Annotated in this window: 103 protein-coding genes (1 of these 103 only partly in view); 16 read left to right on the forward strand and 87 right to left on the reverse strand. The window is 38.2% G+C overall.

Going from position 1 to position 115,343, the window contains the following annotated elements; all coding sequences use genetic code 11:
• From KO529_RS16515 to KO529_RS16585, 15 genes are all read right to left on the reverse strand, one after another.
• On the reverse strand, positions 1 to 51 hold the 5' portion of the coding sequence (locus KO529_RS16515; RefSeq protein WP_072994315.1) for a type II toxin-antitoxin system RelE/ParE family toxin. The gene continues 249 nt to the left of window position 1, outside the view; only the first 51 of its 300 coding nucleotides appear in the window; the start codon lies at positions 49 to 51; the stop codon falls past the left edge of the window.
• Between the two features lie 271 nt (positions 52 to 322).
• Positions 323 to 865, reverse strand: coding sequence for a hypothetical protein (locus KO529_RS16520; RefSeq protein WP_215948969.1), 543 nt, complete (start codon positions 863 to 865; stop codon positions 323 to 325).
• A 232-nt stretch (positions 866 to 1,097) separates the two neighbouring features.
• Entirely contained in the window at positions 1,098 to 1,451 is a 354-nt protein-coding gene (locus KO529_RS16525) for a hypothetical protein (RefSeq protein ID WP_215948970.1), read from the reverse strand.
• Positions 1,448 to 2,275: an RNA polymerase sigma factor gene (locus KO529_RS16530; protein WP_215948971.1), complete on the reverse strand. Its 828-nt coding sequence runs from the start codon at positions 2,273 to 2,275 to the stop codon at positions 1,448 to 1,450. Before KO529_RS16530 ends, KO529_RS16525 begins: the two co-directional genes overlap by 4 nt.
• Positions 2,276 to 2,278: 3 nt before the next feature.
• Positions 2,279 to 2,854, reverse strand: a complete 576-nt coding sequence (locus KO529_RS16535; protein WP_215948972.1) for a flavodoxin family protein — start codon at positions 2,852 to 2,854, stop codon at positions 2,279 to 2,281.
• A gap of 247 nt (positions 2,855 to 3,101) precedes the next feature.
• Positions 3,102 to 4,040: a hypothetical protein gene (locus KO529_RS16540; RefSeq protein ID WP_215948973.1), complete on the reverse strand. Its 939-nt coding sequence runs from the start codon at positions 4,038 to 4,040 to the stop codon at positions 3,102 to 3,104.
• 157 nt (positions 4,041 to 4,197) lie between these two features.
• A complete protein-coding gene (locus KO529_RS16545; protein WP_215948974.1) occupies positions 4,198 to 4,749 on the reverse strand; it encodes a DinB family protein in 552 nt (183 codons plus the stop codon).
• A 173-nt stretch (positions 4,750 to 4,922) separates the two neighbouring features.
• Positions 4,923 to 5,951, reverse strand: coding sequence for a serine hydrolase domain-containing protein (locus tag KO529_RS16550; protein WP_215948975.1), 1,029 nt, complete (start codon positions 5,949 to 5,951; stop codon positions 4,923 to 4,925).
• Between the two features lie 254 nt (positions 5,952 to 6,205).
• Positions 6,206 to 6,841 carry a hypothetical protein gene (locus KO529_RS16555; protein ID WP_215948976.1) on the reverse strand — a complete coding sequence of 212 codons (636 nt, stop codon included), beginning with the start codon at positions 6,839 to 6,841 and terminating at the stop codon, positions 6,206 to 6,208.
• 216 nt (positions 6,842 to 7,057) lie between these two features.
• Complete coding sequence (gene drmB / locus KO529_RS16560) at positions 7,058 to 8,929, reverse strand: DUF1998 domain-containing protein (protein WP_215948977.1); 1,872 nt, start codon at positions 8,927 to 8,929, stop codon at positions 7,058 to 7,060.
• 3 nt (positions 8,930 to 8,932) lie between these two features.
• On the reverse strand, positions 8,933 to 12,535 hold the full coding sequence (locus KO529_RS16565; protein WP_215948978.1) for a helicase-related protein: 3,603 nt from the start codon (positions 12,533 to 12,535) through the stop codon (positions 8,933 to 8,935).
• Positions 12,532 to 13,944, reverse strand: a complete 1,413-nt coding sequence (locus KO529_RS16570) for a hypothetical protein (RefSeq protein ID WP_215948979.1) — start codon at positions 13,942 to 13,944, stop codon at positions 12,532 to 12,534. The genes KO529_RS16565 and KO529_RS16570 overlap by 4 nt, the downstream gene beginning before the upstream one ends.
• Before the next feature lie 56 nt (positions 13,945 to 14,000).
• Entirely contained in the window at positions 14,001 to 14,891 is an 891-nt protein-coding gene (locus KO529_RS16575) for a hypothetical protein (RefSeq protein ID WP_215948980.1), read from the reverse strand.
• Positions 14,892 to 15,364: 473 nt separating this feature from the next.
• Positions 15,365 to 16,234 (reverse strand): S1 family peptidase, encoded by an 870-nt coding sequence (locus KO529_RS16580; protein ID WP_215948981.1) that lies wholly within the window; start codon positions 16,232 to 16,234, stop codon positions 15,365 to 15,367.
• Between the two features lie 454 nt (positions 16,235 to 16,688).
• Positions 16,689 to 17,246, reverse strand: a complete 558-nt coding sequence (locus tag KO529_RS16585; protein WP_215948982.1) for a hypothetical protein — start codon at positions 17,244 to 17,246, stop codon at positions 16,689 to 16,691.
• Positions 17,247 to 17,414: 168 nt separating this feature from the next.
• Between KO529_RS16585 and KO529_RS16590 the strand changes: the two genes are divergently transcribed.
• Positions 17,415 to 18,482 carry a tyrosine-type recombinase/integrase gene (locus tag KO529_RS16590; RefSeq protein WP_215948983.1) on the forward strand — a complete coding sequence of 356 codons (1,068 nt, stop codon included), beginning with the start codon at positions 17,415 to 17,417 and terminating at the stop codon, positions 18,480 to 18,482.
• Between the two features lie 168 nt (positions 18,483 to 18,650).
• Here the strand turns inward: KO529_RS16590 and rlmF are convergent, their stop codons facing one another.
• The gene (gene rlmF, locus KO529_RS16595; RefSeq protein ID WP_215948984.1) at positions 18,651 to 19,499 is read right to left on the reverse strand and encodes a 23S rRNA (adenine(1618)-N(6))-methyltransferase RlmF; all 849 of its coding nucleotides are present in this window, start codon (positions 19,497 to 19,499) and stop codon (positions 18,651 to 18,653) included.
• Positions 19,500 to 19,744: 245 nt separating this feature from the next.
• On the opposite strand from rlmF, the gene KO529_RS16600 reads away from it, so the two are divergent.
• Entirely contained in the window at positions 19,745 to 20,128 is a 384-nt protein-coding gene (locus KO529_RS16600) for an SRPBCC domain-containing protein (RefSeq protein WP_215948985.1), read from the forward strand.
• A gap of 274 nt (positions 20,129 to 20,402) precedes the next feature.
• Here the strand turns inward: KO529_RS16600 and KO529_RS16605 are convergent, their stop codons facing one another.
• The 16 genes from KO529_RS16605 to KO529_RS16680 all read right to left on the reverse strand — a co-directional run bounded on the left by KO529_RS16605 (position 20,403) and on the right by KO529_RS16680 (position 41,970).
• Positions 20,403 to 21,806 (reverse strand): sialate O-acetylesterase, encoded by a 1,404-nt coding sequence (locus tag KO529_RS16605; protein WP_215948986.1) that lies wholly within the window; start codon positions 21,804 to 21,806, stop codon positions 20,403 to 20,405.
• 221 nt (positions 21,807 to 22,027) lie between these two features.
• Entirely contained in the window at positions 22,028 to 22,564 is a 537-nt protein-coding gene (locus KO529_RS16610) for a CIA30 family protein (protein ID WP_252734438.1), read from the reverse strand.
• Between the two features lie 202 nt (positions 22,565 to 22,766).
• The gene (locus KO529_RS16615) at positions 22,767 to 23,723 is read right to left on the reverse strand and encodes a c-type cytochrome (RefSeq protein ID WP_215948987.1); all 957 of its coding nucleotides are present in this window, start codon (positions 23,721 to 23,723) and stop codon (positions 22,767 to 22,769) included.
• Between the two features lie 694 nt (positions 23,724 to 24,417).
• The gene (locus tag KO529_RS16620) at positions 24,418 to 28,425 is read right to left on the reverse strand and encodes a hypothetical protein (protein ID WP_215948988.1); all 4,008 of its coding nucleotides are present in this window, start codon (positions 28,423 to 28,425) and stop codon (positions 24,418 to 24,420) included.
• A gap of 455 nt (positions 28,426 to 28,880) precedes the next feature.
• The gene (locus tag KO529_RS16625; protein ID WP_215948989.1) at positions 28,881 to 30,530 is read right to left on the reverse strand and encodes a SulP family inorganic anion transporter; all 1,650 of its coding nucleotides are present in this window, start codon (positions 30,528 to 30,530) and stop codon (positions 28,881 to 28,883) included.
• Between the two features lie 176 nt (positions 30,531 to 30,706).
• Positions 30,707 to 32,218 (reverse strand): hypothetical protein, encoded by a 1,512-nt coding sequence (locus tag KO529_RS16630; protein ID WP_215948990.1) that lies wholly within the window; start codon positions 32,216 to 32,218, stop codon positions 30,707 to 30,709.
• Positions 32,219 to 32,325: 107 nt separating this feature from the next.
• Positions 32,326 to 32,733 carry a DUF4174 domain-containing protein gene (locus tag KO529_RS16635; protein ID WP_215948991.1) on the reverse strand — a complete coding sequence of 136 codons (408 nt, stop codon included), beginning with the start codon at positions 32,731 to 32,733 and terminating at the stop codon, positions 32,326 to 32,328.
• A gap of 50 nt (positions 32,734 to 32,783) precedes the next feature.
• Positions 32,784 to 33,848, reverse strand: a complete 1,065-nt coding sequence (corA, locus tag KO529_RS16640) for a magnesium/cobalt transporter CorA (protein WP_215948992.1) — start codon at positions 33,846 to 33,848, stop codon at positions 32,784 to 32,786.
• A 58-nt stretch (positions 33,849 to 33,906) separates the two neighbouring features.
• Entirely contained in the window at positions 33,907 to 34,764 is an 858-nt protein-coding gene (locus KO529_RS16645) for a mechanosensitive ion channel family protein (protein WP_215948993.1), read from the reverse strand.
• A 250-nt stretch (positions 34,765 to 35,014) separates the two neighbouring features.
• Positions 35,015 to 37,636, reverse strand: coding sequence for a hypothetical protein (locus KO529_RS16650; RefSeq protein WP_215948994.1), 2,622 nt, complete (start codon positions 37,634 to 37,636; stop codon positions 35,015 to 35,017).
• A 30-nt stretch (positions 37,637 to 37,666) separates the two neighbouring features.
• On the reverse strand, positions 37,667 to 38,575 hold the full coding sequence (locus tag KO529_RS16655; protein ID WP_215948995.1) for an alpha/beta hydrolase: 909 nt from the start codon (positions 38,573 to 38,575) through the stop codon (positions 37,667 to 37,669).
• Positions 38,576 to 38,588: 13 nt separating this feature from the next.
• Entirely contained in the window at positions 38,589 to 39,377 is a 789-nt protein-coding gene (locus KO529_RS16660) for a polysaccharide deacetylase family protein (RefSeq protein WP_215948996.1), read from the reverse strand.
• A 184-nt stretch (positions 39,378 to 39,561) separates the two neighbouring features.
• Positions 39,562 to 40,644, reverse strand: coding sequence for an NADH:flavin oxidoreductase/NADH oxidase (locus tag KO529_RS16665; protein WP_215948997.1), 1,083 nt, complete (start codon positions 40,642 to 40,644; stop codon positions 39,562 to 39,564).
• Positions 40,628 to 40,879 carry a nicotinamide mononucleotide transporter gene (locus tag KO529_RS16670; RefSeq protein ID WP_215948998.1) on the reverse strand — a complete coding sequence of 84 codons (252 nt, stop codon included), beginning with the start codon at positions 40,877 to 40,879 and terminating at the stop codon, positions 40,628 to 40,630. Before KO529_RS16670 ends, KO529_RS16665 begins: the two co-directional genes overlap by 17 nt.
• Before the next feature lie 88 nt (positions 40,880 to 40,967).
• Positions 40,968 to 41,558, reverse strand: coding sequence for a Crp/Fnr family transcriptional regulator (locus KO529_RS16675; protein ID WP_215948999.1), 591 nt, complete (start codon positions 41,556 to 41,558; stop codon positions 40,968 to 40,970).
• Positions 41,559 to 41,619: 61 nt separating this feature from the next.
• Positions 41,620 to 41,970, reverse strand: a complete 351-nt coding sequence (locus KO529_RS16680) for a ribose-5-phosphate isomerase (protein WP_031443704.1) — start codon at positions 41,968 to 41,970, stop codon at positions 41,620 to 41,622.
• A 157-nt stretch (positions 41,971 to 42,127) separates the two neighbouring features.
• Here KO529_RS16680 and KO529_RS16685 point away from each other — a divergent pair, with 157 nt between their 5' ends.
• Positions 42,128 to 43,642 (forward strand): Gfo/Idh/MocA family protein, encoded by a 1,515-nt coding sequence (locus KO529_RS16685; RefSeq protein ID WP_215949000.1) that lies wholly within the window; start codon positions 42,128 to 42,130, stop codon positions 43,640 to 43,642.
• Between the two features lie 152 nt (positions 43,643 to 43,794).
• Here KO529_RS16685 and KO529_RS16690 read toward each other — a convergent pair whose 3' ends face one another.
• Complete coding sequence (locus KO529_RS16690) at positions 43,795 to 44,187, reverse strand: VOC family protein (protein ID WP_215949001.1); 393 nt, start codon at positions 44,185 to 44,187, stop codon at positions 43,795 to 43,797.
• Positions 44,188 to 45,100: 913 nt separating this feature from the next.
• Here KO529_RS16690 and KO529_RS16695 point away from each other — a divergent pair.
• Positions 45,101 to 45,913 carry a nickel-binding protein gene (locus KO529_RS16695; RefSeq protein WP_215949002.1) on the forward strand — a complete coding sequence of 271 codons (813 nt, stop codon included), beginning with the start codon at positions 45,101 to 45,103 and terminating at the stop codon, positions 45,911 to 45,913.
• 560 nt (positions 45,914 to 46,473) lie between these two features.
• On the forward strand, positions 46,474 to 47,433 hold the full coding sequence (locus tag KO529_RS16700; protein ID WP_215949003.1) for a lipid A deacylase LpxR family protein: 960 nt from the start codon (positions 46,474 to 46,476) through the stop codon (positions 47,431 to 47,433).
• A 355-nt stretch (positions 47,434 to 47,788) separates the two neighbouring features.
• Here the strand turns inward: KO529_RS16700 and KO529_RS16705 are convergent, their stop codons facing one another.
• From KO529_RS16705 to KO529_RS16800, 20 genes are all read right to left on the reverse strand, one after another.
• Positions 47,789 to 49,393 (reverse strand): sulfatase family protein, encoded by a 1,605-nt coding sequence (locus KO529_RS16705; RefSeq protein WP_215949004.1) that lies wholly within the window; start codon positions 49,391 to 49,393, stop codon positions 47,789 to 47,791.
• Positions 49,390 to 49,719, reverse strand: a complete 330-nt coding sequence (locus KO529_RS16710) for a hypothetical protein (protein WP_215949005.1) — start codon at positions 49,717 to 49,719, stop codon at positions 49,390 to 49,392. Before KO529_RS16710 ends, KO529_RS16705 begins: the two co-directional genes overlap by 4 nt.
• A 98-nt stretch (positions 49,720 to 49,817) precedes the next feature.
• On the reverse strand, positions 49,818 to 50,282 hold the full coding sequence (locus KO529_RS16715) for a DUF4019 domain-containing protein (RefSeq protein WP_215949006.1): 465 nt from the start codon (positions 50,280 to 50,282) through the stop codon (positions 49,818 to 49,820).
• A 137-nt stretch (positions 50,283 to 50,419) separates the two neighbouring features.
• Positions 50,420 to 50,992, reverse strand: a complete 573-nt coding sequence (locus KO529_RS16720) for a hypothetical protein (protein ID WP_215949007.1) — start codon at positions 50,990 to 50,992, stop codon at positions 50,420 to 50,422.
• A 618-nt stretch (positions 50,993 to 51,610) separates the two neighbouring features.
• The gene (locus KO529_RS16725; protein WP_215949008.1) at positions 51,611 to 51,976 is read right to left on the reverse strand and encodes a DUF2200 domain-containing protein; all 366 of its coding nucleotides are present in this window, start codon (positions 51,974 to 51,976) and stop codon (positions 51,611 to 51,613) included.
• Between the two features lie 36 nt (positions 51,977 to 52,012).
• Positions 52,013 to 52,471 (reverse strand): hypothetical protein, encoded by a 459-nt coding sequence (locus KO529_RS16730; RefSeq protein WP_215949009.1) that lies wholly within the window; start codon positions 52,469 to 52,471, stop codon positions 52,013 to 52,015.
• Between the two features lie 734 nt (positions 52,472 to 53,205).
• Positions 53,206 to 53,613, reverse strand: coding sequence for a DUF1398 domain-containing protein (locus KO529_RS16735; RefSeq protein ID WP_215949010.1), 408 nt, complete (start codon positions 53,611 to 53,613; stop codon positions 53,206 to 53,208).
• Between the two features lie 141 nt (positions 53,614 to 53,754).
• Positions 53,755 to 54,519: a helix-turn-helix domain-containing protein gene (locus KO529_RS16740; protein ID WP_215949011.1), complete on the reverse strand. Its 765-nt coding sequence runs from the start codon at positions 54,517 to 54,519 to the stop codon at positions 53,755 to 53,757.
• A gap of 105 nt (positions 54,520 to 54,624) precedes the next feature.
• Entirely contained in the window at positions 54,625 to 55,722 is a 1,098-nt protein-coding gene (locus KO529_RS16745; protein WP_215949012.1) for a hypothetical protein, read from the reverse strand.
• A gap of 122 nt (positions 55,723 to 55,844) precedes the next feature.
• On the reverse strand, positions 55,845 to 56,552 hold the full coding sequence (locus KO529_RS16750) for a class I SAM-dependent methyltransferase (protein ID WP_215949013.1): 708 nt from the start codon (positions 56,550 to 56,552) through the stop codon (positions 55,845 to 55,847).
• A gap of 31 nt (positions 56,553 to 56,583) precedes the next feature.
• The gene (gene yiaK / locus KO529_RS16755; RefSeq protein ID WP_215949014.1) at positions 56,584 to 57,591 is read right to left on the reverse strand and encodes a 3-dehydro-L-gulonate 2-dehydrogenase; all 1,008 of its coding nucleotides are present in this window, start codon (positions 57,589 to 57,591) and stop codon (positions 56,584 to 56,586) included.
• A gap of 80 nt (positions 57,592 to 57,671) precedes the next feature.
• Positions 57,672 to 59,084, reverse strand: coding sequence for an amidohydrolase family protein (locus KO529_RS16760; protein WP_252734440.1), 1,413 nt, complete (start codon positions 59,082 to 59,084; stop codon positions 57,672 to 57,674).
• 532 nt (positions 59,085 to 59,616) lie between these two features.
• Positions 59,617 to 60,045 (reverse strand): hypothetical protein, encoded by a 429-nt coding sequence (locus KO529_RS16765; RefSeq protein WP_215949016.1) that lies wholly within the window; start codon positions 60,043 to 60,045, stop codon positions 59,617 to 59,619.
• A 142-nt stretch (positions 60,046 to 60,187) separates the two neighbouring features.
• A complete protein-coding gene (locus tag KO529_RS16770; RefSeq protein WP_215949017.1) occupies positions 60,188 to 60,721 on the reverse strand; it encodes a GNAT family N-acetyltransferase in 534 nt (177 codons plus the stop codon).
• Between the two features lie 157 nt (positions 60,722 to 60,878).
• Positions 60,879 to 61,415: a GNAT family N-acetyltransferase gene (locus tag KO529_RS16775; RefSeq protein ID WP_215949018.1), complete on the reverse strand. Its 537-nt coding sequence runs from the start codon at positions 61,413 to 61,415 to the stop codon at positions 60,879 to 60,881.
• A 14-nt stretch (positions 61,416 to 61,429) separates the two neighbouring features.
• Positions 61,430 to 61,972, reverse strand: a complete 543-nt coding sequence (locus KO529_RS16780; RefSeq protein WP_215949019.1) for a hypothetical protein — start codon at positions 61,970 to 61,972, stop codon at positions 61,430 to 61,432.
• Positions 61,973 to 62,166: 194 nt separating this feature from the next.
• Positions 62,167 to 62,766 (reverse strand): hypothetical protein, encoded by a 600-nt coding sequence (locus KO529_RS16785; protein ID WP_215949020.1) that lies wholly within the window; start codon positions 62,764 to 62,766, stop codon positions 62,167 to 62,169.
• 194 nt (positions 62,767 to 62,960) lie between these two features.
• Positions 62,961 to 63,932, reverse strand: coding sequence for an acyl-CoA thioester hydrolase/BAAT C-terminal domain-containing protein (locus KO529_RS16790; protein ID WP_215949021.1), 972 nt, complete (start codon positions 63,930 to 63,932; stop codon positions 62,961 to 62,963).
• Between the two features lie 165 nt (positions 63,933 to 64,097).
• On the reverse strand, positions 64,098 to 66,149 hold the full coding sequence (locus KO529_RS16795; RefSeq protein ID WP_215949022.1) for an alginate lyase family protein: 2,052 nt from the start codon (positions 66,147 to 66,149) through the stop codon (positions 64,098 to 64,100).
• 4 nt (positions 66,150 to 66,153) lie between these two features.
• Complete coding sequence (locus KO529_RS16800) at positions 66,154 to 67,080, reverse strand: hypothetical protein (protein WP_215949023.1); 927 nt, start codon at positions 67,078 to 67,080, stop codon at positions 66,154 to 66,156.
• A 211-nt stretch (positions 67,081 to 67,291) separates the two neighbouring features.
• Between KO529_RS16800 and KO529_RS16805 the strand changes: the two genes are divergently transcribed.
• Genes KO529_RS16805 through KO529_RS16815 form a run of 3 tightly spaced genes read left to right on the forward strand, consistent with a single transcriptional unit; the run spans position 67,292 to position 71,450 of the window.
• The gene (locus KO529_RS16805) at positions 67,292 to 69,475 is read left to right on the forward strand and encodes an alpha/beta hydrolase family protein (protein WP_215949024.1); all 2,184 of its coding nucleotides are present in this window, start codon (positions 67,292 to 67,294) and stop codon (positions 69,473 to 69,475) included.
• Between the two features lie 30 nt (positions 69,476 to 69,505).
• A complete protein-coding gene (locus KO529_RS16810) occupies positions 69,506 to 71,116 on the forward strand; it encodes a hypothetical protein (RefSeq protein WP_215949025.1) in 1,611 nt (536 codons plus the stop codon).
• Between the two features lie 40 nt (positions 71,117 to 71,156).
• Complete coding sequence (locus tag KO529_RS16815) at positions 71,157 to 71,450, forward strand: Dabb family protein (RefSeq protein WP_215949026.1); 294 nt, start codon at positions 71,157 to 71,159, stop codon at positions 71,448 to 71,450.
• 73 nt (positions 71,451 to 71,523) lie between these two features.
• Here KO529_RS16815 and KO529_RS16820 read toward each other — a convergent pair whose 3' ends face one another.
• Together KO529_RS16820 and KO529_RS16825 are read right to left on the reverse strand one after the other, a co-directional pair.
• The gene (locus KO529_RS16820) at positions 71,524 to 72,528 is read right to left on the reverse strand and encodes a 2-hydroxyacid dehydrogenase (RefSeq protein ID WP_215949027.1); all 1,005 of its coding nucleotides are present in this window, start codon (positions 72,526 to 72,528) and stop codon (positions 71,524 to 71,526) included.
• Between the two features lie 84 nt (positions 72,529 to 72,612).
• Positions 72,613 to 73,074 carry an Lrp/AsnC family transcriptional regulator gene (locus KO529_RS16825; RefSeq protein ID WP_215949028.1) on the reverse strand — a complete coding sequence of 154 codons (462 nt, stop codon included), beginning with the start codon at positions 73,072 to 73,074 and terminating at the stop codon, positions 72,613 to 72,615.
• A gap of 181 nt (positions 73,075 to 73,255) precedes the next feature.
• On the opposite strand from KO529_RS16825, the gene KO529_RS16830 reads away from it, so the two are divergent.
• Positions 73,256 to 74,203 carry an NAD-dependent epimerase/dehydratase family protein gene (locus tag KO529_RS16830; RefSeq protein WP_215949029.1) on the forward strand — a complete coding sequence of 316 codons (948 nt, stop codon included), beginning with the start codon at positions 73,256 to 73,258 and terminating at the stop codon, positions 74,201 to 74,203.
• A 73-nt stretch (positions 74,204 to 74,276) separates the two neighbouring features.
• On the forward strand, positions 74,277 to 75,464 hold the full coding sequence (gene kbl / locus KO529_RS16835) for a glycine C-acetyltransferase (protein ID WP_215949030.1): 1,188 nt from the start codon (positions 74,277 to 74,279) through the stop codon (positions 75,462 to 75,464).
• A 55-nt stretch (positions 75,465 to 75,519) separates the two neighbouring features.
• Here the strand turns inward: kbl and KO529_RS16840 are convergent, their stop codons facing one another.
• Both KO529_RS16840 and KO529_RS16845 read right to left on the reverse strand, forming a co-directional pair.
• Positions 75,520 to 75,765: a YgjV family protein gene (locus KO529_RS16840; protein ID WP_072861693.1), complete on the reverse strand. Its 246-nt coding sequence runs from the start codon at positions 75,763 to 75,765 to the stop codon at positions 75,520 to 75,522.
• On the reverse strand, positions 75,746 to 76,240 hold the full coding sequence (locus KO529_RS16845) for a MarR family winged helix-turn-helix transcriptional regulator (RefSeq protein WP_215949031.1): 495 nt from the start codon (positions 76,238 to 76,240) through the stop codon (positions 75,746 to 75,748). Before KO529_RS16845 ends, KO529_RS16840 begins: the two co-directional genes overlap by 20 nt.
• 187 nt (positions 76,241 to 76,427) lie before the next feature.
• Between KO529_RS16845 and KO529_RS16850 the strand changes: the two genes are divergently transcribed.
• Positions 76,428 to 77,564, forward strand: a complete 1,137-nt coding sequence (locus tag KO529_RS16850) for a hypothetical protein (protein WP_215949032.1) — start codon at positions 76,428 to 76,430, stop codon at positions 77,562 to 77,564.
• A gap of 49 nt (positions 77,565 to 77,613) precedes the next feature.
• Here the strand turns inward: KO529_RS16850 and KO529_RS16855 are convergent, their stop codons facing one another.
• The 8 genes from KO529_RS16855 to KO529_RS16890 form a co-directional block, all read right to left on the reverse strand.
• Positions 77,614 to 78,618, reverse strand: coding sequence for a 3-keto-disaccharide hydrolase (locus KO529_RS16855; RefSeq protein WP_215949033.1), 1,005 nt, complete (start codon positions 78,616 to 78,618; stop codon positions 77,614 to 77,616).
• Between the two features lie 155 nt (positions 78,619 to 78,773).
• Positions 78,774 to 79,493, reverse strand: a complete 720-nt coding sequence (locus KO529_RS16860; RefSeq protein ID WP_215949034.1) for a class I SAM-dependent methyltransferase — start codon at positions 79,491 to 79,493, stop codon at positions 78,774 to 78,776.
• A 190-nt stretch (positions 79,494 to 79,683) separates the two neighbouring features.
• Positions 79,684 to 80,199: a DsrE family protein gene (locus tag KO529_RS16865; RefSeq protein ID WP_215949035.1), complete on the reverse strand. Its 516-nt coding sequence runs from the start codon at positions 80,197 to 80,199 to the stop codon at positions 79,684 to 79,686.
• 349 nt (positions 80,200 to 80,548) lie between these two features.
• Complete coding sequence (locus tag KO529_RS16870) at positions 80,549 to 81,856, reverse strand: FmdE family protein (protein WP_215949036.1); 1,308 nt, start codon at positions 81,854 to 81,856, stop codon at positions 80,549 to 80,551.
• A gap of 16 nt (positions 81,857 to 81,872) precedes the next feature.
• Positions 81,873 to 82,847, reverse strand: coding sequence for a permease (locus KO529_RS16875; protein ID WP_215949037.1), 975 nt, complete (start codon positions 82,845 to 82,847; stop codon positions 81,873 to 81,875).
• A complete protein-coding gene (locus tag KO529_RS16880) occupies positions 82,840 to 83,256 on the reverse strand; it encodes an OsmC family protein (protein WP_252734443.1) in 417 nt (138 codons plus the stop codon). The genes KO529_RS16875 and KO529_RS16880 overlap by 8 nt, the downstream gene beginning before the upstream one ends.
• Positions 83,257 to 83,261: 5 nt before the next feature.
• The gene (locus tag KO529_RS16885; RefSeq protein WP_215949038.1) at positions 83,262 to 83,498 is read right to left on the reverse strand and encodes a thioredoxin family protein; all 237 of its coding nucleotides are present in this window, start codon (positions 83,496 to 83,498) and stop codon (positions 83,262 to 83,264) included.
• Positions 83,499 to 83,548: 50 nt separating this feature from the next.
• Positions 83,549 to 83,854 (reverse strand): ArsR/SmtB family transcription factor, encoded by a 306-nt coding sequence (locus KO529_RS16890; RefSeq protein ID WP_111623055.1) that lies wholly within the window; start codon positions 83,852 to 83,854, stop codon positions 83,549 to 83,551.
• Between the two features lie 609 nt (positions 83,855 to 84,463).
• Between KO529_RS16890 and KO529_RS16895 the strand changes: the two genes are divergently transcribed.
• The 5 genes from KO529_RS16895 to KO529_RS16915 all read left to right on the forward strand — a co-directional run bounded on the left by KO529_RS16895 (position 84,464) and on the right by KO529_RS16915 (position 89,405).
• The gene (locus KO529_RS16895; protein WP_215949039.1) at positions 84,464 to 84,727 is read left to right on the forward strand and encodes a hypothetical protein; all 264 of its coding nucleotides are present in this window, start codon (positions 84,464 to 84,466) and stop codon (positions 84,725 to 84,727) included.
• A gap of 137 nt (positions 84,728 to 84,864) precedes the next feature.
• Entirely contained in the window at positions 84,865 to 86,424 is a 1,560-nt protein-coding gene (locus KO529_RS16900; protein ID WP_215949040.1) for a SulP family inorganic anion transporter, read from the forward strand.
• Positions 86,425 to 86,442: 18 nt separating this feature from the next.
• Complete coding sequence (can, locus tag KO529_RS16905) at positions 86,443 to 87,084, forward strand: carbonate dehydratase (protein WP_215949041.1); 642 nt, start codon at positions 86,443 to 86,445, stop codon at positions 87,082 to 87,084.
• A 281-nt stretch (positions 87,085 to 87,365) separates the two neighbouring features.
• On the forward strand, positions 87,366 to 88,550 hold the full coding sequence (locus KO529_RS16910) for a hypothetical protein (protein ID WP_215949042.1): 1,185 nt from the start codon (positions 87,366 to 87,368) through the stop codon (positions 88,548 to 88,550).
• 270 nt (positions 88,551 to 88,820) lie between these two features.
• Positions 88,821 to 89,405, forward strand: coding sequence for a DUF4494 domain-containing protein (locus KO529_RS16915; protein WP_215949043.1), 585 nt, complete (start codon positions 88,821 to 88,823; stop codon positions 89,403 to 89,405).
• A 182-nt stretch (positions 89,406 to 89,587) separates the two neighbouring features.
• On the opposite strand, the gene KO529_RS16920 is transcribed toward KO529_RS16915, so the two are convergent.
• The 22 genes from KO529_RS16920 to KO529_RS17025 form a co-directional block, all read right to left on the reverse strand.
• Positions 89,588 to 90,328: a peroxiredoxin gene (locus KO529_RS16920; protein WP_215949044.1), complete on the reverse strand. Its 741-nt coding sequence runs from the start codon at positions 90,326 to 90,328 to the stop codon at positions 89,588 to 89,590.
• Positions 90,329 to 90,490: 162 nt separating this feature from the next.
• Positions 90,491 to 91,252 (reverse strand): SDR family oxidoreductase, encoded by a 762-nt coding sequence (locus KO529_RS16925; protein WP_215949045.1) that lies wholly within the window; start codon positions 91,250 to 91,252, stop codon positions 90,491 to 90,493.
• A 163-nt stretch (positions 91,253 to 91,415) separates the two neighbouring features.
• Positions 91,416 to 91,817 carry a hypothetical protein gene (locus KO529_RS16930; RefSeq protein WP_215949046.1) on the reverse strand — a complete coding sequence of 134 codons (402 nt, stop codon included), beginning with the start codon at positions 91,815 to 91,817 and terminating at the stop codon, positions 91,416 to 91,418.
• A 168-nt stretch (positions 91,818 to 91,985) separates the two neighbouring features.
• Positions 91,986 to 93,275 carry a Gfo/Idh/MocA family protein gene (locus KO529_RS16935; protein WP_215949047.1) on the reverse strand — a complete coding sequence of 430 codons (1,290 nt, stop codon included), beginning with the start codon at positions 93,273 to 93,275 and terminating at the stop codon, positions 91,986 to 91,988.
• Between the two features lie 67 nt (positions 93,276 to 93,342).
• A complete protein-coding gene (locus tag KO529_RS16940; RefSeq protein WP_215949048.1) occupies positions 93,343 to 94,629 on the reverse strand; it encodes an acetylxylan esterase in 1,287 nt (428 codons plus the stop codon).
• 197 nt (positions 94,630 to 94,826) lie between these two features.
• Complete coding sequence (locus tag KO529_RS16945; protein ID WP_215949049.1) at positions 94,827 to 97,463, reverse strand: MGH1-like glycoside hydrolase domain-containing protein; 2,637 nt, start codon at positions 97,461 to 97,463, stop codon at positions 94,827 to 94,829.
• A 417-nt stretch (positions 97,464 to 97,880) separates the two neighbouring features.
• The gene (locus tag KO529_RS16950) at positions 97,881 to 99,578 is read right to left on the reverse strand and encodes a response regulator (protein ID WP_215949050.1); all 1,698 of its coding nucleotides are present in this window, start codon (positions 99,576 to 99,578) and stop codon (positions 97,881 to 97,883) included.
• A 205-nt stretch (positions 99,579 to 99,783) separates the two neighbouring features.
• Positions 99,784 to 100,119, reverse strand: coding sequence for a n-acetylglutamate synthase (locus KO529_RS16955; RefSeq protein WP_215949051.1), 336 nt, complete (start codon positions 100,117 to 100,119; stop codon positions 99,784 to 99,786).
• A 92-nt stretch (positions 100,120 to 100,211) separates the two neighbouring features.
• A complete protein-coding gene (locus KO529_RS16960; RefSeq protein ID WP_252734445.1) occupies positions 100,212 to 101,939 on the reverse strand; it encodes an amidohydrolase in 1,728 nt (575 codons plus the stop codon).
• A gap of 153 nt (positions 101,940 to 102,092) precedes the next feature.
• Entirely contained in the window at positions 102,093 to 102,593 is a 501-nt protein-coding gene (locus tag KO529_RS16965; protein WP_215949052.1) for a GNAT family N-acetyltransferase, read from the reverse strand.
• A 266-nt stretch (positions 102,594 to 102,859) separates the two neighbouring features.
• Positions 102,860 to 104,824: a glycoside hydrolase family 97 protein gene (locus KO529_RS16970; RefSeq protein WP_215949053.1), complete on the reverse strand. Its 1,965-nt coding sequence runs from the start codon at positions 104,822 to 104,824 to the stop codon at positions 102,860 to 102,862.
• Positions 104,825 to 104,979: 155 nt separating this feature from the next.
• Positions 104,980 to 106,221, reverse strand: coding sequence for an alpha/beta hydrolase family protein (locus KO529_RS16975; protein ID WP_215949054.1), 1,242 nt, complete (start codon positions 106,219 to 106,221; stop codon positions 104,980 to 104,982).
• Between the two features lie 249 nt (positions 106,222 to 106,470).
• On the reverse strand, positions 106,471 to 107,310 hold the full coding sequence (locus KO529_RS16980) for a hypothetical protein (RefSeq protein WP_215949055.1): 840 nt from the start codon (positions 107,308 to 107,310) through the stop codon (positions 106,471 to 106,473).
• A gap of 80 nt (positions 107,311 to 107,390) precedes the next feature.
• Positions 107,391 to 108,338 carry an L-histidine N(alpha)-methyltransferase gene (gene egtD, locus KO529_RS16985; RefSeq protein ID WP_215949056.1) on the reverse strand — a complete coding sequence of 316 codons (948 nt, stop codon included), beginning with the start codon at positions 108,336 to 108,338 and terminating at the stop codon, positions 107,391 to 107,393.
• Positions 108,335 to 109,486, reverse strand: coding sequence for an ergothioneine biosynthesis protein EgtB (gene egtB, locus KO529_RS16990; protein WP_215949057.1), 1,152 nt, complete (start codon positions 109,484 to 109,486; stop codon positions 108,335 to 108,337). The genes egtD and egtB overlap by 4 nt, the downstream gene beginning before the upstream one ends.
• On the reverse strand, positions 109,486 to 110,214 hold the full coding sequence (locus KO529_RS16995) for an FAD-binding oxidoreductase (RefSeq protein WP_215949058.1): 729 nt from the start codon (positions 110,212 to 110,214) through the stop codon (positions 109,486 to 109,488). The genes egtB and KO529_RS16995 overlap by 1 nt, the downstream gene beginning before the upstream one ends.
• Positions 110,215 to 110,224: 10 nt before the next feature.
• Positions 110,225 to 111,079, reverse strand: coding sequence for an NmrA family NAD(P)-binding protein (locus KO529_RS17000; RefSeq protein ID WP_215949059.1), 855 nt, complete (start codon positions 111,077 to 111,079; stop codon positions 110,225 to 110,227).
• 3 nt (positions 111,080 to 111,082) lie between these two features.
• Positions 111,083 to 111,706 (reverse strand): ferric reductase-like transmembrane domain-containing protein, encoded by a 624-nt coding sequence (locus tag KO529_RS17005; RefSeq protein ID WP_215949060.1) that lies wholly within the window; start codon positions 111,704 to 111,706, stop codon positions 111,083 to 111,085.
• A gap of 1 nt (position 111,707) precedes the next feature.
• Complete coding sequence (locus KO529_RS17010) at positions 111,708 to 111,905, reverse strand: hypothetical protein (RefSeq protein WP_215949061.1); 198 nt, start codon at positions 111,903 to 111,905, stop codon at positions 111,708 to 111,710.
• Between the two features lie 93 nt (positions 111,906 to 111,998).
• On the reverse strand, positions 111,999 to 113,438 hold the full coding sequence (locus KO529_RS17015) for an alkyl/aryl-sulfatase (protein WP_215949062.1): 1,440 nt from the start codon (positions 113,436 to 113,438) through the stop codon (positions 111,999 to 112,001).
• A gap of 254 nt (positions 113,439 to 113,692) precedes the next feature.
• Positions 113,693 to 114,556, reverse strand: a complete 864-nt coding sequence (locus tag KO529_RS17020; RefSeq protein WP_215949063.1) for an AraC family transcriptional regulator — start codon at positions 114,554 to 114,556, stop codon at positions 113,693 to 113,695.
• Positions 114,557 to 114,704: 148 nt separating this feature from the next.
• Positions 114,705 to 115,295, reverse strand: coding sequence for a CPBP family intramembrane glutamic endopeptidase (locus tag KO529_RS17025; RefSeq protein ID WP_215949064.1), 591 nt, complete (start codon positions 115,293 to 115,295; stop codon positions 114,705 to 114,707).
• Positions 115,296 to 115,343 lie beyond the last annotated feature (48 nt).

Raw genomic sequence — 115,343 nt, forward strand, 5'->3', positions numbered from 1 at the left:
TAACTTTCTCAGCCACTTATCAAATTCGATTGTTTTTTCAATAAAGAACATAAAAACTGTATCTACTTGGATACAAATTTAAGATATTTATTTTTAATCCGCAGTAAATTTTTGGAATTTTCGACTTGAGTGAGACAATGCACCACAACGCCTGAGCTAAGCGTAGTGCGGAAGTAAGGAAACTTTTCGTTTCCGTCTTAGCACGAAGCTAAAGCTTATTGTTTTGCTTTTTCTTTTTTTGTCCAAAGCTAAATCCATAAAATTTAGCGACTTTATAAATATGCATAGGCCCCTAGATTTTGACCTAAAGTCCGCATTACGTTTAGGTTTTGTTGTGCCCAGTTTTAATTCGCTCAATTAGATTTTCAAGTCCTTCATTTCGACACCAGGCTGTTCGGTCAAAATTTATTTCGTGAGCTGTTTTTTGATTTTTTAGTATGTGTAAAATTCTTTGCTTACCAAAAAGAGCATCGTCTGCTTTATAAAACTTAAAATCAAGAGTTTCATAATCATATTTGTATGCTTTTTCCGCTTTATTCATTGTGTTGATTGTCCAAACGTTTAGGATTTGTGTAGCGTCATCAAAATTTATCTTGAACACTTCTCCATATTTATATTTTTTTCTAATCCAATACACAAACCAAGCAATAATAGTTGCAGAAAATATTAAGCTAAAAGGAAGAGGATTTTCCGCTAAAAATTCCGCAACCGGATTAATTCTGCTTCCGCGTCCTTTTGCTATGAATAATGGAATCGCAATCCAACTTGTAAGAAATAGAACGATGAATAACACAACATACTTAATTCCAATTGTAAAATAGTTGGTTTCAGTAGCAGGTTTTTCTATTTCGTAAATGTTTGTCATAAATTGGGCACAACGTTTTGTGTATGAAACGTAGCGTGTTATAAGACCCTGACTTTTTGGATAAACAAAGAGCCGAATTTTTATATTTTGTTTTTAACTTATCAATTTTAAAGGCCAAATTTAGAAATTTGGCATTCTTGTTAAATAAGCAGAAACCTTTGGGAAACCCTATAATAGCTATGTTTTATATACATTGTTGCAGGGCGTTTTTTTTCCGCTGTAATCTTCAGATTTAAAATTGTTTTTTCATTTCAGCCTTTAATTCCGCAGGTGTCAAATCACTTAAAATCCTGTCCTCTTTGTTCAGTAATTGATTTCGGGTAAACATATTTCTACCTGATATTATTTGAATTTCCTTGTTGTTTTCAAAGCAAACAGCTTCAAAATCATCTACTTTTCTCGAACCTCTTGGATGAAAACGCCTTACACCATCTTCGTCAATTCTAAACCCATAAACATAGTGGAACAAAGTACCTTTTACACCTATTTTATTTTTAAATTCGCTCCCTTTTTCGGTAAACTCTGCATCAATTCCGCCCAATGAGAAAAGACCCGTTTTGATATTTCGCATTTTCCAATATTTCATATGGTCTCTAATTTTAAATCTTTTAATAATTCATACTTATTGTCTGGGTTGTAAAATGGTTGCTCTTGAAATATCTTTTTAGACGCATTTGGTATTTCATTATCAAGATGTTCACTTAATGGTCTAATGACTTCGCTTACCAATTGATTATATTCTTTGGTAAACGTTTTTTCTTTTGGGTCTATCCAGCCATTATCAATAAATCCTTTTGTTTTGTTTCTACATTTACAAGGGTTGTTGCTGTTTACGAGACTACATTTTTTATTCATAAAGTTCTGCAAGTCATTTCTTGTTCTTGAAAGTTTTTTTCTGTAGTTCTCTTTGGTTATATCAAAAATATAAGCACCTAAATTATGGTCAATTTCTAATATTTCTCCAAATATGTACAATAGTCTTTGTGGTCTTGATAGACACATTAACATTCCTCTTGTACAGCTTATTTTTATTTCTTCTAATATTAGTTTTGATTCTATCGGGTTTTCTGCTTCAAAGTAGGAATCTTTAATATTATCCAGTCCGTTTCCGTAACCACTAAAACTTGAGACTGATTTTTCAATAGGTCGTTTTTTACTGTTCAAAAAGTGGTTGACTGTTATACGATACAGCCAACCTTTAAAATTTTGATTTTCTTGAAATGAAGATAGGTTTGTAATAATCTTAACGATTATGTCTTGGGTCAAATCTAGAGCGTCTTGTTTGTAAAAAACCATTCTTATTGCTACATTATAAATGAAATCATAATGTCTTACAATAAGAGTTTCTAAATCTTTTTTGCTCCCATCTATTGCAGATTTTAATAGTTCAATATCTTCTTTTTCCATCATATTTTAGTTTTCCAACTCACATTGGAATAAATTTTGTCCATTTATAGTTTTTGCAACTCTAGCGATATTTTGAGCGTGTATTCTACAAACTTCTAGTTGATTTTCCATTAAAGTTTGCGGTTGCATATCTTCATTTGCAGAAACTCCGTAAGCTCCCCATTGAATTCCACCAAATTTATATCCTTGTGTGTTTTTTGGTAAAGGAACATAAATAATACCCATTTCCATTAAGACATTGGCTAGTGAAGTGAAAGTTATTTCTGCACCTGCACCACCTTTGCCAAATCCGCCACCAGAAGCAAAAGTTCCACCCACTTTTCCGACAAGTTTGTTCGCAACCCAAAGTGAACCCATTACGGTGTCAATCATTTTTTTCAGTTGCCAATCAATTGAACCCATTTTTACAGGACTGCCCAAAATAATGGCATCTGCGTTAATAAAATCCGTTTCGGTTACTGTTTCAGCCTTTTTTAATTGGCACTTAATTTCACTTGATTCGAGTAAGGTTTGCTCCATTGCTTTTGCCATTTTTTCCGTATTCCCAAATTGTGAAGCATATACGATTAATACATTTGTCATAAGATTGTTTTATATAATAACAATCCAAAACGGAAGGTGTGACAACTTATCGTGAGTTTTTTTCAAATGCCCTACAACGGCTTCGGCTATGGCAAGTAGGGCAGGCAAGGAAACTTTTCGTTTCCGTCTGGTCTGCTAGCCAGAGCTTTTTGTTTTGTAATTATTTTTTCTTTTTTAATTGCCAAATCCAAAAGATTTGGTGGACTTAGCAAATACGCCCAAGCCATTAAATTTAGCACTTTATGCCCTATTTGTTATAGCCATTGTTAGCTGCTGCCTTTTTTATTCGTTCCGTCGTGAATTCCAGGTCCTGAATTTTAACATTATATTCTTTGCATTCGTCAATTGCATCTTTATCAAAAATCCGGATTGCTATTTTTTTGTCTACTTCGGAATGACCACAGAAAACAATTTCTCTAAAAGCCATGATATTATAAATCAAATTACCACAAAAAAGGGTCATTTTAAAATCCCTTTCTGTATCAAAAACTTTTGTTCTAATTGATGACTTTTCATTTTTTTCCTCGTATGTCTGGAACGATAAAGAATTAGATAAATCCCATTCCATTCCCACTTTGTTAGTTTCTGCATCTAGTAGATATAAGGCTTTAAAAGATGGAAAGATTCGTAAAGCATGTTTGTAGGCATTATATTCGTCTCGGTCAGAAAAATCCTTTGCTATTTCAATTAGACCAAATTTGACATCATTTATACTCTTTTCAATTGACTTGAATAATTTGTCTGGGAATTTACCATTTGGAAAAATCCCTAAGTAAAACATGTAGTGGCCAACAGAAACCTTATGCCCTTCAAAGTCAATGATTTCGTCTAGAAAATTTAGTTTCAATTTTCCTGTTGCTATACTTTGAATTTTTTTGTAGTTTTTTCTCCAATTAGATTTCACTAATTTTCTTAAAATTGCTTTATTATCTGGAATTTTTCTGTTGATTGGTAGAAAAGCAAAGAAAAACTCAAAAAAGGTTTCTATTGCATGAAAGTAGTTCTGTCTCAAGTCGGCTTGCAGAATAAATTTTGTGTTTTCGGTTAGAGAATTATGTATTTCATATTTTTTAACTTGTTCTTCAAGCTCAATATGATTTTCTATAGTTCGCTTTAGATTTATTGCCTTGACTAAATGAAACTCTTTTAAATAACTTTTATAGAATAATTGGTAATCGGTTTCCATTTTTTTAAGGTTGCAGCTAACGGGTTTGGCTATGATTTCGGCGTGGATAAATACGCAGGATTTGTCCGCAGAGAAATCAGGTTTGTTAAGTTTATATATTTTTCAAAATAGTTCATAAACCACCCTGAATTATAGCCGGTGTTGCCATTTCGTTGTTTTATTGATACAAAACATATCTTGGTGGTTTTAGTCCGTTCAGTCGCATATAAACAAGCATTTGTCCTCTGTGATGTGTTATATGGTCGGCAAGTAATAATAAAATCTGCCTTTTTGTTCTGTCTGCTCCAAAATAATCCAATCTTTCTTCAAGTCTCTTCGGGTCAAAATTTGAGATAAATTCTATTGTTTTGTCAAAAGTCTCGCTGATTTTGGCAATCATTTCTTTTTTCGATTTGTTGTCAACTTTAAGTTCCGTGTCAGTATCCCATATTCTCGCCTCGCGTCCGCCCATTAATGATTGACTGTGCCAATCCATTGCCCAACCAATATGCATTAAATTTTCCGCAAAACTCATTGATTCAGGTGTTGCTTTGAATTCATATTTATCTTCTGGCATTGTTTCCGCTACAAGAATTAAGTATTCGTTCGATTTTTCTAATCGTTCCAAATATTCTTTGATGAAGTCATTTTCTTGTGCAAAAATCGGCTGTGAAAATGAAGACAAAATCATTACCGAAGTCAGAATTAATATATATTTTATGTTTTTCATTTGGTTCAATTTATTATTTCCGTTGAGTTTGTTCACAATGAATGGCAACGGTCTAGTATAAGAATAGTAGCGGATTTTATGCACTTACTTTTTGGTTTGTTACTGTCTTTGATTTTTAAAATTCATTTTCGTTTAAGCGATTAAACCGCTATTATTTTTATACAATGTTGTGGCTAGTTTTTCTTTTTAATGATTTTTACGATTCGGTTAATTATAATTTCTGACAAGTTCCATTCATACCCTTCAAAATCTGTTGTATTTATAAATTGAACTACCACAGCATCTAAATCTTTATGATATTCTGCGAGACTTTGATAACCAATGACTAAACCACCGTGATTATATTCGTAAGGATATAATTCCTGCTCTCCTTCTTCAAATACTGAACCATCATTCAAGGCTCTTAGGAATGTGCCTACATCCTTTGCGGTTGCTAACATTCCAAATTCTCGGGCTTTAAAATCTTCTTCAATTCCTACATAATATCCGCTCATCACGTCTTCCAAATCTACTTCGGTAATCGAAAAATAGGTGTCGTTAAGGTTCAGAGGTTTTAAAATTTTCTCTTTGATATATTCATTGTGGTTATAGCCTAAAACATCATCCATAATCCTGCGCAGTAATAAATAATTCGTGTTTGAATATTCATAACCTTTGTCTGGTTTAAAGCTAGCAGGTAAGTCTAAAGCAAAATCTAATGGATTTTTGCCATTTTCTTCTTCGTTTTCCCAGAACGCTGGATTGTCCGTAAAGTTTGGAATTCCAGAGCGGTGTTGAATCATCATTTTCAATGAGATATCATTGGCATTCTCTATTCTTCCTTTTAGTTCGGGTTGGTAATCGGTTAATGGTTTATCAAAAGACAAACGCTTTTCTTTGACCAATTTTGTAGCTGCTACGGCAGTATACAACTTACTAATACTTGCGATTTTGAAGAGTGATTTGGGGTCGGCAGGTATTTTCTTTTCTCTATCTTTCCACCCGCCTGTGTAAAATTGTGGTGGTTTACCTGTTTGGTCTACATAAACAATCATTCCATCAAATCCATGTCCAATGGCTTCATCTACTTGTTCTTGAACGGTATCTGGTAGCGGTAAAATCCAAGCCTTTACCAAAATCCAAGGAACAAAAAACAATGAAACTGCGGTTCCAACAAGTAATATTGCTCTTACAAGCCATTTGGCCTTTTTGTTTTTTATCATTTTTCTGTTTCAGTCTTCGCTTTTGTGTTTGGTTTTTCAAATTAGCCACAACGCTCCTGCTATGGCAAGTGGGGCGGGCAGGGAAACGTTTCGTTTCCGCCCGTGCCCGTAGCCAGAGCTTTTGCATTTTGTTCTTATCTTTTTTATTTCAAGAGCCAAATCAAAAGATTTGGCGGACTTCACAAACATGCCCAAGCCAATGGATCCAAGACTTAACGCCCTATTTGTTATAGCAATTGTTGTGCACAGTGTTTTCAGAATAAATTGAAGGTCAAAAAGTATCTATAACCACCTTGGTTCAACATTATCCAAGCAGCCAATTTATCGCTTTCAGGTTCAAACAATAATACGCCCAAGGGATTTTCAGGGTCATTTTTTTTGTAGTATGCAAAAACATTTTCATCTCTAGCATACATTTTTTCCCCTCCAATGGTTTCATGTTCGGATTTTTCCTTGTCAAAAGGTTCATAGATCTTATGGCCTTTATAGAATCTTACCGGTTTCGCGTCCAGGTTTTCCAATCCGATACTGTCAACGGTTTTCCTGAAATAATAGAATAGAGTGTCGAACTGCACAGCTCTTCTTTCTCTTCTTTCCTTGTCGGTGTCGTTTAACACGTTGTCGAAGTAGACGTAATTTTTGAACAGGCTGTCCTTGGAAATTTCGGTTTTTTTCTTTTGATAAACATAACCGGCCAATTCCTTGAGTTTGGCATATTGGGCCATATCGTTTTCGGTCCAATCTTCCGGACTCCTATTTTGTCCTGATCCTAGACACGTCGAAAGCAAAATTAATCCGATCAATATTTTTTCCATATCGTTTTCATTGTGCACAACGGTCTCGTATAAGAATAGTAGCGGATTTTCACGCACTAAATTTCCGTTAAACACAGACCTTTATTATATTTACTCACTTTCGTTTTAGCGATTAAACCGCTATTATTTTTATACATTGTTGTAAGCTGGCTTTCCACTTCCTACTTGGTTTTCCGAAGTTTTAATGCTTGTTTGGAAGCGTGAGTTGGCAAATCATACTATTTTGCAATTTTTGGCTTGTGTGTCGGCTGATGCAAATTGCAAATGTGTATGGCTTTTAGCGTTGGCTTATTATCTGTCTGCAAAATATCCATATTCTTTATTAATTACTAATCCTCTGTCAAGGTATAAATTCGATAGCTCACAAGTTGTTTCAGGTGTTAAAGCACAAGAATGACAAGCTGCAAGATTTAATTGACCAACTCCTTGACCATCTGATTCTATACAAATTGGGTCGGATGAACAATCAGTTGCCCTGAAAATGGCACTATTAACTATAGTATTGAGGTTATCTAAATCGTTACATAAATTTGATAATCCACCTAAATATCCGTCAGTTCCATCAAAAGCAGAAATTAAAAATCCGTGCATTGTTTCGTTTACATACAATCTTTCAGACAAAGAAGATACAGGATAACCACAGACATATTCCAATTCACGCATCAACAAATGCGAAAGCGTATGAATTAAGATTTTTCTTGGTGTTAAAGTTTTGGCTATAATTTGATGAGATTTCCAATCGGCATTATTAGCATTAGTCTTTATTTTTTCTGTGCGTTCAATTACGACTTGTTGGCTCTCCCATTGTTCCAATTTATGATTATCCAAAATGAATAAAATTCCTTCTCCATAACTTTCTGATGCAGGTAAGGTTTTTGTGTCAAAATTGTTTTTTGATACTGATTGTCTTTTAACTGTGTACTCATAAGCATTATCGCCATCTTTGAGCAATATTGAATCAATATCAATAGGCTCGTTTCTTGTAAAGGATGTTTGAACGGTTGTCTTTTTTAATTTGTCAATTTTTATAAGCTTATTAAACCCATTGATTTGTTCACTACTATCAATTACACGGAATTTTATCTGCTTATTATCTGGTTGCTCCTTTTCCAAGAAATAGTCGTACTCAGTTTGTCGATAAATATTATCTGGAATGTATTTAATGTCTCCTGTGTCTAAATATTGTTGAATCAACTCTTTTTCAATTTTCTTTTGGATGCTTATTAATTGAATTATTTGTTCTGTTGAGAATTCTCGACTTTCTAACATATTGTCGATATCAATTCTTACTTCTGGTGATAGTGGATTTTGAAGCTCAGGAATAAATAGACTACTTAAACTATTCGAATAATATACACTATTACTCGTTTTCAGTTTTACGCTTGTAATTTCTGAACACTCTTCTTCGTAAAACTTTCCATTAATTTGACCTAACCAATATTTCTTACCATTGCAGATTTGCTCATAGTTAAAAATACCTTTTAGATTTGCTTTTTTATTGCAATTTTTACACTCAATCCATATACCAGATAGTTCGGTGTTTTCTCGACTGATTTTGTAGATTAAGTTTTGATTTTCGCAACAAGGTTTAGAAAAATCTAATTGCGGACCTGTTGGTTTTTCATTTGCTTCTTCTTTTTCTTGTTCGTTGGTTCGGTCGCTTGGTAAACGGTTATTCCAAAATTTCCAAGGTAAATCGTGAATATGACCATTTTTACAAGTCATAACAAAACGAATTTGCTCCAAATGATTTTCCTTGCAGTCTTTATTACTGCATTTTGGTGGATTGAAAAAATCAAGTTTCTTGCCTGCACTTCTCCAACGGGTTTTCCATTCGTTGTATGGTGCAAACCGTTTGCAATAAGAGCAATAAAACCATTTTGAGAAATAATTTGCTTTTGGTCTTACTTGATGCAAAAAAGAATCTCTGTCAGTAGGTATTGAAACCAAATGTTTCAAATTTGGGAAACGGTTTTTTAAGCGTTGCAATAATCTATCGTCCTTTATGATATAATGAGCTAATTTTTCGTTTAAATCTCCATATCCCCAATTATCAAAGGTTTCTATCATTATAGAATTATCAGTTGTTTCAATCAAAGAACCAACACCACCATAATTTGAAATATGCTTGCTTCTTCCGTGTTTTATTTTGTCGTTTGGCATATGTTAATATTGTCTAATAAGTATCTCAGCACTTGGTTCTACACTTCGCATTGATTGCATTGCCGTTAAGGTATCGTCATCATTTTTCTTCTCTTGAATAGGCACGATTAATGAATCTTTAGGATGGTCTCTCCAAAAATATTTAAGGTCTTTTTGTGCATCAATTTTATATTTCCAATCTCTTAAAATATTATCAATCTTTTCAGTTATAAGTTGTAAATCATTTTGAGCAAAGTGATGGTTTTGAAAAAGTTGAAGCAAATTATTTCGTAATTCATTTTTTACTTTGTCATCAATTAAGGCTGTTGCCGCATTATTAGCGGTATATGGTGTGGTATGTCTGAAATAAGCAAGAATTAGTGTAAACAACATTTTGTCCAAAGCATTTTCGGCAAATGGTGTTACGCTTAATGGTTCTACTTGTTTATAAAATGTTTTGTGGAATTGTACAAAATCTTCAAAGTAAGATAAATCACGGCTATTGAATGGGTCGTAAAGCGTAATAACCAAGCCTTCGTTTTTTCTTGCCACACGGCTACTTGCCTGAATATATTCAGCTGTATTTGGTGGCATTCCGTTCATTATCATTAGACCTAGCCTACTAACATCAAGACCAACACTAATCATATTAGTTGCCAATACTAAGTCGTAAGCCTTATGTTCATTGATGTTTCCGTTAAATTCAATTTCTAATTTATCTAAATTCTTCTTGATTTTTTCATTAGGAATACGGCTTGTCAATTCAATGTTTCGATATGATAATTTATTGTAATTACTTCTTTCACTATGTGAATTGTTATTCAAGTATCGAACTTGTAATTGCTTGATAATTGGTTTTAATTCCGAATTAATTTTATTAGAAAATCGTCCAATTTCTTTTAAGCTCTTGAAATAAGAGAGTATCGTCCAAAAATTATCTACTTCTTTTTTATCTGACGACTTTTTCCAAACTTCCAATCTTGCAAAAAGCAATGATGCCAATAATTGTAAATTGGTAACAACAGTTGTCTTTCCCGTTGGTAAAATGCCTATATATTTTCTTTTACTTTCTTCAATTACTTTTGAAAAAAATGTGTCGTCTGAATTAGTAGCATATTGTGGAAATATTCGTGCTTCTCTGCCGTACAAACCTTGAATTTGTTTGTCAACATTTTTGACGGTTGCCGTGGAAGCAATGATTTTAGGGTTATCACAAAGTTGCAACAAGGCATTTTCAAATAAACCAACTAAACTTCCCAAGGTTCCATTTAATAAGTGTAATTCATCTTGAATTATCAATTCTGGTTTACGATTTGAGCCATTGTTGAAGAATGTAGTAGATTCTCCTTTCCAAGCTAATGATGCAAATTTATCAACGGTCGCAAAAAGAATAGTAGGTGGATTTGAATAAATATCTTCATCTATTAAGACTACTGGCAAACCTCCGTTTTGTTCCGAAAAATGACAAGCATTGTTCAAGCAATAGCTTCTTAACTGCCTGTAAGTTCTATGTCCAATTTGATGTGCTTTGTCTTTTTCATTTATTCGTGAGATAATTTTAGTATTACACCATTGACAGTTTGATAATTGAAAAGGGTTTACAACATATTGATTGCCTTGATTGAGCTTATTTTGAGCGTATTCTAATTTTTTCTTACCATCTTTTAAGTAATTAGGAATTGTTTGTTTACCCACCCAAAAACCAATCGAAACAGGTTTGTCACCTAAATCTGTATGATTACTTCGGATAAATTCACAAGCTAAAATTAATTTTGAAGCTCTTTCAAATTGTTGTGCAGAAAGCAAACGCAATGTGTAGCGGATGATTATGTTTACACCATCGTAACTATCAGGATATTGTATTCTTCTCCAAAAAATCAAGAATGCTGAAACTGCTAAATATGCTTCTGTTTTTCCACCACCAGTAGGGAAGTAGAGTAAATCAATCAACTCTTTTTCATTGCTATTTTCATCAACAAACGAAGCCAAACATTGTAAAATAAATGCTAATTGAAATGGTCGCCATTCTGGTATTCGGTCTGAGGGGAATGGCAATGTTCCATAATCTTGAAATTTATTTTGTAATGGTTCACTACGTTCCCAAACTTCATATCCTTCTTTTTTCTTACTAAAATGTTGCTGGCTTTGAAAAAATTGCAGATAAATAGCAGTATTAGATAATTGAAATGCTCGTAAAGCATTTTCATTTTCAGAAAGTAATTTAATTCCATTGATTATTCTGTCGTAAATCTGCTCACACTTTTTGATGTTTTTTAAACCTAATTCATTTCCGTTTGCAGATTTATTTTCTTCTTCAATCCAATTTTTGTATGCTTTAGCTACCTGCGTAAGATTAGAGATAATACTTTCTGTATCAGAATTGTAAACAGAAAGGTTTTTAATGTTTAGAATGTCTCCTTTAATTTTGTCGGTTTCTGAACTTTGGTTTTTTACATCATATTCAGGCAAAAAAGTAGATTGAATCCATTGAGGTGTGTTTGGTGATTGAGCATTTTCCCAAGTGCAAGCTGTGTTATGTCCAATACCAAATGCTAATTTATCACGATAGAGATAATCCAACATTTTGTCTTCATCAGTTTTGTACAAATGTGCTTTGTAATCCCTGAATGGTAACAATTTTCCACTTTCAATTCTCACTTCAGTTTGAAAACAGGATAATTGATTTACCTTTTCTTTTGAAAGTGAAAACTTGTCTTTAGGAATCAATGTTTTATTTTCAATAACTGCTTTAATAAAATACTTGTCAGAATAATTTGTGTAAATTTTAAAATGAACAACAAGGTTTTCCTTCATTTCCTTGCTCCATTTTTCTGTATTCACATTTGATTGTTCAGATAGTATTAATTCAAGGTGCTGATTGTCGGCTGAAAGAATATCCTTGATATTTGTCTCAATCTCAATTGAATTGTCATTTCGTTTGTATTTGTCTTTAAAAAAAAGTTTTGAAATGATTTTGTATAAGGCGTGGTCATAAGATGTTGCTTTTGCCAAGGATTTTAATCCATCTTGAAATGCTTGGTATTCTGCGGTTATATTTCCGTCTTTTGTTCGCTGTATTTTTTTAGTTTGTGAAAGTGTCTTGTTCGGTTCGTCATAACTTATAAAATTATTTAAACCGTGTTCGGATAGTAAGTTTATACCTTCGCCATCATAAGAAATTTTTGTTTCCTCAGGTTTTGCTTTTGAATAATTTCCAAAAGAAATAACAGTTTTAAATTTTTCACAAGATTTTTCAACGGCAAACGTAATCCCGAAATGGGAAGGGAAAAACGTGTTTGAAGTATATTTGGGTTGAGTGTCTGTTTTATCCGTTTCATCATCATCTTTAAAAAATTCTTTTTCCTTTTTTTCTTCTTCATCTATGTCTGAATTTAAATCAGTTACATCATCTGCATCTTCTTCTTTCATTTCCTGCTCGCCATTGTCGCTTGCATTTGGTTGTAACTGTTTTGGAAATAAAATTCCCGAATAGTATCGTTGTAAAGGTTTCCCTTCAATGATTTCATCACTAAAATCATCTTTGCATAGAAAAATGTCAGAACCTGGACCGATTATTTCTTTCTTAACACGTTCAATGACTATATTTCTGTTCTCTTTTACGCTCATATTTCAATTAATTGTAAAGCTGTTTCTTCTAATTTTTCAATGCTTTCACTAATAGCTTCTTTGCTAACAACTGTGTGCATTGGCATAAACTCATCAACAAAAGCGTGTAAAGTGTATTCGTTGAAATTTCTTTTTCTCAATATTTCCCCAATTTTCTTTTTCTTCAAAAACAGACGCAATTCTTGTTTTAACCCACGACCAAGTACAATCATTGTGCTATTGTAAGTGGTTTTTGATTTTAAAACTGGGTTTAAAATCGTGTCAATTTCATTATCAGATAAATTATGATAATACAATTTTAAAATTGCTCTTAAATCATTTTTATACATTGGAAACTTTCTAAATCCACTACCGTAAGCTGCTAATGTATTAGGTAACACTTTTAAGCCGTTTTCTTTTAATTTTTGATAAAGTTGTTCATCTCCAAACTTGTTTCGCAAATCACATATGATTTGTTTCCAAAAATTTGAGTGTTCTTCTACTTTTCCAAAAATGTCAGGCTCGGTTTCAACAGCAACCTGATAAAGGTTATCGGCTAATTGTTCTTTTGGATAAATTCTAATTTTGTCTCCTACTTTGATTTTATAGGATTTTATCAAATCTCCTTTATCAGTAAAAACGGTATCATTGCTTTCTAAGAACAGTTCGATTTTCGTGGTTATTATTTTGTAAATAAGTTTTTCTTCAATTTCATTCAGCAATAAATCACATTCTTCTTTATATCCATCATAAGCCTTGTTATTCATTTCGTCTAATCGACAAACAATACCATTTATGGTAGAACTGATGTCAGTAACATTATTTCTTGTTTCTTTATATTCAATACCACAAACTTTAAAACGGTCGGTTGATTTGATTTCAGTTTCAATCAGTTTTTTCCTTTGGTCAAGATATTTGTGATATAAGTTCTTTTCCTGTTTATAGATAATCAATCTTATTTCATTATCTAAATTGTAGAAATAATCAAAATCTTTCTGACCGTTGAATGAATAAAATACCAAAACTTTGTTTTGAATATCTATTCGTTTTAAGTTTGAAAAAGGGACTGTTTCAACTCTTCTGTTTTTGATATGTTGACTTATGAAATCCAAATCATTGTTGTCAACTACTACAATTGTTCTTTTGTCGCTTTTATTCAAGAAGTCGAATAAAATTTGTTGTTTTGGCTGTCTTTCATTAATTAGTTGAAGTAAACTAATGAGTTCAGTTTTTGGATTATTGTCTTTGAGATAATCTGTTGTATATCCACCTGCATTATCTAACTCTTTTTCTAATTCTTTGTTGATGTTGAGCCTGTTTATGAGATTTTCAATAGTTTCTTTTTGAATAGCATTTAAGCCAACTCGTAATATGTTTCCGTAGGATTTCAAATCAAAACCAAACTCTGAATGGATAAATTGTACTTTCATATCAAGACTTTTGATACACTCTTCTATTTCTTTGTTTGGTATGTTTCGGAAATTAATCATAAGGCATCTACAATTTCAATTTCTTCTTTGAACCAATTCCAACAAGGAATAGCCTCATTTTTTAGAGGCAAATAACTGTTGGATACAATTATTAAATTGAAACCAAATCGAGATTTGTCTTGAAGTATTTGTTCAATTTTATCAGCTTCGGTATCAAAGACAATAACTGTCTTGATTTTTTCTCCTTTTAATAGAATTTGTTGATAACAAACCTCATACTTTGGTGTAAAAAATGCTAAACAGTCTTGTAAAGCTGGAATTGATTTAGTTGTAGAAGTATGATTTTCTTCTCTCGGATTTGGCAAATAGGCACAAGGAATTTTGTTTTTATTAGGCAAAGAATCCCAAAGAGGTTTTTTGGCAACGAAAACAGTTTTACTTTCAAAATTAGTGGGTGTAAAGTCCATTTTTTTCCCTCCATTTAATTCAGAAAAAAATTTGGTATAATCTCTCAATTGCCTCGACCTTTGTTCAATGGGTAGAAAGAACTTAACAAGTTTGTCATATTTGAAAGGTGAAATAGCTTTGTTTTTAGTGTCTTGAAGGAAATAAGTGTTATTACTAATCCTTTGAATAATTGCGTAGTGTTGTTTTCCATCTCTATGAGTTCGTAAATCTCTAAGTCTATCTCCCTTTTTTAAATCAGGTAAATCATAATGGTTTAGGAAAATATCATTAGCAAATTCAACAAACAATTGTTTTCCTATTTCAAGGATTGTTTCTTTTGAGTTTTGAAAGTTAATATGGATAGGTTGGTTTTTTCGGTAAAAGTCTAAAATGAATTTTATTGAAAGGTCAGCAGTATTTGAATTAGTTAGGTTCAGGGTAATAATCCCGTCATATTTTTTCCATAATGCTTGATAATATTCTTCGTTTAAAATTGTCATTTGTCAAAATACGTTTCTTTCAAATATATTTTCTTTTTTTCGAGCGTTGGCAAAAAACAGCTCTTTTGGTTTTTCTGCTTTGGCTTATGTATCGGCAAAAAACCACATGTGCTGTTTGTGCGGCTGGCTTTTCAGCTTGCTTACAACGGTTCGGCTAAGCGTAGTGCGGAGGCAAGGAAACTTGTCGTTTCCGTCTGAGCACGAAGCTAAAGCTTTTGGTTTTGCTTTTTCTTTTTTTTGTCCAAAGCTAAATCCCAAAGATTTAGCGACTTCATAAATATACACAGACCTTTCAGTATTGCCCTAAAGTCCGCATTACGTTTAGGTATTGTTAGCAAACGTTTTTATTTCAGAAACACTAAATCTAGATACGTATTTCGGTTGTTCAAAAAATTAGTGTTTGTAGTATTATTTTAATTACAAAGTGTATTTTATGATGCCCTTTACCTTTCTAATATTCACTTTATTACCAATTAATTAATAATTTCATCTAAACATTCTGCTTTCCAAACTAGTCCAATGTCAGAATCTCCTGGCATAAGTCTTCCAGAATAAATTCCTAAAAATTTTTGCGCATAAGCGCCTGCGGAAATAACAAAACTATTTTTAGTATTGTAACTCGACGTTCTGCAAATAACAGGAGAACCTGACATACCACCCCTTGTAGAAGCATCTATATAAAATAATGGTAATTCATTAATATTTATGTCATAATCAGTTGAAACTTGTCCAGTTTTCCAAATAGGTAATTTTCCAAAACTTGAAAATCCGTAAGGAAACCCAATAATGCTAACATCCATTGAAGGATATATCAAAATATCATCGTTAAATTTAACTTCATTGATAGGATATAATTTCAATAAGATATTATCAATACCTTTGAAGGTTAATGGAATAGCAACAACATCAACTGCACTCCCTTTAGGGTGCTCAAGCCAAATAGGTTTTTGTTTTTTATATAAATCTATTTCGACAGTCTTCCATTCCCCTAATGTTTTTCGGTGGAAATAAATTTCTAGTTTTTCGGGATTAGAAATGTCAATTCCCTCACTATTTACCTCTGCTTTTCCATTTGGGTGCTTTCCACTTACAACATGCCAATTAGTTATCAAATAATTTATTCCGTTTTTTTCGTAGATAAAACCTGTGGCTGTAGTTGTTGGAATGTATTTGCCATTTATTTTTTTTGAGGTTTTTAAAAAAAGCGAAACAGTAGAAAATTGGTCTATGTTTATTGTGTCTCTTACGTTTTGATTTAAAATACTACTGTCGGTTATTACCTCTTGAGCATAAGAAAAATCTGAAACCATAAAAGTAAGTAAAAGCCAAAAGAAATTTTTCATATTAAATTTGTTAGTTTCATCAGTGAATAATTTTTATATGAATACATCTCATTTCCTAAAAAATATAAAAGTAGCATAATAATCAGAAGAGGAGAAACCAAGTTCTTAACAGTTATAAACAACTATAATTCAGGGATGTATTTAAAATTTCCAATCTCGCCAAAGTAAGAAAAAGCTATTGTACTATCTACGTTTTGAAGGTATATATGTATCAAATTTATGACTAACACCTAAGAAACGATTTACAGCTTTTATATTCTAGGAAGAATACTTGATTTTTAGCTAATTTTTAAGGATAGAATTATTGAGTAAACACAAACTTAAATACTTGGGCAAAATGTTTGCTAACGGTCTAGTGTATGATTAGTTGCGGACATTTCCGCAGGAAAGTGTCCGCCAGTTCTAAGATAATTAATTGCAGTGATTTCCGTTTAGGAAATCGGCCAGCAATTAATTATACACCGTGTTGTGCCCAGTTTTTTATTTTATCAATCAAAAGCTCTATTCGGTCATGTCTAACCCAGCCAGTCAAGTCCATATTTATTACATGTACTTTGTCCATTTGTTCATATATTTCAATGATCCTTTGGTGGCCAAACAGAGAGTTTTCTTGTTCGCTATAAATGAAGGTTAGTCGGTCGTATGGAATCTTTCTTGTTCTAGTTTTATTATTAAGAAGGTTTACCGATTTGGTCATAATAGTTTTTTCTCCATCATCAAATTTTACTTCGAAAACCTCTCCAAATTTATATTTTCTACTTGCTCTGTATACTAAAATTCCAATTACTACCAATCCGAATATTATAGTCCATAAATATGGTGAAGCTACCATTGATTCAAAAACTGAGTTTTTATTATCTAGATATCGATTTCTCCTCCAAAACGGAGTTGATAATCCTAAAACCCAAAGAGCCACTAATCCTAAAGAGAACAGTGTTATGTATTTCATTATTAATGTTCCCCAACTCAAATCAGATTCAGGTTGGTCAATTTTAAAATTCGATTCATTCATTGGCTTTAATTGGGCACAACACATATATATGTGTAATTAAAGGTTAAGATATAAAAATAATGGTATACCTCCTTAACTCCTATGCATAAATAGATAGGATGGTTTTTAAAAGTTGTCATTTTATATATCATTTTGTATCTTACAGTATATTGATATACCTAATGACGAATGGATTTTTCCCAATATACTTTTAAACCTGTTGTGCATAGAAACAAAGATGTAATATTGGTTATTTTTCCATTTAAACCGCATTTGGTACAACAATTTAGAGAACGCTTTGCCTCTGCAAAATGGAGCAAAACCAATAAAGCTTGGTATCTACCGGATATACCCGCTGTTAGAAAAGCCTTGAATATAGAGCAGCGACCATTTATTACAAAACAACTTCCCAAAATAGCTCCTGTTAACCAAACTGCCCTTATACGGTATTATGATCAGCTTAGGTTAAAAGCGCTTAGTCCAAACACCATTCGGATCTATATTGCCGAATTTGTTCATTTACTTCAGTTGATCAAAAATTATCCTGTGGATGAGCTTACACCCAAAAAATTAAAGGATTATTTTCTCTATTGTGTTTACCAGGAAAAAATGGGGGAACGAAAAATGAACGGTAAAATAAATGCCATTAAATTTTATTTTGAAAAAGTATTATACAGGCCACAACTCTTTTTTGATATTCCGAGGCCTAAAAAACCAGCGACCTTACCTAAAATGTTGGCTAAGAGTGAAGTGGCAAAGTTGTTTAAACAGCTTGAAAATTTAAAACATCGCATTGCCCTGGAACTTTGCTATGGACTGGGACTTAGGGTTTCAGAAGTCATTGCTCTTAAAATAAATGACATTGATAGCTCTAGAATGGTTGTGCATATTCGTAGTGCAAAAGGAAAGAAAGATAGGATGGTACCGCTACCCGTAACGCTATTGCCAAAACTCAGAAAGTATTATAAGGAATATAATCCCAAGGAGTATTTGCTTGAAGGCAGGTACGGGGGACAATATTCCAGGGGTAGCATACAGAAGGTATTTAAAGAGGCCATGAAAAGGGCAGGTATCAAAAAAAATATTGGGGTTCACGGCCTTAGGCACAGCTACGCAACCCACCTTTTGGAATCCGGTACCGATATGCGGTTTATCCAAGAACTTTTAGGACATAGTTCTATTAAGACCACTCAGGTGTATACAAAGGTAACACCACGTAGGCTTGCCAATATAGAAAGTCCGTTAGATTCATTATAATGCTACATTAAACGAAGGTTAAAGGCAAGTGAAGAACTATAGGATTTTGACTTGTGGGCCGCTTACTTAAACAAGACAGGGTTTAACTTTTAATGAATACCAGTTGTTTTGAAGCTAGACTGTATATCCCCAATAACATATATAGAATAGTTTTGGATTGCGACAGATTTATTTGTTGAAAGTCCAGGCCACAAACCTGCTCTTTTTATTGCCCTGTTCCATAGCTATCACCTTGACTTCTGTAGGCTGCGTCTTGTTAATGGCCCTTTTTATATTTTTAAGGTTTTCTTTTTGGGATACCAAGGAGGTGAACCAATGTACCTGGTCTTGGAATTGCATGCTTTCTTCGGCCATCTTTTTTACAAATGCTTCCTCACCACCCTTGTACCACAACTCGTTGGCCAAGCCCCCAAAATTTAGGCGCTCCCTGTCCTCCAATTGCAGATTCCGCACCTTTCGCAGGTTTTGTTTTTCGGCATCTGTGCGGTTCTTAAAAAATGGTGGGTTGCAGACCACCACGTCAAACTCATCATCAGGCTTAATTATATGTTCCAAGATGCTGTTTTTAAAACCTTGCTTCCTAAGGGCTATGTTGGCCAATACGCTGTTTCTGTCAATAATTTCCTGGGCATTTTTTAAGGCATCCAGATCTACCTCACTGGCCGCGCACTGCCAATGGAAGTGACAGGTAGCCAAAATAGGGTAGATAAGGTTGGCTCCGGTGCCAATGTCCAATAAACGGATTGTGGGCTTCGGAATCAGGTCAGCTATATGCAAAAGGTAATCCAAGCGTCCAGGAATAGGGGGGCAGAGATTCTGCTCCGGAATATCCCAATAGTCAAGTCCATAGTGTGCTTTTAATAGGGCTGTGTTCAAAGCCCTTACCGCCAGAGGATCTCCAAATTTTATGGTTTGGTTGCCATACTCATTTACAAAAACAAATTTCCTTAGTTCTGGGGAATGCCGAATAAGCAAATCAAAATCGTAGGCTTCGGAAAACGGATTTTTTGGATGCACGGGTATGGTTCTTAAGAGGGCAAAGTTAGCAAAAGCTTATCTAAATCGACATTTCTTTCCTGGGGTACCACTTATTCTAAAAAGTTCAATGTCACAAGAGTCATAATAGATTCTGTGGGCATGGGTATTGGGCAACAATAAATGGCTGTGGTTCATTATTGCCATAAAGAATTAAACTCGCCAAAAATTATTTAGTAAATTTAAGAATCGGGTTAGCTATTTAATCACACCAAAAAACCTCACCTATGGAATTTACCTTAAAAACAACATTTAATACCACGGCAAAACAAATTTATAAGGCATGGCTTAGTACCCAGGGACACACCAAAATGACCGGAGGGGAGGCCTTCGTTTCCGATAAGGTTGGTGATCCGTTTACCGCATGGGACGGGTATATTAAGGGAGAGAATCTAATTTTGGAACCCTACCATAAAATTGTGCAATCCTGGCGAAGTGATAATTTTAATGAAGACGAGGATGATTCGCAAATTGAGGTTGTACTTTCAGAGACAGATGGTGTAACCGAATTGACCTTGATACATAGCAATGTTCCGCAAGATGGCGAACACTATATTCAGGGGTGGCAGGAACATTATTTTGAACCTATGAAAGCGTATTTTGAATTTTAAGGAGTTTTGAAAAGCACCGGATATATTTCATAGTATTCTTAAAGAAAATTGGGCGCAGAAAAACATATTATTTTCTTGCGCCCAATAGTCTTAAATGTCATGGCCGTACCCTGAGCGGATTCGAAGGGTTGGACAAGCAAACAAACCGAAGGTTCATAAATAGCTTCAAATAACAAGCAGAAATCAATGAACTATATCGAAGATTCGCGAAAACTGATACAAAACAATCGCTTGAGTAAAATGAAAGTATAAATTCAAAATATATTTTAATCAATTACTCCTTCCAAGTATCTGTCCTAAACGAGGAGGCAGGTAAGCCCTCCGTATTGAACAGGCTGCCAGCCTCACAATTGCTAAATGCATACCTAACGGCGACGGGATTTGTAACCCCTTCTGCCCAAACACTAAGGCTCTTGTCCCCGTTAATTTTGGCCTCGGCAGGATGAAAAACTTTGTCCGCTCCCGCAATTTCAAATCCTGTCAAGGGCCGACCGTAACTCGAGAGACCGTTCTCAACATAATCAAAGGACAACTTTACCTTGCCCTCTTTAATTTCTTCTATTTCTTTGTATACTGGACCACTATAGGCAAATCCTTCCATGCCGTAATCCTTGGATAGTGCCCATAGTGCCAATCTATCGCCCACCAATTTTTTCTCCCTTGGGTGTATAAAATCACAATCCCCAATATCCATGGTTACTGCCATTCCGGTATTTTCAACCGTTTTCATAGTGTGCAATTGTGCCTCTCTAACAAAGCCTGCATTGCCATCGTTATAACCATAGGGGGCAATTTGTACAAAGTAAAAGGGAAACTTGCCCTGTTGCCACTTTTCCCTCCAGGTGTTGATCATGGTGGGGAAGAGTCGACTGTATTCCTCGGCCCTGCCTCTGTTGGATTCTCCTTGGTACCAGATTGCTCCCTTAATACCGTAACCCACCAATGGGTTGATCATGGCATTGAACAATAGGGTAGGGGTGCGCTGTGGTGCTCCTTCGGGAAGTTTACTTGGAAGCTCTATGGTACTGAATTGGGAAAGCGTCTCCTTGTCCATCCAGGTTTCCACACTGGACCCGCCCCAAGACGTATGTATCAAACCAATGGGAACGTTTAATAGGGTATTCAATTTTTTTCCAAAGAAGTAAGCGGTAGCACTAAAGTCCCTCACGGTTGCCGGACTGGCCTCTGCCCATTGGCCTTCCACTTTATCCAAAGGTTCTAGGCTTGATGCTCTTTTTACGGTAAACAAACGTATCTGGTTGTTTTTGGAGTTTAAAATGGCCTCTCCGCTACCATCTATGGGTTGGTTGTTAAATCCTTTTACGGGCATTTCCATGTTGGACTGGCCGGAACAAAGCCAAACTTCCCCGATCATTACATTGTTGAACGTCACTTCATTGCTGCCCTTTATAACAAGTTTGTAGGGCCCGCCATAGGATGGGGTTTTCATCTTCAACTTCCATTGCCCCTGACTATTGGCTGTTGCCGTAGATTCCTCTCCCCAACTTCCTATTATTTTAATTTTAGTGTTCGGTTTGTCGGTTCCCCAAATGGAAACATTGTCTTTCTGCTGTAATACCATATGATCTCCAAAAAAAGATGGTAATTCAATTTGGGCGTAAGAGACGGTGACAGTACTTAAGAGCAATGCCAATAATAAAGTTTTCAATACTTTCATAATTGTTTAAAAAAATGGATTATAAGGTTGTTATTAAAATGTTCCTTAAAAAAATACGCTGGTATTTTCCGTAAGGAAATAGCACTCGGATAAATGTAACAAATATTTATGGTTTCAATAAGTTCGGAATTTTATCAACGCTGCGCAGTGTTATGGTTTGAAGTTTAATTATGATTGAATAAAAAAGGCATTTAATATTCTTTCATTTTCTGGGCTTAGGACTATGATTGATGCAATGCTATATTATCGATCAACAGTTTAAAGTGTTCAGTTCTTTTGTTCCCGATCAGGAAAACAATTTCCTCAATATGATCTTTTGAAAAATTGGGTTGGTCCAATTTCCTACCCCGAAAAGAAGGATACATATCCCTGAGTAAAATTTTGATTTCTTCCCATTCCCCTGTAGTCGGGAAGGTAGTGGTATAGGAATAATAATTGCCGGCATTGTCCTTTACCCTAAATTGATAGTCTTTGCCGTCGCCTTTGAGCTGAATGCCAATGTAACTGTCTTTGGTTACCTGTAGCTTATCAAATCGGTAACGGACGGAAGAGAATCCACCATTGTTTTCCAAAGAGATTTTGCCCGCAAATAATCCATGTCCGTCAGGGCTCAAGGTAAAGCTTCCTACCGACAGGCCGCCCATGACCCCATCATTCACAATTCTCCATTTCTTGATGCTGGAATCTTTGTTGAAATCGAAAATTATTTTTGAGGTCATAAGTGTCATAAAAACTAAAGTGGCCAAAAGATACTTCATAATTCGCCTTTAGGTAATTTACGACAACTTAAGCTAAAGACCATGATCAATTACGGCATTTAGGAATAATATTAATACGGGCTGGGTGGCATCATTTACCAAGCCCGTAACAATTCCTTTAAAATGCAACATAAGGCCCAAGTTTAGTTCCTAGCTTACATAATGGACAGATTTGCACAGGCTTAGGATTCGGCTTTACATTTTAGTATATGGACCGCTCCACTTTGTTCTTTATAGGAGGTATGGTCTGTAGGTATTCAAAAATGGCCCCGGCTTCGGCATCGGTAAGTTGAGGATAGGGCAGCATGGGGTAGGTCAGGGCCTTTTCACCCTTTTTCTGCCCATACTTAAGGGCATTGATAAAATCGTCCTTGGTCCAGTTGCCAATGCCAGTGTCCTTGTCCGGTGTTAAGTTGGTGGTGAGCATTACCCTTCCCTGTAGATCCAAGGGTTTATTGCCCCCTGCAAAATACCCATCACTTAGTTCCGGATTTAAAAAATCGTTGGTTTTAAAGTCGGCCGAGTGGCAGGAAAAGCAATCCAGATTATGAGCCAGGTATTTGCCCAATTCCACAGGGTCGTTTTCATTTGGCAGGGGAATTGCTTCTTTGGGCATAGGAAGGGGTTTAAAGGCAACCCTACATAGGAGTTTGGTCAATAGTGAAGGTTTGGGAGGAGTATCGGGAGTTGGGTCGGCTTTGACCATAGGGTGGTCCGACCTTAAAAACGATATTATAGCATTGATATCCTCATCCGCCATATGTGGCAGTTTGGCCATATAGGGTGGACTGTATTTTCCATCCCTTTTTATTCCCGTTCTTAGTAGATATACCAGTTCCCCATCCGTCCACTCCCCAATACCATAGGTTTTGTCCTGGGTAATGTTCTGGGAATAAATTTCTCCAAATTCCGGTGGGGCATCCATCATTTTTTGTCCGGTAAGTTTGTTGGTTTGGTGATTTAAATGGCAACTGGCGCACAACATAATGGCCAATTTTTCACCCCTTGCAATGGCCTCCGGACTACTTTTAACCCTAAAATCAACTTTTTCAACTTCATAGGAAGGAATATCGCTGGCACTGATAAAGATCAAGGCGATAGCAATCAATAGAACAATAACTCCTAGTCCGATACCAACAATTTTAAATACTTTTTTCATCTTAATTATAATTAATTAAACAAAGTGTACTCAATATTTGGGAACGTTTTATTTTTTTAAAATCACTATCTACTAACCTTTGCCAATATTGCCTACCTCGGTATTCTTTTACGTAATACACCGTAGAAACTGTACAGTATTAAATTCTAAAATGTTGGGGATTAATTTAACGAGCGAATTTTATCATTGGTTGTACGTTGGTTTTTCAGTAGGCATAGTTGTTGGATGTTATCATTGTATACTACCTGGTATGTACTAAAATTAGTAAATTTTTCAATTAAACGATAACGAATTTTTCAACAATCTACTTTTAATCAGATAGTTGTAGGAGTTTTTTTATGCCTGATTTTCTCTCCATTATTTGTGAAGGGCTAATTGAAGTAACTCCGAGAAAAAGAATTACCGGTTTTTTGAGCGTAGAAAATGAGAACTTATTTCAATTTTGCGCAATTTTGCAAAATTATAGGCAATGTAAACGCGAGATGAAAAATATTTTATTGAAACTTATAATTAAGAATTTGTAAAGTACTAATTCCAGATTAACCATTTATCTTTTCGTAGTTTTATAAAGACAACAATGGTGATGTAAACAGCATTTTGTCAATTTTGGACAGAATTCAATTGGTCGCAATAAACTACTAATGTTAATTCAAGTTTTTGTAATCGCAATTATTGAATTTACACAAAACATTTGTTAGTTATCTTCAGCAAACTCAAGAGCTACATGGTACGCTGTATTTCTTCCCTGCTGTTGGGAAATTATCCAATCCCGTATTCTTATACCCGCGTAATATGGATTGTTTGAAATTCCAGAGACGGCATCCAAATGCTTGTTCATAGCAGACACCCCATTAAAAAGCTCTCTAAATAGATTCTCGAAGGTAGCAAGAACATTTTCTACATTTTTGTTTTTATTTTTAAGGTCTAGGTTAATTTCCGAACGATAATCGGTGACATATTTTAACACATTACTTGCTATCGAAGGGCCATTATCGTCAAACGGGTTCCAAGGATATAATTCAACATCTGGATCGACGTTTTCTAGAATTGCCATGGTTACATCATGTTCGGTAAAAATTCTTAAATCTGCGGATGGATTTAGCCATAAGTCATAGGCCCTTACTTTAAAAAGATCATATTTATTGTTAGTATTTCTTATTGCATCTATTTTATCCGCTATCTCATCTCTTTTGTTATTCTCTTCCTGATCTGTTAAACGTATACCGCCAGGTGCTGTTACATTATGCATGGCTATCTCCTTAATTATTATGGAGCGATTCTTTTTACGTCCTTCAGGGGTATTGTTGTCTGCTAAATAATAATCCAAAGGTGCTCCTGAAATTCGTTTTAGATTGATTTCGTTCTCTATGACCATAGTATTGTCCTCAATTTTAACCCAGTTTGCTTTTCGACCTTCTGGCGTAGGAATGAAAGCTTGGGAGGCTTTTATTGCCCGATTACTCCTCAACTTTTGATTGGTTGCGTTGGAACCTGAATTATCGGTGTATCCGTAGATTTCGATGTCTATCCAGATATCTTGATCAATAAGCTCCTGATATCGCTCTTTTAATTGATTGCGAATAGAAAATGGCCCTTTGGCATTATTATCAATGAGCGGATCAGCATTATTAACGCCAAAGTCATATACTATCCATGCAAACATTGGTATTGCCCCATTGTGATTGCCTGTTGTTCCAACTTTCTCAATTATAAATTGGGACTCCAAAGAATTTTTCCTTTCCTCAAGGGGAAGCGTGTTTGCCGAGTTTTGTGTTGCAGGATTGGATGGCTGATTATTGTTTGTACTAGGATTGGAAGTAACACTATTACCCGATATTCTATTAGGGCTTACTGCTGAGTAAAAAGCATCTTCTTCATGACTTTGACTTGTGCCGCCAGATGTCCCAGTAGAATTATTTGAAGTTCCCGAAGTAGTTGTTCCCGTACTACCAGAGCCTGTCCCAGAAGAATTTGATGAAGAATCTTGTTTTTGTTCGTCCATTTTTTTCCCTTGATTGATCATGGCTCCAACTTGGGAGTTGCTACCACTGCTGCCTTTGGCAGAACCACCCATATAGGCCATGAGCACATCACGTACGGCTCCTATTTTTGCTGCTTCAAGATCGGCCATGGTTTTCATGTTCTGCGCTGCCAACGATGCTCCCGCAACTGCCGCTTGGCCTGTAGTGTCAATGCCTTGCTGCAATAGAGCAGCTGTCTGCTGCATACCACTCATATCCCTAAATATATTTGAAGTAGTAATTGCATTGAGTACGGCACCCACTCCAGCTGGATCGGGTAGGGGTTGTGGATTTTGAATATTGACAATTGGAGATTCCAACCTAGGGGATGTTAAACCGTCATCGGTGGCTCGGGAACCTGCCTGAATAGGGGCTATGTCGGGAGCTTGATGTGGAATTGGTGATTCTTGCCAATCCCAGAAGCGGGTTATATCCAATTTTTCGGAAGCGTTATAGCGACCTAGAACTGCTTCGGTAAAGACTCCTTCGGTGGGTAGAGGTATAAAAGCTTCTTCGGTCTTAGACAAATCAATGTGTTTTTTCTTCCATTGTTCCCATGCCCAATCGGTTTTGATTCTGGTTAGGTCTGGCACATTAAATTCAAGACCTTCCCTTAGAATAGGACGCCTTGCCTCCAAAGAAGCTTCCGCATTTATCAAGTTGTTCACATTCATTGGTTTTGGATACCAACGAAATACAATATAATTCCCATAGGTGGTAAGGGGAACCGCATCTATTTGTTCTATAAGTCGCTGTCCCTCATAATTATAATGTGCCAATCTCATTACGACTTCATCAGCTGTAAGATTTTGCCAAATTAACTGACTATAATAGAGCTTCTCTTCGTTTAGCAGTTCAGAAAGCTGCTTATCAAATTCAGGCTGTTTGAATTCAAAAAACAAAATGGTGCCTGAAGTCCCTGGAAGCCTGCATGCCACCCGTTGATTGACCATACGGTCGCCCAAAATAGCATTCACCATGAATTCAGCCTTAGTATACTCTGTATTTTCCGAGGAAGTTGTTTCAAGTTCAATTTTTTTAATTCTATCAATGGGAATTGCCGGGTCAATTTTAATGTATCCCAAGTCATCTTGAGAAAAAATTAGTACGCTATTATCGTCCAATTGAACTCTAGCGCCTTTGGTTCTTTTTCTTAAGTCAGCGTTACCGAACATATTTTTGATAAAACGCAATTTGCAGTCAGGTGGGAAATTCAAGGTGCTAGACCCATAGCGCAAGTCTAATTTTATTTTGGCCTGGATATCCCCACTGGCCTTTTCGATTAGTTCTCTTGTAAAACTGGTTAGTGCCCCATTGTACAAAACTGTCCTGTAACGGTCTATGATTCGAACATCGTTAAATTCAAATGGTTTCATTGGAATAAAAATGCATCGATCGTATTTTGATAATTTTACCTGTGTTTTATAAATCTGAACCACTTCGTAATAATGTACCGAAAGTGCATGTGAATGGTTATAATTGGTAATTACACGGGTACGAATTTCTTCCCTTTCCTCCTGTTTTACTTCCCTCACCACGGCTGCCCTTTTATTACGGACCGAGGTTGAATTTTGTTTGGTACTCGCCGTTATATCCTGGCTCATTTCAGCCGAAATATCACGTCTGCCCGTTGAGGAGGATACTGAAATGGCAGAACCGAAAGTTTTGGAACTACCATGTGAACCCCCAAGGCCCAAGGACCCAAGAGTTAGTCCGGCAGAAAAACCTCCGGTTTTGGTTTTCGCGAAGGATTGGGAAGCTGAAAATCCATTCTGTACTTCTGTGGCTACGGCGCTTTGTACTTCTTCAATTGCCCGCGATTGTTCAGATGCAGCCGTTAAACCTTCTGTTTGTCTTATTTCTTCTTCCATACTCCCAGACTCCTTTCTGGACCACTCAATAATGGCTACTTTGGTGCTTTCGCCCGGTGCAAGACCTATACTATGTAGAAGTTGGCCAAGCGATAGCGCATGTGGTGTCCAAGTTTGGGTAAAGGTCAGTACAGATCCTTTGGCCGGCCTGCTGAAACCGCTTTTCCCTTTGGATGATGTAAGAATGTCTATTTGATGTGCACCGTCTGTTAATTCTGTGATATTCTCTTCAACAGTTCCTATAGCTTCATCAATTTGATCAATAAATATTTTTTGGTAACTAAGAGTTTCGGTAGCATGTTTTCCTCCCGTAGGTAACAGTTCAGCCGGGGCGTCGGGATCGCTATGAACACTTGTTTCGGGATTATAGGCATCATTGACCAAGCGTTTTGCATTGAGATATGGTGGCCAGAGGGAAAATTCCCTAATGGTATCCAAGTGCAAGGCCTTTACCAACTTTTCCTTACTTTTTTGTCCTACACCTTCTAATATTTCTATACTTTCATTGACAAGTTCATATGCTGGTTTACCTTCTGCATCTTTATTTAATATATCTGAAGGAATCAATCCCAACTTGGCATATAAGGTATCAGGGTCGGAGGAAGCCAAGGTGATTTCTTCTGTGGCCTTGAATATTTTGGAAGTACCAAGATCAAAAATGTTGTTGATTCCTATTAGCTTTAAAGAGTTCTCAATATCCTGTGTTACATTCACCATATTGCTAACGGGTAATTGTAAAATTTTCCCAATTGGAAGTCGAGCTTTTTCATCTTTCAAAATTGAATCAATATTAACGCTGCCTATTCTCATAATTTAAGGTTTTTCTTTAATAGTAATATGTTTACAAATTAATAAGTGGGCACGAAGGGTCGCTTTCGGGGAATAAATTTGCGGAATGCTGCTTACCAATTCTTAAGCAAGGAGAAGTTAACCAACATAATCTTTATATCATACCAAATCTGTAACCAATCATGCAACATATGTAACATTAACTACGATTTACTATATCCGTATAAAGGAAAGATGCTTTGTAGGAATTTATCCCTAGTATTTGAGTAGGGGCTATGTGAAGTTAATCTCAAGGAAATACTAATGGGTCTTTTATTTTGTAAATAGATAATCCACCTAATATTCCGTTTAATTATTTGCGGGATTTACGTCATTATACCACATGTTGCGTTACCAAGGTGCTACTGAATCTAGAAAGGAATTTTAGAATAGAATTGCAAATAAGCAAGTCTTAAATCTATGATATTTATAGAAGATTAATTAAAGGATTTGGCCTTTTCCAAGGCCTCATGAATATTTTTAAATATATACTCCTTGTCCAATAACATGAACACTCCATTCTTTTCGAAATCCTTACTGGTTTCTTCGTTAATACCTGAAAGGATTACTTTTATCCCCTTGGCCTTATATGATTTTATGATCTCCTTTAAGCTTTGATATCCGGTGGCGTCGATTAAGGGAACATAACGCATTCTAATAATAATGACCTTTGGTTGTAAATGGGTATTGGATATGGTCTCCTGAAATTGCCGTGCCGCACCAAAAAACAAAGGTCCGTTAATTTCATATAATAGCACGTTTTTGGGGAGCTCCAACAATTCATCGTCGAACAAATGTTCCCCGTTAATATTATCCGAAGTGATTTTTTCAACAAGGACAGCTTCGCTCATTCTTTTCATAAACATAAAACTGGAGAGTACTATTCCAATTTCGATGGCTATAACAAGATCGAAGATTACGGTAAGGAAGAATGTGGTTAGTAGGATGATGATATCCATTCTATTTCCCTTTAAAATAGATTTAAATTGCCGCCATTCGCTCATATGATAGGCCACAACCATTAATATTCCAGCCAAACAGGAAAGGGGTATCAACTTGGCATACGGAGCAAATAAAAGCATTATGGACAGTAGAACTACGGCATGTACTATACCCGCAATGGGTGTTCTGCCACCATTCTTTACATTGGTGGCCGTTCTTGCAATGGCTCCAGTGGCGGGGATACCCCCAAAGATGGCCGAGAATATATTGGCAGCACCCTGTGCTATCAGTTCCATATTGGAACGATGTTTACCACCTATCATGGAGTCGGAAACCACAGCGGACAGTAGGGATTCTATACCGCCCAAAAGGGCAATGGCAAAAGCTGGCTGTATCAACGATTTCACCGTTGCATAATCCACGTTGGGAAGGCTGGGCATGCTCAAATGATTAGGGATTTCCCCAAAATTGCTTTCAATGGTATCAACGGGAATTCCAAAAACCTGTACCACAATAGTAGACAATAGGATGGCCACAATGGAACCGGGTATTTTCTTTATCAACTTTTGAAAATATAGGGTAATAATGACCGTCCCGGCAGCGATTGCAATGGCATACCCATTTATCTTGTCCATATTTTCAAAATAGACCACCCATTTATCCATAAAATCGGCGGGTACCTTGGCTATGTTAAGTCCGAAGAAATCATTGATTTGGGAGGAGAAAATAATCAAGGCTATACCACTGGTAAAGCCTACGATCAGGGAGTAGGGAATAAATTTTAATAAATTTCCTAGTCGGGCCAGTCCCAAGCCTATGATGATAAATCCGGCCATAAAAGTGGCTATGGTTAGCCCATTAACACCAAATTCCTGGACAATGCCGTAGACAATTACGATAAATGCTCCGGTAGGGCCCCCAATTTGGACCCTACTGCCCCCAAAGGCCGAAATTATTATCCCGGCAATAATAGCCGTTATTATTCCTTTTTCCGGCGAAACACCGGAGGCTATGGCAAAGGCGATTGCCAAAGGAAGGGCTACTATGCCCACAATAAGTCCAGAAAGTACATCTTTTGTAATGGTTTCCTTGGAAATTCCCTCTTTTAAAAGAGAGAACAACTTAGGAATAAATTCTTTGTTCATAATAGAATCAAATGGTAGTCAAGGGTATTCAGTGAGGTTTTCAAGGTATATTACATTTTATGATAGTAATAAGCGGGCATAAACCTAGGGCGATTTTTTCTTTTGAAATATGACAATAATCATTTTATTTCGTTGTAACATTATATTACTAATATTAAGCAGTTCCATTTTTTTAATTAGGATTGTAGAGTTGTGGAGACGGTGGCACTTTCGCCTTCTTTCAGGTCTATGCTAAGATAAGAATAAGGCTGTGGTGTATTTTTCTCTACGGTACAATTTGTTTTTGTACCGTTCACAAATAAAAACTCATGGGTACCAGGTATTTTAGCGGTCCATTTTATAGTTTCCCCATTTATATTGTGGGCTATGGTTTTGGTCCTTCCAAAATGTTTTACACCAATTATATTGGAGAGTAGGGGAACGTTGTCCATTTCAGCCCATTCCAAATCTTTCTCCAACCTAGAAAAACTCACAAACCCATTAGTGGCGGCATCTGCCTCTAAACCCATCAAGCCTCGGGTTAAATGCTCAATTACTGTAAAGGAATTTTCTGGATAGGCCCGTCTGGCATTTAGGGGACTGCACAAATTAATGATCATCTTGTTGGCCAATTCAGACTTGCCGTTTTCATAAAATATGATAGGCAAATAGGATTTTAGTTCTACTATTAATTTACTAAAATTGGTCTCGTATTTCTCTACCAGATCCAAAATTTTAGAATCGTCCAGGATGGCATCAAAATAAAATAGATAATGCAAAAAAGCCTGATCTTCCCCTACCATAAAATAATCAAAGTTCCCATTGTCATAAAGAATGGAACGATATTCCTGCTTTTCGTTATCATACCAAAAATGATCTAGGAATTCCTGTTCCTGTTTGGCCTTCTCCATGTATTCTGCAGATAGGGACAGATTGCCCCTTAGCTGTAACATTTCTGCGTAGGCCCTGTATGCGGCCACGATGGACGCGGTCATATCTATACCTAAAATTGTTTCCCCTCTACCACCTTCATTATAGGAAGGGATTCCCCTTTTATTTCCAAACCTGCTTTTTTCAAGATTCTCGGGTGTATGCAGGGAGCGACTTCGGTTTAAGATTTTGTCCGAACCCAATTCCCAACGGTCAACATATTCATTAAGGCTCAGTTCATAAAAATTTATCAGATCTGGGTTCTCCAGGTAATCTTTGTTTCCGGTCCATTTATAAAGTCGATTGGCGCTGTAGGTTACATCAAAGTTGGCAGGCAGGTTATACCAAAAATCTTGATCGTTTTCGTAGTCGACGGGCGCAGGTTTATTATACCTGTTAATTTCCCAATAGCTACAGTAATCTTTTTCCTTACTAATGTTTTGGGCGAATTTTAGGAACATATTAAAATTGTGTTTTCCCAGCCCTAAAATTTCTGCCCCAATAGCCTGATGCGACACGTCTCGCATGCAAAACGCTTCACGGTCGGGCAGTGCAGCTTCATACCAGTACCCAACCGGGTCATCATTATCATGGGCGTAGGACAGGGCCTTGTACTTTGCCCAGCTGAAAGCCTTGTCCAATTCCTTGTTGGAAGAATTGAATAATAACTCTCCAGTATTAATTTGGGTCGGTTTTTTCTCGGTTTCTTTTTTACAACTGCCGAGCATAACCACTAAAAGCAATAAAAGGTAGTATGTGGAAGTTTTGGTTATTTCCATGGTGTGGATTTTATTCATTGGATCAGCTTGATTGTTTAGGATCCATATTTTTTAAAAATAAACAATTGCGGATTTGCCATGTCAATAACAGTTCTACAAATATTGATTTACCTGTTTTTGTTTTTCATTTCGGCTCTTCTCATCGGCATAACGTCAATGGTTGCAAAAAGTTCCGTTGTTGAAAGTACTTCAGTCTTTTCTAGTTTTATGCCCCCGTCCAAGCCTATCAAAATCACCTTAAAGTCTTCCTTATTGTTTGCAAATTTATCAAAAAGTGTAGGAGAAGTTATCCACTCGATATCTTTTCCTTTAATCTGGTAATTCATTAATTTATACCTATCCGGCAAAACCTGATAGACTATAATTTTTCTTTCCTTGAGTTCCTTGGGAAGACTATTAAATTCGGTAATTTGTTCTTGATATACCCTAGAATCCTCATTTTGGGAAACGATTATAACCACTCGATTTTCCCATTGGTGTTTTTTTAGATCCTGTCCATTGGTGTAATTCATCATCAAAACTCCTATTAGAAGAAGGTTAGTACGTATTATGCTATTTAGAGTTTTTACAACCATTTCTTTTTTCTAAAATAGATCAACATGCCAATGGCAATAACAATGATTACCCCCCACATGATAAAATAGCTATACTTATAATGAAGTTCAGGGACTACATCAAAGTTGGTTCCATAGATTCCGGCAATAAAGGTCAACGGTATAAAGATCACCGAAAATACCGTCAGGAATTTCATGATATCGTTCAACTTACTGCTTATAGTGGTGTGATAAATGTTCAATTGGTCGGATAGTATCTCCCTGTAACTATCGGAGGAATCGCTGGCATGATTAATATTGTCCTGTAGTTCCTTAAAATGCATCTCGGTACTTTCCGTAATATAATCCGATTCCATTTTGGCGAGGCTCAATATCACTTCCTTGGCGGGTTTAATATTCTTTCTCAAGAAATTCAATTCCCGTTTATAGGAGTTGATTTCCCCTATAATCTCCTGCTTGGGTTCTTGGAGCAGGCTTTCTTCAAGGGTTTCAATTTTTTCGCCCAGAACCCCAATAATGTAGATGTAGTTATCAATAACAATATCCAGCAAGGCAAATAACAGGTAATCCGTGCCGCCATTTCTAATTCTCCTTTTTTGTTTCCTTATGCGCTCCCTGACCGGTTCAAAGACATCGCCTTTGGTTTCCTGAAAGGATATTAGGATAGATTCGGTCAAGATCAAACTTAAATTCTCCACCTGAATGGTGTCCGAGTTGGGCTGTTGCTGCAACATTTTTATGGAAATAAAAATGCAGTTGTCGTATTCCTTGATCGTGGGCCGTGCCTGGGTGTTCAATACATCGGCCAAAACCATTCTGTCAAAATTAAATTCATTGGCAATTCCTTCAATAATTTCGGTATTGTGCAGTCCATCTATATTAAACCAGGTAACGGTGTCCTTTTCCTGATATTTTAACACCTCCTTTACCGTCTTAATGGTTTCTTCGGCCAGGCTATTGGCATCAAAGTCAATTATTCGAAGCAGTACTTCATTAATTCTCTTATCGCCCCGGAAGATAAGTTCATCCGGTGAAACACCTATCTCTTCCTTGGATTTCTTTATGAATCTTGCCATGTTTATTTTTTTGTTGATCACCACTTTTTCTTTTGTTTATACTATGTTGTTTACCCTGTTATTCATTTTTTGGGAATATTTCTGTATGGCCCGACTTAAAGTGCAGGTCCATTTGGGGAAATGGTATAACAATTTTGTTTTCACTGAATTTACGGTTAATGATCTTTCTGATATCACTTTTTACCTTCTCGATCCTAAATACATTTTCACTAAAAAAAAGCACCTCAAAATCCAAGGAGGAATTGCCAAAATTTACAAAGCGGCCCTCTATGGATTTACCATCCTCAAAATCGGGATGCTCCAAGACACTTTCCTCCAATATTTTTACCACAAGATCTACATTGCTGCCATAAGCCACCCCAACACCTATCTTGAAACGGGTCTTTCTTTTCTGATGGCTCCAGTTGATTACCTTATTGGTCGTAATCAAAGAATTAGGGATGATGATAGATATGTCGTTTCTGTTTAGTCCCCTTGAGGTTCGTAGCCCAATTTCTTGGATTTCAACAATATCCCCATCTATTTCAAGGATGTCGTTGATTTTGATCGACTTCTCCGAAAGCAATATGATACCAGAAATTATGTCGTTGAAGGTTTGTTGCAAGCCCAATCCAACCCCAACCAAAAGTGCCGCCGAACCAGCTAAAAATAAGGTCAACTTAACGCCAATGGATTCCAAAATAAAACCAATGGCAATGACCCATATCACATATTTAATAATTTGATAGAGGGCATAGGTATTTCCCGTATCAAAGTGTACCCCTTTGTAACGGCGAAACAGGGCTTTTTTTATTAGCTGCACTATCACCTTGGTGATAAGTAAAATTAAAAGTATAATGACAAGGCTGTACACTTTAATTTTATAATCGCCAATACTGATCAGATTAAAATCCAATAACTTGCTTAGTGTATCCATTTCATTTTTTTAGGGCCACCGGATGCCTTGCCAAAAAGTTGCAGCTTGGCCAGGGGGAGGGTAGGAGCGTTGGTGTTTTTCTATTGAAATATAGTGAAATCCGTTGAACATTTCTTCTAAAATTTGGCTTTTGGCCGTAGTTTTAATCCTTTATAAATACATAGAGGCCAGTTGTAACCCTAGGCATAAACTTATTTGTATGGCCACGTTTTGTCTTTGGGGGAAGAGCCATTGGAGGCAGGCCTATAGATTAATTCTTTAGCAACCACACTTCAGAGGCCAAGGTGCCCCAACCACCTGAATTACGCCATTGTTCTACACTAATACGGTCACCATGGGCCACATCGGGTGCACGTTCCAATCTAATGGTCAATTCTCCGTCCTTCGTTACCGATTTAGGAATGCGATACGTAAAAAAATCGCTCATTTGTAGTGGTAATTCAACATTATCGGCCAAGACAATATCATCGGCATATATTTTTTGAGATTTTTGATTCATCCTGGAGGCATAACGCTCTTGGAACCAAGGTCGAACAAAAGTAAACTTAACAGAATAGGAGGCCTTGGGGTCTAGGTCTATGTAAAAAAGACTTACCCCTTGATCTTCATTTTGGGTGAAGTGCATAGAGCGTTGGCTTGGCCTATTTTCCTCCGATAACATTTGCGAAACGTAGGGTTGCCCATGGTCATAGGGGTATCCGTTAATGACATGGGGAGCTATATTTCCAGTACCCAAGTTGTCATAAAACCCGCCTTCACCGGGGTTTGCATAATCAACGATCATTTTTAAAAGCTCATCGGCCTTTTTTGTATCGGTATTTTGGGCCCTTGTCAACTGTCTCTTGAGCCAACCTAACCCAATATAATCATGTTGTAGGTTAAAATAACCATCGTTTCTTTGTCCATAAATAGTATTGCTCTCTTCCCCCAACCGTTTGGCCTCCTCACGAAGGGCGGCCATTTCCATAGTCTCTTTTGGAAACTTCAATTTATTGGAAATATCCTTTAGTGCAATGGTCCGGTCGTTCTGTAAATAGGCAGCAACATCTTCTTCTATTTGGCGCTCCAATTCCTTTTGTTGCGCAACATTGAGTTTCACGTATTTGTCCAGCGCGGCTTTTTGCATGTACATTCGCCATAGCCAATTGCTTTCCATTATTCTAGAGGGCATTACTTGTCCGGCTTGTTGTACAAGATCGTAATACTCATCTATTCCCTGTTTTTTATCAAGGGGAACCCCTTCCTTTTCTTCCAGATTTTTTTCCAATTGCAAAATGGCTTTGGCCATGAATGGGGCTGCTTCAAGTCCAAACCAGGTTTCTGAATATTCCGTCAGAATTTCATCAACAGTTGTCCTCGGGGACCACAATAAACGTTGCCACATCCACTGGTTAAAATGATCGTGGTGTCCACTGGAATGTGTTATGTCTCCATTGCCATATCGCAGTAAATCGTTAAAGACCCTGTGATAATATTCGGGCCAAGCAAAGAAGGTTAATCGATTATAGACCATTGTTAGGAATTGATCGGGCCGCCTATTATATATTTCATTACTCCAATGCGGAGGTAGATCTCCGTTTCGATCGGCCCTGGGACACATTTGGATATAAGCGTGTTGGGCATATTTCCAATGGGTAATTTCATTGTAATAGATCAACTTGTGACGAGAAGGAATTTGATGGATTATTTCTTTGGGATACAATCCATAGGGCCCAAATCCGGGGTATTCAAAAAGATCCATGCGGTGTGTTTGCCGATGTCCAGGTTGCCAGGTTGTGGCATCCGAACCGGGACCATATCCCCATGCCCAAAGCCAATCCCTTGGTTTTTCCTGTAAATACTGGAATATGGCGTTGTCGTCCTCATTGTCAAATTTTTGATTGGTAAAATAGATGCGACTTTTGGGGTGATATTTATGGATAATCGCAGCCATTTCCTCCACCAATTTTATGAACGTTAGGCCATAAGGATTGCATTTATCACATTCACAACCGCCGCCATCACCACCATAGAATTCAATAAGATCATAGAATTGGCTATCCTTAAAATGCTCGTTACATTTCTGTAGCATATAATCCCTGGCCTTAGGAACTGAAAGACAGACATATCCTGAACGCCCAATGGATTCGAAGGCATTCCATTCCATTGGCACTTTGGCTCCAGCAGTATTGGCCCCAAATTTAGTCTGTGTCATCAATCCATAAGATTTTATAAAATGGTACATGGACTCATCTTCGGCTGCAAAAATATTGGCGCCTGCCAGCGCATAATCCAAGAGTGCACCTTGTGTTTCCTCTTCGGTCCAATCCCTTACCTGCGCCAATTTTTTGGCAACACTACTTTGTCCAATTTGGGTTCCCCGGATTTCGAAGGCAGGAGCCGTCCTAATGTTTAATTTGTTGGGTAAGGCCAGTTGGCCTTCTTTGTATACCAATTGCCTCAATATTTCCCCAACGGCATATAGACAACCCCGATCATCTAAACCAGCGGCAATTAAAATTAAACTGTTGGAATCATCAACAGATTTTAATAGAAACCCTTCCCGGCCCGGAGCCAATGGGGTTAGTTCAGGAATCCTTAATGTCTTAAATTGGGCGGACAATAGGGAATGGCGCTCTGGGGTGCCCAAAAGAATTTGTAATTCCCCTGAAACGTACTGGAGTTCTTTCGTCTCCTGGATAAGACGCACATCAATATTGGCGTTTTCTTCCAATCTTTGCTTCAATAAATCGGCTATATTCAGTTCTACCTGGCTCGCCCCATTGCCCGTAATAATAGCTATCTTTTTAAATAGGATTTCCTGTGAATGGCCAATGAGGCCGATAAGGGCTACTAGACATATTTGAATTGTTTTGGCGAGTACCTTGTTCATCGAAAAAATGCTTTTTGGTTGGTTATAGGGTTATGGATTTACGATACCACTTTTCTTCATCCAGGAAAACAAGGGCTGCATCCATTCATCTGTAGGGATACTTAAAACAAAACCATGATTGCCTTTTGGGTACAGGTGCATTTCCGATGGTATTTTATTTTTTATCAACTCTTGGTAGAACCGAATACTATTTTCCACGGGAACTACGGTATCATCACCAGTATGCGTCAACCACGTTGGCGGAGTTTCGGAATCGATGTGCAGTTCGTTGGAAAAGTTTAAAATTTGTTCCTCCGAGGCCGATTTTCCAAGTAAATTCTCGCGAGATCCGTTGTGGGTCAGTTCGTCTTTCATACTGATTACGGGATAGATCAAAATCATAAAGCTGGGTCTCAAGCTAATGCCTTCAGAATTGGGGATGTAAGATTTGTTGAAATGAGTTCCTGCGGTCGATGCTAAATGCCCTCCGGCAGAAAACCCCATAATTCCTATTTTCTCCGGATCCAAATGCCATTCTGCAGCCCTTTGCCGTACTATTTTTAAGGCTTGCTGAGCATCTTGTAAAGGGCCAATGCTTTTATCGATCATAATTGAATCACTCGGCAGCCGGTATTTTAAAACAAAAGCGGCAACTCCCTTTTTCAAAAAAGCCTCCGCAATTCGGATGCCCTCCAACTTAAAACTTTCCATACCATATCCACCACCTGGACAAATAATTATCGCTGTTCCTGTTGCTATTTGTTCCTCTGGAAGGTAAATTTTTAGGCTTGGCCGGGAGACCTTTTGGTAACCAAAGAACTGCCCGTCCTTTTTTAATTCAATTTCTTTTGTCTCGCTAGGCTTGCTATTGGGAATTGTAGATGAATAAAGATCTATGGTTTGTTGAGCTTCCGAATGTATGGAAATCATTATGAGAAAAAGCAGTACAAGTTTTTTCATGGATGTAGAATATTTAGTTACTCAGTTTCTTTTTTAAGTCAGGAGATATTATTCCCTTGGCTTCATCCGCATCAATATAGGCTTGTAATTGCCTAAGGGAAATCACCTTGTAATTATGGTCGGATAAATACTGCAGATATTCCCTAAAGAGTGCAGGTGGCGTATTTACCCAAGGGTGCTCAATATCGGGTACACCGTGTAACGTTAGCACCACAATCTTTCCATTTTTGGCTTGGTCCAGGGAAGTCATAATTTCTTTTTTGTTTTCAGCATCGGTTGCCCAACTGGGAATAAGATAGGGATGATCAACTAAGGGGTCATAAGCCCTGCTGCCGCCGGCCCTGGCAAAGGTGTATTCTTTTTTTTGTAGAAATTCCAAGGCAAGGGCATTTAGTCCGTAGCCGGGATAAGCAAAGTTTTGTGGTTTGGCAATTCCCAAGGAATCGCATTTATTTTCTATATATTCCAACTCGGCATTAAATTCTGTTTGCGTCAGTTTGCTTACATTGGCATGGGTGCGGGTGTGATTGGCAACTTCAAACCCCATGTTGTCCAGGGCCTTGATCTGTCGCCAATTCATGTATAGGGTACTGTCCTTATAATTCGGAGGGAATTCACACACAAAAAAGGTGGCTCCAAAACCGTACTCTTTTAACATTTGGGCTACAACGGAATATTGACTTGCCGGAGCATCATCAAAAGTGAGAACTACCAGTTTATCGGGTATTTTTTGTTTTAGGATTTGCGAATGGCAAGAGAAAATAGTGAATACGGTAAAAAGGACAACTAAGAAATTTTTCATAACGCTCCTACTAAAAGGATTAATGCTGATTCAAGAGACTACTGATTAGTAAATTGGTTGTGAAATCGTATCTTTTCTTGCTTCACATCCCTAAAATACCACACTCCTTTGAATAATTGACTGAATTTTTATATTTCTTCAATATAGAGATTAACAGTTGTCCCTGGCCCCGAAAAAATCATGTTCAAGAATTCTTTTTATTTGAATTGAAAGCTCTGCCATATTGCCAGGGAATTTGGTGTTCCATATTCAATTCATGGGCTGCGTTTATGGAAAAATAGGGGTTTCGCAAGTGCTCTCGAGCAATAACCACCAAGTCTGCCAGCTCCTGTGTAATTATATCGTTGGCCTGTGCCGACGTTGTGATCATGCCTACGGTACCCACGGGAATCCCTATTTTTTCTTTTATTTCCGTTGCATAAGGCAATTGGTAATTTGGAAAAACCATTGATTTGTCCACATGGGCAAAACCACCACCTGAGGCGGTTATGAGATCAACGCCATTGTTCTTTAAAATCTTGGATAGGGCCAAACTATCTTTCATACTCCATGCATCCGCTGAATCCAAATAGTCCACTGCAGAAATCCTGACCAATAAGGGCATGGTATCAGGTATTACTTTTCTTATTTCCTGAACAGTTTCAATCAAAAAACGAATCCTATTTTCGAAGCTTCCTCCATATTGGTCACTTCTTTTGTTAACGACGGAAGAATAAAACTGATGAAATAGATAACCGTGTCCCGCATGGAGTTCTATAGTGTCGAACCCTGCTAATAAGGCTCTTTTGGCAGCTGAAGCAAAATCCAATTTTAGTTTTTGTATTTCTCCAAAGGTCAATTCCTGTGTTGTAATTCCGTTGATTACAGTTGAAGATGCACTTTTGGTAATACATCCGCCCTTGTCCAGAGGCAATGGTTTCATTCCTTCATTTGGATGGGTATTACTGCCTTTCCCTCCGGAGTGCCACAATTGAACGCCAATTTTTGATCCTTGTTCCTTAACAAACCTTACTATAGGTTTCCAAGCCTCCATTTGCCTATTGTTCCAAAGACCAGTATCATATAAGGTATTCAATCCTTCTTCCGATACAGCAGTACATTCGGTTATAATCAATCCGGCACCTCCTACAGCCCTGCTCCCCAGGTGGACCAAATGCCAGTTATTGGGTATACCCTCTATGGCACTGTATTGTTGCATTGGAGAAAGGGCTATTCTGTTTTTTAACTCCAATTCCCTAAGTTTTAGCGGGCTAAATAAATTTTTCATTTTTATTATGTTTCCAAGTTATAAATCCTCTGATGTTCATTATTAAAAAGGCACTGTTGCCAATTCCAATACCAAAACTGCCTATTGGTCCAAAGCCCAAGCTTATCCAAATTAAATTGGCTATGGCAAAGTAGATAAAACCGGATTTGTTCTTTTTCCCTAAACAATAAACGGCTATGAGGCTTAAGATCATGGCCAGCCAATCCAATAGATAATATTTAGTAAATGCTTCCATGCTGTGTACAGGATTAATGACAAAGCAAAGTTGCCTTAAATGATTATGGAAAAAGTTGAAGTAGATTAGGAAATATGGTTGAAATAATTCAACTTTTACCTTTCACTTTGTTGTTCCGAATTTTTGAGAGAAATTCGGTGGTCATTCCAAGATAAGAAGCCAAGGCGTATTGTGGGATATGTTGTAAAAATTGCGGATATTTTTCTGTGAAATAGGTGTACCGTTCTTCCGCAGACTTGGTCAAATTCATAGTTATTCTACGTTGTTGGGAAGCCAAACCCCTTTCTGCAATAATCCTGAAAAAGGTCTCAAACTTTGGATTGCTTTTCTTCAAATCCTGTTCTTTTTCAAAATCCAGTTCCAATAAAGTGCTACTTTCCAAGGCCTCCACGAACATAGTGGCAGGTTGTTGAAATATATAGCTATTATAATCCGTAATCCACCAATCATTGATGGCCAAGGCTATGGTTGTTTCCTGTCCGGACTCATTTACCACAAATGAACGCAATGCACCTTCAACAACATAGAATCTTTTTTTTGCAGTAAAATTGGGTTGTACAATGAATTGTTTTTTTCGAACCTTTACTACCTTAAATTTGGAGCTAAAATGGGATGCCTCCTCTTCCGTTAAAGAAATAAATCGCTGAATGTAGGATGCAATTTGGTATTGTGGATCCATTGCCAATTAATGAGTGATAACTTATTTAAATTTAGGAAATTTTTTCAGTATCCACACCTACTTAATTATACCAAACAGCATACCGCTCACGTCTTAATTCCAAGGCCAGACCTTCCTCAATTTCTAAAGCTTCCGCTCTGGTCAATACGGGATCTATATGATTATAAAGGCTGGGCCTTAGATACAGCCCGTATTTCTCCACAATGTTGGAGGATAATTTATGGCCCTTCTTATTTCTATATCCGGTCTTATGCTGTTCAAATCGTTCCTTAGGGGTCTTGGAGGTCATACCCACATATAAACATTCCAATACACCATTAAATTGGGGATTGGCGGCCCTAAACTTGGCATTCTCTGTAAAAACGCGCTTGGATAATTCCACAACATAGACTCGGTATAGGGTTTTGGACATGGTTGATCTAAAATATATGAGCTTAAACTAAGTAAAATTGGTATAATTTTAATGACAAATTTTCGGTATTCCTCCAATAAGACCATTTTTTTTCCGAATTTAGAGAGCATTAAATGCAAATTAAAAAAATAGTAAACAATCAAAAGCAATCTTTACAATGAAAAAAGAACCAAACAAACCCCTACCAATTACACGTAGATCTTTTATCAGTAAAACGGGAGTGGCCGCTGCCGGTATTACTATTCTCCCGAGCAATGTAATTTCGGGATTGGGGCATAAGGCTCCCAGTGATAAATTGAATATTGTTGGAGTAGGAGTGGGAAGTATGGGGTTTGGCAACCTGAAAAATTTACAGAGTGAAAATATAGTCGGACTCTGTGATGTGGATTGGAAATATGCAAAAGATTGTTTCGATTACTTTCCCAAAGCAAAGAAATACAAGGATTTTAGAGTGATGTTCGATGAGATGGGCAATGAATTTGATGCTGTTTTGGTAGCTACGGCCGATCATACCCATGCCATTGTAGCGGCAGAGGCCATAGTGCGAGGAAAACATGTTTATGTGCAAAAGCCTCTTACCCATTCGGTATACGAATCAAGATTATTGACCAAGTTGGCCAAGAAACATAATGTGGCCACACAAATGGGGAATCAAGGGGCCTCTGGAGAAGGAGTAGCCAAAACCTGCGAATTAATTTGGAGCGGTGCCATTGGAGATATAACAAAAGTGGAATCCTTTACCAATAGACCGATTTGGCCACAAGGCTTAAATCCACCTACACAAGGACAGTGGGTGCCGGATACCTTGGATTGGGATTTGTTTACGGGTCCAGCAGAACTAATACCTTACAATCAGGTGTACCATCCATGGAACTGGCGCGGCTGGTGGAATTACGGTACCGGGGCTCTTGGGGATATGGCCTGCCATATTCTTCACCCCGTATTTATAGCCTTAAAATTGGGCTATCCTACCAGGGTACAAGGGAGTTCCTCACTGCTGTTAAGGGACAGTGCCCCAACGGCACAATCCGTACAAATGACTTTCCCGGAACGGGGCAGGAAAGGGAAGATCAAATTGCCGGAGGTAGAGATTAATTGGTATGATGGCGGTATTAAGCCTAATCTACCTTCCAATTGGCCTAGTGGCAAGAACCCCAACAAATCTGGTGGAGGTACCTTCTTTTACGGTACCAAAGGTATTATGCATACCGGTTGTTATGGGGTGGAACCGGAAATTTTGGGAAGGGAACTTCCGAAAGTGGCAGAGACAGAGCGAAGGGTGGAAAAAGAGATCGGAAAGGCTTGGAACAGAGGTGCTCATGAGATGGACTGGGTACGGGCCTGCAAGGAAAGTGCGGAGAACCGCAAGCCTTGTACGTCCGACTTTTCAGAAGCCGGACCTTTTAATGAAATGGTGGTTATGGGTGTTTTGGCGGTACGCTTACAGTCCTTGGATAAAATTTTGAATTGGGATGGGGAGAATATGCGCTTTACCAATATAGGACAGAACGAGACCATCAAGACCGTAATCCGTGATAATTTCGTGATGAAGGACGGACGCCCACAATTCGAAAAGGAATGGACGGACCCCGTTGATGCCAATGCTTTTGCCAAAGAACTTATAAATCATACCTATAGGGAAGGTTGGAAATTACCGGATATGCCGGCATAGAAAGTATATTTTAAGATATATAGAAAAGGGAATGGGCGAGAGCTGGTTCCCTTTTTTTAATTGGCTTTATCCGTATGCCTAGCCTCAAATTGGACCCATGTACTTTTTAGGAAGCACCATAGATTTAAGGCCTTGCGACTTTGTACAGAGTGCTACTTCATGGAATGTATACCAATCATATTTCCTTCGGTATCACATGCCAGAACCATAGCGCCATACTCACCAAGGGAAACTTTGGGCTTCATCACCTTTCCGCCCGCGGCATTTATCCTAGATTCTTCAACACTGCAATCCTCGCTCATAAAATATACAATAGTACTATTGTTGCCAGCCTTAAATCCATCCATTTTCACCAAGGCTCCGGAAGCACTGTTCTTGGATTCCATATTAGCAGGAAAAAATAGCATTTTCATACTGTCCTCGGCAGAAGGTGGCATTGGCATTTCATTCAACTCCAGTTGAAATACGGTTTCGTAAAATTTTTTGGCCCGCTTTAAGTCATCAACATAAATTTCGAACCAAACCACTGGATTTACATTTTTCATAATTATATAATTTAATATTTGATAATACCTCCAAGGTTATTAAGGGTATTCAAAATGTATGGGACTAGGTTCATAATCCTTGGTTTATCTAATATAACAAAAAAATGACCAAACTATTGATGTTGAGTTATTAGCATTGCAAAAAGTTAGTTTGAATATAACCTTACTAATCAGATTGTAGTTAATAGGCAAGAGCCATTAGCCAATAGGCAGGAGTAAAGAGAAAAGAATCAAGAATCTAGAGTCTAGAGCAAAGACAAATAGTAGTCCGGCTTCTAAGTTCTAATAGCGAAGCGGTCTGGATTCTAATTCCTTAGTCAGTAGGCAAAAGCCAATAGGCAAGAGTAAAGAGAAAAGAATCAAGAGTCTAGAGCCAAGACAAAAGAAGTCTGATATTTAGGTTCTAGTAGCGAAGCGGTCCAGTTTCTGATTCCTTAGTCAGTAGGCAAGAGTCTAGAGCAAAGACAAATAGTATTCCAGTATCTAGGTTCTAATAGCGAAGCGGTCTAGTTTCTAATTCCTTAGTCAGTAGGCAAGAGCCAATAGGCAATAGTAAAGAGTAAAGAATCAAGAGTCTAAAGCCAAGACAAAAGAAGTCTGGTATTTAGGTTCTAGTAGCGAAGCGGTCCAGTTTCTGATTCCTTAGTCAGTAGGCAAGAGTCTAGAGCAAAGACAAATAGTAGTCCGGCTTCTAGGTTCTAATAGCGAAGCGGTCTTGTTTCTGATTCCCTTATCTACCAAATTTAACAATCACAACCAATGATTTGCTCCTTTTTCAATATTTATAACCAATATTTTGGTATCTTTAGAAAGCTGGTAGTCATGGTGATATGGCCTTTGATGAGGCGCTATACCTGTACTTTTACCCAGCTTTGACCAATTTTCGCCCCCCCCATCCTAAAAATGAGAAACTATGCCACTATTTATGGATCGACATTATATTGAAGGGGCCACTCCTGAAGAGGTTGCAAAGGCGCATCATGAGGACATGAAAATTCAATCTAGGCATCATTGCAAGGCATTGACCTATTGGCATGATGAAGATAAGGGCGTAGCTTTTTGTCTTATAGAAGCCCCATCAGCAACTGCCGTACGAGAAATGCATCAAGAAGCACACGGTCTTATACCCAACCAGATCATTGAAGTGGACGGATCGGCCGTAGCCCAATTTTTGGGCCGGGTAATAGACCCCGAAAAAGAGGACGGGAAACCCATGACCGAGAGTCCATTTAGGGCGATTATGTTCATAGATATGGTGAGTTCCACAGATATTACCCAGGCCTTGGGAGACAGCAAGGCCCTTGTTCTGGTGCATACCTATAGGGATGTAGTAAGAAAGGCCCTTGTGGATCATGGGGGGCGTGAAGTGGATAGGGCGGGCGATGGATTCCTGACAAGTTTCAGATCTGCTTATACGGCTTCGGTCTGTGCAGTGGAAATACAGCGCCAATTATCCAAGTACAATGAATCCCGTGAGGATGGAATTTTGCTGCAGGCCAGAATAGGCATTGGGGCAGGAGAGCCGGTACAGGATGGTGACGCACTATTTGGTTCTACGGTGAATATGGTGGCACGTATCTGTAGCTACGGGGGATCTGGTCAAATTATTACTGCCAAGGTGGTTAAAGATTTGTGCATAGGCAAGCCGATCTCCTTTACCTCACTGGGCGCGCAAAAGCTAAAAGGCTTTGATGATCCCATAGATCTGGAACTTATTGAATGGTGATAGGCTGTTTAGCAGTTTTCAGTTTTCAGGAGTCAATAGAACGGAGCATAGAATCTAGAGACCAGAGCCAAGAGCCAAGAGTCAGTGGACAGTATTCAGTATTCAGTAATCAGTGGCTGAATCTATTTAAAGTTCAAAGTTTAATGTTCTAGGTCTTTACGGAGATTGAGCGGAGTCGAAATCGAAGTATTGGTTGGTGAGTAATAATTTGGCAGTAAACAGTAGCGTAGAATCTTGAGTCTAGAGACTAGAGTCAAGACAAAAAAAAAGTCCAGTATCTAGTTTCTAGTAGCGAAGCAGTCTAGTTTCTTATTCGTTTGGCAATAGACATTAGCCAATAGTTTGGAACCAAGAGTCTAGAAACTGCTGCCAAGACAAAAAAAGTTCAGTATCTAGGTTCTAATAGCAAAGCGGTTTTGTTTCTAAGTAAATTAAGCTTGGAGTTCAAAGAAGCACCCTCCCTAAAATGGAAATGTACTTAATTTTCTGATTATTAATTTGTACTTTCTCCCCGCCAATACATCTCCAATAAGTTGAATCTAGTTTTTAAACCACTTAAAATGGGGCCCAGTTTTTCCAAAGGCTTATATAACTCCCTAACATTGTTTATTTGTTTTGTTGGAGGGACCTTAATTTCCGTGGCACAACAAGAGATGAATAATCCTGATAGGGGTACTCTTCGTAACCAAATTGGATTGCGGCACGACAATGATTTTATATTGCTCACGGATCGGTATTATACTGCCGGACTATTTTTAACGTATCGGCACCGACTTGAAAAGGGATTTTTTAATTCCGAAAACGAACAGCTTAGCTTTTCCCTTGGTCAGGAAATTATAACTCCGTCATATCTTATTACAGATGACGTGCAAAAATTGGACCGCGCCTATGTCGGATTTTCGGCACTTAGGTCAGGATGGTCCCGTGTGGGGCACAACAATATGATAGAGGCCAATTTTCTCCTTGGTATAGCAGGCGAGGCTTCGGGAGCAGGTAGTTTGCAAAGGTGGTACCATCATTCGGTTATGAAAACCGAAACCCCGACCTGGGTGGGGGAAATGGAAAATAGTGTTCATTATAACCTGTACACCAGATACCTTTACGAATGGCAATTAGCTCCCAACCCATTTAGTATTCATATTGCGGCACAGTCCCAATTTGCTTTTGGCACCCGGGATATTTACATGCATCCAGAGTTGGTGGCCTATTTTGGAAAGAGAAATCCGTTATCCTCCAGTATAGCACACAACCAAATTGGATCTACGGACAGTGAGATTTTCTTTGCCCTACGTGGTGGTTATCGCATGGTGGGGCACAACGGCCTCTTGGAAGGCAATGCCCTGGGCGATGATTCCGTTTTATTGGTCGCCTCCAATAAAACAGTAGCCTATGCTGGTTTCGATTTTCAATTCCGCCACGGCCGAAATGAGTATTGGGTAGGGGTACGCTATAATACTCCGGAATTTGAGAAGGCCAGGGCCCATCAGTACGTTATACTGTCGTATACCAGGGGATTTTGATGCCTAACGGTAGTGTTGAGTAGTTAGTATTATGTATTAGGTGGTAAGTGAACAGAAGTCAGAGCCAATAGCCAATAGAACGGAGACTAGAGTCTAGAGCCAAGAGTCAGTGGACAGTATTCAGTAATCAGAGGCTGAATCTATTTAAAGTTCAAAGTTTAATGTTCTAGGTCTTTACGGAGATTGAGCGAAGTCGAAATCGAAGTGTTGGGTGGTGAGTAATAAGTTGGCAGTAAACAGTAGCGTAGAATCTTGAGTCTAGAGATTTAGGTCAAGACAAAAAAAAGTCCAGTATCTAGTTTCTAGTAGCGAAGCAGTCTAGTTTCTTATTCCTTTATGGTTCTTGGTACAGCAATCAATTTACATCATCCGGTTTTGGGAACTTTCTCAATGGAGAATAGCGTTTGTAGCTATCAAATATTTGGTGATCGGGACCTACAATACGGGGGTCATTGGATTTTTTCAATTCCCGTAATAATTGGGTCTTTAAGGCCTCTTCAATCTTTTTCAATGAGGGTGTTCCCGATAAATTTTTTAAACAAGAAGGATCTTGCTGCACATTGTAAAGTTCAAATTCAGGTCGTTTATCAACGGCTAAATCGAAATAGGGCATAATTTCTACTTCTTCATGATACTCTATAAGATAGGTTTTTGTTGGGCAATCATCAATATCGGTATAAGCACTGCCATTTAGGTAGGTATTGTTTTTATCCAGTCCGTGCATAGGAAGCAATTGTGTGCTATCATTTTCTGCAAACTTTTGTGGTGCACCTGCTGGCCACCTTTCGGGTTTCATGTTCCAAATAAAAAGATAATCTCCCTTGCGTACGGACCTTTGAGGATATCCCCAATTTAAATATCTGGACGAGGAGTGTCGTTCCCTACCAGAGTATGCTGATCTTTCCGTTTTTGATACGACACCACTTTCTTTAGATCGCAAAAGATTCAATATACTTTTCCCGGTAATGGGGAGCATTCCTTTGGAGGAAGTATTGGTTACTTCAAGAATGGTAGGTGCCAAATCAATAAAACCAATGGGATCTTCTACAACCCTATTTTCCGGAAATTCCTTTGGATATCTAATGGCAAAAGGAACATGGACGCCGTATTCATAGCTATTGGCCTTGGCACGTGGAAAGGGCATACCATTATCGGCAGTTACGATTACAATAGTGTTTTCCAATTCCCCAATTTCCTCTAAATATTCGAGCATCCTTTGAAGATGAAGATCAAACCACTCAATTTCAACCGCATAATCCAATAGATCTCCCCGTATTTCCTCATTATCGGGAAGGAATTCGGGCACCTCTACATCTTCCAATTTTTTGGACATATTTTTCCAAGATCCTTTTTCGTAGCTTCTATGCGGTTCATAGCCTCCATACCAGAAAAAAAATGGTTGCTCCTTTTTAATATTCTCTACAAAATATCTAAAATTCCCAAAGTAATTGGTTGCGTTGATGCCGTTGGCAAATCGTTCATCGTTTTGCTTTTCATATTTAAGATTACTATGTGAAACTCCGGCAGCATCGTTTTTTCGCCAAAGCGAATCCCCTTCTGTACGGGCGTATTGAAAAGGACCAACTCCTTTTCCGGTTCTTCCTGTGGCATATCCATTTTTTTCAAGCAGATCCACAAAGGGAACATACTTCTTTAACCATGCCGAGGCATGTTGTCCGGCCTGTTCATTTTGCCAATGATGTCTACCCGTAATAATGGCGCTTCTGGAAGGTGCGCACCCAGGAGAACCGGCATAAGCGTTGGAAAAATATACCCCTTCACGGGCAACCCTGTCAAAGGCAGGAGTTTTAACAAAGTTCGACCCCTCATAGCTCGTATGGAAAAATGATTGGTCATCACTAATTGCAAAAAGAATATTGGGGCGGTCTTGGGCAGAAGCGTTAAACCCCAAGCCTGTATTTAATAATACTGTAATACAAATTACAATTCTTAATGTCATACTTTTTTATTGTTCAATTCCTGCTTTACACTGGCCGCTTTCTCCATATCCGAACCCATCAACCATATTCTTAGCGTCTTTTCGGCCATTTTAATATTGAGATGCGTTCTGTTTCTAAATCCCGGTTCAAAGGGGACCGTCCAAAAAAATGGAATATAACTAAGCAGGGAAAGTAACCAGCCCTTGTTTAATTGGACCGACTTTAAACCGCCACATGCATAGGAGCCATTATTCTTTGGAGTTAGCTGATCCACTATTTCAAACATATCTTTTTGAAGCCTAATATCCAATTTGGGGCTATTCCTTAACGTAATTGTTTCGATCATGTACTATTTAGGATTTAATGGTAAATAAAGGTAGACTTTAACGAACTACACTAAGAATAGCCTTTATTTTTATAGTCTCACAGCTAATAGGCTGAGACTTATTTTATAAAGTACCCGGATATCTTCCATTGGTCACCATCCTTCATTTGGGTAACGGTCTCTATACTTTCGTTTTTATTTTCAAAGGAGGTTTTAAATTGGATAACTATATACTCCCCATCCGGTGCTCCTGGAAGTGTTGTATGGTATTCCGATGAAATTACGTCCCTGCTGATTACTTCTCCCAATGGGGGCACAATACCACTTAACTGTTGCGTCCATTGTTCTTTTGTAACCGCTTTTTGAAAAAGGGAAGCCGCATTATCCCAACTCTGGGAATAGTCTTGCTCATAAATCAATCCCAGCCATCCCTTGGCATCCTGGATTACTTCTTGTTTTAATTCATTGGAAACGGTGGCCTCTGATTGGATATTTACTACTTTTTCATTTTTCGAATTGGATTTACAGGACAATAGTCCGGTAAAAACTAAAAAGACTAGGTATTTGTACATTGATTTTTTCATGAATATATTATTTTTTTTTGGGTTAACAATTCAATACCCTTAATGCAATATTATGGACTTAAATGAAATTTGCTTTAAGGACGTAATGATTTTTGGGATGGATAGGTGTTTTTCAAAAGATTTGGTTTTGTAGCACGTTATTTTTTGTTTTTATATAGTTCAATTGCTTTTAAGTATTTTAATCCTCCAGTCTCTGTTTGGTCGTGTATGAAACCATTCAATTCAGGATGATTTTCGTCAATCCAACTTACAATACCATCTCTGTTTTTAACAAATGTTGAATCATTGAAAATAACATATTCTGTTGTTTCAATACTGATGATTTTATCATTATCAAATCGGATAATTTGATTAGTGACAATTGGTTCTTGGTGAAGAAATGAGATTCTTTTGTCGATTTTTGAAATCTTTGCTTTCACAATTTCATCCTCCTGTTCCATTTGAAGGATTTCGTATGATGGTTGAAACACAGCATCCAATTTCAACCATTCAATATATTCATTCAAAGAAAATATCTGTTCATAGTCATATTTGGTTTCTTTGGTCACAAGGCTATCGGTCAATAAAAGAGTTATTTTTAAATCATCAGAACTATCCAGAGCCTTATAATAATTCTTAGCAATTTCAAGTTTATCAATTTCCTTTCTAGAGTTTTTACAGCAAATGAATCCGATTAGTAATAGTAAGGTTAGATTTACGATTTTGTTCATTTGTATTTGTTGTTCAGTTATGCGTTGCACCAGTCTTTTCTATGTATTTTTTCTCATCACTGGCGCGAGCATCCTGCTCGTGCCTTTCTATTGTGCGACATTGCCATCAGGGATGACGATCTAAAGTATGCCGGAGGGCGTATTAAAATTATACTAAGTCAACTACGGTTGCTCTAAAGATATAGAGAAAAAAATATTCGTACTATATTTATGAGTAACCCCATTTATTCTGGACAAGTGACGGTTAAGGCACGAGCAGGATGCTCGCGCCAGCGGGGCAGCTGTTTTATCGTCAGTTCGAGTGAAATGGCGACAGCCATTTTGTATCGAGAACAGGTTAGGTTTAGATCGTCTTCTTCTCGATACAATTTTATTTCGTTTCACTCTATAAAATCACCTGCCCGACTGGCTGGCGGTCCTGTCTGCCGTTAGGCGGGCTCGAAGTGACGGGGACTGTTAAGGCACGAGCAAGATGCTCGCACCAGCGGGGGCTAAACAGATACAATCGTGGTTTGTCCGGTCGAGCGGAGTAGAGACCTCAAAAAAGTTTATTGTCCTATACCTCTCAAGAGCGTTCAAGACGACAGCCACGCCAACTATAATGCCATAATGGTATATCTACCCCGCACGTAGAATTTTTTCCATCTTTCTTCCTTTCGCCAATTCGTCCACCAGCTTGTCCAAATACCGTACTTGTTGCGTTAGTGTGTTTTCAATTTCCTCTATCCTATAGCCACAGATTAGACCCGTAATGAGGTGGGCGTTGGGATTCAATTTAGCCCTCTGGAAGAAGGTTTTAAAAGTAACTTTCTCATCTATGAGTTCCTTCAATTTATTTTCATCATATCCTGTTAGCCATTCTATCACTGTATGCAATTCCTCTATAGTTCTGCCTTTCTTTTCCACCTTTGTGATATAGTGAGGATATACAGAGGCGAAGGTTAATTTCGCTATACGCTCGTTGTGTTCGGGTGTTGTTTTCATGATAAATACTTTGGTGCTGGTCCAGTTGTTTTACTTTTAATCCGTTGATGGTGTGTCTATCAATTCTATTTGTTCATCAATAACCTCTAGCATTACAACATCCCCATATTTTAATCCTTCAATTTTTGGAAGCAAAAGTTCCAAAATGGTCGGGTTTTGAAAATGTTCTGCTTTGGTGGTAGGATCTGGCATATAAATCAACCCCTTATAAGTACTTCCTTTAAATTGAAGGGATACATCAAAAAAATAAAAATTTTCAAGAGGAATGTATTTGGACCAATTTACATTCTCAAGAAAATGTTTTGGTTTTTTTATTTTGAAAATATACGGTGCAATGTCCAAATTGATAGTTCCCAGAAAGTACTGATTTAGGTCCAAGCCTTTTTGCAAAAAATGTTCGCATTGGGCTTTTAAGGTGCCATCGGGATAGCGTGGGTCTTTTGCCTTCCCCGAGGCAACTCCATGACCTTGGCATACCACTGCATTAACTTTCATTGTTCTTCACTTTTATTAATTTCTTTATTGAGCTCCTACTAAGAATTGCCATTAATATCATGTTTCATGCTCGCGTTGTCCATTTATGGAAAAGAAGGTTAACCTTGTAAAATATATGTTAGAGGGGTATTAAAACCATATCTAGGCAACTACCGTTATTCTAAAGATAATGAAGTTATAATAATCGCAAAATAAATAATGTTAGTAGCTTTCAATTCTGAACAAGTGACTGTTAAGGCACGAGCCTGCCTCGCCGTCAGGCAGGCGAGACCCTCGCGCCAGAGGGGCAGCTGTTCTATCGTCAGTTCAAGTGAAATGGCGATAGCCATTTTGTATGGAGAATAGGTTAGGTTTAGATTGTCTTCTTCTCGATACAATTTTATTTCATTACTCTCCATAAAACCACCTGCCCGACTGGCTGGCGGTCCTGTCTGCCGATAGGCGGGCTCGAAGTGATGGGGACTGTTAAGGCACGAGCAAGATGCTCGCGCCAGCGGGGGCTAAACAGATACAATCGTGGTTTGTCCGGTCGAGCGGAGTCGAGACCTCAATAAAAGTTATTATTGTCCTATACCTCTCGACTGCGCTCGGGGAGACAACAGAGAAAGGTTAATTGAAAGTGCGAAATCGAAGTAGGGGAGGGTTCAAAGTTGGACGCCATAGTGAGCTTATCGATCGTCAGTTCGAGTGAAATGGCGATAGCCATTTAGTATCGAGAACGGCGTAGCCTGTATTTAATGAGGTATCTCCTCAACTAAAATGCTATTGTTGGCCTTGTCAAAGTAGGTACAGGTCATTTCTTCCATAAGTACGACCCATTTTTCAATTCCTGATTTTGACGCGTCATTGCAAAATGTAGGATAATCCGTTTTTCCTTCTTGATGCGCTTTTAATTGGGTTTGAAATTCTTCCTTATTGGATGTTTGTGCAATATTTAGGGAAGCGTACTTTGCGGGTGACCTTATTATGTAGTCATTAACACCATAATAATCCGTATGCCCATCCGCTACAAAAGTTTCATAATGGGAAACCCCTAATTTTTTAAGATCTTGAATATAAGTTGGAAAGTCAGCACCCGATTTTACTTTGCTGTGTGCTTTTTTTATTTCATCTGCCCTAAATGTTCTTTGTTGATTTTTCATAGTTAAACGATTTGATGGATTCACGAAACCATAATGTTTAAAGCAGTTAAATGATTATGTACTATCTCACTGTTTTACAATTATGATTACTATGCAAAGGTTCAACATCCAAAATAATTGTAATTGTAAAAAATCGTTTTGTTATAGGAAGCGTTTAAAATTTTCAGGGGTTTCTCCAGTAAACTGTTTGAAATTTTTAATGAAATGGGCTTGGTCAAAGAAATTGTTGTCGTAGCAGATTTCTGTCAGCGAATTTCTTGTGTTAAGACTGTCAAGTATCCTGTTAAAACGTACAATTGAAGCGAATTTTTTAGGGCTTGATCCTACAACTTTTCTAAAACGCTTTTCAAAAGGACTTTGACTGATAAATAATTTCTGGTTTAGTTCTTTTATTCTGACTGCTCCGTTGCTCTGATAAATGAGCTTAATAGCTTCGGCAATCAATTTGTCCGTTTCAATGTCTTTAAGTTGTGATAACAAAAACTGTTCAACGACAATGATTCGTTGCTCTTCGGTTGTGGCTAAAGTTAATTTTTCCTCCACTTCGGATATATTGTTTTTATCAAAAATATCGTCAAGTGAAAGACTTAGATTATATAGTTCGTTAGCAGGAAGGGAAGTGAAATGGGTGAATCCAATTTCGGTAAAATATACTAGAATTGTTCCGATACCTGCAGAGTTTTTAAAGATTCTATACCTATCGGAAATCCCTGTTATTCCCGATGAATTGAGTTTGTTCTCTATATTTCCCTTTACGATAGCAAGCTGTCCTTTGTATTGAAACCCCATTACCAAACCTGATGGTGGAAAAACTTTATATTCACTTTCCATTTCATTCTCCGATACAACAAGATATTTGATGTAGGGCCTTAAACTTTCATTCGGAAAATATTTATAGAACTGCATTTCTCGCTATGGTTAGTGTGCTTGTTACCAACAATTGAGTATAGTTAAAAGTACCTATATTCCGTTTTTATAAATAGAATTAATACCTTTTACATCAATTCTATTTCATTGTCTGTCCTTTTGCTCAGAATATACCTTTTTCATCACTTCCGTTTTACCTTCATCCTCTGCTATGGCATGGGTGGTAAACATCATTACTCCGGTCGACTTACCAGCTAGTCCGCCACGCAATACCGTTTCAAAGGCTTCATTGGTAACTATGCCCGGCTCATTGTAGGCCTGGACAATGGGCCATATTTTTGGGTAGGCATTATCTTCAGCATCTATCTTTTTACTAAACCATTCAATGTTCTCCTCCACCCAATTGGGGTCTCTGCCCATTCTTTGGTGGTAGACCATAGGCGAAAAAACATCCACGGTTTTTTTCAAAAGATCATAATCCAAACCCAGAATACGTTCTCTGGCGCCATTAAATTCTTCGTCGTTCCACGGACAATGATAAAGGCCAAGTAGGGCTCTGGGTTTAATTTCGGCCATAATGCTCTTAATATTGGAAGTCCAATCGTAAATAACCTGGCAACGCCATTTTCGCCATGCCGAATCATGGTTGTTAAGAATGTATTCTGCCTTTTCAGCATTTGTGGCATCTGGCAAACGGATATTGCTATCCTTTGAAAAACTATTTAAACAATGCTTGCAAAAGCAAGTTTCAGGCAAAATGGGTTCCGGGTCTTCAAATTGGGCATGCCAGTGTACATAGTCCATCCACACCCCATCCAGATCATACTCTAGTAGCAAGTCGCGCAGCTGGTCAAAACGATATTTTCTGAAACCTGGTTCGGTAGGGCAGGCACCCATAAACCAGGTGGCGGCCGCAACCCTTTCTCCTTTTTCATTTATGGCCCAGGCCTCAGGATGGGTATCCACGTAACCTTTGCCGTTCAAAGTGGCGAATTCGGCATATACCCTGGCCCCTTCGGCCCTTGCCCTGTCTATCATGTCCTCGTTAATGGATCCGCTGTGGACAAATATGGCATTTACCCCAAGGTCGTTTAGTTTATACCCTTTGTCCCATAGGGGTTTGGGGTTCCCGTAGATACCCCTAATTTCAATGGTTTTAGTTGAAGATGACCCACAGGACACAAGTCCGAGCATTGAAAAAAGGAATAGGTAGGAACATCGGAGTTTTAGGTTTGAAGTCATTCCCTTTAATTTTTGACAATTAATTTACAACTTCCCGCACAATATTATTGCATGTATTGGCACGATTATGAATGCGGATCAACGTAAAATGGATGTATTATGCCCTTAAATGGATAGAATCCTTATTTTATTCCTCCGAAAGCCCCAAAACACATATTCTTATGCAATATCTCCACCTTGCTAAAGCCTAACTTTTTCATAAGGTCCATCTGATAGTTCATAGATCTTGGAGAATCCTCTTTGTCCACATAATCCAACACTTTTTTCCTGTAGTCCTTTCCGCCCAATTCCTCCAAATAGTCCCCATATCTTTCCCAGGTATATTCATTTAATATTTCGCTGTCCTGGGTAATCAGGTCCGAAATCATAAAACAGCCTCCTGGCTTTAGCAGGCCATATATTTTTTTAAAGGTGTTTTCCCAATCTTGGTCGTCCCTTAAATGGTGCAGTACGGCTCCTGCTAAAATAATATCGAAATGGTTTTGCTTTAAAGGTACCTCCCTGACATCTCCCTTTACTATATGCACCTTTCTATTGGTCTGTTCAGATACCCTTTCTAAGGCCTTGTCCAACATGGGACCACTAAGGTCTACCAGGGTACATTCCAGGTTGGAAAGTTTGGAGAGCATTTTTAGGGAATAGTTTCCCGCGCCACATCCTATGTCCAATAATTGCTCGGCATTGGGGGCAATTCTTTTGGCTGCTTCGGTAATCAGCTCCAAGGAAATTTTTGCGTCGATGGTGGTAAGTTGCCCAGTGTCCAAATTGGAGAAACGCTCCACATCCTTGTCGAAACGTTCCCTGATCTCCGTTATGGTTGATTTTTTCATTACTTGTAAAGTATATATAAGTTCTTCTTTTTTATGATTCGGCCAGGGCCATAATCTTTTCCCAAACACTATCGCTAACGGGCATCCCGTTCTTTAGATTTTCTTCCCTGGTAAGGGCACTTCTTTCCCCGGGATAATAAATTTTATCTCCGGCCTGCATGGGTTCTACATCATGGGTATAGTCAATAATTTCATTTAATAGTTTTTCCTGTAGTGCCTTGTCCTTAAAAACTTCTTGGTAAATGCAAAGGTACACCTGGGATATCCCCGTTTCAAAATCCTTTTGCCCTACTTTATAGGTAGAATTTCCGGCGGACAATAAGGTGGCCAACATATCCAAAATTATGGATAGGGCGGAACCTTTCCAATACCCAATGGGCAGACCACGTTCCTTTAATGTAATCTTCTCGGGATCGTTGGACAGTTCGTCATTGGCATCCCAACCCCCTGGGAAGGGCAGTTTTTTTCCCCTTAGTTTATAGTCATTGATCTTCCCGAAAGCGAACTGGGAAATGGCCATATCCAGTACCACATTGCCCCCCTTCCTTGGAATGGATACAATGAACGGGTTGTTGCCAATTCGGCTGTCATTACCGCCCCAAGGCGGCATATTGGGCTGTGTATTGGTGAATAGGATGGAAATGCAACCTGCATCCGCTGCAAACTTTCCATAGGTGCCGCCGCGCATCCAATGATTGGTGTTGCGCAATGCTACAAGGCCCATGCCATGTGTTTTGGCTAGTTCCACGGCCCGATTGGTACACTTGGTAGCATTGATGATACCAGGGCCATAATTCCCGTCCCAGCGTTCTATACTGCCAAATGACTCCACTTTTTCAGCCTCGGCATCAATCTTAACGGAACCGTTTTCCACATATTCCAAAAAAAGGGGTACCCTGTTGATACCATGGGAATTTACACCGGCCAAGGTACTTTCAGTATAGGTTTGGGCCAGTAAGTGTGCCTTTTCCTGAGGAAACTTATATTTTAGGAACAGTTTGTAGAGTACATCCTGCATATGTTGGGAGTTAATTTGCATGGTTTTTATTTGTTTTATGGTTGATAGTAAACAACAATCCTTCCGACTGCTGTGATTATAGGTTAATTATGTGCGATAATCTATTTTTCAATGAGCAAATTTTCCAAGTACCTCAGTGCTGAGGCTATTAAATTTTTCCGATTCTTGGCCTTTTCTTTAAAGGAAAGGAGGGTCTTTCTATTTATTTGCCTTCCCTTAATAAAAATGGTTGAAGGGTTTTTCAATGTGGATAATTCTATTAACGGGTTATGATCTACAAGAAGCAAATTGGCAACTTTACCTACTTCAATAGTTCCCAGTTGGTGCATAATGGAATGTGTTTGAGCAGCATTTACCGTGGCCGTTTTCAAAACTTCGTAATTGGAAAGTCCTGCCTCCTTGTAAAATGCAAGTTCTTTATGAATTGAAAATCCAGGCAGTGTAACTCCTATTCCTGCATCGGTTCCACATATAATTGGAACCCCGGCCTTGTGGAGTTCGGCAACGATTTCCAAATGAAAATCGTGTTGATTTTTTATTCTATCCACCACATTGGAATCTTCCATCTTGGCATTGTGCCAGCGGTTAAACTGATTTTTACTGTCTACTTTTTTGATGAGTGGATTCATATAGGATAAAGGTTCCGCCTCTAAAATGGAATCGTTTATCATCATCTGATAAATATTGTTGAACACCGTTAGCGTTGGGCAATAACTGCTATGCTTTGAATTGGAAATTGAATCGATTATAGGTTGTAGTTTAATGGTGTCTAAATTGAACTGCAAAGGTTGTTGCACAATTTCTTCGGCGTGTTCAATAGATTTGATCTGTGGATTTAAGTGATATGAAAAGGGCACTTTTTGTGAAGGATGGGCAACGATATCCATTTTGGAAATGCCAGCCTGTTTTACAACAGCATCAAATATATCCCTATCCAATCCATAATAGGTTTTAATAAAATCATAGCCTCTGTCCTTATAGGAAATCACTTTATCTTTGGCTTCACTGGGACTGGTTAAATTTAAATTATCGTCACCTATAAATTCCGGGCCTGTGAGCTTAGGCCCCGTTGTGTAAAAGTAGGGGGAAAGTATTTTATCATTGTTTACATCTTCCTTGATTCTTAAATGCATTGGTATACCCCATACATTTCTAACCGCAGTGACACCATTGGCAAGGTACAGTCCAAGTTCGTATTTGTCCCATACGTGCACATGCATATCTATGAGTCCGGGGAGTAGAAATTTACCTTGGGCATCAACAATCTCTACTTCTTTGTTGGGTAGGCTTTCGGAGATACTTTTAATGAAACCATCTTGGATATACACCATTTTATTGGCCAAGACAGTATCTTGGAACATTGGAATTATGTTTACATTGGTTATAAGATAGGTTGTGTTATTGGAAGCCGGCACATTCTTGATTTTCAAATAACTCGTCCCCAATATGTCCAGCCCCAATGCAATGATGGCAGCTATAATTACCATACCAACAATCCCAAGGAAAATTTTCAAAAGGCGTTTTAATAGTTTCATTTATCCAATAGGCGCTAAAATGCTGGTGTAAAATTAATATCGATGTTTTGGTAACTAATTTAGTAAATACATATCGAACCTGCCCAATTGAATCTAGAAATTCAGGCCTGTTAGGATTATAGGTCTAGGAGGATTATACAGGATAGGAATAGTGACGGACAAAAAGCAAGAAGTTTTTTCTTAGGAATAGGGGAGGACTAAATTAAGATCTGTACTAGCTATTGGTTCTATCTTTCTTATTCAGTAATCCGTAGATGATATTGATGGGGAAAATAATTTGACCTAAGATTGTTATGAATACTATTAAGATAAGGCTATTGTTAAAGTCATATTCCATAATATTATCTCTAAAATAGAGATAAAACAAGTACAATAAAAGTTCCTCCAAAAGTAAAACCTATATGAAACCAATTAAACCATTTGGATAAGGTTTTATTGGCTTTTCCCATAATCCAATACCTTATATAGTCCAATATATTGGTATATATTTCAAGGTATTTTGGAACGGATATTATTGTTTGTACATTTTACCTTGATTTACCACATCCTTACCATTAACGGTCATGGTAGATTTATAGGTGAAACAATTCCCCTCTATTTTTATTACTTCCATCAAAATACCATTAATTTGATTAATATATTTTTGGGCCACTGTAAGTTCTGATTTGGATTCGTCATAGGTTAGGCGAAAAGTACAGTTATTTATCCATTCAATTTTGGAATGTTCAATTTTAGGAGCCGTCGAACCGTGATCGTTTCCCGGAATTTCTACCTTATATTCCGTTTGGTAATTCCCTTCCCTGACCAATCTCCATGTTACTGGGGCGGCCCCGCTTGTGTGGACCAAAAAGGTGCCATTTGTAAAGTCTGTGCAATCCAGTTCCTGTGCGCTGGCGAATATTCCGGATAATGATAAAATAAATAGGATGGTTTTCTTCATAAGAGGCGCAAAGATGTGACTTAATACAATATTTTCAAATCCAATTCAGATTTAATACAATCTATTTTGGCAATTAAGTACAACAGTCTCCTAGAACCATGCGTTACAGGTTTTAAATTGCTAATTTTAGATCAAGAAGCGGTTATGAATTCTTGGTAGGAGTCTTTAATTTTCCATAATATTCTACATCGACTAATTCCTTGGTCTCCAATCTAAATTCTCTGCGCATTATTCCTTCCAATTCAAATCCTTTTTTTTCGGCTAGGCGTTTACTACCAATATTTTCAGTTCCATTTCTTAAAAATATTTTTTCCATTTTCAGATTTTCAAAACAATATTTAATGGTTTCATCAATGGCTATGGACATTATTCCTTTTCCTTCATATGCCTTGTCTATAAAATAACCTAATTCACATTTTGGAACCCGCCAATCGATATTTTTAACAAACATCATACCTATCAAAACTTGTTGGGAATAAATTCCCAAGGCATAAATTTCCTTCTTTTTTGTTTTTTGCGTTAACTCCTTTAAATAATTGATAGTCGAATCAATATTTTCGTTCTTTTTTAAGGTAAGGGGAAAATATCTAGCTAATCTTTCCTTATTTCTGTTTATCAGGCTAAATAATTCTTTCGCCTCTTTTTCCGCTATTGTTTGGAGATGAATTTTATTCATAATTATGGCCAATGGTTAGTGTATGAAACGGGAATAGGATTTCTGCATCAACATTTTGTTATTGCGCATTATTCCGTTAACTGGTCATTGCAAATGTGCACAGACTTTCGCTTTAACTGTTATGGAGAATGTTTCAAACACCCTGTTGCAAGACGTTTCATTTGTCAACTAATTTTGAGTAAATATCTAAACTAATAAATTCTCCATTTTTAATTTCACAGTCTTGCATAGTTCCTTCCCAATTGAATTTCAGTTTAGCAAGAGCTTTTTTACAATTCACATTTTTAGTCTCCACAAAACCTTCAATTGTATGTAATCCTATACTAGTGAATGCGTGATTAATAATTAGGGGCATTACTTCGGTCATAAGTCCTTTTCCCCAATTTTCTGGCATCAACCAAAAACCAATTTCTGCCTTTCTATTTTCTTTGGTTATGGCGTTTAATCCTCCTGCTCCAAGAAATCTGCCATCCTCTTTTGAGCAAATAGCCCACCAAATTCCAGTTTCATTTTTTTCCAGGTCGGCATACCAGGCCATTTGTTCTTTTGTTGCTTCCATACTATTAAAACTAATTCCGTAGTACTTAATAATATCGGGGTGTGAAAGCCCTTTAAAAACATTTTCCAAATCCGAATCAACAAATTGTCTTAAAGTTACCCTTTCTGATTCTAGAATTGGAAATGTACTTTTCATTATATGTTCGTTCTTTATTTATTTAAAAGATCATAATTGATTTTAGTTTCGTTTCCGTTGTATGAATCATTGAAACAATCCACTATATCAATGTTTTTTAATTTTTCAATTCGTTCAGAATCGGGGTTGGCAACCCATGCCTCCTTTATTTTTTTGATAAACATATTTTCATCATCGGTTTTTTCAATTAATGCAATTATGTTACCCTTGTTATTATTTTTTAAGTCAATTTCACAATAACCAATTGTTAGTTTTTCACTATTATCAGAAGTTAAAAATGATAAGGTATCCAATACTTTGTATATCCTGTTATTATTAGAATCATATTGGATCCTGGAATAGATAACAAGGTCTCTGTTTTTGTTTTTTAAATGAAGTAATTTGAATTTAGGTTCAATTTCATCATTAAAAAAAGTAGTATCGGATACCTTTTCAAAATTGACTAATTGGTTTAAACTCCCGTAGTCTTTAAATTGTGTTCCAACTATTGATTCTGAATGTTTTTCTTTACAACCTATACTAATGATTACTGTAAATAGAATAAGTAATTTTGTCATTTTAAGAGGGTGTGAATTTGATTTTTTTATTCAAAATTTTTGATTTGTCTATTCGTAATATTCTTTAAAAAAACGTCCTAAAACAAACGTGTATAACCGTTGGTTAAGGGTTTCTATACATTAACTTTCGGTTTGGCACTGACGTTAGTAAGTCCGATAGAATTTAGGCATTGTTGCGTCTAGCGTATTTTTAATCATTTTGCTGTTATTTGATAGGGTGTTTCAGGAAAACCAAAAAGAATTGCTTTTTCCTCGTCAATTTCCTTAATTCCGATAAGTGTACTTCTTTCTCCATTTTCATAAATCGAAGCAAAATATGTTCCTTGAAGTTTTTCCAATACTAATTTTCGACCCTCTATATTAAGTCTTTTGTTAATTTTATTTATTGTCGGATTATCCAAAATCTTATTAAACACGAAGGGGATTTTTTCATTATTCCATTCAGCTTCGAATTCGATTGCCTGAATTTTCTTTGAGGTCAATTTTGTTTTTGTAGGTCTTATTCTTTCGTAATCCGTAGCGAATTCAGTATCTTCTGTAAGCGATTCTATTTCGCTAATAGCTGTATGGGTTTTTCCCATTCTATATATTCTTATCCTATTTTCATTTATAAACACACATTTGGTTTCAGAAAAAGTTTCATTCCTTTCATGTACTTTTTTTGATAATCCGTCTACGATTATTTTCTCTAACTTAAAGTGAATAATTTGGTTGTTTTCAAATTCAATAAATTCAGGCGGACAATAATCGGACCCTTTTTTAATCATTAACCAAGTTCCATCAAATATCTCCACTTTATAAATCTTTATTACGTTTTCCCAGCATAGAGCACAATTGTTGTGTTATTAAAAGTAGGAGAGCAAACTATCATTTGCTTTCCGCAAATCAGATAACAAAACCTTTCCGATTTTGAGATCTCAGAAATTTGGACAAAATTTGGAATGGAAGCCCAGGCCTGCATTGCTTCATAGGTTTTACTGGCAAGTTTTTAAATCTTTTCCAAAAATTCCATCAATTTCATTTTGGCGTCTTGTTTAGCCTTAAAATCTCCATCATCATTTCCGCCAAATTCATATTCATAATTTTTCCCGCTAATATTAATTGTTCCAGTTCTATAACTGGTATTGTCATCGGGATTACTAGAAATTAAGTGTCCAGCGTTTTCATATTTTATATTCTGAAAAGAGTATTTAAAACTATGGGCTTCTAATCTTTTTTCTATCATATCTGCCATTATGGATGATGGCCAAACCCGATCATCACGTCCAGAAAAAAGTAGAACAGGTCCATTGATCTTTTCCACTTTGATGGCCGCTTGTTCTATGAAATCTGTTTTTTGCAACCCCTTTTTCCAATACTCTACCATTATAATTTTATTTGATTCGTTTCCTTTTATTTTATTCATAGGCACGTATGGAATATCAACCCCTTCATATTTCCAGCTCGATTTCAATTCGTTGGAATTGTATGGTAAAACTGTATTTGACCAGGATACAGCGCTTGGTGCGTAGGCAACAACTCCGCTAATAGATTCAGGGAATATGGAAGCAAGGACTAATGCTAATTCCGCATTTCTTGATGCTCCCATTACAATTATTTTATTTGGATCAACTTCTGGCTGTTTTTTTAACCATACCAAAGCTTTTTCAAAGTATTCTAAATTAATTTCCTCGGGTAATTTGGGTAAGCCTTCCCTTTGGGTATATGGTAATGACAAACCACTATATCCGCTGCTGGCAAACTGTTGCCCCCAGTAATCTCCCCATGGTCCTCCACCTATCAAAACTATTGATACTTTTTTCTTGGTATCGGTTTTTACAAAATAATTTGCCTGAAAACCATTTTCATTTATGTGTCTTGGCCTTACACCACTAAATAGAATACTGTCCGCTATAAAATATCCAACAATTAGGAATATTAGTATTCCGATCCCAATAATGTATTTTCTGTTTTTGATCATTTAATAGGGTTGTAGCTAACAATTATATATGACCATAGATCATATATTTTTAATACACCCAATATAGGAAATCTTTAAAATCCAATTGTGTTTTGCCCTGTATTTGGACTAAAAATTCAGGATTTTCCTAGGTGTTTTTACCAAGCCGGATTTTGCCAAACTTTATTAATGTGATTTCTCCATTGCTGCATTGGCACTTTTGTAGAAAGGAATGCTGAGCAGCCATTTCTTATCCTTGGCAGATACACTAAGTGTAATCCCTTCCGTATTTTCCGATTTAATTTTCGCCTTTATTTTTGGGATAGCTTTTTCTGAAGGCATAAGTAACCATACAAAAGTGGCATCGGAAGTTATATCGGTAGTATATGAACTTGTTATATTGGGTCCATAAATATTGTATTCAGGACTATACCAGCCTTGAATTTGAGGATTTTCCTGACCTTTAATAAATTTTGGATTAATTTTTTGCCTACCTACAGGGATAATTGCTAGGTTTCCCCTTTTATTAATCGTCTTCACAATAGACCTTTCTTTTTCTACCTTATTATCAGGATGCCAGTGCCAAAGGGCTTCAATGGTGCGTGGTCTATCTGTTTCAACTCGGTCTACCACCACCCAGAATTCGTTACGAACATAGAACATTGCCCTGGTTTGTTTCGCCTTTCCGGCTATATCGATAAATTGATCAAAGGAATTTGAAGCATAATCAAAACCTTCTGTTATTTTAAAGTGACTGTCAGCTAAGGGTTCTTGGGCAAGTTTGGGGCCGCTAGTTTGTCCTTTACCGTCAATTAAAATCAAGTTGTGTCCCGCACTGCCCTTGGCATAAGGACGGAATTTTTCGGCTACCTCACCGGTATAGGCAAATCTTCCCGAATCTACCAAGAAATCCTTTCCAAAGGCGGAAACGGAAAGGTGAAGTTTGTCATTGTGTTGATGGCCACTGCCCCAAGGTCCCATGTCAAAAAACGACCATTGGGCATCCTGGTCGAAACCACTACGGGAAACAAAATGTCCTGCCCAAGGATAGAAATAGGAGGGACCGTCAACAGGTTTGTTTCCAGATTGGCCATTGGCAACAATATATTCCCAATCTGGATGGTTATACTTTTTAGCTCCTTTTAAGATGAAGTTACGGTCACTACCCCTGTCGCCATCATTGTTCATCAATCGAAAACCACTAGGTCTCACCATATGCGAAATATAGCCGTACATGTCCTCTATGGTGTTATTGTAGAAGTCGGGCAAAGTCTTGTTGGCTTTGTCACAGATATCTTTGAAAAGTTCAAAATTAATTAAGGATACGTTATGGTAATGCGAACTTAGTTCGGTTTGTACCCCATCTGGATATACCTGATCTTTCATGCTTTCCACCATAGTTTCAATGGCATAGTCCAGCCATTCTTCAGAATTTTTATATTCCGGAAAATAGGCTGCCACCGTTGCCAATGAGGAAATTTCCATGGTCAGCCAATTATTGCTGCTGTGAAAATTTCTATTGTAATGGGCATGATCGGGCAAACTACTGAGCATTAGTAGTTGTGTGGCAGGGGAAATATAATCGCTGTTTATTAGTCCGTAAAACATTTTGGTCCATTTTTTTGCTCGGGCAGCTACCTCCAATCCCCGCCATACAGAGGTACTGCTTTTAACCGCAGGGTAGGGCATGCTCTTAATTATAAAATCCCTTAAGAATAGGTCCATATATTGGGCATATTTGGGGTTTCCGGTTTCCAAATAAGTATTGAATATTTGGCTTAACTGACTATGCCTATTGGAAAGCCAAGCCCATTCATTGTCATTATTGGGGCCTTTGTAGTACCAGTCGCGATGCCCATCTTCAAGATAGGGAACTTTTCCACGTACATTTTGTACCACAAAAACATTGGTCAGAATGGTATCGGCAGCGGCTACTTCCCGCATCGTTTTTGTTGGAATTTCTTTGCGTAGATCGGCGGCCATGGCTCCATTTTTATAATAGGCCAATAATTCTTTGCATGCCTCTAGGGTATTACCATCGCTGTGGGCCAATTTTACCTTTTCCAGTCCCGTATAATCTAAATTAAATTGATTCAACATATTTTCTATGGTCTCGGGATAGGAGGTGATAAGGTCTTCTACAGAGGTTATGCTTTTCCAATTTTGTTGAGCAATAAGCTGGGAAGTGATGCAAAAAAATAGGACAGTCAGTGATAATGGTTTGATAATTTTTAGCATGCTTTTATTTTTGAATAAACTTGTTTACGGCAATAGACCTGTCGGGATCCCCTTGGGTACTCCAGATAACTAATTTTCCCTCACCGTCTACCTGCAAGCCCACGGCCGCATTAAAATCGACCCCATTCATACAATTAAATGTTTTGGAATCGATTTTCTCCATGATGGGTTCAAAAGATCCCAGCTTGCTAACAAGGATTAAATCGGTCTGTCCAGCAGCATCTTTTTTATGAAAACCAATGGCATAAATGGCAGAGTCATCCTTGATAAGGTTGATGGATTGATAGCTTCCCCAATCAATTGGCGCAGTAAAACTATACAGGAATTTATGTTCCCCTTTTTCGGTGTCGATTTGGTAAAAGTCCCAGTTTCGGGAGTCCCAATTTGCTACTACTGCCAAATAATGATTATCCAAGGCCAATAATCCCGTTGCTCCCGCTGTTTTCTGTTTAGACTGGCCCTCGCGTTCAATAATTATATTAGGCCGACTCTTAGAAAGGGCATTGTTCCTATAATTGTAGAGGCAGACCTTGGAAGTGGTTTTAAGGATATTGTCCTCAATGCCAACAATCATATAAGGTTCACTGACTTGAATCCCCCCGGCATGCCTGTAAGGATCTGTCATTAGTGTAATTAACTTATCCGTTTTTCGTTTTTTAAGGTTTATTTGTAAAACGTAGGCCTTGGTAAGTGAACTCCCAGAGACGAGAAGTTTTTCCGTCCCCTTCTTTTCTATAAATTGAACCCCTTGGAAATGGCCACTTTCACTTGGGACTTTTATTTTATTATTGATTAGGATTACTTCCGGATCGGAATTCAAGGCTTTAAAGGCTTCGGGCGCATTTGTTACATATTGACTAAAACCCAAATTAGGGGTTAACCATATGTTGGCTATTAGAAAAAGTATTTTTAATATATGGTGTTGGCTCATGGAGATCATATTTTAATTAAAGTTCACCACAAATGGCCTATAGAAATCACGGCCAAATTAAAATGCAATACAGTTGGATTTATAACTTTTGCCACTTCGAGTGACATTCTTCCGCTTTTTGAATTGTAAATATGGTATATTTTTATTGTTTAAACGATTAAATACATATATTGAAATCAATTTTTTTTGTTTTCTCCATAAAATTAAACTTATGTCTAAAAACTTCAATTGCCAATTTACCAATATTAGAATATTTCTGGTATTCCTAAGCTGCACCTTCTCCAGTTTTTCCCAAACCGATTATTCGGTGCTGGATTATTGGAAATATTATTCCGACGCGGAAAATCAACTTTATAAGCAACAAAGTGAAATTTCGTTTGAAACACTTGCCCAAAGAAAAGAGTCCATTTCAAAGCTACGGACGAAAATAGATTGGAAAGGGAGACAAGAATTGGTCAAAGAAAAGCTACAGGAGTCCATAGGGGATTTTCCAGCAAAAACACCTTTGAATCCTATAATTACCAAAAGGATTAAAAAGGATGGGTATAGCATAGAAAAATTATATTTCGAATCTATGCCGGGGGTAAAGGTAACAGCTGCTTTTTTTATTCCACAAGGCAAAAGGAGGAACCTGCCAACTATAATATATTGCAGTGGTCATAGCGATTTGGCTTTTAGAAGCGATATCTATCAACATGTTATTCTCAATCTCGTAAAAAAGGGTTTTGCCGTCTTTGCTTTTGACCCTTACGGACAAGGGGAGAGATTGCAGTATTTTGATCAGAACCAGGGCAAGTCGCGCTTTAGTCCAACGCGTGAGCATTCCTATCCCGGGGCACAGTTGTTTGTCAACGGGGAATCCACTGGTAAATATATGATTTGGGATGGAATTAGGGCAGTAGATTATTTACTTAGCCGTAAGGAAGTGGATCCCAACCGTATTGGTATTACCGGCAGGTCTGGTGGTGGAACACAGTCTTCCCACATTGCGGCCTTCGATGAGCGTATTAAAGCTTCAGCCCCGGAATGTTATATCACCAGCATGGAATATCAATTAAAATCAGGAGGGCCACAGGATGCAGAGCAGAATTTTCCCCGGGGTATTCAACTTGGTTTGGACCATGCAGATCTTTTGGAGGTGAGGGCTCCCAAACCAACTTTGATGATAACTACAACACGGGATATGTTTAGTATTCAGGGAGCACGGGATACCTATCAGGAAACGAAATTGGCGTACAAAGCTTTTGGTAAAGAAGAAAATATGATGATGGTGGAGGACAATGCCGGGCATCAATCTACCCTAAAAAATAGGGAAGCCATGTATGCTTTTTTTCAAAGGCATTTGGATAACCCGGGAGATTCCAAGGATGAGGAAGTGGTTATTTTTCCAGTAGAAGAATTGTATGTTACGGAAACGGGTCAACTTTCAACATCGGTTGGGAGCAAATTTTTGTTCGATGTAAATAGCGATCTGACCAAGAAAAATATGGAGGTATTGAATGGGAGCAGGCAGAATATGGACCAACATTTATTCGATTTAAAACAAAAGGTACAAGCAATTTCGGGTTATACAGAAAATGCCAAGAAAGCAAAATTGATATTTTCCGGACAAACAGAATTTGAAACCTATTTTTTAAATAAATATCTGATAGTTGAAGAAGGGGACAAAATAATTCCGTTTGTAACCTTGGTGCCGAAACAACCCATGGGTAGCTCGGCACTTTATTTGGATAATATGGAGAATAAGGAGTCGGACGAGGCTTATGCCATTCCCGTACAAATGGTCAAAAAAGGTGTTACCGTAATTGTCCCAGATATGCCTGGCTACGGTGAATTGGGACCCGGGTATTTAAAAGGTGATGCCTATTTTGAAAATACCTCCTACAATCAATGGTTTGCAGGGATATTGAACGGAAAAAGTACGATTGCCTTGCATGTGGAGGCCATAGAAACGCTGCTGGAAGTGTGTAAAACGAATATGAAATTGGACGATAAAGAATTTATGGGAATATCTAAAGGGGGCTTTAATTCCAGTCTATTGCACGCTGCTGTTTCGGGGGTGGAATTTTCAAGGATGTTGTTTTTGGATCCAATGCTTTCATTTGAAACCATAGTTTCCAACAAAGTCTACAACCCTGCCCATATACCTTTTACCGTTGCCGGCGCCTTGCCTAATTATGACTTGCAGGATCTGTCGGCAGCTTTTGCCCCACGAAAATTGATGCTGGTTGTGGAGACGGATGGCGGAGCAATGGATACCGAGTACTCGCAGACCTATGATTTTGTGAAGGAACATTATAAATCCATGAACAAGGCCAATAACTTTTCTGTTGAAAAAATCGATTCTGAAGAGGGAGCAATAGAGGCCGTAGATAAATTTATATCCAAGCTGTAACGGTTTGTCCATAAAATAACCAAGAGTATCATGAAAATAAATTTATTTCTTGCACTGGGAATTTTAAGTATAGTAGCCTGCAAAGATGCTCATCCCGTTATACAGATGTCCGCAGAGGATAGCGCTCTATTTGCCAAAGCTCATGAAAATGCCATTTTGGCCAATGAGGGTTTTATTAGGAGCGAAGACTTTGTTCATGGTTGGTTGCAGGAGGCTGATCCCGAATCGGGCCTAATTCCGAGAAACCTTCAAACCGATACGGACATATGGAATGCGAAAGATGCTGCCGCCGATAATTATCCGTTTATGGTGCTCACTTCTTTTTTTACAGATCAGGCTTTATTTGATGGGACAATGTTGGATATGTTACATGCTGAAAAAAAACTCACTTCCAGGGTTAACAGTCTACCTGATACCTATTCTTTTTCTAAAAAGGATTTTCAAAATGAAAAATTGGATATGGCAGAAATCATTTTTGGGACTTCGGAATATATTAAGGATGGCTTGCTGCCCCTTACAGAATGGTTAGGAAAAAGTCCATGGTCGGAAAGAATGATGGAGATGCTGTACGACATGAAGAATGAAGTAAATGTTGCAGATGGGATATCCAGGGATGGTTCCAATGCAACACGGGAAGAAGTGAATGGCGAATTGCTACAGACCCTTTCCCGAATATACTGGATGACCGGCGATGAAAGGTTCTTGGACTGGGCCGTAGCCATTGGGGACTATTATCTACTGGGCGACCACCATCCCACAAAGGACTTGGATTACCTTAGGCTGCGAGACCATGGGTGTGAGTTGATATCTGGCTTATGTGAATTGTATGTGTCTACAAGCTTTGCCAAACCTAACAAAAGGGAAGCCTACAAAAAGCCATTGCATGAGATGATGGACAGGATTCTGGAAGTTGGTAGAAATGCCGATGGATTATTTTATGACGCCATAAATCCCCAAACAGGAGAAATTGTACAGGAACGTCCTGCCGATAATTGGGGATATACCCTAAACGGATTTTATGCCGTTTATTTATTGGATAAGAATCCGAAATATAGGGAAGCCATATTGAAAATTTATTCCAATTTAAACAAATATACCAACTATGATTGGGAAAACGGCAGTGCTGATGGGTATGCGGATGCCATTGAAGGAGCCCTAAATTTGTACAACCGAATTCCGCATCCCTCCGTTGCCAAATGGATGGACAGTGAAATAAAAGTAATGTGGGCCATGCAGCAGGAAAATGGAATTATAGAAGGCTGGCATGGCGATGGCAACTTTGCGCGGACTTCCATTATGTATAATTTATGGAAAAGCAAGGGCTTGTATGTAAGGCCTTGGAGAGATGACCTGTTTATGGGAGCGGAGCAAAAAGGGGATTCCTTATTGATCTCTATCAAATCTGAACTCCCCTGGAAAGGAAAGCTATATTTTGATAAACCTAGACATAGGGAGAATATGAAATTGCCTATGGATTGGGCCAGAATCAACCAATTTCCTGAGTGGTTTACGGCAGATATAGATCGGGAATATACATTGGTGGATTATGACAAGTCCGAACCTACTAAATATCAAGGCAACCAGTTAATAGATGGCATTGATATTGAATTGGAGGATAACAAAAGAATGGTAGTGTATTAGCGGCTTAAATTCACCTACATATAAATCTAAATTCCAGTTTATGATACAACACACGGTAGTGCTAAAGTTAAAATACCCCAAAGGCTCGCCTGAAGAAAAAGAGTTTCTTTCCGCAGCGGCAAAATTGGCCTTGATACCTGGAGTCCATAATTTTCAATCCTTGCGACAAACAGGGAAGAAGAACGATTTTGATTATTGTTTGTCAATGGAATTTGACAATATGGTGGCTTACGAAGCTTATAATACAGATCCGGACCACAATAGGTTTGTTGCAACCTATTGGGCCAAGTACGTAGAAAAGTTTTTGGAATTGGATTATGAGCCTATCATCTAATAATACACTCTACAGAATACAACTACACTTATGGCAAAAGCTGAGAGACAATGAAGGGTGTGGATCAATTATTTTATAGCTTTATCTGGGGCTGATTTTGAAGTCGTGGGTCTTTGGATTTAATAGTGACCGGCCTATTTTCCATGACCTCTGTAATTCTCTCCATGGTCTCCACTTCAAGTCTATGCATTGCTTCATGGGTGTAAAAAGTTAAGTGGGGCAGTAGGATCACATTGTCCATTTCGTAAAGCTTTTTTAACGGATGGTCCGTTTTGTTCAATGGCTCCTGGCTGTAGACATCAAGGCCGGCACCGGCAATTTGTTTTTTCTCCAAGGCATTCAAGAGTGCCAATTCATCTATCAAGGCACCTCGGGCAGAATTGATAATGATAGCGGTTTCTTTCATTACCGAAAACTCCTTGGCCCCTATGAGGTGTTTGGTATTTTTGTTCAAAACGGAATGAAGGGAAATAAAATCGCACTCCTTAAGCATTTCGGAGAGGTCATCATATTTCTGAATCCCCCTTTTTGCCAATTCCTCTTTCGTCTTGCTGGGGTCGTAACCAATAACTCTTGCCCTAAACCCCAGGCCCGCCATCCTTGCCATGCTACTTCCTATTTTACCACAACCAATGATACCGAGTGTTTTTCCGGCAATATCCTGTCCCAGCCACTCGCTACTTGGCCATACCCAAGCTTTGCTGTTCATTTGCTTTTGTAGCGTTGGCAGCTTTTTGGCCAGTGCAATAAGCATGGCAAATGCCCCTTCTGCGACGGTCTCCTCTGCGTATTCCGGAATATTGACCACTACTATGCCCCGTGCGTTGGCCGCCGGAATATCTATAGCATCTATTCCTACCCCATATTTTACTATAGCTTTAAGCCTTTTTGCCGACTCTATGACATTCTTGGTAATAGGGGTGTAGCACATTAAAAGGATGTCGCAATCCTCCAATTCTTTCATTAGGATTTCTTCTGATACCCCATCAGGGAGCAAAACCAGATCATGTCCATTTTTCCTAAGGGTTTCGTCTACAAATGGAGTTTCGAGCTCCATATCGGTTCTTACTATTTTCATATTATGGTATAATCGGTAATGGTTGGTTTCCTTAAATTGGTAAATTATTGGTTAAAACAAATATAGTAGAAATGCTACTAGGTATTAAATGTAGTATTCCGAGGATTGTTTTATTTCCTTCAATACAAATGTACTGTTGAGAACACCGATATTTTCGATCTTGGAGAGCTTGGTCTTTACAAAGTCATGATATTCCTCTAGACTTTTGGTGTGGATTTTTAAGATGAAATCTACCTGACCGGCCAAATGGTAACATTCCTGAACCTCATCCAAACTCTGTACCTGTGCCTCAAATTTCTCAATAAAGGCTTCGTTATGATACCGCATGGATACTTGGCATATAACCGTTATGGAGCGGTCTATTTGCTTTTTGTCCAGAATGGCTACGTATTTTTTAATAACCCCTTGTTTTTCCAGTCTACGGACCCTTTCGTAAACAGGGGAGGGGGTTAGATTGAGTATTGCGGCGATTTCCTTTGCCGTTTTTTTGGAATCTTTTTGTAAAATCCTTAGAATGGTAATATCGGTTTGATCTAATTGCTCCATAGTGGGGATAAAAATTACTTTAAAATAATTATTTTTGTATCTATAAAAGTAAATAAAACTTTTAAATGGACATAATTAAGGGATAATTACTTAATTATTTCAGATATTTACTTGTATAGATCGTATTTAGTAATTTCGACAGTAATTAACACTTTTGTTAATTAGACTAAAACGGTACATTATGAAAGCAAAAGTTCTAGTAATCGGCGCCAATGGACAATTGGGAACTGTACTTGTAAAAGAATTACAGCACCATCATGGTTTGGACAATGTGGTAGCTACCGATATAAAGAAAACCTATAATTTTAAAGGAATCTTTGAAGTCTTGGATGCCACTAATAGAATACATTTGAGCGAGGTGGTTACCAAATATGGGATTACCCAAATTTATCATTTGGCGGCAATTTTGTCTGCAAAGGGAGAAGAAAATCCGTTGGGGACTTGGGATCTTAATATGAGGATGCTTTTTAATGTATTGGAAGTAGCCAGAATCCACGTATTGGACAAGGTGTTCTTTCCGAGTTCCATTGCCGTTTTTGGAGAGGATGCCCCTTGGGTGAATACTCCCAACAACGCATTTCTAAATCCTGCAACAGTATATGGAATGAGCAAGGCGGCAGGAGAACAATGGGCACAGTACTATTTTTTAAGATATGGTTTGGATGTAAGGTCTCTTCGCTACCCTGGGGTTATAGGTTACCAATCCTTGCCTGGTGGTGGTACTACGGATTACGCGGTGGAAATTTTCCACAAGGCCGTCTTGGAAGAAGAATTTGTTTGTTTCCTCAATGAAGATACTACCCTGCCCATGATCTTCATGGATGACGCTATTAGGGCAACTTTGGAATTAATGGAGGCACCTAAGAAAGACATTAAAATAAGAACTGCCTATAATCTTGCCGGAAGTAGCTTTTCCCCAGAAGATATTGTAAGGGAAATATGTAAATACTATCCGGAGTTTAAGGTAAAATATGAACCGGATTTTAGGCAGGACATTGCTGCCCGTTGGCCAAAATCTATAAGTGACGTTGAGGCTACATTGGATTGGGGATGGAAACCGGAATACGATCTGGAAAGGATTGTTCGCACCATGATTGAAAAACTAAAGGAGCAATACGTACCGCATTAATAGATCCGTTAGGGCTATTTAAACAAAATACTATGCCTCGACCTAGGTTGGGCAAAAAAAAGAAATAAAAGACATGTATTCAACAGTAAAAAACGAATTACGGGAAGAGCTTGAGGCCATTAAGGCCGAGGGACTTTATAAGGAAGAAAGAATAATTACGACTCCCCAGGGCGCGGAGATCAAAACCACCAATACCAAGGAGGTCCTTAATTTTTGTGCCAACAATTATTTGGGTCTTTCAGCACATCCAGACGTTATAAAAGCGGGGAAAGAAGCTATTGATACCCATGGTTTTGGCTTATCTTCAGTACGTTTTATATGCGGTACCCAGGATATCCATAAGGAATTGGAACGCAAGACCGCCGAATTTTTGGGAATGGAGGATTGTATATTGTACGCCGCCGCATTTGATGCCAACGGTGGACTATTTGAACCCATTCTAGGGCCGGAAGACGCCATTATTTCAGATGCACTTAACCATGCCTCAATAATAGATGGTATACGATTGTGCAAGGCCAAGCGATTTAGATATGAGCATAATTCCATGTCCGACCTTGAAGAACAGTTGAAGGCAGCCAAAGGTTCCCGAAGAATTTTGATCGTCACCGATGGTTCTTTTTCAATGGACGGAACCATTGCACAATTGGATAAAATCTGCGATTTGGCGGATAAATATGAGGCCATGGTCATGATAGACGAATGTCACTCTACCGGTTTTTTAGGAGCCACCGGGCGTGGTTCCCATGAATATAGAAATGTAATGGGAAGGATAGATATCATTACCGGAACTTATGGTAAAGCTCTTGGGGGTGCTTCAGGAGGCTTTACAGCGGCGAGAAAAGAAATTGTGGATATGCTGAGACAGCGTTCTAGACCTTACCTATTTTCCAACACTGTTGCGCCCTCAATAGTAGGGGCTTCAATTAAAGTTTTAGATTTATTGGCTTCTTCAACCGCACTTCGCGATAAGTTGGAGGCCAATACTAAATATTTTCGATCTTCCATGACCGCAGCCGGTTTCGATATAGTACCTGGAGATCACCCTATTGTTCCAGTAATGCTTTATGAGGCACCATTGGCCCAGGAGTTCGCGGCCAAATTGTTGGAGGAGGGAATTTATGTAATCGGTTTTTTCTATCCTGTAGTTCCAAAAGGGAAAGCCAGAATTAGGGTGCAGTTGTCCGCAGCCCATGAACAGCACCATTTGGAAAAGGCAGTAGAGGCCTTTACCAAAGTAGGGAAGGCGCTAAAAGTAATTTAAGTCCTGATTTGGAAATGACATTGGATACCTATGAAAGTGTTGTGGGCCAATGCCATTAGGTTTTAAGTTTTGGCCCCTTGTTGGAATCGTACATTTTAATTAAATGATAAACATGTATGATGCAGAAAACTATTCCGGCAATAACAAGGGGCACGGAATTGAGCATAGCACCATAAATAATGTAGAAAAAACTGGAAATTAAATGCCAAAGACGGAATTTGCCCATATCCTTTTTGGTAATGGCAAAGAAACCGGTAAGGATGGCGATATAGCCAATGCTCTCAATTACTAAGTTCGTCATTTTTTAAATTTTTCAAGGTTCTTTCCATATAATCGCTTTGGTTCACTTTTTCTTCAATCTTTAGGAATTCCTCCAAAAAATTGGGACTGTCTTCCAGTAGGTCCATAACGGTCTGCCTTCCTGCGGTCCAATATTTTTCAAAAAGTGGTAATTGTTTATAAGCTTTTTCTGTTAGCGTTAAGATCTGCTTTCTTTTGTCTTCAGTATCGGTCCTAGTTTCTACATGTCCGTTTTTTTTCATTTTATTAATGATTTTTACCACGGCAGGATGTGAGAATTGTAATGTTTCTGATATTTCTGTAATTGTCATGGCTTCATTTTCTTGCAGGAGAATAAAGATCAAGTTCCAGTTGGGTTCTATATCCAGTCCTTCAGATTTGTATAGTTCCTTGGTACTATAGAGTAGGGAATCACTTAATCTCTTAAGCCTACTGGTTAGTCCAACATATTCCATTTCCGTTAAAAAGTCGTTCATGATATTCTAATTAAGTAACTGGTTACGCAAATGTAAATAATTTTCTGTAACTGGTTACATAGTTTGAATTTTTTTGAATAAAATAATTACCCATTTGATCTGTCCGACAGAAAATAGTGGATAATTTATATGGTTGAATATTAGAATTAGAATGTTTAACTTTCAAAAAAATTATAAAGAACCAACCATGCAAAAAAAAACTGCTTTAGCCGTATTGTCGATTATTTCCTCTTTGGGATTATCATCCACCATAATGGCGCAAAATACCCAACACGATCATACCCACCATGCCCATGAAAATAATGACATGGCCCATCATCACCCACATGGCCCTATGGCTTCTGATGAAATTCCAATGCAGGCAAAATTGCTAACGGGTCAAGGTGAGTTTATTTTTTCTTGGGACCAAGAATTAACGGCGGCATTTCCAAAAGAGGCTCATGAATTTGAACCCGGAATGCACGGTGGATTTAATGAGGATCCGCAAACCGGTATTGTTTATACCGGAATTCCCGGCTACGGACTATGTGCCATAAGCCCCGATTTAAAAAAATGGTCAACCATTGGTAATGATCAACGTTTAAAGGATAATATTCATGGTATTGTTTTCTTTGTTCACAAAGGCAAAAAATACCTTGCGGTGGCCCAGGAGGGAAAAAGAGTTCTGGTATTGACCTTGGACGGAACAATAATTAGTGAAATTTTGAAGCCTACCGGAAGTGAATTCAAGTTTGCCGAAGCCAATAAGTTCTTCGGGTCAAAGGATAGTAATTTTGGGGTTACGGATGTTACTTACCTTAATGGTACCCTATATGTGGCCCACGGTTATTCCGCTGGGGATTTCGTGATGACAATTAAAGAAAAGAATGGGGTTTGGAGCTGGGGAAAACTAGCCTGGGGAGGAAAAGGTGATAATCCCGGCCAGTTCCAGACAGCGCACGGTATTTATGCTCACGAAAAACATATTCTAGTAGCCAATAGGGCTGCAGGACAGGTAGTGAAATTTACTAAGAAGGGTAAGTTTGTTGAAACTTTTAATGATATTCCAGAAGGTAGTTTGGTATGTAATGTCTCCTATAAAGCGGAGCACTACTTCTTAAATGCCTTGCAGGCGATTGGCGAACAAAAATCGGCACCTATCTATGTGCATAGCGGTGAGAAGTTGCTTTCTACTGTAATTCCAGGGGATTTGGATATTCCTGTCCTTACAAATATTCATCAGGTTTGGCCGCATATTGTTACGGAAAACGGAACCAAACAATTGTACCTTCTGGTACATGGATGGAACAAAGGAAAATTTGCCGTCTTGAAAATGGAAAAATAAAAAAATGGCCTCCCTGAAAAGGAGGCCATTTAATTTTGTTGTAAAGGAATTATTTGATAGGGGTAAGGACAATATTGCGATAGGCTACATTGCCATGGTCCCCTTGCAAATAGATAGGCCCCGGACTTAAAACATCGGAAGACATGGCTCCACCAGTAGGCCCCCAAACGGGTTGATTGTCGATTATTTTTTTACCGTTAAAGATTACCGTCACATGTCGGTCTACCAGTGTAATATCAAAGGTCTGCCATTCCCCGGCAGGTTTTTCGGCTGCCTCACTGGGGGTAATACGACTATATAAGGCTCCCATATTATGGGAATCCAACTCCTTACCATAGGAATCCACTACCTGAATTTCATAAAGTCCGCGTAGGTAGACCCCACTATTGTTTCCTTCAGGTACATTAACTTCCAGCTTTAGGTTGAAATCCTTAAATTCCTGTAGGGTGCGAATGTTTCCATAGGAAATATGTTCGCCATCTTCTGGTTGAACGGGATTGTTCATCAGCGTGCCGTCTACTACCTTAAAGCCATTGGCTTTTTCTGGATCCATCAATTTCCAACCGCTTAAATCCTTCCCATTGAACAATTTAATCGGTTTTTCATATTTCAACTTGGACAGATCCGGTGTGCTAGGCATGGGCGGCATACGTTTTCCGGTAAAATTTTTAATGGAAACCCCGCTTCCATCCCTATTAGGGCTGCTCATGGTACCCTCCAAGGCATCCCCAACTTTTTTAACTTCCAAAGTATAGGTTATGGTATGGCTGCGATCGGAACTTCTTTTGACCTGATTGGTTCGGGTAACAATCAATGTATTTTCGTCCAATAAATAAACGTTGGACACAGGAACTACACTACCGCCTATCCACAGTAGTTCGGCATCCAAAAACCCTTGATCTTCGTGTACGTTTAGCCAGCCGGCACCCCCGCCTTCAACGTCAAGCCCCCACATACCCATAAAAGGATTGGCAAATATCTGTTGTGCCGTACTATTTGCGAAGCCGTTAAGGGCTATAAATATTAATATCATAGAAGTAATTGTCCGTCTCATTTTAATGTGTTTTAGTATGGTTTAATTAATTAAATGGATTGCTGTTATCTATGGAAGGTAATCAATTATTTAAAATGGATATTCATTTCAACCCGGGAAATTCAATCAAATTCCGCAATGGCAAAACTCCAAAAGCAATACCCTCAGGTAAATACTCAGTTTTTAATAAAAACCATACAGTGTTGCCATGGTAGGTTGTCTATGTTTCTGTGAAGTTTCAACCCGGCAGCTTTCATTTCCTTGATGGCCTGTGCTTCCGTCATTTTGTGTATCTTTTTTATGGGCACCGACCCATCTTCACCCCGGTATTCAATTAAAAACAGTTTCCCATCGGCCTTTAGGGCTTTTTTAATTGAGGTCAACATCTCTGCCGGATAATTAAATTCGTGGTACACATCTACCATAAGTACCTTGTCCAAAGAATTTTCAGCTATGTTTATATTTTTTTCTCCGCCTTTAATCACCCTTACATTTTTAATTTGGTCCCGCTCTGTGCGCTTATTGATCTCTTCCAGCATTTCATCCTGAATATCCACTGCATAGATGAGCCCACGACCGGCCAATTTTGCCATCTTAAAAACATGGTAACCGGAACCTGCACCAATATCAGCTATATTATCCTCTGGTTCAATACCCATATTTAGCAGTAGGGTAGTGGTGTTTTCCTCTTCTTCACGCTCTGGACGGTCTAACCACTGCATTCCCTGATACCCCATTACATAGGCAATTTCCCTACCCATATACCATTTTCCAATACCATTGGGATCACCTTTTTTATAGGTATAATTGGCGTTGGGAGACTTGTCTTGAGCAATTCCCGGTTGCCACGGTAATAAAAACAAGAAAAGCAATAAGGTCTTGGCAACTTTTTTCATAGGGTTTTAAATTTCTAGTTCCTTTGTAAGGGATAATGGTGGGGAAGATTAATTACCCTATTAAAAGTAATGAAATTAATGCATTCCTATCCCTGAAATTGTGGAAAGGCGTTTTGCAATTTTTTTAATTTCCTTTGACGGTTTTCCTAACAAATATTCCAAGACAGTTTAAGTAGCGCTATGCGATGGTCTAAAATTTAATCAGGGCATAATTATTAATTTGATATGCGGTTAAGACCGTCATAGCGGATAGTGCAACCTTTACTTCAGGTAGTAGATCCTCTTTGCTATAGCCCATAGAAGACATTGATTGACCGCATAAATAAACATCTACGCCAATTTCGGAAAGTGTTTTTATTAAATTCCTATTAGGGTTGTCCGTATTGAATTTTTCTTTGTAAACAGTCGGGGACAGTGCATCTTTGGTGGAGCTTCCGTGTAATACAAGAGCTAAGTGAATCTTGTCCTTGGGGACTCCGTATCGCACATGCATATTGTAATAGCGGTGCAGACTAGAGATGATAGGATTGCTAGTACTTGGGTCTGTTTGCTTTCTGTCGATGTCAAAAATTGCCTTTAAGTCCTTCGATGTATCGGGCAGGAAATCCAAATCAGCAATGGAGAATACAGCACCAACATCGTTGAAAACGGGTCCAGTTGTGGGTTCGTTCTTTTGCCCAAAAGTCAAGCTTGTTTGTATAAACATCAGGGATAAAAATAATAGGAGAGGAGATCTATTCTGCATCTTTTATTCGGATAATTGAATAGTAGGTTCCACTTTGGAATATTAGGACAAAGGGTTGGGACTACTATTCGGGTTGGTACTTTTCCAAAAATAAATATTTTGTTTTTATTTCAGACCTTCCCAATTGTATATTTACGAATAGGCATGTGTGACTAGACCTTATTATTCGTTGGATCCTAATATTATAAGTCGCAGGTACATTGACATGCGATAATTGAAGGCACCCCTCCTTTTTATTGGAATTTAAGGCCCAATACCCACACCTATGGGTAGGTTCCTTAAATAAGGGCAGGACTTTTTTCGGGGTTTGTTACTGACATTTAGTTTTGTTTTTATTTAGAATATCTGTTTTTATGTAATCGTTCTTTAAGACAGGGCTCCATATAAAATCGGTAATTTCCGATAGGGTGAAATTATCTTTCGGATCGGTGGAAAGTAGTAATTGGGTAAAATTATCTTCCATTCCCTTTAAGATATCCAAATCGCAGGCAGACAATTCCTCTTTTACCGCCAGGGCTCCGAGTTGGTCAATCTCCATCGGTTTCAGGCCTTTTTTCATTTGTACGGCTACGGCTTTTTGGGTATCCATACGTTGAACCGTAAACAAAGCATCCATATTATTGGATATGTAGAATGTATTGAATTGATATCTACCTCCTGTTATATATATTGCAGCATCGGTAAGGCAGGGAGAAGCTTTACTGACGATTCGGGTATTGGTTCGGTCTACGGTACCATTTGGATATAAATCATTCATTGCCCGTTGCAAAGCAAGATGCCCTACCACCAGTCCATCACAAAGATGGCCATGAAATTTTACCAGGTCATCCAAATCTATATTTTGAATATTCCCTAAACGTCCTTTTGAAAAATCGGTGTCATTGACCTGCATAACAGTTTTAACCAAGGCGTGTTTTTTGGGAAGGTAGAGTTTATAGGAATGGGTGCCCGTGGTAATTTTATCCAAATGTCCCATAAAAGTCTGGTCGTTCTTCAAAAAGTGTATATGTACAAAACTGTTTGACCCTGTGAATATTCCCTGATGCTGTTCCGAATAGAAACCCAATAATTCACCATTATTGTTTTCCAAAAAAAACTTTTGGGATTTTACATCGGGTCTATAGCCTTCAATTTCCGGGCTTCTGGGCGTAACGATATGAGCGGTGATTTGGTTAAATTTCCCTGCAATACGAAAAGCAAATGGTTCTTTTAAATCATAACCTTTACTTATTGCCAATGCAGCCACTTTTTCCTGTATTTCCTGAGTACTATTTATGGGACCATCTAAATGAAATTCTTCCCAGTCCTTTACATTGCTATAGACGAAAAAAGGAGAACGAATATCCCAACTTTGACTAACCACGCCCTTGTCCTTAACAAATGCTGTGGCAAAGAAGGGCTTACCATCAAAAACAGTTATCTCGCCCTTCATTTTATCGTAGGGACCCATTGCGAACAAATTGGATTTATCGGGTAGGGTATCCAGCCAGATCTCAAGGGGATAGGTGGTCCCCATATCTTTCATTGCTCCTTTTGTATGAACTTTTGGAGTGTTTTGCGCTATTGAGCTTTGAAGTGAAAAGGCAATTGATACCAAGATTAAAACTAGTTTTTTCATGGGTCTTTACAATTGGTTATAAAATAAGATTAAAAAGATATCCTGAAATGATGATGCAGACTGTCACAATCCCAAAAAAGATGGCAATTAACTTTAGGGACATTACTTTTTTAAGCAAAGTAGCTTCTGGAATGGATAAGCCTACCGTTGCCATCATAAAGGCGATGGCAGTGCCTAGCGGTACCCCTTTGGCTACAAAGACCTGAATGATAGGAACAATTCCGGCGGCATTGGCATACATGGGTACTGCAACAAGTACAGCAAGGGGAACAGTCCACCATTGGCCACCTCCCAAATAGGTATTAAAAAAGTTTTCCGGAACATAGCCGTGCATTGCGGCACCGATTGCAATCCCGATAACCACATAAAGAAGCACACCTTTTACAATATCCCAGGCACCACGTGAAATTTCAGGCAGTCGTTGGTAGAAAGTTTGTTTTGCCCCTTCGTATTCGCCATGTTGCATTTTATTTTCAAGTATCTTTTTTACCCAATCCGAAAGTAAAGGTTCCAAGTTAAATTTGCCAAGTAGCCAACCACCAATAGTACCTAAAACAATACCTGAAATAGCATAAATCAGGGTAGCTTTTACGCCAAACATACCAAGAAACATGGCCACGGCAACTTCATTCACTAAAGGAGAGGTGATCAAAAAAGAGAAGGTGACAGCTAAGGGAATTCCTCCTTGTACAAATCCAATAAACAGTGGTACCGAAGAGCAGGAGCAAAAAGGAGTTATTGCACCAAATACGGAAGAAAAAAAGTATTCCAAACCGTAAAGTTTCTTTTTATTCAAATAGTCTTTTAGTCGTTCTATAGGAAAATAAGCATTCACTATTCCCATAATAAAAACAACAAAAAATAGGAGAATAAGAATTTTGAGGGTATCATACACAAAGAAATTCAGGGCAGTTCCCAAATGGGTTTCTGCCCCAACCTTAAAAAGAGTATATATAAGCCAATCGGCAAAATGTTGTAACCAATCAAACATGTTCAATAATGTCTATAGTTCCTAAAATTGTGCAAGAAAGTTTTAAGGTATTGTAGATAGTGCCAAACTTTTCAAGGTTCTTTTTAAGTAAATCTGTATTCAATCTTTTATCGTTGCTATAGATGGTCAAACTGTAAACGATATTGTCTATCCTAGGTGGATTTTCAAGTCGTGTAGCATTGACCTCAAGAGTGGCTTTCGTAAAACTAAAATTCATCATACCGGAAAAACGTTCCACATTTTTCAATATACAGGCAGCAAATGACCCCAATAATAATTCGGCGGGATTGGGCAAGATTTCAGCAGTATTTGGAGTTGTTCCAAAATCTATATTGGATTCCTTAATATGAACAACGGCATCCTGATTTGATATAGATGATGCCTTGATTTGATAATTCATAAAACTCATTATAATTAGTTTAATAGTGCCAGTACCTCATCTTTTGATGGTACCCGGCCTTTAATGGTAATAACATCATCTATGACCAATGCTGGTGTTGTCATTACATTGTACTTCATTATTTCCATGATGTCCTCAACTTTCTCAATAGTAGCATCAATGTTGTTTTCGGAGATCACCTTTTGGACTACTCCGGTCATGGACTGGCATTTGGGACAACCTGTCCCCAATATTTTAATTACTTTGCTCATAATACTAATTTTAGTTTATCGCCAATAGACGATGCGATTGTTGAAAAATATCAATCGAAAAATTTCTGAAACAACGATTTTGCAATGTTCCAATTTTCCTGATCGATACAGTACTTTATTTTGGGCGGCTTTAATTCTCCTTGAATAAGACCGGCATTTTTCAATTCCTTTAGATGTTGGGAAACGGTAGATTGCGCCAAAGGAAATACATCGACCAAATCGCCTGTGAAACAACAGGATTGGTTTTCAAGATGCTTTAAAATGGCAATACGCGTTGGATGCCCTAAGGCTTTTGCAAATTTTGCCAAAGCTTCCGTGTCTTCCTTGTATTCTATATGTTCTAAACTTCGTTTCATTTCTCTAACTCCAATGTTTTGTTGTTACCTAGCAATTAGTAAATAAATAGTTATTGATAATGACAATATTTTGGTGTCTGCTTTCTTAAACTTATTAATTCTGTTAGTAGTAGCTTAAGGCCTATCCCGTATAATCTATTGCTTATCGCAAATATACGATTGGACTTTAAATGGAAATGTGACTTTTATCACATTAATCCAATATTATTTGTCTATTGGAAAAAGGTCCCTTTACTTTTAATTAAGATTTTAGAGTTTGGATTTTCATTGCTAAGCACATTCGTCACTTCCTTAGCTTGGTTTCCCTAATATATGGATTGCTATATAGAGTCTTTTAATTAATTCCGATAGTTTATTATTGGATTGCTCTTTTGCGAGTTAAAAATTATAGAATTCAGACTTTATATATTTAAATAATTCAAGTATGCTCAAAATGTAAACTTAATTTTATGAATAATTTAATTAACATTCCATTTAACAGTATTTTGATGTATTATATTTTACATAATTATACATTTACTGTGAATTTTTTAATAAAATTAAATTTTTTCAATAAAATTGATAATCCATTCAAAACGTGTTTTTTCAAGCTTTTTGTCCCTCGTTTTTATGTTGGGACTGGTTCATGGGATTGTATCAAAATATTCCGCTGATACCATTATGGTCTTTGAGTTGGAACAGCAGGATAATCAGGATGGATCCGAATCCGATCTGGATGAGGAAGTAATTGATTTTAGTCTTCCCAATAAACAAATGCTTCTGACCAAGTTTCTCTTTAGAAGCAATAGGTTTGAGATACGAACGAGTTCTAATATGGAAATCCAAATTATTGGAATTTCCCAGCCAACCCCTCCACCGGAGCATATAGGTTAATAATCTATTTTACGCTTACCATAAAACATAAAAGTTATGGTAACAGCCTATCGTTAATTATTAATCATATAGGACCATCCGCATGTTAACTATACAGGACGGGTCTATATACCTTTATTTTCTAATCTTATATTTCCATGAATTTATTTAAACACTGGAAAAAAGACTTGCCATCAAGTCTAGTAGTTTTCTTTGTAGCATTGCCTTTATGTTTGGGTGTGGCCCTGGCCAGTGGGGCACCCCCGTTTGCAGGTCTTATTGCCGGTCTGATTGGCGGGGTACTGGTAGGTTACCTATCAGGTTCCGCCATAGGGGTCAGCGGACCGGCCGCAGGGCTGGTGGTAATTGTCTTAAACGCCATAACCGAATTGGGCAGCTATGAACTTTTTCTTACTGCCGTAATTTTGGCAGGGATCATCCAAATTCTACTAGGTATTTTTCGTGCTGGTGTAATTGGCTATTATTTCCCTTCGGCAGTTATAAAGGGAATGCTTAGCGCAATAGGAATCATGATTTTTATACAACAGATTCCATTGGCTTTAGGATTTAGTGGCGATGTCAACACCGATAGAATCAATTTAAGTGGACTTCATGATCAATTTACCCCTGGAGCCATATTGATTACTTTGGTATCATTGGGCATACTATTGGTTTGGGATGAAGTCTTGGCTAAAAAAAATAAAATGTTCAAGTTAATTCCTGCCCCGCTTATTGCGGTAATAGTTGGAATAATCCTCTATGTTACTGTTGGGACATCAGGTTTCTTGACCCTGCATGAAAGTCAGTTGGTAAGTGTACCCGTTCCTAAGGATTTTTCGTCTTTTATGGGACAGTTTACACTACCTGACTTTTCCTCCCTGGCCAATGGATCGGTTTATGTAATTGCCTTTACCATCGCCATTGTAGCAAGTCTTGAGACTTTATTGAGTGTGGAGGCCACGGACAAATTGGATCCCTATAAGAGACAGACACCTACGAACAGGGAATTGATTGCCCAGGGAATTGGAAACAGTATTTCAGGATTGATCGGTGGTATACCAATAACACAAGTGGTTGTTCGTAGTACGGCGAACGTGATGAGTGGGGCAATGTCCAAACTCTCCGCTATTTTACATGGATTCCTGATCTTGCTAAGTGTCATTGCCATACCTACCTTGCTCAATCTCATTCCCCAGGCTGTTTTGGCCAGTGTTCTTTTGGTAATAGGTTATAAACTGGCCAACCCCAAGTCGTTTGTACAGATGTATAGATTGGGTAGGGCCCAATTCATTCCCTTTATTGTAACGGTAATAGGCATTGTGGCCACCGACTTGTTGAAGGGTATACTAATAGGGTTGACCATTGGGTTGATCGTTGTGCTTTTAAAGTCTTACTACAATTCACATCACGTGCTCCTAAAGGAATACCAAGGGAAACAAAATTTATTTCATATCAACTTTGCCGAGGAGGTAACCTTTATAAATAAAGGGCCTATCATGAAGGAGTTGGATGCTTTGGAAAAGGATTCCTACCTGGAACTGGATTTTAGAAAGACCAAAATTCTAGACTACGATATCTTGGAGTACTTGGATGAATTTTCAATCAAGGCGAAGAACAATAACATCAATATTAAAATGATTGCAGAAAAGGAAACCTTGGATAATCCTGAAAGTTTCAGGAAATATTTCGGACATCAGGTATTTCAATTAGGCCATTAATAGCAAAACGAAAACAACATGAAAACAGAATTTTATAAAAGCTTGATCGAGAATAATAGTAAGTGGGTGCAATCCAAGTTGGATAGTGACCCGGAATTTTTCAAAAAACTGGAAAAGGGACAGCAACCCCCTTTGTTATGGATTGGATGTTCGGACAGTCGGGTACCTGCCAATGAGATTATCGGGGCCAAACCAGGAGAGGTTTTTGTGCATAGAAACATTGCCAATATGGTGGTACATTCCGACATGAATATGCTCAGCGTCCTGGACTATGCGGTCAACGTACTTAAGATAAAACACATAATTGTTTGTGGACATTACGGTTGTGGGGGTGTAAAGGCCGCTATGGGCAGTAAGTCATATGGTCTTGCAGATAATTGGATTCGTCATATCAGGGATGTTTACAGACACCACCAAGTTGCATTGGGAGTAATAAAGGGGGAAGAGGAACTCTTTGAACGGTTTGTTGAATACAACGCTATGGAACAGGTATACAATCTGGCGAAAACTTCAATTGTTCAAAATGCATGGGAAAGAAAGCAGGATCTTTACCTGCATGGATGGGTTTATGGTGTTGGAACGGGAATTGTCAAGGATTTGGAAGTCAACTTCAGCTGTAATACCCAATTAGAGGAGTTTTATAAGCTGGAAATCATTTAAATTAGAAACCCTTGGTGTATTTTAAAATATTGGAAAAATATCAATGTTTTTATAGTCCATATAGTTTAGTTGCACTAAGGGTAAATTTTACCTATTATTGATGATATAAAAATTGAGTCAAAAGTTGATCAAGATAGGAGGCAACATAATTAACCTTCTGCCACATTGGTAGATACTTTTATAGGTGATGAGTAGTTTCAAATTATTAATATATAGCTAACCTTCCTTTCATCCTACCTATAAACATATTAGATTAACTTGGCAGTATAGTTACCAGCAGTATGAAATTAAAAAGCATTTTACTTTCTTTTTCTCCATTTTTCTGTATAATGATCTGCGGATATGGGGTGTTTGCCCAAGAAACCAATACCCCGGAGCTTTATTTGGAGCCTATTTTTCATGTGAATTACGGGGATGCTACCGCGGATAAACCCCAGTCAAAATCATGGACAAACCAATATGGGCAGTGGGTAATAGTAGGGGATGGGGATGGTCCCAAATTATTGAAAAAGGAGACTTCTTCCTGGGCGAGTCAATTTGAAGTAAATAAGGCCTGGCATAATTTACCCAGTAGGGCAGACGTATATAGTACAGGTGATGACGCGCATATAGTCTTGGTTGGGGAATGTGTTTTGGATGTAGTTCAAATAAGGTATTCCCGCAAAAGCAAACAATACGAACATCAGTGGAAGGAATCCCTTCCTATTCCACAGGACTGTGAATCCCTTGAAACTGCTACCATTACCCGAGATTCCAAAAACCAATTTTGGGTGGTTGCGGATGTGAACCAAAGAATTATGGTTTGGCATTCCAAGAATGGCAGGGATTGGTCGGAACCCTTTACACTGGCACAAGACATTAATAAAGACGATATTTCCTTAATAGTCAGTCTAAAAAATCAAGTATCCGTTATCTGGTCCAACCAAAACAGTCAATCTATCATTGAGCGAATCCACATTGATGGGGAAGAGCCCAATAACTGGTCGGAGCCCATAATTGTTCAACAGGGCGATAATAATGCAGACGATCACTTGAATGCTACTGTATTTAAAAATGGGGAAATGGCCTTGGTTACCAAGAACAGCGTGGATCAAATTAATCAACCTCAGTTTGTATTACGGATAAGGGACAAGGAGGGAAGATGGACCAACATTCCGTACGAGAACCTCACTGCTCAAAGAAGTCCTTCCCGTCCTATTATTAATCATGTTGAATCCGGAAAAATATATGAAGCACACGCCGTAAAAAATAGAGAGAATAATTTATATATTATTTCAGTCAATGAAATAGTAAAAAAGAAAGATGGCTGGGAGTTTCGGGAACTCATCCAATTAAAAACCAAAATAAAAGGGAAAAATGGTGATGTTACGTCCAGTAAGGCCAGTTTTTTTCCCAAGGAGGCCAAACTTATATTTTTTTCCGATGATTTAGGCAATATATATTCGTTTGACCTTGATAGCTTATAGCTGGAATATTGTCGGAAAACCATTGTGAATTGAAATATAACAACCGAACTCTTAAATCTTCAGTTTAGACCTACGTGTTAAAACCTTCTATCGTAAAATGTTGGTCTTCGGATAATTATGTCGTAGCGGAAACTTTCCTAGCAAAAGAGCCTACCTACGATCGGTGTTGTTATATATCCCAAATTCAGAAATTGTGAATATCTATTTAAGGAATAGGGGGGCAAATTTTTCTTTAAGGACTATTTTTGGCATCCTTAAAAAAACATAGATATGAGTCAGACTTGGTACGAGTGCAAGGTAAAATACAGAAAAATCCATGAAACTGGAGAACAGAAAGTAACAACGGAAACTTATTTGTTGGATGCGATATCGTATACCGAAGCGGAGAGCAGAATAAACGAAGAGATGGCCGCTTATACTAGTGAAGAATTCTTGATTACCAATATAAAAGTTGCTAATTTTTCGGAGGTGCATCCTTTTGAGAATTCCGATCGCTGGTTTAAATCAAAGGTGGCTTTAATTGCCTTTGACGAGAATAGTGGTAAGGAAAGAAAAACCAATACTTATTTATTGGTACAGGCCAATGATGTAAAGGAAGCCTATGACAATACCATACAGGCCATGAAAGGTACCATGGGCGATTACACCATTCCTGTAATATCGGAATCTCCGATCATGGATGTATTTCCATATTTTTCAGGCGAAGAAGGGGATATGGACCAATTGGAAAAGTTTAATGCCCTAAAGGCTTCAACTTCGGAGTCCAACGCACTTAATGAGGACTTGGAAGCTTTGGATACTTTTGAAAACGAAGAAGCCTTGGCAGTTGGAGCATTGGAAGGGGAAGAGGAGTAGATCAAATTTCTTAGGGTTAATATTATAAAGAGGGCTATCTAGCCCTCTTTTTGTTTCTGGGACCCGTATTTAAGAAACCACGGGCATATTGAAATTTTATAAAATAACAAACCCCGCTACAATGGCGGGGTTTCTAGTTTATTACCCGGTTCCTTAAAGAGGACCAATATTGGCCTTTGTTTTTAGGTTGTTAGGGCTTCGCGTTTTTTCTTTTTGTTCAACACTCTATCCAGTACGGTATCCTTATCCAACTTTTTGGTACAGAAGAACCAATCCTTACAATCTATTTCACTGTCTTCCATTCTGTCTTTGGCTGTACCACAAGAACCGGCGGGTCCCACTATTACATCATCTCCCGGACGCCAATCGGCAGGAGTGGCAACTCCAAATTCGTCAGCGGCCTGCAACGCAATGATTACTCTGTATAGTTCATCAAAGTTTCTACCCAAACTTAAAGGATAATAAATAATAGTTCTTATTATCCCCTTTGGATCAATAAAGAAAACAGCTCTAACCGCTTTTGTTGAATCTTCATTGGGTTGGATCATTCCATATTTTTTGGCAACTTCCATGGTAATGTCTTCAATTAAAGGAAAATTTACTTCAACATTTTTCATCCCTTTGTATTCTATTTTTTCCTTTATGGTACGTAACCATGCAATATGGCTGTACAAACCATCTATTGAAAGACCAACAAGCTTACAATTGGCTTCTGCAAACTTATCTTCCATTGTAGCAAAGGTCATAAACTCCGAGGTACAAACAGGAGTAAAGTCGGCCGGATGACTAAATAGGATTACCCAGTCGCCTTTGTAATCACTAGGGAAATTTATATTACCTTGTGTTGTAACAGCTTTAAATTCTGGTGCAGCATCCCCAATTCGTGGCATGCTGATGTGTTCGTTTACTTGATCTTGTTCCATTGTTCTATATTTAGAATATTTATGGAACTAAGGTATTTGAATTATAAGTTTTGCACAGTGACCAATGTTACACACCTTCAATTAATTGTAAATGGTAGGATAAATTCATTTACCATGTCATACGGAATATTATGGCCCCTTTTTAAGAAATTATAAACTGTTCTACAATAGGATCCCTCCTGAAGCCTCTATGCGTTGACCGTTGATCCAGCGGGCATCCTCGGTACACAAAAATGCCACCACACCGCCAATATCTTCAGGTTCTCCTACTCTTCCCAAGGCAGTGGCAGCGGTTACAGCCTTTCTTTTTTGCTCGTTTGTTTTGTTCTCTCCACCACCAAAATCCGTTGCTACTGCCCCTGGAGCCACAACATTTGCGGTAATTTTTCTATGTGCCAATTCTTTGGCCAGGTATCTGGTAAATACTTCTACAGCAGCTTTAGTTGGGGCATAGGCCGATGAATTTGGAAAAGTAAATCTGGTTAGACCGGAAGAAATGTTAATAATTCTACTACCGTCATTTAAATAGGGCAGGGCCTTTTGGGTTAGGAAATAGACTCCCTTGAAATGAACATTGACCATTTCATCAAACTGTTCTTCCGTGGTTTCGATAAAAGGTTGATAAATTCCGGTACCGGCATTGTTTATCAAAAAATCGAATTTTTCCTTAGCTGTTTCGGTTTTTAGATAAGTGGAAAGCTGATTGAAGAATTGATCAAAGGAATTAATCTTAGCGGTGTCCAATTGTAGCGCATGCGCCAATCTGCCCATGTTCCTTATCTCGGCCACAACTTTATCTGCCGCCGATTTGTTGGAGTGGTAGGTAATAATGACATCGATTCCTTTTTTTGCGATATTAATGGCCATATCCTTACCTAGGCCTCGACTTCCTCCTGTTACTACTGCAATTTTGTTTTCAGGCATTATAATGGATTTTTGTTTTTGTAAAATTCGGGAATATTATAGAAATGGACCAGCTCCCTCTTAATTTTATAGCAGGAATGTTATCTCGTTTTTAGTTTGGATTGATATGATAGCTTATTGTTTTGTACTGACTTATGCAGGACAAGAGAGGAGCGACTTTGGCTTATTGGGTTGTTTTTATTTTTTCCTTTTTAACAATTATAAAACAAAGAATGGATGAAACCAGGGTCAAAATACCTCCCAAAATTAATTCTATCAAACTTTTGGCGAACATATTGCCTATCGTATTCAGGGCAAAAAAGACCACAAATATCCATATGAGTATATCAACGACCTTATTTCTTTTTCCACTCTCCAAAAGTTTGTATTTAATGGACAGTATCAAAATCATGAAGAGATTGATCAGGATGGAAAAAGCTTCAAAGGCTTTCATTTCCTCAACAGAATTTAATTTACCTGCCCAGACTTTATCATAGGGTATTTGCTCCGTGAAAATTAATACATGAAATATTAAAAGTGTTCCCAGCAATAGGAACATAATTTTCAAGGCAATTCTTTTATTCATTTTAGCACAAATTTTAAATGCTTAAAACTATTAATATTTAGTCTTAAGAATACAGAAATCATAGTTAAATGGGGTCAAACAGGGCTTATTATTAGGCGTTGTGTTTATTTTGGGCAACATGGGTTCGATTGATTTTTATCAATGATAGTTGTTTAGGGTAAATAGGGATTAGGTCACCAATCGCCAAGGTTTCCGAGGTTTTCTGGACAAAAGGCCATTGGCCTCAGAATCTCCAATAAATTTCTCCTTTTCCGAATCCCAATTGAGTTTTCTTCCCAATCTGTATGAAATCAATCCCAAGTGCATGGGCAGAGTCATGGTGCGGGCATAGGCCAGATTTGATTCAGGTTGGGTTCTCGACTTTACGGCATCCACAAAGTTTTGTTGGTGCCCCGGAGAGCGGATAATGCTTTGTGGTATTTCCGGGATATCGGTCATAGTTTCACCATTGATGGTGATTTCACGGGAATTGTAATCACAAATTAAACTCCCCTTGTCTCCTTCAAAATAGGCGCCTATTCCTCGCTCTGCGGCACCAGGAACATTTGGAGGTTCACTGGTCCAATAAAGATTTAAACCGTCGAACTCATAATCGATTTCGATCCATTTTGGCGTGTCGGCGATGCCTTCGGCTTTTTCCCCTCGGGCAACAATACTTTTTAGACCCTTGGGTTGCAAGGCCCAAAAGGCAACATCGGCAATATGGCACCAGAAATCGGCAAAGAAGCCTCCTGAATAATCCAAGAAATAACGATATGTAAAGTGGCATTTCTCCGGCATATAATCTACATAGGGTGCAGGTCCCAGCCACATATCCCAATTAAGACCTTTGGGGATGGCCACACTTTTAGGATTGCCCAAATTTGGTGGTGCACCTGTTTTCCATAAACGAACCGTGTGTACATTACCAATGGCGCCCGACTTTATAATTTCTACCACGCGATGGTAATTATCGGTAGCATGAATCTGCGTTCCCATTTGAAAAATACGGTCGTGCTTTTCCATATTTTTGAGCATCATTTGCCCTTCTTTAACATCATAGGACAGTGGTTTTTCACCGTACACATCCTTTCCTGCCTGAAAAGCCAAAGTTGCGATCTGTGCATGCCAATGGTCCGGGGTAGCACAGGTGATGGCATCAATGTCATTACGGTCCAGAATATTTCGAAAATCCCCATAGCCTTTCACCTTTTTTCCGGGCTGAAGGGTTTCCATTGTTTTTAGACTGCTTGCCAGATGTGATTCGTCTACATCGCAAAGCGCAACCACATCCACTTCGGGCAGACCGCTGAACCATTTCATATGGTTGTTGCCCATTCCGCCCACGCCAATATGGGCAACCCTTAGGCGATCGCTAGGAGCAATCCTACCGTAGGCCGAAGGCAATAAGGTTAGGCCCAATAGGCCTAAACCACTTTGTTTAATAAATTCTCTACGATGTTGGTCTTTTGATTTCATTTACGATTAGATTGGTTCAATTAAATATTGGAAAGTCCATGACCAAATCTTTGGGGCCCGATCTATCTTAGTTCTTCAGCTTCGCGAATAGCCATTCTTTTTTCAATTCCTTTTGTTCAGGGTAGTGCCAATGTTGTGTTTTTTGAAAAAGATGTAGTTCCTTTGGTGCAGTCATTACATTATAAGCGGAATAAGTTGAGGCAGGTGGACAAACATTGTCATTATACCCCCAACTGTACCAACCCGGTACTTTTACGAAGCGAGCAAAATTTACAACATCATAATACTTGGAAACTTCTATTTTCTCTGTTTTGTTGGTGAATTCGTCCACGAAAATCTGAGGCCAACCTCCGGCACGCCCATGTAAAAATCCGGTCATATCGGATAGGGCAGGATAAAAGGCAGCCAGATAATCAATTCTATCATCCAAACTTGCAGTCACAATGGAAAGCGCACCGCCTTGGCTACCACCGGTTACCGCAATATCTTCGCCATTAAAATCATCCACACTTTCTATAAAATCGACCGCTCTAACGCAACCGAGATATACACGGCGGAAGTAGGCATTATCCCTATCATCCAAATTAAAGGTCTGGTAACCGTTTAGGGGCCCTCTGCTAAGATTGTCATAAACGCTTTGATCCAAGTTTACGGGAATGCCGTGAATACCAATGGTAAAAGAGATAAAACCTTCCGCAGCTTCGTCAATTTCCCCAGAATAGGGTCTTATTCCAGCACCGGGCACATGTAGGATGGCGGGATATTTTCCTGCTTTTTTGGGTTTGGTAAGAATACCATAGATTTTACCTTTTATATTGTCCAATTGCACATGGTATACATCTACCTTGTCCGTGCAGCGTTGAGGCATCAAGGTCAGTACCGCGTTCATGGGTACTTGATTCAATTCTTCCTTGCCTTTATTCCAAAACGCCTCAAAATCCTTCGGTAAAGTGGTCGTGGGCTGTATTTTGTCTGGTGCAAAACCTACCGTGGTATAGGAAGAATACTCCTTACCATCTACTTCAACGGTTGCTGTGCAACGGAGAAATCCCGGTTCGGTGAATTTTTTGGCCTTAATTTTTGTGGAATTGTTTCTAAGGGTACGTGTGCCCTCATCCCAAATTTTTAAGGTTCGGTACCCAGGGTCGGGCTGGACAGTGTACTTAATTTCGATATCGTCTAAGAGAACATTGTTTTTATAAACTGAAATAGTAAATTCTGCCTGTTCCCCAATAGAATAGGTCCAATCGGTATGGTTGGGGCTTACAATAACTTCTACTAGTTCTTGGCGGGGTTGTGCAATTAAATAAGTGCTAAAAAGGAGAAAGCACGCAAGGGAAGTGAAAATTTTCATTTTTAATTTTTTGGTTTAATTTGTGTTCAACATTGTAGCAATGCGGTGAGCATGCCTATATTTTAAGTGGAAGAAATTGGTAATGATTCCCTACTACTGTAGAAAGATAGTAAATTAGGTGGAATTTTAGTCCCTAAATGCACTAGACCCCACAATGTGAGGTCTAGATTTTTATAAGTTTTTAGAAAATGTCCGTTTTAGGACCCGGATTCTTCCATTTCCATGATGAGATTGGCGATCAATGCTGTCCAGCCCGTTTGGTGCGAAGCACCTAGCCCTTTACCATTATCGCCATCAAAAAATTCGTAAAAGAGATGTTGGTTCCTAAAGTGCTCATCTTTTGAGAAAAGTTTATTCTTATCATCAGCATGATACTGGAATTTGCCTTCCGCATTATGTTCAAAAAGTTTCACCAATCTCTTGGTGAGCTCATTGGCGATTTCCTTTAAATTTAGCTTAACACCGGATCCCGTGGGGAACTCGTACTGATAGGTTGGCCCATAAAAGGTATAGTACTTTCGCAAAGATTGAATGATCATATAATTCAATGGCATCCAGATGGGCCCTCTCCAGTTGGAGTTGCCCCCGAACATATTGGAGCGACTCTCACCAGGTTCGTAGTGAATGGTATAATGACCGTTATGAGCGAATATAAAAGGATGATCTTTATGGTATTTTGAAAGCGAACGTATACCAAAGTCTGAAAGAAATTCATCTTCGTCCAAAAGGCGCTTCAAGAGTTTTTCCAACCTATAGGCACGCATAATAGAAAACAGATAATTACCTTCTGGATTGGCCTCTTCAATATTGGAGATCAGGGAAGCGAGATCTGGCCTAGTACGAACAATTTCGGCTGCCCTAATCTTAAATTCCTTCAATTGTTCAAAGAGGTCCTTATGAATGATCTCAACGGCAAACATTGGAATTATACCTACCAAGGAACGCACCTTCAATCTACTTGTTGCCCCATTGGAAAGTTCAACCACGTCATAATAAAAATCGTCCTCATCATCCCACAGTGAGATATCTTTTTTCCCAATATGGTGCATGGCCCAGGCAATATTCAGGAAGTGCCTGAAGAATTTGGCCGCCGACTCCTCATATACTTTATTGGTCTTGGCCAATTCCAGTGACATACGCAGCATATTCACGGTAAACATGGCCATCCAACTGGTGGCATCGGCTTGCTGCATTCTGCTAACCCCTTCCGGCATATGATTACGGTCGAACACTCCAATGTTGTCCAGTCCCAAAAATCCACCTTCAAAGAGATCCGTACCATGTTTGTCTTTTTGGTTTACCCACCAAGTAAAATTGATGAGTAGTTTTTGAAAAGCATTTTCCAAAAACTTGGTATCCCCTGTACCGTTCCTTTGTTTGTCCTTTTCATATACATTCCATACCGCCCAGGAATGGACAGGAGGGTTAACGTCGCTAAAGTTCCATTCATAGGCAGGAATTTGTCCGTTCGGGTGCATATAATTTTCCCGCAGTACCAAGAGCAATTGTTCCTTGGCAAAATAGGGGTCTATTTCTACAAAGGAAACCATGTGAAAGGCTAAGTCCCAGGCCGCATACCAAGGATACTCCCATTTGTCGGGCATAGATATTACATGCCTATTGGTAAGGTGCTGCCAAGTAAAATTTCTAGCGGCCACACGGAAAGGTTTTGGTTCCCCTGGTCCTCCAAAAAGCCATTTAAAGACATCATAATAATAGAATTGTTTGGTCCACAACAAACCTGAGAAGGCACTTTTGGCTATCTTTTGGTGGGTTTCGGGCAAGTTTTTCTTTAGTTTGCTATCATAAAATTCTTCACATTCTTTTATCCTTTCCTCAAATATAGCATCAAAATCTGCCCAGGGATCTTGCAATTTCTTTTTACTGAGACGTACCCTTATACTCTTTTCTTCACCGGCCTTTAGCTTAAATTTGTGCCAGATGGCCGATTTGGAACCATTCTTTTCAGGGTTAACGGTGCGCTTGCCGTTTACTACATGATCGTTTATACCATCCTTAACATAGTCTACCTCATTGGCAACATTATAAATTCGCTTATTGTTGGTCTCGTTTTCACAAAAGAGTTGATCGCCATTCTCGTGATAAAGGTAGTGTCTACCGTTTCTTATACTTCTGGACTGCAAGCAGTTGTCTGCAACGGATTTAATGGAAGGACGTTTAAATCGCTTATTGTGCTTCCAGAAATTTCTGAACCAAAGGTGTGGCAGCACATGTATATTGGCCTTTCTGCGGCCTCTGTTGACCACCGTGATTTTCATAAGAATATCTTCCACGTCCGCTTTGGCATATTCAATATAACAATCGAAATAGGCATTGTTATTAAAAGATTTGGAATCCAACAACTCATATTCCATATCCTCCCGGCTACGAATGTTGTTATTGACAAGTTCTAGATATGGAAATTTTTTATGTGGATACTTATACAGGTATTTACAGTAAGAGTGGGTTGGGGTGGACATCTGATGAAAGTAGAGCTCCTTAACATCTTCTCCGTGATTACCTTGATTATTGGTAAGGCCGAACAATCGTTCCTTTAAAATTTCATCCTTGCCGTTCCAAAATGCAGGAGCCAAACATAATATCTCCCTGGAGTCGCAAAAGCCACCTATTCCTTCTTCTCCCCATCTATAGGCGTTGCTACGGGCCTTGTCATGACCTACAAAATCCCATGCATGTCCATGTTCGCTATAATCTTCCCGAACAGTACCCCATTGTCTTTCTGCCAAATACGGACCCCATTTTTTCCAGTGTTTGTAGGTATCGGGAACAGCAAGTCTGTCTTCCTCAGCAATTTTCGGGGTAAAATGTGCCATTGAGATATTGTTTTTGTGTCTTAAATAGAATTAAACCATAGATGTTTAAAACCGGAATGTTATATAGTTATCGATAAATATTTAAATAGCTATTTTTTCATTCGGGTATAATTGTAAAAATAAGACTAATTACTTCAGTTGGTAATTAAACCTTTCAATATTACCTAATTGTTATTTTTATGGATAATCTTTTGTTATCCCATTAAAAAAAACGATTCAAATTAAAGAAGTCATATTAGATACACTCGTGTGGATTGGTAGTGTATTCTTAATATTAAGAATTGCTTTAAGGTATTCTTATTGTTAAAGCTTTGGGATACTGTAAACTTTTCCTTTTTTTTAGTGAAGATTTTATGGGAAGATTGGCCTAATTTTAGGATCACCCCAATAACGGCAATGATGCGCAAACAGTTTTTCTTAGTCGGCAACTATATCAGCTGGAATTTTGGTTTGCATTGCGTCTTCAATTTTGTCCAGAAGGGCTTCCGGTTCAAAAGGTTTGAAAATGAAACCGTTCATTCCACTTTCGATAATTTTGCTCTTTACCTCCATAAATACAGAGGCGGATAAGGCCATAATTGGAGTATCTGTATTGAATTTTCTTATTTCTTTGGAAGCCGTATATCCGTCCATTATGGGCATCTGAATATCCATAAGTACGGCGTCATAATCATTTTCCCGAACCTTGTTTACAGCCTCTTGTCCGTCATAAGCCACATCAACGACAAGGTTGGCCTTTTCCAATATTTGCCTTCCCACCATAACATTGATCTGATTGTCTTCTACCAATAGAATTCTTTTTCCCTTTAGATCATGTTCTTTTTTCTGGGTGGCTTGTTCCAGTTCCTCGTTGGAGGCCAATTTTAACTCCAAATCAAAATTGAAGCTACTGCCAACACCAGGTTCACTGTTAATTTTTACTTGGGACCCCATGGCTTCCACTATACTTTTCACAATGGGCAGCCCTAGGCCGGTTCCACCATACAAGCGATTTGTGCTGGTAGAGGCTTGGGTAAACGCCTGCCAAACTTTTTCATGCTGATCCTGAGCAATGCCAATACCGGTATCCTTTATTTCTGTATGCAAAAGGACAGTATCTGCAGTTTCGTTCAATTTTGTGATCTTCAGGGTTACACTTCCTTCATCGGTGAACTTAATGGCGTTGGAAACTAGGTTGTTTATTACCTGGTTAAAACGTACTATATCTAATTGAACGACAGGAAGGTCATCATCAATTTCCAGTTCCAGGGTAATGCCTTTACGCAAACAACTGGGCTCATGTATCTTTTTAATTTGTTTTACTGCCAACATAATATTGGTAGGAATCGGATCCAGGCTAATTGTCGTGGATTCCATTTTGCTAAAATCCAAAACATTGTTTAAAAGGTTCAGCAAAATCTTCCCCGAATAATTCAATGCTTCTATATTCTGTTCCTGATCTTTTCGTGGATTGGAATCCCCCAATATGTGAGAGAGGCCGGTGATAGCATTTAAAGGGGTCCGTATCTCATGGCTCATCATGCTCAAAAATCTGGATTTGGCATTGGATTCCTCTATGGCTTCTTCCCGCTGGCTGTGGATGCTGGAATAATATTGCGCATTTATGTAAGAGAAATAAATTAACTGATAGGTTACCAATAAAATGGTTGTGCCAATGGAGATGGGATAAACGTACTTACCGGCCAATTCAGGATCCATATGGGTATTGGTAAACAGATCAAAATTGGTGTAATATAGGAGAAACCAAAGCATCATTGAAAGTCCGGAAAATATCACTATAAAGAGCCTTTCCCTTCTAAAGGAAAAGGTTACAAATGGCAATGCCAGGGCAAACATTAAAATAAACTCAACACTACCTGCTTTTCCAATAAATGAAGCAGTGAGGGTAACACTTAGGTTAAAGGCAATCAGGTAAATGACGCGGGCAATGGTTAGGTTGCCTTTTTTTGAAACAAGCGCAGAAATGATAAACAATGGTATTGTGGCCCCTATAAAATAGCTTAAGTCCCCTATATCCAAGCTTTTGGCTATAAAAAACCAAATTGTAGATATAATGGTTGTTAATAATGATAAACAGAAGACCAGTTTTACTCGTCTTGAAGAGAATTCAGCCATTGATTATAATAGATTAATACAAAATATTAATACAATTAGTATTCGAAAACACCATATTCGCACTAATTATAGAGTTCACTTTTCTAGAACGACTATTTTTATAGAATATTATAAGTAAATTCTTACATTTTTAATTTGAATACAAATTAGTGCTGAACCACAAATTTTGGGAGTTGTTGGTCATCTTGCCCAAATGAATATATATTTAGATTTCCTCAATGACAGATTTTCCTTTGGATTTATTGCCACTTGTCCATTGCCAATTTTCATAAAGTCTAATTTTTCCGTTCGACAGAATCTCCGGTCTTGAATTACAGACCCCTGTCATGATTTCGCCATTACTGTTTATTTGATGATAACGCATATCAATATTCCCGTCCGGGTCTACCAAACCTATCAAATGTCCTTTTACAATTTGCCCACCCTCATATTCGGAAGTCAAAATATTGCCCTTTTGCCAATATTCAAAAATAGTTTCATTGGTAGTTTCCCCGTTTTCCGAGTTTTCAACGATCCTGAATTTTTTGTTGTTATAGTTCATGGGCTCTATTGGTTTGTAAATGTGTGTTATTTTAATATTTAAGTAAATTATTTCGTACCATTTAAGTATCCCACAAAAGGTATTCCCTGCACTCAATCCCCCTTGGTATACACTATTTTTCCATCAAAAATGGTCATGGCTATCCCAGTGTTTAAGAGTTCTTTTTCTGGGACCTTCATTATATCCCGGTCATATATCGTAAAATCGGCCAATTTGCCAATAGTTATAGAACCTTTAATGTCTTCTTCAAAGGCACCATAGGCTGCATCCAAGGTATAGGATTTAAGTGCTTGCTCCCGAGTCATCCTTTCGGCTGGCTCATAACCTCCGTCAGGGGTTCCTTGTAAGGTTTTTCGGGTTACACTCGCATATAAACTGGCAATTGGGTTTAATGGTTCCACCGGTACATCGGTGCCATTCACAATGGGGATACCACTTTTCAACAGGCTTTGCCACATATAGGCACCTTCCTTGATTCGCTGTTCCCCTAAACGGTCAATGGCCCAGGACCTATCAGAGGACATGTGTATAGCTTGCATGGCAGGAATAACCTGCAATTGGGCAAAGCGGGGAATATCGTCTGGATGCAAATGTTGAGCATGCTCTATCCGGAACCTGTGATTGGTTGCCAATTGGGGCAATTCAGCAAAGGCCGATTCGTAGCGGTCCAGCACTTCCCTGTTGGCCCTATCGCCTATAGCATGTGAGCATACCTGAAAACCGTACTGTAATCCATTAAGCGCCGTCTCTTCTACAAATTTCATAGGGAGGGTTTCGTGGCCAAAATGTCCAGGTCTATCCGTATAGGATTCCAACAACCAAGCCCCTCTTGAACCCAAGGCACCATCACAATTTAATTTAACGGAACGGATCGTCACTAAATTATCGGGATCTATCATAGGTCCTTTTTTGTACCATTCATTGAGCAACTCTTTATCCCAACCTGTTAGCATACCGTATAGGCGAATTTTCATTTTATCCTTAGCCTTCATTTCTTCGTACAGTGTAATGGTCTCCCTGTCTATGCCCGCATCATGAAAACCGGTAATACCATTTTTATGGCAGGCGGCAACCGCCATTTCAAATGCCTTGATGTTTTTTGCAGGGGTGTTCTCCGGGATATGTTTTGTAATAAGGCTTTCGGCGAGCTCATTGAAAATACCCGTAGGTCTTCCCATAGCGTCTCGCATTACCTCGCCACCCTCAACCTCAAATTTGCTTATTCCTTCCTTGGATAATTCCAATAGACCGGCGATTTCCATGGCCTTGGCATTGGCAAAACCTGCGTGACCACTGGCATGCCCAAGGTAAACAGGATTGTCCGGGGAAATTGCACTAAGTAAATCATGAGTTTGAAAGCCATTTACTATTTCTGAAGGCATTTCTTTCCATTTGCTTTGATGCCAACCTCTACCTATAATCCATTCTCCTGGTGCTGCTGTTTTGACCCTCTCGGCTACGGCATCTACTATTTCTTGATAACTGGTGGTGTTATTTAGATCCAAATCCAATTCATTATACCCCAATCCCATAAAATGGCCATGCCCTTCTATTAATCCCGGGGTCATGGTTTTGCCCTCCAGATCCAAAAGTTGGGTCTGGTCGCTTTTGTATTGCTCGGCTTCGGCCAGGCTACCAGCAAATAGTATGGTGTTGCCTTTCACGGCTACTGCTTCCACCATGGGTTGGGTAGTATCTACGGTATAAATATTTCCGCCATAAATAAGCATGGTTGCAGATTCTTTTACTGTTCCCTTACAGGAGGGAAAAAGGAGGGAAGTTATAATCGCTCCAAGGAATAGCGAGATTCGTAATGGCATAATATTCTTTTTTTGAAAGCTGAATTTACAATTTTAAGAGGTTAATCAATCCAACGTTAAAAGGAAATGTTTTTAAAAGTAAAAATAATTTAGTTTAGTAAACTAAGTACGAGCCCATAAGACTTGGGAAGTAAACTGATTTGCACTTTCTTCTTAGTCACCCTTAATGTACTGAAATTCAATTTCATCTTCTGGAAGATCTGCTTTCCTTATAAAGTTAAGTCGCTCAAATAGTTTTACGGCCCTGCTGTTTTGTTTGGTCGTAATCGCTATAACTTTTGTAAGCCCAATAGTGTTAATTCCAAATTCGGCTGCAAGTTTCACTGCCGTTGTCATAATACCTTTTCCACTGAATTCAGGTTTTAAAACGCAACCAAGTTCTCCAATACCATTGTCAAAACCACGATAATAGCCTATTGTTCCCATTATTACATTCGTTCGTTTGTCCGCAATGCCCCAATGAATTGACGAACCGTTTTCATAGTCCTTGTTTATTTCGTCTTGCATTGCTATTGCATCCCCAACCGTTAAAGCTGGTTGGGAGTTATAATACGATATTTCAACAATGTCTTTAATATCCTCAATTTCAACTTGCCGTAGAACAAAGGTGTCGGAATTGATTTGTGGAAATATATAGTATGGAGGTAGTTTCATTTTTTTTTGTTACCAAGAAATTCTCAAATTTTTGATTTTGGTATGTAGTCAATGGACTTGTTGTTTCTGTTTACTTGCATCTACTATAGGTTCCTTACTAGTTGTGATTTATCACATCTAATTTACGAAAATTCGATGCATTGTGTTTATTGTTGATTGATATAAAAGGGTGATATAAGCACTAGGGCAAAGATATCCCTCTGTACAATTTATAGTGATTGTATTTAAATGTCATTTCCCCTTGTTATAAAGAGGAATTATTAATTTTAAAGGCGCGGAATTGTGATAATGGCCGACCATCCACCACCTGGAGCCATTTTTGCAATGATTTTGGATTCCCTATTGACTTCCATTGCATCTATTTTGTAGTCTTCTGCATAGCGGTTGGCATTTATACCATCCCTATACACCTCCATTTTATAGTTCCCTTCTTTTAAGAACGAAAGATCCAATTCCAAATCCCTAGATGTCCAATCGGTCATAGCCCCAATATACCATTTATCACCCTTTCTTCTGGCCACCGCAATATAATCGCCTATTGCGCCGTGAAGCACAATGGTCTCATCCCATATTGTTGGAATTTGTGTGATGAAGTCTACGGTCTCCTGTTCTTGATAATACCTTGAGGGCGCTTCGCAAAGCATTTGTAGGGGAGCTTCATAAACCACATACATAGCCACTTGATGTGCCCGTGTCCCCATGCTCATTGGTCGCTTGCCGCTAATGCCAAAATTGGCTTTTTGTCTATTGCTCATAGCGCCAGGGGTATAGTCCATTGGGCCTGCAGCCATCCGGATAAAGGGGATGGTCACATTATGCTCGGGAGTAACATCTTTGCTCCATTTATTATTTTCACTACCTTTTACACCCTCATAGTTGATAACATTGGGATATACACGTCTTAAGCCCGAAGGTTTGAACGAACCATGAAAATCAACCAACAATTCCAGTCTAGCACATTCTCTTGCTATTTGCTCATAGGAATTCACCACATATTGGTCACTGCGCTGTATAAAATCGATCTTAATTCCTTTCGCACCCCAACTTTTGTAGGTTTCAAGGATTTCAACAAGGTTGGCCTGGAGGGGTTTCCATAGCGTCCAAAGAATAATGTCCACGCCCTTTTCTTTTCCATACCTAATCAATTCAACTACGTCTATATCCGGATTAAAATCGAGAATTTCTGTAGTGGATTTTGTCCATCCCTCATCCAGTATTATATATTCTATATTATTGGCAGAAGCAAAATCAATATAGTATTTGTAGGTAGCGGTGTTTAGTCCTGATTTAAAATCGACACCATAAATATTATTGGCATTGTACCAGTCCCATGCCACTTTGCCCGGTTTAATCCAATCCGTGTTTTTTATGGCCTGTGGTCTCGATAACTGATAGGACAAGTTGCTCTCTACAAAGGTGCGGTCGTCATTACTAATAATAAACACTCTCCAAGGATACTCCCTATTACCTGATACTTTTGCGATAAAATCTGCTTCCGTGGTAATTGTTTGGTTACGATCGGGCTGTGCTTTATCATCTACTGCCTCTAGGACAAATTTTGGAAATATGGCATCTACAGAGGTATTCCCGTTCCCTCTCATAAACATGCCCGGGTAATCATGAAGGGCTGTTTCAGTGATCAAAACCTTCGCTTTATCGGTCGTAAAAACTACCGGCAAGCTGCAAAATTCATCAGTTGTGATGTCTGTTACTAATTTGTCCAAATAGGAACGTTCATTATGGGAGTACATACTATCTTCTTGCGGAAAAAAGGATTTTGCTCCCTCCGGAAACGTGAACATGGCCTTTTCTGATATTACATTTCTTCCCCTCTTATTCTTGTCTATAAATTGATAGGCAACACCATCATTGTACGCCCTAAATTTGAGCTGATATTGCCCCTTGAAGGTAATTGCCAATTGAACATATTCATCCTTAATTTCAGCGTCTTTATGGGGTATTGCAGGGTAGATCATGGAAGAAAACTCTTCTATAATATGGTCTTTGACCCTAGAATTTACCCCAAAATCTTCCCCAGTGGAGAAATCCATTCCTATTTTAGCTTCTTTGATCAAAATATTGCCATCTAGGGAAGCAGACCAGGATATTCCACCATCGACCTTAATATTAAGCTCTATGTTTTTGTCCGGGGAATTGATTTTAAAATTTTGTGAAAACGTTTGCTGAACAATTGAGAATATGGAAAGTAAAAGAAGTGTTCTAATCATCATAATTCCAGAAGATTTTTTCGATGGTTTTAGGTTATAATTAACACCGAGGGTGTTCCAGACAAAGAACCGGGTTTACGTACTAATTTTCAATATTTAACGGACATTTATTTTAGCAATAATGTGGCCATTATTTCAACAATTGCTGTTTGGAGAATTTATCTAGCTTCCATTGCATTGAGCCAATTGGTAATTACTGTTAAATACTCCGGTGTTAATAATTGAAAATAAGGAAATTCATTATTAACGGATGTCATAGAATGTGATGTGTTTTTTAAAGTAATGACCTTATAATTATTTGAATTGGATTTACTAATTACTTTTTCGATGGTTTTGTAACTATCCATAGGAATTATTTCATCCGATAATCCTTGAATCACCAATATGGGCTGTGTTATTTTCTCAAAATATGGTAGTCCACTAAAATTCAACTTATAATCCTTTTGCACACCCTCCTCAGGAATCCATATATGCTTAAGCCAATCTTCCTTACCGTTTTCATTTTTTATCGTAAGCAATGATTCGTATGAAATATTGCCTGCGAGATAATCATACCCTGCTTTTTGAACATTTAGAGCCCGATCAATATTAGCTTTTCCCAACATATCGTAGTTCAAATTTCTCCAATGGTTCAAATCGCTTTCCATAAGGGTTCCACTGGGACAGCTGATGGAAATCCCAAAACCCAAATCGGGCACTTTAGACAAGATATAAGGTATCTTTATACCTCCCTGACTACTTCCTTTAATACCAATTACCGATAAAGGCAGTGAGGATATTTTGGAGAAGAATTCCAAGGCATTGATATCATCGATACAAAGTTCTTCAATGGTTGCGGATTGCCAATCTCCTTCAGATTTGCCAGTTCCACGTTTATCATAATTAAAAACTGTGTACCCTAAATCCGCAAAGTATTGGGCTTCGGCATTGGTGCCACTTCGGTCATTTCCTTGAGAGGAAGTCACGTAAAACAAACCCTTTTTTATTGGATTTTTAGGCTTCCATAAGGTACCATGAAGCTTCAGGGTATTGGAAACAAAGATTAATTCCTGTTTTTCAATTAGGTCCGATTCTTTTAAATTATCAGGGGTCAGCTCGGTCTCAAAAGTGTTTAATAATTTTTCTGTTTCATTGGAATAAACCTTTAACTGTCCTTTGAAGTTCCGATTGTACGGCAAGAACTTGTATTCATAGGTATAATAATCACTGATCACATAAAAATTGAGGGAGTCTTTGTCATAAGTTGTGTTTTGACAGGGTATTTCAAAAGCATTCATTTCCATACTTGAAAAAAATACCCTTGTTTTACCTTCAATCGGCGCAAGTTCTATTTGATAATTAAAGCTTGTTTTTCCATGACTAATATTACCTTTAAAAGACTGGCCCTGTAATGTTGTCATGAAGCCGACAATTACTAAAAATCCGAAAAATCTCATATTTATTTACTTTATAAACTTGTAAAAGTTAAGTAATAGAGTAACGGGGAACTTTGAAATGCAAACCGATAATATCGGTACAGAGACCATTAATTTCCTTGGTCCAATTTATATATATTAAATTAGGTAGATGTTGTGTTCAAAAGTCAAAAGACTAGTGACTTTCAATTAGACTTTTCTACAAAATTATTTACCTAAGGATGGGCGGATTTTTTAATTGGAATAGATATTAAAAAATTGTTTCGTATCCTTAATATCATTGATTCCCAAAATCCAACAAACTTCAGAGAGGTCCGAAAAGTCCATACCACCTTGTGAAATGGCCTTATTGTTGTAGCGCCCATCTTTTCCGTTATATTCATTTGAAATTTCAATAGCGAGTTCCCAAACTTCAATCAATTTTGGATTTGTGATTTTATCCTTCCACTGGGTGTATTCTGCTGACAGAAACCCAGGTGTCCCATTACCAACGACATTGCCGTCCGGTATTTTATGATAATCGGTGTTTTTCTTTACAAATTCAAGATCCTCTGGAGAGGTAGATTTTTCATTCCAATCAGAATGTTGTACCACATGTATATTTTCGGAGGTGTTTATTTCTGGTAAATTGGCTTGAATGGATTTAATAAGTTCTGCGGTAAAATCTGATTGGCCCGCCTCAGCTATCCATACATCACCTTTATTTAAAAGGGTTGTAGTAATTTTGGACTTTACTTGTTCCACTGCGGTTTGTGTATTATTATGTGCATCCGTCCAATTGTCTTTAAAAGCCAGTTCCATTAATGGATTGGGAGGAACGTATAAGCCACTCTGAATACCATAGGTGCCTGCAACGGCGTGATAATTAATTTTAGAAAAATTGGGATCGGACATGAGGGTAAAAAAGGCAGCTATAGTATGCAGGTCATCTACATCGGTTTTACAATCATACTGAACTAATAGGAAGTCCTTTTCTATATTGAAACTGCCCGCTTGCAATGCGCCATTATCCAAGTCATTATTTTTGCAGGACAATAATATTATCGCTATAATAATTAATGTTCTAGATACCATTTTCAACCATTTTAATTAGTTCCAATTTACGTTTTTTTGACGAGGACAAGTTCTTGTAAGCCAAATTTTTATTCTTTATATTATTGTTTCTCAATAATATAATCGGCAAAATAGTTTTGAGAATCTGTGATCTTACCAACAATTTTTAGCCCCGTATGTAAACAGATGGTCTGAATGACAGTGTCGTCGTATTTTCGTGAAATTTCGGTGTGTATCTTCTCTTCCTTTTTAAAAGTGACTTTCATGTCCAAAACTTTAATCTCCACCTCTTGATTCACAATACTTTTAATTGCGCTTTTGGCTACCCCTTCCTCTTCGTCATACATAGGAGTATGTTCAAACAAATCGGTGTTAAAATCGGCATCCAGTTCGCTGTTTATTCTGCTTAATAAATTTAGGTTAAATGCACTGGTTACACCCTGACTATCGTTGTAAGCAGGTAGCACAATGTCCTTACTTTTCTTTAGATCTACCCCAAGTATAATTTTATCGCCTTTGGATAAGTTTTCACTAAGATGGTTTAGGAAGGCATTGGCTTCAGTATTTTCCATGTTTCCAATGTTAGAGCCAAGGAACAGTACGACTTTAGGAAGGGGAGAGGGCTTTAATTCATGAAGGATATGAAAATAGTCCCCTAGTTTGGGGCTTATTTTTTTCTTTGGAAATTGCCGTTGGATATTTTCTTCGATTTGATGTAGGGCTTTTGCGGAAATATCGATTGGGGTGTACAGGTATTGAAAATTGCAGGTGTCCAATGCTCTAAGCAATTCAATGGTTTTGTACCCATCACCAGCACCAAGCTCGATAAGGTCGAATTTTTTTTCAGTGGTGAGTCCTAATAGTTCAATAATTTCAGAAGCTTTCTTTTGAAAAATTTCAAACTCTGCATTAGTCAAATAATACTCGGGCAATTTCATTATTTCAGAAAACAGTGCAGAACCCTTTTCGTCATAAAAATATTTTGAGGACAGCCTTTTAGGGGTTTTACTTAGACCCTCTTTAACATCGATGGCGAATTGTTTGTTCATTTTGCTAATCGTATTCCGGTATATTGCCATTGGGCACTTGGGTGAAAAAAATTGCGATAAGTGGTCCTGCTATGTTTTGGTGAAGTAGCCATGGAGGCACCACGAAGCACCATTTGATTAATCATAAATTTGCCGTTGTACTCGCCAATAGCACCATCGGCTTTTTTAAAACCAGGGTAGGGCAAATATGCACTATTGGTCCATTCCCAGCGCTGCCCCCAATTAAGTTGGCCTGAAGCTATTTCCCACTCAAATTCTGTGGGCAAACGCATGCCTTTCCATTCAGCAAAAGCCATGGCTTCATAAAAACTTACGTGTTTTAAAATGTCGTTTTCGTTTATTTTCTGAAATCCTTTTAAGGTATAATGCATCCATTGGCCATCTACCTCATGCCAATACAAAGGCATTGAAACTTGGTTTTGCTTTAACCATGTCCAACCTTCATCCAACCACAAATTAAAATCTGTATAGCCGCCAGCTTCAATAAACTCAAGGTACTCGCCGTTGGTTACCAAGCCTTTTTGAATCTCAAAATCGTGCAAAAATACTTTGTGGACTCCCAATTCATTATCAAAACAAAAACCTTCTCCCTGGTAACCAATGGTGTATACACCTTCTGGGATTTTCACACTACCTGTTTCTATATTCCTTTCTTGGTCCAGTAAACTAGTGTCGGAATCATAGGCAGGAAATAGTGGGTTTTGTCCAAACATGTATTTGATATCGCTCAGCAATAACTCTTGATGTTGTTGCTCGTGATGCAGGCCTAAAGTGACCAATTGAACCATGTCGGCATCCAACTTTTGATGCAATAATTGCCACATGGCAGTATCCACATATTGTCGGTAAGCATAAACTTCATCGATAGTCGGTCTGGTAAGGTTACCGCGTTTCGCCCTTAAGACCCTATCTCCTGCATTGTTATAATAACTATTGAACAAGAAGGGAAAATCCTTATTGAAAAGCTTATAATTCGGGAGATGGGGAAGCAGCACAAAGGTTTCAAAAAACCAACTGCTATGTGCCAATTGCCATTTTGCCGGACTGGCGAATTCGGCAACCTGCACCACATAATCCTCGGTTTGGAGTGGTTTGCAGATCTGCTCCGTAAAAGTACGAACTTCTTTGTACTGGTCCAATATATCCATTATTCAAGTCCTTTTTTATCTGGATTCCAGAAGGGTTTGGTTTTGATTTGTTTGGTTTCCCAATGCAGTTCCTGTCTAAAAAACCGGTTCAAGGCCACACAAAGTCTACTATCGCCTGCTATGTATGCCATTTTTTTACCCTTAAAAGTAGAGACTTTTTCTCTTACCATGGTAATAATATCTTCGGAAGGGTTTTCTGGCAATTCGTAAAAATCGAATGGTAGGGTACCGTCAACATCAGGAAACAGGTCTTGTTTATCTTGGCTGTACAAAATGCTTTCCACCTGTTTGTCCTTGCCTATATTTCTACGAATCATATAAAGGTGTGATAGTGCAGAGAGGTCGCCTACCATCATGTAGCTATCTGCAGAATCTTCCGCTAAAAAGTTGCCCTTTTTGGTTTTAAAATAAATCTTTTCGCCCACATTGCATTCTTTTATCCATTGACTGCCAATACCATTGCTGTGGGTAGCAATGGCTACATCTATATACGACTTGTCTTTGTTGATATCCCAAATGCTATAGCTTCTCATTTTGTCCTTTAGCGACAATTCGTCTTTGCCAATACCGAGTCCCATACGTAGGAAAGAACCGGGTATAAAGTTGATCTTGCCTATGGTTTCGTTTTTTAGACGAATTTTAAAAGCCGCCTCGGAAAGCTTCACTTTTTCAGTGATTAGGGCATCTTTTAATACTACGGATTTTAATATGGACTCAATTAAACTCATGCTTTTGTTTTTATGAATGCTTTTTATGATAATTCTCTATCATGGCCAAAGGCGATTTATGTGGTCTTCCGACAGCTTTTTCATAATCTGAAACCACCTCGTTGGCACCATTTCTAATGCCTTCATAAATACCTGCAATGATAGTTCCTAGGAATTCTCCCAAGGCAGCCTGGCGTTCTTTTTTATAGTCTTCAACGGAAACTGTATTATACTTTAAATTGGTTTTATACACCTGATTGATATATTCCGCCAATTGAGTTTGGGTAATGGCTTCTCCAACAAGATTTAGGGTTTGTCCGTTAAGCCTATCATTTAAAAGTAGTTGTGCGTAGGCAAAACCCAATTCTTCACGACTGGTATATGTACATTTTCCGTCTGCTGCACAATTAGTAATGCTTCCTTCTTTTACATAGGTGTCCATATATTCCAAGTCGGGTTCAATATAAATGCCGTTTCTGCCAATAATCCATTGTAAACCAGAGTTGCGCACATCTTCTTCCGTTTGGCGATTGCTTTGCACCACCGGACTAAATGCCGTATTTTTTTCATCGCCTACAATACTGGTGTACACTATTTTTTGAACTCCATTTAGCTTTGCGGCTTCAATCACGTTACGGTGTTGCTGAATTCTCTTTTGAGGTTGGTCCATTCCCGAAACCAGTAACAATTTATCAACTCCTTTTAAGGCTGTATCAAAATCTTCACGACTATTGTAATCGCCTTTTCTCACTTCCACACCTAGGTACTTCGCCTTTATAGGTGTGCGTGCAATGCCTATTACGTTTTCTTTACCAATTTCCTGAATCAATGCTTTTGCTATTGAAGCCCCTAATTGTCCGCTAACGGATGTTACTGCAATTTTCATGAGTTATATTTTTTTAATTTGTAATCGATATGCCATAATGCTTTCTTTAATAGGGGTTATTCTTATAATAAATCCCAAGCCAACAATTACCGCATAGATCAGCCAGGTTTTATCTAAAAGAGCTACATGAAGTAAACTCAGAATTATGGCAACATACGCCAAACTTTGCAATTTTTTCCACTTCGTCTTTAATCGTTTCATGGATTTTCTATTGGATGTATACAACAATGGTAGCAATATAAGTACCGCTATAAAGCCAGCAATGTAGTTGGCTTGGGTAAATGTTTCCAAAAGACCTTCGCCCCATACAAAAATGATGAAGTGCAGGATGCTCCATACCGCTGTAGCTATACCCATGGCTTGGCGTACAAAAAGGTTATTGACCCCAAATAGTATAAAGAAGGGGGTACAAGTAAGAACAGCTGTCATCCAACGTATTGCAAATTCACCGGAAATATGATACAACATTTCCAAAGTGGATCTTCCTTCACTACCAGCACCTTCAATCAAGCTAATGGACAACCCATTGGAAAATTCGACATTAAACATACCAAAAATGATAAATAGGGGCAAGATGGCCAAAACGGCCACAATCATCCACCCGTAGTTTCGTTTTATAAAATTCATTCTATTTGTTTGTCGTTAAAACTTCCAATTCCTTTTCTAAGGATTCGGCTTTTTCCTTAAATTTTTCCACTGCCTTTTTAAGCTGAGCTACTTTTTTAAAGACTTCGGCATCTTGAATGGCTTCAAAAGTAAGCTGGCCATCTATTTCTTTTATTTTGGATTTGCCCCCACAGCTTGGGCAATTGGCTACTTGACTCATAGTTGTTTTTTTACAAAATTGCCATCGATTTGGCTATTTAAAAAGGTGAATGTATAAAGGATAATGGTGATTCTGAAACCGCCTATAAAACTGTTATAAGGCGCTTTTTTCCAAACTCTTCTCCAATTCATAAGAATAGGATAGGTAATAGTTTCTTGCTGGAGCATTTATTTGCTCTGCCGCCAAAGCTCTTAAAAGCGCTATCTTAACTTTTGTGACTTTAACTTTTTCATAGTCTGTTTTTAGTAGATAGTCGGCCAACTCTAACCCCCACTGGTAATCACTTTTTTCTAATGCTTGGCTCAGTTTATGAAACATTTTTTCCTCTCCGCCTGCCAATTCAACCATATGTTTGGCCTCTTGTGATGAAGAAAGGGGATAAAGGTTGGTAGGGTTACCATCAAACCAGCCTACATAGTGCAAAAATATAGAACGAACGCCCCATGGCACAGACCCGTAAAACTCCTGTAAGTTGGGTTGCTCTATTAACGAATCTGCCAACCTTACGCTGTCAACGGTTTGTTGTAGCGTATAGCCCTTGTTCATGGCATCTATGGTTTGTTGGTATACACTTAAAATAGCTGTTGAGTAGTTTTTTAAATTGCAATGGACAAGAGTTTTTCCTGAAACAGGACGGGTATGCCCCGGTACAAGGTATTCCACTGGGTAGGTACTCATTTTTTGAATGGATTCGCCCCATGATTTTACATCCCTATATTGCGAACCCCGAATAGCATAAAGGTTTGGAAATGATTTGTAGTAATTATCTCCGGCAAATAATGTTTTCAGATCGGGAATCCAAACAAAGAGCTCGTCATTTGTTTCCCCATCAGCGGCATGCAATTCAATATCTATGCCGGCCAGGTTAAGGGTTATAGAGTCTTGAAATGTAAGGTTAGGTGCAATATACCCTTTTCCGGCCCTATCAGTTGGAGTAATACCTGGGGCCACACCTCTGTTAATGATATCTTTAGCAGGTAAATCGCGCCCAAATTGACGTATGTTTCTCTGTTTTAATATAGGCTCTACCGGTGAGTGCTCCTCTAACTCATCCTTAAATCCCTCCCGCGCAATGATCTTTACGTCTTTGTTATTGCCTGTAAAAGCTGATGTGCCCCCAGTATGATCCAGATGGCCATGTGTATAAATTAAAGCTTCCACAGGTTTATCGGTTATATTCCGGAACTCTTCCGCTACCTTTTCCGCTGCACCCAAGGCACGTAGCGCATCAATGATCACTACCCCTTGTTCTCCAATAACCATAGAGGCATTGGAACCATCATAGCCTACGGCCACATATACCTTTTCGTTCAATTTGATGATTTCTGGAATAAATTCGGCATTCTGACTTTTTAATTTGGTGATATTCGGATGTTCTTCATCCTGCACTTGGGATGTATTATGTTTGGGTGAATTTTGACATGCCTGCATCAAAATAATTCCCAAAATAAGCAAAGCACCTTTTATAATTGCTTGGTTCCTGACTGTTTTAAAGGAGTATGTAACCGCTATTTGACTTTTCAATTTGTTCATATTAATAGATTTAATTTGAAGACTTGTTTAATTCCTTACAAAATTCGCAATAATAGAAACCTTTGGAAAGGTGAATGTTTTGATAAAAATGGTAAATGTGAAACCAGAGTTTTATCGGCTTCATAAATGGAATAGGAGCAGGGTTGTTTTTTTTGGAATAGTGTAAATGATAGTCGACAAAAATTTATCTTACTAAATCAAAGTAACAACGCGGAAAATCTTAGGGTAAGAATGGTAAATACGGGACCACATTTTTATATTCCCGCTTTAAATTGTTTGGGCGTAGTGCCAGTATGTTTTTTAAAGAATTTGGTAAAATTGGTCACTTCATCAAAACCCATGGCATATCCTATTTCCTTTAAACTCGAACTTGTACTGGCTATGGCCCTTTTTGTTTCAAGCGTTACAAAATCATCAATAAAATGTTTGGCAGTGTTCAAGGTAAATTCCTTTACGATCAGGTTCAAATGTTTGGTAGAAACCTGTAGCATTTTTGCATAGTCCTTTACATTCCGGGTTAGGGTATATTGTTTTTCTACCAAATTCTTAAAATCAAGAAACATAGAATAATGCTGATGGTTCTGCTTTGGCAGTTGGGCAGAATCTGTAAGTCTTTCCAATCTTAGCAGATATAACTCTAGAATGGCGCCTACAATGTTCCTTTGGGCGTAGGTGTTTTCTGCCTCCAATTCAACCAGTGTCTCCTCTATGAAAGCTTCATTTAAATTACTTCCTTCCACTAGTGGCTTGGAAATATGATAATTGTAGAGATGGGAAATAAACTCGATGGAAGATTTGGAAAAATAATTCAGGACAAATTCCTCGGTAAACAAAATAAGGAATCCATCATAATTAGGGTTTTCCTGAAAGGCATGTACTTGACCTTTGGCTATTTTTAAAACCGTCCCTTTTTTTAACGGATACTCCTTCAGGTCAATTTGATGACTTCCTACGCCGTTGGTAACAATCAACAAGGCAAAAAAGCTGACCCTATGTGGCAAGTGGGGATTATGTTCCAAACCTGCCTTAATTTTGGCAAACAACTTGGATAGATGAAGGAACTCGAATTCTTTTTCGTTTTCTTCGCTCTCGAATGATATGTTGGGGATTGTATTCACAGGGTTGAGTAAATGATGGATTTGGTATTAATGATTCCCAATATAGGAAATATTCATAATTGCTCAATTATGGCCTTGAACTCTCTTGCCATATCCGGGGGCAGGTAATGCTTTGATACATGGTATTGGTATAAATCGCAATTGTATTTTAACCAAATGGTGTCCCAATGACGTGAAAGACTAGATCAAAGGTAATATGTGACATAATAGCGATTAATAATCCCCGTTTCCAAAATATCCACCCGAATGTTGACCCTGTTATTAAGTTTCCTATCATTGTTGTACCAATAGTAAAAGGCGTTGGCTCCACAAAATTCTTTGACAATGGTAGATGAACAAGGCCAAATACTATTGCTGAAATTATAATGCCAGTCCAGATCATTTTATTCGACGGATTTTCTGCCTTTTTCAAAAATTGAATGACCGTAATTATTAAAGACATCAAACCTAACCTAAATATTATTTCTTCGCTAATTCCGGCCGAGAAGGACACTAGGGCATAAAAGGGTTTGGATGGGCGTGTTAGTTTATGCGAAACTGGATAAAACTCTTTTTGCACTTCAAATAATCCCAATAGTAGTAAGGCTACGAGTGTTGCTAATAACAAACTTGAAAGTAAGGCTTTCCAATGTAATGTTTTGTGCGTAGGCTCCTTGGAAAAAAAACTGGCCAGTAGAGGAGCTCCCAGATTGGCTCTTGATGAAACCCATAAACCAATAAAAATCAATATTGTACCCAAAACAAGACTACTAATGCCAATGGTCAACAGTTCATCATAAATTGATCC

Origin of the sequence: Arenibacter algicola, assembly GCF_018860365.1 — a bacterium.
In the GTDB taxonomy this organism is placed as follows: domain Bacteria; phylum Bacteroidota; class Bacteroidia; order Flavobacteriales; family Flavobacteriaceae; genus Arenibacter; species Arenibacter algicola_B.

What these genes read in the sequence shown, in the direction of transcription:
- KO529_RS16520 (WP_215948969.1), bottom strand. Translation starts at nt 865, where the DNA reads ATGACAAACATTTACGAAATAGAAAAACCTGCTACTGAAACCAACTAT.
- KO529_RS16525 (WP_215948970.1), bottom strand. Translation starts at nt 1,451, where the DNA reads ATGAAATATTGGAAAATGCGAAATATCAAAACGGGTCTTTTCTCATTG.
- KO529_RS16530 (WP_215948971.1), bottom strand. Translation starts at nt 2,275, where the DNA reads ATGATGGAAAAAGAAGATATTGAACTATTAAAATCTGCAATAGATGGG.
- KO529_RS16535 (WP_215948972.1), bottom strand. Translation starts at nt 2,854, where the DNA reads ATGACAAATGTATTAATCGTATATGCTTCACAATTTGGGAATACGGAA.
- KO529_RS16540 (WP_215948973.1), bottom strand. Translation starts at nt 4,040, where the DNA reads ATGGAAACCGATTACCAATTATTCTATAAAAGTTATTTAAAAGAGTTT.
- KO529_RS16545 (WP_215948974.1), bottom strand. Translation starts at nt 4,749, where the DNA reads ATGAAAAACATAAAATATATATTAATTCTGACTTCGGTAATGATTTTG.
- KO529_RS16550 (WP_215948975.1), bottom strand. Translation starts at nt 5,951, where the DNA reads ATGATAAAAAACAAAAAGGCCAAATGGCTTGTAAGAGCAATATTACTT.
- drmB (WP_215948977.1), bottom strand. Translation starts at nt 8,929, where the DNA reads ATGCCAAACGACAAAATAAAACACGGAAGAAGCAAGCATATTTCAAAT.
- KO529_RS16565 (WP_215948978.1), bottom strand. Translation starts at nt 12,535, where the DNA reads ATGAGCGTAAAAGAGAACAGAAATATAGTCATTGAACGTGTTAAGAAA.
- KO529_RS16570 (WP_215948979.1), bottom strand. Translation starts at nt 13,944, where the DNA reads ATGAAAGTACAATTTATCCATTCAGAGTTTGGTTTTGATTTGAAATCC.
- KO529_RS16575 (WP_215948980.1), bottom strand. Translation starts at nt 14,891, where the DNA reads ATGACAATTTTAAACGAAGAATATTATCAAGCATTATGGAAAAAATAT.
- KO529_RS16580 (WP_215948981.1), bottom strand. Translation starts at nt 16,234, where the DNA reads ATGAAAAATTTCTTTTGGCTTTTACTTACTTTTATGGTTTCAGATTTT.
- KO529_RS16585 (WP_215948982.1), bottom strand. Translation starts at nt 17,246, where the DNA reads ATGAATGAATCGAATTTTAAAATTGACCAACCTGAATCTGATTTGAGT.
- KO529_RS16590 (WP_215948983.1), top strand. Translation starts at nt 17,415, where the DNA reads ATGGATTTTTCCCAATATACTTTTAAACCTGTTGTGCATAGAAACAAA.
- KO529_RS16600 (WP_215948985.1), top strand. Translation starts at nt 19,745, where the DNA reads ATGGAATTTACCTTAAAAACAACATTTAATACCACGGCAAAACAAATT.
- KO529_RS16605 (WP_215948986.1), bottom strand. Translation starts at nt 21,806, where the DNA reads ATGAAAGTATTGAAAACTTTATTATTGGCATTGCTCTTAAGTACTGTC.
- KO529_RS16610 (WP_252734438.1), bottom strand. Translation starts at nt 22,564, where the DNA reads ATGAAGTATCTTTTGGCCACTTTAGTTTTTATGACACTTATGACCTCA.
- KO529_RS16615 (WP_215948987.1), bottom strand. Translation starts at nt 23,723, where the DNA reads ATGAAAAAAGTATTTAAAATTGTTGGTATCGGACTAGGAGTTATTGTT.
- KO529_RS16620 (WP_215948988.1), bottom strand. Translation starts at nt 28,425, where the DNA reads ATGAGAATAGGCAGCGTTAATATTGATTCAATTTTGAAAGATGAAAAA.
- KO529_RS16625 (WP_215948989.1), bottom strand. Translation starts at nt 30,530, where the DNA reads ATGAACAAAGAATTTATTCCTAAGTTGTTCTCTCTTTTAAAAGAGGGA.
- KO529_RS16630 (WP_215948990.1), bottom strand. Translation starts at nt 32,218, where the DNA reads ATGGAAATAACCAAAACTTCCACATACTACCTTTTATTGCTTTTAGTG.
- KO529_RS16635 (WP_215948991.1), bottom strand. Translation starts at nt 32,733, where the DNA reads ATGATGAATTACACCAATGGACAGGATCTAAAAAAACACCAATGGGAA.
- corA (WP_215948992.1), bottom strand. Translation starts at nt 33,848, where the DNA reads ATGGCAAGATTCATAAAGAAATCCAAGGAAGAGATAGGTGTTTCACCG.
- KO529_RS16645 (WP_215948993.1), bottom strand. Translation starts at nt 34,764, where the DNA reads ATGGATACACTAAGCAAGTTATTGGATTTTAATCTGATCAGTATTGGC.
- KO529_RS16650 (WP_215948994.1), bottom strand. Translation starts at nt 37,636, where the DNA reads ATGAACAAGGTACTCGCCAAAACAATTCAAATATGTCTAGTAGCCCTT.
- KO529_RS16655 (WP_215948995.1), bottom strand. Translation starts at nt 38,575, where the DNA reads ATGAAAAAACTTGTACTGCTTTTTCTCATAATGATTTCCATACATTCG.
- KO529_RS16660 (WP_215948996.1), bottom strand. Translation starts at nt 39,377, where the DNA reads ATGAAAAATTTCTTAGTTGTCCTTTTTACCGTATTCACTATTTTCTCT.
- KO529_RS16665 (WP_215948997.1), bottom strand. Translation starts at nt 40,644, where the DNA reads ATGAAAAATTTATTTAGCCCGCTAAAACTTAGGGAATTGGAGTTAAAA.
- KO529_RS16670 (WP_215948998.1), bottom strand. Translation starts at nt 40,879, where the DNA reads ATGGAAGCATTTACTAAATATTATCTATTGGATTGGCTGGCCATGATC.
- KO529_RS16675 (WP_215948999.1), bottom strand. Translation starts at nt 41,558, where the DNA reads ATGGATCCACAATACCAAATTGCATCCTACATTCAGCGATTTATTTCT.
- KO529_RS16680 (WP_031443704.1), bottom strand. Translation starts at nt 41,970, where the DNA reads ATGTCCAAAACCCTATACCGAGTCTATGTTGTGGAATTATCCAAGCGC.
- KO529_RS16685 (WP_215949000.1), top strand. Translation starts at nt 42,128, where the DNA reads ATGAAAAAAGAACCAAACAAACCCCTACCAATTACACGTAGATCTTTT.
- KO529_RS16690 (WP_215949001.1), bottom strand. Translation starts at nt 44,187, where the DNA reads ATGAAAAATGTAAATCCAGTGGTTTGGTTCGAAATTTATGTTGATGAC.
- KO529_RS16695 (WP_215949002.1), top strand. Translation starts at nt 45,101, where the DNA reads ATGCCACTATTTATGGATCGACATTATATTGAAGGGGCCACTCCTGAA.
- KO529_RS16700 (WP_215949003.1), top strand. Translation starts at nt 46,474, where the DNA reads ATGGGGCCCAGTTTTTCCAAAGGCTTATATAACTCCCTAACATTGTTT.
- KO529_RS16705 (WP_215949004.1), bottom strand. Translation starts at nt 49,393, where the DNA reads ATGACATTAAGAATTGTAATTTGTATTACAGTATTATTAAATACAGGC.
- KO529_RS16710 (WP_215949005.1), bottom strand. Translation starts at nt 49,719, where the DNA reads ATGATCGAAACAATTACGTTAAGGAATAGCCCCAAATTGGATATTAGG.
- KO529_RS16715 (WP_215949006.1), bottom strand. Translation starts at nt 50,282, where the DNA reads ATGAAAAAATCAATGTACAAATACCTAGTCTTTTTAGTTTTTACCGGA.
- KO529_RS16720 (WP_215949007.1), bottom strand. Translation starts at nt 50,992, where the DNA reads ATGAACAAAATCGTAAATCTAACCTTACTATTACTAATCGGATTCATT.
- KO529_RS16725 (WP_215949008.1), bottom strand. Translation starts at nt 51,976, where the DNA reads ATGAAAACAACACCCGAACACAACGAGCGTATAGCGAAATTAACCTTC.
- KO529_RS16730 (WP_215949009.1), bottom strand. Translation starts at nt 52,471, where the DNA reads ATGAAAGTTAATGCAGTGGTATGCCAAGGTCATGGAGTTGCCTCGGGG.
- KO529_RS16735 (WP_215949010.1), bottom strand. Translation starts at nt 53,613, where the DNA reads ATGAAAAATCAACAAAGAACATTTAGGGCAGATGAAATAAAAAAAGCA.
- KO529_RS16740 (WP_215949011.1), bottom strand. Translation starts at nt 54,519, where the DNA reads ATGCAGTTCTATAAATATTTTCCGAATGAAAGTTTAAGGCCCTACATC.
- KO529_RS16745 (WP_215949012.1), bottom strand. Translation starts at nt 55,722, where the DNA reads ATGACTTCAAACCTAAAACTCCGATGTTCCTACCTATTCCTTTTTTCA.
- KO529_RS16750 (WP_215949013.1), bottom strand. Translation starts at nt 56,552, where the DNA reads ATGAAAAAATCAACCATAACGGAGATCAGGGAACGTTTCGACAAGGAT.
- yiaK (WP_215949014.1), bottom strand. Translation starts at nt 57,591, where the DNA reads ATGCAAATTAACTCCCAACATATGCAGGATGTACTCTACAAACTGTTC.
- KO529_RS16765 (WP_215949016.1), bottom strand. Translation starts at nt 60,045, where the DNA reads ATGAAGAAAACCATCCTATTTATTTTATCATTATCCGGAATATTCGCC.
- KO529_RS16770 (WP_215949017.1), bottom strand. Translation starts at nt 60,721, where the DNA reads ATGAATAAAATTCATCTCCAAACAATAGCGGAAAAAGAGGCGAAAGAA.
- KO529_RS16775 (WP_215949018.1), bottom strand. Translation starts at nt 61,415, where the DNA reads ATGAAAAGTACATTTCCAATTCTAGAATCAGAAAGGGTAACTTTAAGA.
- KO529_RS16780 (WP_215949019.1), bottom strand. Translation starts at nt 61,972, where the DNA reads ATGACAAAATTACTTATTCTATTTACAGTAATCATTAGTATAGGTTGT.
- KO529_RS16790 (WP_215949021.1), bottom strand. Translation starts at nt 63,932, where the DNA reads ATGATCAAAAACAGAAAATACATTATTGGGATCGGAATACTAATATTC.
- KO529_RS16795 (WP_215949022.1), bottom strand. Translation starts at nt 66,149, where the DNA reads ATGCTAAAAATTATCAAACCATTATCACTGACTGTCCTATTTTTTTGC.
- KO529_RS16800 (WP_215949023.1), bottom strand. Translation starts at nt 67,080, where the DNA reads ATGAGCCAACACCATATATTAAAAATACTTTTTCTAATAGCCAACATA.
- KO529_RS16805 (WP_215949024.1), top strand. Translation starts at nt 67,292, where the DNA reads ATGTCTAAAAACTTCAATTGCCAATTTACCAATATTAGAATATTTCTG.
- KO529_RS16810 (WP_215949025.1), top strand. Translation starts at nt 69,506, where the DNA reads ATGAAAATAAATTTATTTCTTGCACTGGGAATTTTAAGTATAGTAGCC.
- KO529_RS16815 (WP_215949026.1), top strand. Translation starts at nt 71,157, where the DNA reads ATGATACAACACACGGTAGTGCTAAAGTTAAAATACCCCAAAGGCTCG.
- KO529_RS16820 (WP_215949027.1), bottom strand. Translation starts at nt 72,528, where the DNA reads ATGAAAATAGTAAGAACCGATATGGAGCTCGAAACTCCATTTGTAGAC.
- KO529_RS16825 (WP_215949028.1), bottom strand. Translation starts at nt 73,074, where the DNA reads ATGGAGCAATTAGATCAAACCGATATTACCATTCTAAGGATTTTACAA.
- KO529_RS16830 (WP_215949029.1), top strand. Translation starts at nt 73,256, where the DNA reads ATGAAAGCAAAAGTTCTAGTAATCGGCGCCAATGGACAATTGGGAACT.
- kbl (WP_215949030.1), top strand. Translation starts at nt 74,277, where the DNA reads ATGTATTCAACAGTAAAAAACGAATTACGGGAAGAGCTTGAGGCCATT.
- KO529_RS16840 (WP_072861693.1), bottom strand. Translation starts at nt 75,765, where the DNA reads ATGACGAACTTAGTAATTGAGAGCATTGGCTATATCGCCATCCTTACC.
- KO529_RS16845 (WP_215949031.1), bottom strand. Translation starts at nt 76,240, where the DNA reads ATGAACGACTTTTTAACGGAAATGGAATATGTTGGACTAACCAGTAGG.
- KO529_RS16850 (WP_215949032.1), top strand. Translation starts at nt 76,428, where the DNA reads ATGCAAAAAAAAACTGCTTTAGCCGTATTGTCGATTATTTCCTCTTTG.
- KO529_RS16855 (WP_215949033.1), bottom strand. Translation starts at nt 78,618, where the DNA reads ATGAGACGGACAATTACTTCTATGATATTAATATTTATAGCCCTTAAC.
- KO529_RS16860 (WP_215949034.1), bottom strand. Translation starts at nt 79,493, where the DNA reads ATGAAAAAAGTTGCCAAGACCTTATTGCTTTTCTTGTTTTTATTACCG.
- KO529_RS16865 (WP_215949035.1), bottom strand. Translation starts at nt 80,199, where the DNA reads ATGTTTATACAAACAAGCTTGACTTTTGGGCAAAAGAACGAACCCACA.
- KO529_RS16870 (WP_215949036.1), bottom strand. Translation starts at nt 81,856, where the DNA reads ATGAAAAAACTAGTTTTAATCTTGGTATCAATTGCCTTTTCACTTCAA.
- KO529_RS16875 (WP_215949037.1), bottom strand. Translation starts at nt 82,847, where the DNA reads ATGTTTGATTGGTTACAACATTTTGCCGATTGGCTTATATATACTCTT.
- KO529_RS16880 (WP_252734443.1), bottom strand. Translation starts at nt 83,256, where the DNA reads ATGAGTTTTATGAATTATCAAATCAAGGCATCATCTATATCAAATCAG.
- KO529_RS16885 (WP_215949038.1), bottom strand. Translation starts at nt 83,498, where the DNA reads ATGAGCAAAGTAATTAAAATATTGGGGACAGGTTGTCCCAAATGCCAG.
- KO529_RS16890 (WP_111623055.1), bottom strand. Translation starts at nt 83,854, where the DNA reads ATGAAACGAAGTTTAGAACATATAGAATACAAGGAAGACACGGAAGCT.
- KO529_RS16895 (WP_215949039.1), top strand. Translation starts at nt 84,464, where the DNA reads ATGTTGGGACTGGTTCATGGGATTGTATCAAAATATTCCGCTGATACC.
- KO529_RS16900 (WP_215949040.1), top strand. Translation starts at nt 84,865, where the DNA reads ATGAATTTATTTAAACACTGGAAAAAAGACTTGCCATCAAGTCTAGTA.
- can (WP_215949041.1), top strand. Translation starts at nt 86,443, where the DNA reads ATGAAAACAGAATTTTATAAAAGCTTGATCGAGAATAATAGTAAGTGG.
- KO529_RS16910 (WP_215949042.1), top strand. Translation starts at nt 87,366, where the DNA reads ATGAAATTAAAAAGCATTTTACTTTCTTTTTCTCCATTTTTCTGTATA.
- KO529_RS16915 (WP_215949043.1), top strand. Translation starts at nt 88,821, where the DNA reads ATGAGTCAGACTTGGTACGAGTGCAAGGTAAAATACAGAAAAATCCAT.
- KO529_RS16920 (WP_215949044.1), bottom strand. Translation starts at nt 90,328, where the DNA reads ATGGAACAAGATCAAGTAAACGAACACATCAGCATGCCACGAATTGGG.
- KO529_RS16925 (WP_215949045.1), bottom strand. Translation starts at nt 91,252, where the DNA reads ATGCCTGAAAACAAAATTGCAGTAGTAACAGGAGGAAGTCGAGGCCTA.
- KO529_RS16930 (WP_215949046.1), bottom strand. Translation starts at nt 91,817, where the DNA reads ATGAATAAAAGAATTGCCTTGAAAATTATGTTCCTATTGCTGGGAACA.
- KO529_RS16935 (WP_215949047.1), bottom strand. Translation starts at nt 93,275, where the DNA reads ATGAAATCAAAAGACCAACATCGTAGAGAATTTATTAAACAAAGTGGT.
- KO529_RS16940 (WP_215949048.1), bottom strand. Translation starts at nt 94,629, where the DNA reads ATGAAAATTTTCACTTCCCTTGCGTGCTTTCTCCTTTTTAGCACTTAT.
- KO529_RS16945 (WP_215949049.1), bottom strand. Translation starts at nt 97,463, where the DNA reads ATGGCACATTTTACCCCGAAAATTGCTGAGGAAGACAGACTTGCTGTT.
- KO529_RS16950 (WP_215949050.1), bottom strand. Translation starts at nt 99,578, where the DNA reads ATGGCTGAATTCTCTTCAAGACGAGTAAAACTGGTCTTCTGTTTATCA.
- KO529_RS16955 (WP_215949051.1), bottom strand. Translation starts at nt 100,119, where the DNA reads ATGAACTATAACAACAAAAAATTCAGGATCGTTGAAAACTCGGAAAAC.
- KO529_RS16960 (WP_252734445.1), bottom strand. Translation starts at nt 101,939, where the DNA reads ATGCCATTACGAATCTCGCTATTCCTTGGAGCGATTATAACTTCCCTC.
- KO529_RS16965 (WP_215949052.1), bottom strand. Translation starts at nt 102,593, where the DNA reads ATGAAACTACCTCCATACTATATATTTCCACAAATCAATTCCGACACC.
- KO529_RS16970 (WP_215949053.1), bottom strand. Translation starts at nt 104,824, where the DNA reads ATGATGATTAGAACACTTCTTTTACTTTCCATATTCTCAATTGTTCAG.
- KO529_RS16975 (WP_215949054.1), bottom strand. Translation starts at nt 106,221, where the DNA reads ATGACAACATTACAGGGCCAGTCTTTTAAAGGTAATATTAGTCATGGA.
- KO529_RS16980 (WP_215949055.1), bottom strand. Translation starts at nt 107,310, where the DNA reads ATGGTATCTAGAACATTAATTATTATAGCGATAATATTATTGTCCTGC.
- egtD (WP_215949056.1), bottom strand. Translation starts at nt 108,338, where the DNA reads ATGAACAAACAATTCGCCATCGATGTTAAAGAGGGTCTAAGTAAAACC.
- egtB (WP_215949057.1), bottom strand. Translation starts at nt 109,486, where the DNA reads ATGGATATATTGGACCAGTACAAAGAAGTTCGTACTTTTACGGAGCAG.
- KO529_RS16995 (WP_215949058.1), bottom strand. Translation starts at nt 110,214, where the DNA reads ATGAGTTTAATTGAGTCCATATTAAAATCCGTAGTATTAAAAGATGCC.
- KO529_RS17000 (WP_215949059.1), bottom strand. Translation starts at nt 111,079, where the DNA reads ATGAAAATTGCAGTAACATCCGTTAGCGGACAATTAGGGGCTTCAATA.
- KO529_RS17005 (WP_215949060.1), bottom strand. Translation starts at nt 111,706, where the DNA reads ATGAATTTTATAAAACGAAACTACGGGTGGATGATTGTGGCCGTTTTG.
- KO529_RS17010 (WP_215949061.1), bottom strand. Translation starts at nt 111,905, where the DNA reads ATGAGTCAAGTAGCCAATTGCCCAAGCTGTGGGGGCAAATCCAAAATA.
- KO529_RS17015 (WP_215949062.1), bottom strand. Translation starts at nt 113,438, where the DNA reads ATGAACAAATTGAAAAGTCAAATAGCGGTTACATACTCCTTTAAAACA.